This window comes from Bradyrhizobium sp. 33ap4, assembly GCF_032654765.1.
GTDB classification, from domain to species: domain Bacteria; phylum Pseudomonadota; class Alphaproteobacteria; order Rhizobiales; family Xanthobacteraceae; genus Bradyrhizobium; species Bradyrhizobium australafricanum.
Map to the genome: position 1 here is coordinate 1 of NZ_JAUMTJ010000035.1, position 97,180 is coordinate 97,180.

The 97,180-nt window shown below is 64.7% G+C and carries 96 protein-coding genes and 1 pseudogene; 44 read left to right on the forward strand and 53 right to left on the reverse strand.

What is annotated here, in order from left to right; translation table 11 throughout:
- Nucleotides 1-73: 73 nt before the first annotated feature.
- The 11 genes and pseudogenes from Q2M23_RS25500 to Q2M23_RS25550 all read left to right on the forward strand — a co-directional run.
- Nucleotides 74-724: pseudogene (locus Q2M23_RS25500) on the forward strand (IclR family transcriptional regulator); the annotation flags it as partial.
- 69 nt (nt 725-793) lie between these two features.
- Nucleotides 794-1,591, forward strand: coding sequence for an ABC transporter ATP-binding protein (locus tag Q2M23_RS25505; RefSeq protein ID WP_016847575.1), 798 nt, complete (start codon nt 794-796; stop codon nt 1,589-1,591).
- Nucleotides 1,588-2,301 carry an ABC transporter ATP-binding protein gene (locus Q2M23_RS25510; protein WP_038384532.1) on the forward strand — a complete coding sequence of 238 codons (714 nt, stop codon included), beginning with the start codon at nt 1,588-1,590 and terminating at the stop codon, nt 2,299-2,301. Before Q2M23_RS25505 ends, Q2M23_RS25510 begins: the two co-directional genes overlap by 4 nt.
- Nucleotides 2,302-2,314: 13 nt before the next feature.
- Nucleotides 2,315-3,193 (forward strand): branched-chain amino acid ABC transporter permease, encoded by an 879-nt coding sequence (locus Q2M23_RS25515; RefSeq protein WP_028339071.1) that lies wholly within the window; start codon nt 2,315-2,317, stop codon nt 3,191-3,193.
- Between the two features lie 2 nt (nt 3,194-3,195).
- A complete protein-coding gene (locus Q2M23_RS25520) occupies nt 3,196-4,212 on the forward strand; it encodes a branched-chain amino acid ABC transporter permease (RefSeq protein WP_057016013.1) in 1,017 nt (338 codons plus the stop codon).
- 29 nt (nt 4,213-4,241) lie between these two features.
- The gene (locus tag Q2M23_RS25525; RefSeq protein ID WP_028338101.1) at nt 4,242-5,471 is read left to right on the forward strand and encodes an ABC transporter substrate-binding protein; all 1,230 of its coding nucleotides are present in this window, start codon (nt 4,242-4,244) and stop codon (nt 5,469-5,471) included.
- Nucleotides 5,472-5,589: 118 nt separating this feature from the next.
- Nucleotides 5,590-6,816 carry an ABC transporter substrate-binding protein gene (locus Q2M23_RS25530; protein ID WP_057016012.1) on the forward strand — a complete coding sequence of 409 codons (1,227 nt, stop codon included), beginning with the start codon at nt 5,590-5,592 and terminating at the stop codon, nt 6,814-6,816.
- 280 nt (nt 6,817-7,096) lie between these two features.
- Nucleotides 7,097-8,323, forward strand: coding sequence for an ABC transporter substrate-binding protein (locus Q2M23_RS25535; protein ID WP_076832477.1), 1,227 nt, complete (start codon nt 7,097-7,099; stop codon nt 8,321-8,323).
- Nucleotides 8,324-8,477: 154 nt separating this feature from the next.
- Nucleotides 8,478-9,704 (forward strand): ABC transporter substrate-binding protein, encoded by a 1,227-nt coding sequence (locus Q2M23_RS25540; protein ID WP_057016010.1) that lies wholly within the window; start codon nt 8,478-8,480, stop codon nt 9,702-9,704.
- A 264-nt stretch (nt 9,705-9,968) separates the two neighbouring features.
- Nucleotides 9,969-11,201, forward strand: coding sequence for an ABC transporter substrate-binding protein (locus Q2M23_RS25545; RefSeq protein WP_316397442.1), 1,233 nt, complete (start codon nt 9,969-9,971; stop codon nt 11,199-11,201).
- A gap of 22 nt (nt 11,202-11,223) precedes the next feature.
- On the forward strand, nt 11,224-12,507 hold the full coding sequence (locus Q2M23_RS25550; RefSeq protein ID WP_316397444.1) for a glycerate kinase: 1,284 nt from the start codon (nt 11,224-11,226) through the stop codon (nt 12,505-12,507).
- Here Q2M23_RS25550 and Q2M23_RS25555 read toward each other — a convergent pair.
- Nucleotides 12,504-13,733 carry a GNAT family N-acetyltransferase gene (locus Q2M23_RS25555; RefSeq protein WP_375166581.1) on the reverse strand — a complete coding sequence of 410 codons (1,230 nt, stop codon included), beginning with the start codon at nt 13,731-13,733 and terminating at the stop codon, nt 12,504-12,506. The two genes, Q2M23_RS25550 and Q2M23_RS25555, sit on opposite strands and share 4 nt — an antisense overlap.
- 212 nt (nt 13,734-13,945) lie before the next feature.
- On the opposite strand from Q2M23_RS25555, the gene Q2M23_RS25560 reads away from it, so the two are divergent.
- Complete coding sequence (locus tag Q2M23_RS25560) at nt 13,946-14,671, forward strand: adenosylhopane nucleosidase (protein ID WP_168857608.1); 726 nt, start codon at nt 13,946-13,948, stop codon at nt 14,669-14,671.
- Between the two features lie 51 nt (nt 14,672-14,722).
- Here the strand turns inward: Q2M23_RS25560 and Q2M23_RS25565 are convergent, their stop codons facing one another.
- Nucleotides 14,723-15,892, reverse strand: coding sequence for a saccharopine dehydrogenase family protein (locus Q2M23_RS25565; RefSeq protein ID WP_316397446.1), 1,170 nt, complete (start codon nt 15,890-15,892; stop codon nt 14,723-14,725).
- A gap of 314 nt (nt 15,893-16,206) precedes the next feature.
- Here Q2M23_RS25565 and Q2M23_RS25570 point away from each other — a divergent pair, with 314 nt between their 5' ends.
- Nucleotides 16,207-16,692 carry an adenosine-specific kinase gene (locus tag Q2M23_RS25570; protein WP_076832491.1) on the forward strand — a complete coding sequence of 162 codons (486 nt, stop codon included), beginning with the start codon at nt 16,207-16,209 and terminating at the stop codon, nt 16,690-16,692.
- A gap of 90 nt (nt 16,693-16,782) precedes the next feature.
- Here the strand turns inward: Q2M23_RS25570 and Q2M23_RS25575 are convergent, their stop codons facing one another.
- Nucleotides 16,783-17,301: a MarR family transcriptional regulator gene (locus Q2M23_RS25575; RefSeq protein ID WP_316397448.1), complete on the reverse strand. Its 519-nt coding sequence runs from the start codon at nt 17,299-17,301 to the stop codon at nt 16,783-16,785.
- Nucleotides 17,302-17,480: 179 nt separating this feature from the next.
- On the opposite strand from Q2M23_RS25575, the gene Q2M23_RS25580 reads away from it, so the two are divergent.
- The 4 genes from Q2M23_RS25580 (at nt 17,481) to Q2M23_RS25595 (ending at nt 21,661) form a co-directional block, all read left to right on the forward strand.
- Nucleotides 17,481-18,521 (forward strand): branched-chain amino acid ABC transporter permease, encoded by a 1,041-nt coding sequence (locus Q2M23_RS25580; protein ID WP_316397450.1) that lies wholly within the window; start codon nt 17,481-17,483, stop codon nt 18,519-18,521.
- Nucleotides 18,522-18,526: 5 nt separating this feature from the next.
- Nucleotides 18,527-20,296, forward strand: coding sequence for a branched-chain amino acid ABC transporter ATP-binding protein/permease (locus tag Q2M23_RS25585; RefSeq protein WP_316397452.1), 1,770 nt, complete (start codon nt 18,527-18,529; stop codon nt 20,294-20,296).
- Complete coding sequence (locus Q2M23_RS25590; RefSeq protein ID WP_316397453.1) at nt 20,293-21,024, forward strand: ABC transporter ATP-binding protein; 732 nt, start codon at nt 20,293-20,295, stop codon at nt 21,022-21,024. Before Q2M23_RS25585 ends, Q2M23_RS25590 begins: the two co-directional genes overlap by 4 nt.
- A gap of 241 nt (nt 21,025-21,265) precedes the next feature.
- Nucleotides 21,266-21,661, forward strand: a complete 396-nt coding sequence (locus tag Q2M23_RS25595; protein ID WP_316397454.1) for an endonuclease domain-containing protein — start codon at nt 21,266-21,268, stop codon at nt 21,659-21,661.
- Nucleotides 21,662-21,786: 125 nt separating this feature from the next.
- Here the strand turns inward: Q2M23_RS25595 and Q2M23_RS25600 are convergent, their stop codons facing one another.
- The 9 genes from Q2M23_RS25600 to Q2M23_RS25640 all read right to left on the reverse strand — a co-directional run bounded on the left by Q2M23_RS25600 (nt 21,787) and on the right by Q2M23_RS25640 (nt 30,878).
- Nucleotides 21,787-22,938, reverse strand: coding sequence for an ABC transporter substrate-binding protein (locus Q2M23_RS25600; protein WP_168857602.1), 1,152 nt, complete (start codon nt 22,936-22,938; stop codon nt 21,787-21,789).
- Between the two features lie 146 nt (nt 22,939-23,084).
- On the reverse strand, nt 23,085-23,504 hold the full coding sequence (locus tag Q2M23_RS25605) for a thioesterase family protein (protein ID WP_316397456.1): 420 nt from the start codon (nt 23,502-23,504) through the stop codon (nt 23,085-23,087).
- 62 nt (nt 23,505-23,566) lie between these two features.
- Nucleotides 23,567-24,328: an SDR family NAD(P)-dependent oxidoreductase gene (locus tag Q2M23_RS25610; protein ID WP_168857600.1), complete on the reverse strand. Its 762-nt coding sequence runs from the start codon at nt 24,326-24,328 to the stop codon at nt 23,567-23,569.
- A 20-nt stretch (nt 24,329-24,348) separates the two neighbouring features.
- Entirely contained in the window at nt 24,349-26,220 is a 1,872-nt protein-coding gene (locus tag Q2M23_RS25615; RefSeq protein WP_316397457.1) for a feruloyl-CoA synthase, read from the reverse strand.
- Nucleotides 26,217-27,011, reverse strand: coding sequence for a crotonase/enoyl-CoA hydratase family protein (locus Q2M23_RS25620; RefSeq protein ID WP_316397458.1), 795 nt, complete (start codon nt 27,009-27,011; stop codon nt 26,217-26,219). The genes Q2M23_RS25615 and Q2M23_RS25620 overlap by 4 nt, the downstream gene beginning before the upstream one ends.
- A 331-nt stretch (nt 27,012-27,342) precedes the next feature.
- Entirely contained in the window at nt 27,343-27,789 is a 447-nt protein-coding gene (locus Q2M23_RS25625; RefSeq protein ID WP_316397460.1) for a DUF3237 domain-containing protein, read from the reverse strand.
- A gap of 4 nt (nt 27,790-27,793) precedes the next feature.
- Entirely contained in the window at nt 27,794-29,110 is a 1,317-nt protein-coding gene (locus Q2M23_RS25630; protein WP_057015997.1) for a TRAP transporter large permease, read from the reverse strand.
- Between the two features lie 6 nt (nt 29,111-29,116).
- Nucleotides 29,117-29,683 carry a TRAP transporter small permease gene (locus tag Q2M23_RS25635; RefSeq protein ID WP_057015996.1) on the reverse strand — a complete coding sequence of 189 codons (567 nt, stop codon included), beginning with the start codon at nt 29,681-29,683 and terminating at the stop codon, nt 29,117-29,119.
- 172 nt (nt 29,684-29,855) lie between these two features.
- A complete protein-coding gene (locus Q2M23_RS25640; RefSeq protein ID WP_076832508.1) occupies nt 29,856-30,878 on the reverse strand; it encodes a TRAP transporter substrate-binding protein in 1,023 nt (340 codons plus the stop codon).
- A gap of 268 nt (nt 30,879-31,146) precedes the next feature.
- On the opposite strand from Q2M23_RS25640, the gene pobA reads away from it, so the two are divergent.
- A complete protein-coding gene (pobA, locus tag Q2M23_RS25645; protein ID WP_316397462.1) occupies nt 31,147-32,316 on the forward strand; it encodes a 4-hydroxybenzoate 3-monooxygenase in 1,170 nt (389 codons plus the stop codon).
- Nucleotides 32,317-32,581: 265 nt separating this feature from the next.
- Nucleotides 32,582-33,037: a PaaI family thioesterase gene (locus tag Q2M23_RS25650; RefSeq protein ID WP_057015993.1), complete on the forward strand. Its 456-nt coding sequence runs from the start codon at nt 32,582-32,584 to the stop codon at nt 33,035-33,037.
- Here the strand turns inward: Q2M23_RS25650 and Q2M23_RS25655 are convergent.
- The gene (locus Q2M23_RS25655) at nt 33,034-33,927 is read right to left on the reverse strand and encodes a LysR family transcriptional regulator (RefSeq protein WP_253625118.1); all 894 of its coding nucleotides are present in this window, start codon (nt 33,925-33,927) and stop codon (nt 33,034-33,036) included. The two genes, Q2M23_RS25650 and Q2M23_RS25655, sit on opposite strands and share 4 nt — an antisense overlap.
- 118 nt (nt 33,928-34,045) lie before the next feature.
- Here Q2M23_RS25655 and Q2M23_RS25660 point away from each other — a divergent pair, with 118 nt between their 5' ends.
- Complete coding sequence (locus Q2M23_RS25660; RefSeq protein ID WP_316397464.1) at nt 34,046-34,681, forward strand: pyridoxamine 5'-phosphate oxidase family protein; 636 nt, start codon at nt 34,046-34,048, stop codon at nt 34,679-34,681.
- Nucleotides 34,682-34,756: 75 nt separating this feature from the next.
- Here Q2M23_RS25660 and Q2M23_RS25665 read toward each other — a convergent pair whose 3' ends face one another.
- Nucleotides 34,757-35,488: a glutathione S-transferase family protein gene (locus Q2M23_RS25665; RefSeq protein ID WP_316397466.1), complete on the reverse strand. Its 732-nt coding sequence runs from the start codon at nt 35,486-35,488 to the stop codon at nt 34,757-34,759.
- 64 nt (nt 35,489-35,552) lie between these two features.
- Complete coding sequence (locus Q2M23_RS25670) at nt 35,553-35,786, reverse strand: hypothetical protein (protein WP_225160897.1); 234 nt, start codon at nt 35,784-35,786, stop codon at nt 35,553-35,555.
- A 207-nt stretch (nt 35,787-35,993) separates the two neighbouring features.
- Between Q2M23_RS25670 and Q2M23_RS25675 the strand changes: the two genes are divergently transcribed.
- Both Q2M23_RS25675 and Q2M23_RS25680 read left to right on the forward strand, forming a co-directional pair.
- On the forward strand, nt 35,994-36,692 hold the full coding sequence (locus tag Q2M23_RS25675; protein ID WP_229191038.1) for a helix-turn-helix transcriptional regulator: 699 nt from the start codon (nt 35,994-35,996) through the stop codon (nt 36,690-36,692).
- The gene (locus Q2M23_RS25680; RefSeq protein ID WP_057015988.1) at nt 36,692-37,018 is read left to right on the forward strand and encodes a YkgJ family cysteine cluster protein; all 327 of its coding nucleotides are present in this window, start codon (nt 36,692-36,694) and stop codon (nt 37,016-37,018) included. Before Q2M23_RS25675 ends, Q2M23_RS25680 begins: the two co-directional genes overlap by 1 nt.
- 7 nt (nt 37,019-37,025) lie before the next feature.
- Here Q2M23_RS25680 and Q2M23_RS25685 read toward each other — a convergent pair whose 3' ends face one another.
- The 3 genes from Q2M23_RS25685 to Q2M23_RS25695 all read right to left on the reverse strand — a co-directional run bounded on the left by Q2M23_RS25685 (nt 37,026) and on the right by Q2M23_RS25695 (nt 38,379).
- Nucleotides 37,026-37,427: a hypothetical protein gene (locus Q2M23_RS25685; RefSeq protein ID WP_316397468.1), complete on the reverse strand. Its 402-nt coding sequence runs from the start codon at nt 37,425-37,427 to the stop codon at nt 37,026-37,028.
- 171 nt (nt 37,428-37,598) lie between these two features.
- Nucleotides 37,599-37,952, reverse strand: a complete 354-nt coding sequence (locus Q2M23_RS25690; protein ID WP_016847469.1) for a DUF3307 domain-containing protein — start codon at nt 37,950-37,952, stop codon at nt 37,599-37,601.
- A 187-nt stretch (nt 37,953-38,139) separates the two neighbouring features.
- Nucleotides 38,140-38,379 (reverse strand): hypothetical protein, encoded by a 240-nt coding sequence (locus Q2M23_RS25695; RefSeq protein WP_316397470.1) that lies wholly within the window; start codon nt 38,377-38,379, stop codon nt 38,140-38,142.
- Between Q2M23_RS25695 and Q2M23_RS25700 the strand changes: the two genes are divergently transcribed.
- Nucleotides 38,378-39,787, forward strand: coding sequence for a TAXI family TRAP transporter solute-binding subunit (locus tag Q2M23_RS25700; RefSeq protein WP_057015986.1), 1,410 nt, complete (start codon nt 38,378-38,380; stop codon nt 39,785-39,787). The genes Q2M23_RS25695 and Q2M23_RS25700 overlap by 2 nt on opposite strands.
- A 256-nt stretch (nt 39,788-40,043) precedes the next feature.
- Here the strand turns inward: Q2M23_RS25700 and Q2M23_RS25705 are convergent, their stop codons facing one another.
- The 3 genes from Q2M23_RS25705 to Q2M23_RS25715 form a co-directional block, all read right to left on the reverse strand.
- Nucleotides 40,044-40,805 carry a Crp/Fnr family transcriptional regulator gene (locus Q2M23_RS25705; RefSeq protein WP_057016268.1) on the reverse strand — a complete coding sequence of 254 codons (762 nt, stop codon included), beginning with the start codon at nt 40,803-40,805 and terminating at the stop codon, nt 40,044-40,046.
- Between the two features lie 210 nt (nt 40,806-41,015).
- Entirely contained in the window at nt 41,016-41,378 is a 363-nt protein-coding gene (locus Q2M23_RS25710) for a PRC-barrel domain-containing protein (protein WP_316397473.1), read from the reverse strand.
- A gap of 92 nt (nt 41,379-41,470) precedes the next feature.
- Nucleotides 41,471-41,677: a hypothetical protein gene (locus tag Q2M23_RS25715; RefSeq protein WP_057016269.1), complete on the reverse strand. Its 207-nt coding sequence runs from the start codon at nt 41,675-41,677 to the stop codon at nt 41,471-41,473.
- 307 nt (nt 41,678-41,984) lie between these two features.
- On the opposite strand from Q2M23_RS25715, the gene Q2M23_RS25720 reads away from it, so the two are divergent.
- From Q2M23_RS25720 to Q2M23_RS25730, 3 genes are read left to right on the forward strand one after another with little or no spacing between them, the layout of a single operon-like run.
- On the forward strand, nt 41,985-42,176 hold the full coding sequence (locus Q2M23_RS25720; protein WP_016847464.1) for a hypothetical protein: 192 nt from the start codon (nt 41,985-41,987) through the stop codon (nt 42,174-42,176).
- Nucleotides 42,177-42,201: 25 nt separating this feature from the next.
- Nucleotides 42,202-42,414 (forward strand): hypothetical protein, encoded by a 213-nt coding sequence (locus Q2M23_RS25725; RefSeq protein WP_316397474.1) that lies wholly within the window; start codon nt 42,202-42,204, stop codon nt 42,412-42,414.
- A 51-nt stretch (nt 42,415-42,465) separates the two neighbouring features.
- Nucleotides 42,466-42,684, forward strand: coding sequence for a hypothetical protein (locus Q2M23_RS25730; RefSeq protein WP_057016270.1), 219 nt, complete (start codon nt 42,466-42,468; stop codon nt 42,682-42,684).
- Between the two features lie 115 nt (nt 42,685-42,799).
- Here Q2M23_RS25730 and Q2M23_RS25735 read toward each other — a convergent pair whose 3' ends face one another.
- A complete protein-coding gene (locus Q2M23_RS25735; protein ID WP_082653713.1) occupies nt 42,800-43,669 on the reverse strand; it encodes a DUF6537 domain-containing protein in 870 nt (289 codons plus the stop codon).
- 29 nt (nt 43,670-43,698) lie between these two features.
- Entirely contained in the window at nt 43,699-44,367 is a 669-nt protein-coding gene (locus Q2M23_RS25740) for a Crp/Fnr family transcriptional regulator (protein ID WP_016847460.1), read from the reverse strand.
- Nucleotides 44,368-44,684: 317 nt separating this feature from the next.
- Here Q2M23_RS25740 and Q2M23_RS25745 point away from each other — a divergent pair, with 317 nt between their 5' ends.
- Both Q2M23_RS25745 and Q2M23_RS25750 read left to right on the forward strand, forming a co-directional pair.
- Entirely contained in the window at nt 44,685-45,797 is a 1,113-nt protein-coding gene (locus Q2M23_RS25745) for a cyclic nucleotide-gated ion channel (protein ID WP_057016272.1), read from the forward strand.
- Between the two features lie 14 nt (nt 45,798-45,811).
- Complete coding sequence (locus Q2M23_RS25750) at nt 45,812-46,597, forward strand: enoyl-CoA hydratase/isomerase family protein (protein ID WP_076832869.1); 786 nt, start codon at nt 45,812-45,814, stop codon at nt 46,595-46,597.
- 199 nt (nt 46,598-46,796) lie between these two features.
- Here Q2M23_RS25750 and Q2M23_RS25755 read toward each other — a convergent pair whose 3' ends face one another.
- Both Q2M23_RS25755 and Q2M23_RS25760 read right to left on the reverse strand, forming a co-directional pair.
- The gene (locus Q2M23_RS25755; RefSeq protein WP_057016273.1) at nt 46,797-47,231 is read right to left on the reverse strand and encodes a DUF6157 family protein; all 435 of its coding nucleotides are present in this window, start codon (nt 47,229-47,231) and stop codon (nt 46,797-46,799) included.
- A gap of 14 nt (nt 47,232-47,245) precedes the next feature.
- The gene (locus Q2M23_RS25760) at nt 47,246-47,893 is read right to left on the reverse strand and encodes a glutathione S-transferase family protein (RefSeq protein WP_316397480.1); all 648 of its coding nucleotides are present in this window, start codon (nt 47,891-47,893) and stop codon (nt 47,246-47,248) included.
- 82 nt (nt 47,894-47,975) lie between these two features.
- Between Q2M23_RS25760 and Q2M23_RS25765 the strand changes: the two genes are divergently transcribed.
- Nucleotides 47,976-48,974, forward strand: a complete 999-nt coding sequence (locus tag Q2M23_RS25765; protein WP_316397482.1) for a YafY family protein — start codon at nt 47,976-47,978, stop codon at nt 48,972-48,974.
- Nucleotides 48,975-49,187: 213 nt separating this feature from the next.
- Here the strand turns inward: Q2M23_RS25765 and Q2M23_RS25770 are convergent, their stop codons facing one another.
- The 9 genes from Q2M23_RS25770 to Q2M23_RS25810 all read right to left on the reverse strand — a co-directional run bounded on the left by Q2M23_RS25770 (nt 49,188) and on the right by Q2M23_RS25810 (nt 58,863).
- Nucleotides 49,188-49,598: a hypothetical protein gene (locus Q2M23_RS25770; protein WP_057016276.1), complete on the reverse strand. Its 411-nt coding sequence runs from the start codon at nt 49,596-49,598 to the stop codon at nt 49,188-49,190.
- 75 nt (nt 49,599-49,673) lie between these two features.
- On the reverse strand, nt 49,674-50,387 hold the full coding sequence (locus Q2M23_RS25775) for a nitroreductase (protein ID WP_057016277.1): 714 nt from the start codon (nt 50,385-50,387) through the stop codon (nt 49,674-49,676).
- Nucleotides 50,388-50,487: 100 nt separating this feature from the next.
- Nucleotides 50,488-51,738 carry an acyl-CoA dehydrogenase gene (locus tag Q2M23_RS25780; protein ID WP_057016278.1) on the reverse strand — a complete coding sequence of 417 codons (1,251 nt, stop codon included), beginning with the start codon at nt 51,736-51,738 and terminating at the stop codon, nt 50,488-50,490.
- A 133-nt stretch (nt 51,739-51,871) separates the two neighbouring features.
- Nucleotides 51,872-53,119, reverse strand: a complete 1,248-nt coding sequence (locus Q2M23_RS25785) for an acyl-CoA dehydrogenase (RefSeq protein WP_076832542.1) — start codon at nt 53,117-53,119, stop codon at nt 51,872-51,874.
- Between the two features lie 117 nt (nt 53,120-53,236).
- Nucleotides 53,237-54,364 carry an acyl-CoA dehydrogenase family protein gene (locus Q2M23_RS25790; RefSeq protein ID WP_316397486.1) on the reverse strand — a complete coding sequence of 376 codons (1,128 nt, stop codon included), beginning with the start codon at nt 54,362-54,364 and terminating at the stop codon, nt 53,237-53,239.
- A gap of 131 nt (nt 54,365-54,495) precedes the next feature.
- Complete coding sequence (locus Q2M23_RS25795; protein WP_316397487.1) at nt 54,496-56,364, reverse strand: AMP-binding protein; 1,869 nt, start codon at nt 56,362-56,364, stop codon at nt 54,496-54,498.
- A 41-nt stretch (nt 56,365-56,405) separates the two neighbouring features.
- Nucleotides 56,406-57,212 (reverse strand): enoyl-CoA hydratase/isomerase family protein, encoded by an 807-nt coding sequence (locus Q2M23_RS25800; protein WP_168858655.1) that lies wholly within the window; start codon nt 57,210-57,212, stop codon nt 56,406-56,408.
- Nucleotides 57,213-57,392: 180 nt separating this feature from the next.
- Nucleotides 57,393-58,151: an SDR family NAD(P)-dependent oxidoreductase gene (locus tag Q2M23_RS25805; protein ID WP_016847447.1), complete on the reverse strand. Its 759-nt coding sequence runs from the start codon at nt 58,149-58,151 to the stop codon at nt 57,393-57,395.
- Between the two features lie 46 nt (nt 58,152-58,197).
- Nucleotides 58,198-58,863, reverse strand: a complete 666-nt coding sequence (locus Q2M23_RS25810) for a TetR family transcriptional regulator (RefSeq protein WP_057016282.1) — start codon at nt 58,861-58,863, stop codon at nt 58,198-58,200.
- Between the two features lie 174 nt (nt 58,864-59,037).
- Here Q2M23_RS25810 and Q2M23_RS25815 point away from each other — a divergent pair, with 174 nt between their 5' ends.
- Nucleotides 59,038-60,210 (forward strand): acetyl-CoA C-acetyltransferase, encoded by a 1,173-nt coding sequence (locus Q2M23_RS25815; protein WP_057016283.1) that lies wholly within the window; start codon nt 59,038-59,040, stop codon nt 60,208-60,210.
- Nucleotides 60,211-60,390: 180 nt separating this feature from the next.
- Complete coding sequence (locus Q2M23_RS25820; protein WP_316397489.1) at nt 60,391-61,935, forward strand: acyl-CoA synthetase; 1,545 nt, start codon at nt 60,391-60,393, stop codon at nt 61,933-61,935.
- A 218-nt stretch (nt 61,936-62,153) separates the two neighbouring features.
- On the opposite strand, the gene Q2M23_RS25825 is transcribed toward Q2M23_RS25820, so the two are convergent.
- Nucleotides 62,154-62,660, reverse strand: coding sequence for a hypothetical protein (locus tag Q2M23_RS25825; RefSeq protein WP_316397490.1), 507 nt, complete (start codon nt 62,658-62,660; stop codon nt 62,154-62,156).
- A gap of 102 nt (nt 62,661-62,762) precedes the next feature.
- Here Q2M23_RS25825 and Q2M23_RS25830 point away from each other — a divergent pair, with 102 nt between their 5' ends.
- The 4 genes from Q2M23_RS25830 (at nt 62,763) to Q2M23_RS25845 (ending at nt 67,357) form a co-directional block, all read left to right on the forward strand.
- Complete coding sequence (locus tag Q2M23_RS25830; protein WP_316397491.1) at nt 62,763-63,917, forward strand: alpha/beta hydrolase; 1,155 nt, start codon at nt 62,763-62,765, stop codon at nt 63,915-63,917.
- A 178-nt stretch (nt 63,918-64,095) separates the two neighbouring features.
- Nucleotides 64,096-65,067, forward strand: a complete 972-nt coding sequence (gene mbfA, locus Q2M23_RS25835) for an iron exporter MbfA (protein WP_057016287.1) — start codon at nt 64,096-64,098, stop codon at nt 65,065-65,067.
- 254 nt (nt 65,068-65,321) lie between these two features.
- Nucleotides 65,322-66,794 (forward strand): amidase, encoded by a 1,473-nt coding sequence (locus Q2M23_RS25840; RefSeq protein ID WP_316397492.1) that lies wholly within the window; start codon nt 65,322-65,324, stop codon nt 66,792-66,794.
- 209 nt (nt 66,795-67,003) lie between these two features.
- Nucleotides 67,004-67,357 (forward strand): nuclear transport factor 2 family protein, encoded by a 354-nt coding sequence (locus Q2M23_RS25845; protein ID WP_057020071.1) that lies wholly within the window; start codon nt 67,004-67,006, stop codon nt 67,355-67,357.
- A gap of 138 nt (nt 67,358-67,495) precedes the next feature.
- Here Q2M23_RS25845 and Q2M23_RS25850 read toward each other — a convergent pair whose 3' ends face one another.
- Nucleotides 67,496-68,584, reverse strand: coding sequence for a Zn-dependent alcohol dehydrogenase (locus Q2M23_RS25850; RefSeq protein WP_018269116.1), 1,089 nt, complete (start codon nt 68,582-68,584; stop codon nt 67,496-67,498).
- A gap of 53 nt (nt 68,585-68,637) precedes the next feature.
- On the reverse strand, nt 68,638-70,419 hold the full coding sequence (locus Q2M23_RS25855; RefSeq protein ID WP_316397515.1) for an acyl-CoA dehydrogenase family protein: 1,782 nt from the start codon (nt 70,417-70,419) through the stop codon (nt 68,638-68,640).
- Between the two features lie 71 nt (nt 70,420-70,490).
- Here Q2M23_RS25855 and Q2M23_RS25860 point away from each other — a divergent pair, with 71 nt between their 5' ends.
- Together Q2M23_RS25860 and Q2M23_RS25865 are read left to right on the forward strand one after the other, a co-directional pair.
- Complete coding sequence (locus Q2M23_RS25860; protein ID WP_316397494.1) at nt 70,491-71,192, forward strand: SDR family NAD(P)-dependent oxidoreductase; 702 nt, start codon at nt 70,491-70,493, stop codon at nt 71,190-71,192.
- 237 nt (nt 71,193-71,429) lie between these two features.
- Nucleotides 71,430-72,260, forward strand: coding sequence for an enoyl-CoA hydratase (locus Q2M23_RS25865; protein WP_057020172.1), 831 nt, complete (start codon nt 71,430-71,432; stop codon nt 72,258-72,260).
- Between the two features lie 171 nt (nt 72,261-72,431).
- Here the strand turns inward: Q2M23_RS25865 and Q2M23_RS25870 are convergent, their stop codons facing one another.
- Together Q2M23_RS25870 and Q2M23_RS25875 are read right to left on the reverse strand one after the other, a co-directional pair.
- Nucleotides 72,432-73,055: a GNAT family N-acetyltransferase gene (locus Q2M23_RS25870; RefSeq protein ID WP_316397496.1), complete on the reverse strand. Its 624-nt coding sequence runs from the start codon at nt 73,053-73,055 to the stop codon at nt 72,432-72,434.
- Nucleotides 73,056-73,125: 70 nt separating this feature from the next.
- Nucleotides 73,126-73,344, reverse strand: a complete 219-nt coding sequence (locus Q2M23_RS25875) for a DUF1127 domain-containing protein (protein ID WP_316397497.1) — start codon at nt 73,342-73,344, stop codon at nt 73,126-73,128.
- Between the two features lie 118 nt (nt 73,345-73,462).
- Here Q2M23_RS25875 and Q2M23_RS25880 point away from each other — a divergent pair, with 118 nt between their 5' ends.
- From Q2M23_RS25880 to tcuB, 4 genes are all read left to right on the forward strand, one after another.
- On the forward strand, nt 73,463-74,362 hold the full coding sequence (locus tag Q2M23_RS25880; protein ID WP_057020076.1) for a transcriptional regulator GcvA: 900 nt from the start codon (nt 73,463-73,465) through the stop codon (nt 74,360-74,362).
- Nucleotides 74,363-74,640: 278 nt separating this feature from the next.
- Entirely contained in the window at nt 74,641-75,951 is a 1,311-nt protein-coding gene (locus tag Q2M23_RS25885; RefSeq protein WP_076832572.1) for an MFS transporter, read from the forward strand.
- A 128-nt stretch (nt 75,952-76,079) separates the two neighbouring features.
- Nucleotides 76,080-77,480 carry an FAD-dependent tricarballylate dehydrogenase TcuA gene (tcuA, locus tag Q2M23_RS25890; protein WP_410469765.1) on the forward strand — a complete coding sequence of 467 codons (1,401 nt, stop codon included), beginning with the start codon at nt 76,080-76,082 and terminating at the stop codon, nt 77,478-77,480.
- 16 nt (nt 77,481-77,496) lie between these two features.
- Complete coding sequence (gene tcuB / locus Q2M23_RS25895; protein ID WP_316397500.1) at nt 77,497-78,600, forward strand: tricarballylate utilization 4Fe-4S protein TcuB; 1,104 nt, start codon at nt 77,497-77,499, stop codon at nt 78,598-78,600.
- Nucleotides 78,601-78,639: 39 nt separating this feature from the next.
- On the opposite strand, the gene Q2M23_RS25900 is transcribed toward tcuB, so the two are convergent.
- From Q2M23_RS25900 to Q2M23_RS25915, 4 genes are read right to left on the reverse strand one after another with little or no spacing between them, the layout of a single operon-like run.
- Nucleotides 78,640-79,224: a class I SAM-dependent methyltransferase gene (locus Q2M23_RS25900; protein ID WP_210263000.1), complete on the reverse strand. Its 585-nt coding sequence runs from the start codon at nt 79,222-79,224 to the stop codon at nt 78,640-78,642.
- Nucleotides 79,225-79,266: 42 nt separating this feature from the next.
- On the reverse strand, nt 79,267-79,680 hold the full coding sequence (locus Q2M23_RS25905) for a Rieske (2Fe-2S) protein (protein ID WP_016846808.1): 414 nt from the start codon (nt 79,678-79,680) through the stop codon (nt 79,267-79,269).
- 53 nt (nt 79,681-79,733) lie between these two features.
- Nucleotides 79,734-80,843 carry an amidohydrolase family protein gene (locus Q2M23_RS25910; protein WP_253625130.1) on the reverse strand — a complete coding sequence of 370 codons (1,110 nt, stop codon included), beginning with the start codon at nt 80,841-80,843 and terminating at the stop codon, nt 79,734-79,736.
- On the reverse strand, nt 80,840-81,916 hold the full coding sequence (locus tag Q2M23_RS25915) for an amidohydrolase family protein (protein ID WP_316397504.1): 1,077 nt from the start codon (nt 81,914-81,916) through the stop codon (nt 80,840-80,842). Before Q2M23_RS25915 ends, Q2M23_RS25910 begins: the two co-directional genes overlap by 4 nt.
- A gap of 172 nt (nt 81,917-82,088) precedes the next feature.
- Here Q2M23_RS25915 and Q2M23_RS25920 point away from each other — a divergent pair, with 172 nt between their 5' ends.
- Nucleotides 82,089-82,571, forward strand: coding sequence for a CinA family protein (locus Q2M23_RS25920; protein ID WP_253604962.1), 483 nt, complete (start codon nt 82,089-82,091; stop codon nt 82,569-82,571).
- A 314-nt stretch (nt 82,572-82,885) separates the two neighbouring features.
- On the opposite strand, the gene Q2M23_RS25925 is transcribed toward Q2M23_RS25920, so the two are convergent.
- The 3 genes from Q2M23_RS25925 to Q2M23_RS25935 form a co-directional block, all read right to left on the reverse strand.
- Nucleotides 82,886-84,196: an HlyD family type I secretion periplasmic adaptor subunit gene (locus Q2M23_RS25925; protein ID WP_057020081.1), complete on the reverse strand. Its 1,311-nt coding sequence runs from the start codon at nt 84,194-84,196 to the stop codon at nt 82,886-82,888.
- Entirely contained in the window at nt 84,193-85,944 is a 1,752-nt protein-coding gene (locus tag Q2M23_RS25930) for a type I secretion system permease/ATPase (RefSeq protein WP_253625132.1), read from the reverse strand. Before Q2M23_RS25930 ends, Q2M23_RS25925 begins: the two co-directional genes overlap by 4 nt.
- A gap of 150 nt (nt 85,945-86,094) precedes the next feature.
- Nucleotides 86,095-86,889 carry an acyl-CoA thioesterase domain-containing protein gene (locus tag Q2M23_RS25935; protein ID WP_316397506.1) on the reverse strand — a complete coding sequence of 265 codons (795 nt, stop codon included), beginning with the start codon at nt 86,887-86,889 and terminating at the stop codon, nt 86,095-86,097.
- Nucleotides 86,890-86,999: 110 nt separating this feature from the next.
- Between Q2M23_RS25935 and Q2M23_RS25940 the strand changes: the two genes are divergently transcribed.
- Nucleotides 87,000-87,908, forward strand: a complete 909-nt coding sequence (locus Q2M23_RS25940; RefSeq protein ID WP_316397508.1) for a LysR substrate-binding domain-containing protein — start codon at nt 87,000-87,002, stop codon at nt 87,906-87,908.
- Here Q2M23_RS25940 and Q2M23_RS25945 read toward each other — a convergent pair.
- The 7 genes from Q2M23_RS25945 to Q2M23_RS25975 all read right to left on the reverse strand — a co-directional run bounded on the left by Q2M23_RS25945 (nt 87,905) and on the right by Q2M23_RS25975 (nt 95,266).
- Nucleotides 87,905-88,882, reverse strand: coding sequence for an ABC transporter ATP-binding protein (locus tag Q2M23_RS25945; protein ID WP_076832598.1), 978 nt, complete (start codon nt 88,880-88,882; stop codon nt 87,905-87,907). The two genes, Q2M23_RS25940 and Q2M23_RS25945, sit on opposite strands and share 4 nt — an antisense overlap.
- Nucleotides 88,879-90,291, reverse strand: coding sequence for an amidase (locus tag Q2M23_RS25950; RefSeq protein WP_316397509.1), 1,413 nt, complete (start codon nt 90,289-90,291; stop codon nt 88,879-88,881). Before Q2M23_RS25950 ends, Q2M23_RS25945 begins: the two co-directional genes overlap by 4 nt.
- Nucleotides 90,288-90,497, reverse strand: coding sequence for a hypothetical protein (locus tag Q2M23_RS25955; RefSeq protein ID WP_076832604.1), 210 nt, complete (start codon nt 90,495-90,497; stop codon nt 90,288-90,290). Before Q2M23_RS25955 ends, Q2M23_RS25950 begins: the two co-directional genes overlap by 4 nt.
- Nucleotides 90,494-91,567: an oligopeptide/dipeptide ABC transporter ATP-binding protein gene (locus tag Q2M23_RS25960; RefSeq protein WP_316397510.1), complete on the reverse strand. Its 1,074-nt coding sequence runs from the start codon at nt 91,565-91,567 to the stop codon at nt 90,494-90,496. The genes Q2M23_RS25955 and Q2M23_RS25960 overlap by 4 nt, the downstream gene beginning before the upstream one ends.
- A gap of 3 nt (nt 91,568-91,570) precedes the next feature.
- The gene (locus Q2M23_RS25965) at nt 91,571-92,458 is read right to left on the reverse strand and encodes an ABC transporter permease (RefSeq protein ID WP_156436506.1); all 888 of its coding nucleotides are present in this window, start codon (nt 92,456-92,458) and stop codon (nt 91,571-91,573) included.
- A gap of 2 nt (nt 92,459-92,460) precedes the next feature.
- Entirely contained in the window at nt 92,461-93,414 is a 954-nt protein-coding gene (locus tag Q2M23_RS25970; protein WP_050382524.1) for an ABC transporter permease, read from the reverse strand.
- A gap of 199 nt (nt 93,415-93,613) precedes the next feature.
- On the reverse strand, nt 93,614-95,266 hold the full coding sequence (locus Q2M23_RS25975) for an ABC transporter substrate-binding protein (protein ID WP_410469766.1): 1,653 nt from the start codon (nt 95,264-95,266) through the stop codon (nt 93,614-93,616).
- 209 nt (nt 95,267-95,475) lie between these two features.
- On the opposite strand from Q2M23_RS25975, the gene Q2M23_RS25980 reads away from it, so the two are divergent.
- On the forward strand, nt 95,476-97,083 hold the full coding sequence (locus Q2M23_RS25980) for an ABC transporter substrate-binding protein (protein ID WP_057020088.1): 1,608 nt from the start codon (nt 95,476-95,478) through the stop codon (nt 97,081-97,083).
- Nucleotides 97,084-97,180 lie beyond the last annotated feature (97 nt).

Below are 97,180 nucleotides of genomic sequence, written 5' to 3' on the forward strand. Positions count from 1 at the left end.
CCAAGCGGTCTTAGGAAGACAACTATAACACTCAACTCCTTGGCTCACAGAACGACATGGCTACGATCCGACTTACCAACTCGCGCCGTCGGCGATGGCACTCGGCTACGCCGCGCTCGCCAATCTCGGCGTTCGGCATTTGTCCGAGCCCTATCGAGAAGAAGTGATGCGCGCGACCGGCGGAGCGGTCGCCGTCGGCGGCCGCGACCGCCACAGCATGATTTATTTCGGCCAGAGCCGGAACGGCCTGGCGCTCGGCGTACAACTCGACGTCGGCTCGCGGGTGCCGATCGCAACCACCGCGATGGGGCGTGCTTATATTTGGGCATTGCCGCCCGACGAGCGCGCGGCTTTACTGCGTGAGCTGCGGGATCACTACGGCAGCCGCTGGGCCAAGATGCGCGACGGCATCGAGCGCTCCGGCGAGACGGTCGCGAAGCACGGCTTCACGATGTCCGCAGGCGACTGGCAGAACGACGTCGCCGCAGTCGGCGTTGCATTGAGATTGAACGACGGAACCGGTCCTTACGCCTTCAATTGCGGCGCGCCGGCATTCCGCTTCACGGAAGACAGATTGCTCAACGACATTGGACCTCGTCTTGTCGCGATGGTAAGGAACATCGAGCAGGCGCTCGGTGGAATGGCGCCGCAATCCAAAAAAGAAGAACGCAAAAAGACCAGAGTAGGAGGGAAAGTTGCACGTTTGGCCGAGGGGATCAGATAGCCTCCATCACGTCCAGCGAAACGCATCGCAGGGCCGCTCGCACCGCTCGAAGACGGCGGGCGAGACGAGATGACGCAGGCACAGCTCGCGCAGGGGAATGATCCCCTGCTCGCGGTTCGCGACGTCAGCGTCGTGTTCGGCGGCATCATCGCACTGAACGGCGTGTCGTTCGACATGCGCCATGGACAGATCCTCGGGCTGATCGGGCCGAACGGCGCCGGCAAGACGACGCTGTTCAATTGCCTGTCGCGGCTCTATCAGCCGTCGTCGGGCGACATCCTGATGGAAGGCAAGAGCATCCTGTCGCGCCCGCCGCACCGGATCGCCGAGATCGGCATCGGCCGCACCTTCCAGAACGTCGCGCTGTTCCCCAACCTGTCCGTGATCGACAATGTGCGCGTCGGCGCGCATGCGCGCACCTCGAGCGACATCGTCAGCGACTCGCTGCGCCTCGCCTGGGTCCGCCGCGGCGAGACCGACATGAACAAGAAGGTGCACGACATCCTCGGCTATCTCGATCTCGAGGACGTCGCCCACACCGTGGTCTCGGGACTTCCGTTCGGCACCCAGAAGCGCGTCGAACTGGCGCGCGCCCTGGCCGCGGATCCGAAGATCCTGCTGCTCGACGAGCCGGCCGGCGGCCTCAATCACGAAGAAGTCTATGTGCTCGGCGACCTGATCCGCAAAATCCGCGACGACCGCAAGATCACCGTGCTGCTGGTCGAGCATCACATGGGTCTCGTGATGTCGATCGCCGACCACGTCGTCGCGCTCAATTTCGGCCGCAAGCTTGCCGAAGGCACGCCGGCCCAGGTCCAGGCCGACCCTGATGTCATCAAGGCCTATCTGGGGAGCAAGGACCAATGACCACGATGCTCAACGTCAAGGACCTGCGCGCCTATTACGGCCAGGTCCAGGCCCTGCACGGCCTCTCCTTTTCGCTCAACGAGGGTTCGCTGACCACGCTGCTCGGCGCCAACGGCGCCGGCAAGACCACCACACTGCGGGCGATCTGCAACATGGTGCGCTCCACCGGCGCGATCGAGTTCGAGGGCAAGCCGATCGGCACGCGCTCGACCGAAAACGTGGTCCGCCTCGGCATCGCCCACGTGCCGCAGGGCCGCGGCACCTTCACCAACATGACGGTGGAGGAAAACCTGCAGCTCGGCGCCATCAGCCGCCCGGACAAGAAGGCGATCGGCGCCGACATCGAACGGATGTACGAGCATTTCCCGGTGCTGAAGCAGCGCTACACCCAGCAGGCCGGCACGCTGTCCGGCGGCGAGCAGCAGATGCTCGCGGTGGCGCGCGCGCTGATGCTGCGGCCGCGCCTGATGCTGCTCGACGAGCCGTCGTTCGGCCTCGCGCCGCTGATCGTGCGCGACCTGTTCCGCATCCTCGGAAAGATCAATCGCGAGGAAAAGGTGACCATCCTGGTGGTCGAGCAGAATGCGCAGCTCGCGCTCGAGCTCGCCGACCAGGCCTACGTGATCGAAACCGGACGGATCGTGATGTCGGGCAATGCCAAGGACATCGCGAACAACGAAGACGTCCGCAAATCCTATCTCGGCTACTGAGGGAGCTGGCACAATGGAGCTTTTTGCCAACCAGGTCCTGGCCGGCATCGCCACCGGCGCGATCTATGCCTGCATGGCGCTCGCGGTGGTCATGATCTACCAGGCCATCGACCATTTGAATTTCGCCCAGGGCGAAATGGCGATGTTCTCGACCTTCGTGTCCTGGCAGCTGATGCAATGGGGCGTGCCATATTGGGGCGCCTTCGTGCTCACCGTCGCCTTTTCGTTCGCCGCCGGCATCGTCATCGAGCGGTTGCTGTTCAAGCCGCTGGCGAAGGCGCCGATCCTGACCAACGTCGCCGGCTTCATCGCGCTCTACGCGATCATCAACTCGGTCGCCGGCCTGATCTGGGACTTCACCATCAAGCAGTATCCGACGCCGTTCGGTTCCTCACCGTTCCTCGGCAGCCAGCTGATCTCGACCCACCAGGCCGGCATGATCGGCATCACGCTGTTGATGCTGCTCCTGCTGTTCTTCTTCTTCCGCTTCACCCGGGTCGGTCTTGCGATGCGCGCCGCCGCATCGCTGCCGGAATCGGCCCGGCTGGTCGGCATCAACACCTCGTGGATGATCGCGCTGGGCTGGGGCATGGCCGCCTCGATCGGGTCGATCGCCGGCATGATGATCGCACCTGTGGTGTTCCTCGAGCCTAACATGATGCTCGGCGTGCTGATCTATGGATTTGCCGCAGCCGTGCTCGGCGGCCTGTCGAGCCCGTTCGGCGCCGTCATGGGTGGCTTCCTGGTCGGCGTCTTCGAGAACCTCGTCGGCACCTACATCCCCGGCGTCGGCAATGAACTGAAACTTCCGATCGCGCTTGCGCTGATCATCGTCGTCCTGGTCGTGAAACCGGCAGGCCTGTTCGGCCGCGCCATCGTGAAGCGAGTTTGATCATGAGCGCCGCTGAAGAAATCGTCACAGAAGGCTCCGCCGTCGAGGCCGTTCCCAAGCGCGCCATGACGCTCGGCTATGGCACCTCGCTCGTGGTGCTCGCCGCGCTCGTCCTGATCCCGCTGTTCGTGAAGAACTTCATCATCTTCCAGATGACGATGCTTCTGATCTACGGCCTTGCGGTGCTGGCGCTCAACATCCTGACCGGCGGAAGCGGCCAGTTCTCGCTCGGCCAGAGCGCGTTCTATGCCGTCGGCGCCTATACCTCGGCGATCCTGATGGAGCATGTGGGCATGAACTATGCCCTCACGCTGCCGATCGCCGGCATCGTCTGCTTCGCCTTCGGCTTCCTGTTCGGCCAGCCGGCGCTGCGGCTATCCGGCGTCTATCTGGCGCTCGCGACCTTTGCGCTAGCCACCGCGATGCCTCAGCTTCTGAAGCTGGGCTATTTCGAGCACTGGACCGGCGGCGTGCAGGGTCTCGTGGTCACCAAGCCGGATGCGCCGTTCGGCCTGCCGATGGGGCAGGACATGTGGCTGTATTACTTCACGCTGGTGGTCACGATCGCGATCTATATCGCTTCGGTGAACCTGCTGCGCTCGCGCTCCGGCCGCGCCTTCATGGCGATCCGCGACAACGAGATCGCGGCTTCCGCGATGGGCGTCGACGTCGCGCTGTACAAGACGCTGGCGTTCGGCGTCTCGGCCGGCATCACCGGCGTTGCCGGCGGTCTCGGCGCCATCGCAGTGCAGTTCGTGGCGCCCGACGGCTACACCATCCAGCTCGCGATCTCGCTGTTCCTCGGCATGGTGGTCGGCGGCGTCGGCTGGCTGCCCGGCTCGATCGTAGGCTCCGCCTTCATCATCTTCGTGCCCAACATCGCCGAGGGTATTTCGAAGGGCCTTTCGGGCGCGGTGTTCGGCGTGCTGCTGTTCCTCGTCATCTTCCTCGTGCCGCACGGCGCCAGGCAGGTTGCGATCGTTGCCCAGCAACTGGCCGCAAAGTTCAAGAAAAACTGACAGCCTATAGAAGCAAACCAGGAGATATTATGCTTTCTACCGTTCGGATCGCCGCGATTTCCGCGGCGATCGTCGCTGTTGCCGCGACGTCCACTGCCGCATTCGCCCAAAAGAAATACGACACCGGCGCAAGCGATACCGAGATCAAGGTCGGCAACATCATCCCCTATTCGGGACCAGCCTCCGCCTATGGCGTGATCGGCAAGACCGAAGAAGCCTACTTCAAGATGATCAACGATCGCGGCGGCATCAACGGCCGCAAGGTCAATTTCGTCAGCTATGACGACGCCTATTCGCCGCCGAAGGCGGTCGAGCAGGTGCGCAAGCTGGTCGAGAGCGACGAGGTATTGCTCGTCTTCAACCCGCTCGGCACCCCGTCCAACACCGCGATCCAGAAATACCTGAATTCCAAGAAGATCCCGCAGCTGTTCGTCGCGACCGGCGCCACCAAGTGGAACGACCCGAAGAACTTCCCGTGGACCATGGGCTGGCAGCCGAGCTACCAGAGCGAAGCGCAGATCTACGCCAAGTGGCTGATGAAGGAGAAGCCCGACGCCAAGATCGCGATCCTCTATCAGAACGACGATTTCGGCAAAGACTACCTCAAGGGCACCAAGGACGGCTTTGGCGCCAAGGCGGCCTCCAGCATCATCATGGAGGAGAGCTATGAGATTTCGGAGCCGTCGATCGACGGCCACATCGTCAAGATCAAGGCCGCCAATCCCGACGTGCTGCTGATCTACACCACGCCGAAGTTCGGCGCGCAGACCATCAAGAAGACCGCCGAGCTCGGCTGGAAGCCGCTGCAGATCATCACCAACGTGTCGGCCTCGGTCGGCAGCGTGATGCAGCCGGCGGGCTTCGACAACGCGCAGGGCGTGCTGTCGGCGGCCTACGCCAAGGACGGCGCCGACACACAGTGGAACAACGACCCCGGCATGAAGAAGTGGGCCGAGTTTCTCGACAAGTACATGCCGGGCGCCGACAAGACCGACGGCGGCTATGTGTACGGCTATGGCGCCGCACAGACGCTCGCCAAGGTGCTCGAAATGTGCGGCGACGATCTCACCCGCGCCAACGTCATGAAGCAGGCGGCGAGCCTGAAGGACTTTACGCCCGACACCCTGCTGCCCGGCGTCAAGATCAACACCTCGGCCACCGACTTCGCCCCGATCGCCCAGCTGCAGATGCAGCGTTTCAAGGGGCAGAAGTGGGAGCTGTTCGGTGACATCATTTCCGGCGACGTCCCCTCCGAGTGACGTTGCACTGCGGGAATAAAACAACAGCCTCCGCGATATCCGTCGCGGGGGCTTTTTGTTGACGCCCCGCGCCGATGGTATTGAATACTCCAAACAAAGAACCCGAGGTGGGGAAACCATGACTGCCGCACGTCCGTCCCTGACGGCGCTGTTGTCCGCATTCGCTCTGATCCTGACGAGCTGCAATGTCGCGCTGGCGCAGAAGAAATACGACACCGGGGCCAGCGACACCGAGATCAAGATCGGCAACACCATGCCCTACAGCGGCCCCGCCTCGGCCTATGGCACGATCGGCAAGACCGAGGCCGCCTACTTCAGGATGATCAACGATGCCGGCGGCATCCACGGCCGCAAGATCAAGTTCATCTCCTACGATGACGGCTACTCGCCGCCCAAGACGGTGGAGCAGGCGCGCAAGCTGGTCGAGAACGACGAAGTGCTGCTGCTGTTCGGCTCGGTCGGGACCGCGACCAATGCGGCGATCCGGAAATACATGAACGAGAAGCAGGTGCCGCAGCTGTTCATCGCCTCCGGCGCCTCGAAGTGGAACGACCCGAAAGATTATCCGTGGACCATGGGCTGGCAGCCGTCCTACCAGGACGAGGCGCGGGTCTACGCAAAATACATCATGAAGCACAAGCCCGACGCCAAGGTCGCCGTGCTCTACCAGAACGACGATTTCGGCAAGGACTACCTCAAGGGCCTGAAGGACGCCTTCGGCGACAAGGCATCGATGATCGTCGCCGAGGAGGCCTACGAGACATCCGAGCCCACGATCGACAGCCACATCGTCAAGCTGAAGGCCACCGGTGCCGACACCTTCGTCAGCATCACGACGCCGAAATTCGCGGCACAGGCGATCAAGAAGGCCGCCGAGATCGCGTGGACGCCGTTGCAGATCGTCGCCAATGTCTCGGCGTCGGTCGGCGGCGTGATGCAGCCGGCGGGCTTCGAGAATTCGCAGGGTATCCTATCGGCATCCTATCTCAAGGACGGCGCCGATCCGCAGTGGGACAAGGATCCCGGCATGGAAAAATTCCTCGCCTTCCTCAAGAAGAATTATCCCGACGCCAACAAGCTCGACGGCGCCACTTCGTTCGGCTACGCCGCCGCACAGACCATGGTGAAGGTGCTGGAGATGTGCGGTGACGACCTCACCCGCGCCAATGTCATGAAGCAGGCCGCAAGCCTGAAGGATTTCGTCCCCGGCACGCTGCTGCCGGGCATCAGCATCAACACCTCGGCCACCGATTTCGCACCGATCAAGCAACTGCGCCTGATGCGGTTCAAGGGCGAAAGGTGGGAGCTGTTCGGGGACATCATTTCGAGCAATCTGAGCAACTGATCGTCACGTCGGTCTGTTCGATCCGCTCGCTCAACTCAACAGCGTCGCTTTACTCGACAGCAATCTCCGCGGTTGGCTCCACGCACACGCGAACGCGTTGGCGGATTTTTGAGCAGCGGCCCGCCTTGAGGGTGGTCGACTAAAGACGCAGCCCCTGCGGCAATGCCGCAGGGGCTTTTCATTGAGACACCCCAGGTAAGATGATAGTTTTTACGACCAATAATGAGCCCTCGAAACAGGGGGCCGCGACACATCATCGGCAATCAGGGAGAGAAACGGCATGTCTGCAATACGACAATTGACGGCATTTGCTGCTGCGCTTGCGCTCGTCGCCGCATCCGGCAGCGCGGCGCTTGCCCAGAAGAAATACGACACCGGCGCCTCCGACACCGAGATCAAGATCGGCAACATCATGCCCTATAGCGGAGCGGCCTCAGCCTATGGCGTGATCGGCAAGACCGAGGAGGCCTATTTCCGCAAGATCAACGCCGAGGGCGGCATCAACGGCCGCAAGATCACCTTCATCAGCTACGACGACGCTTACACTCCGCCGAAGACGGTCGAGCAGGCGCGCAAGCTGGTCGAGAGCGACGAGGTACTGCTGATCTTCAATTCGCTCGGCACGCCACCGAACTCGGCGATCCAAAAATACATGAACCAGAAGAAGGTGCCGCAACTGTTCGTCGCCACCGGCGCCACCAAGTGGAACGACCCGCAGAATTTCCCCTGGACGATGGGCTGGCAGCCCAACTACCAGAGCGAGTCCATCATCTATGCGAAGTACATCCTGAAGAACAAGCCGGATGCCAAAATCGCGGTGCTCTACCAGAACGACGACTACGGCAAGGACTATCTGAAGGGATTCAAGGACGGGCTCGGCGCCAAGGCCGCGTCGATGATCGTCGCCGAGGACAGCTATGAGGTGACGGAGCCGACCATCGACTCCCACATCGTCAGGCTCAAGGCCTCCGGCGCCGACGTATTCTTCAACATCACGACGCCGAAGTTCGCCGCACAGGCGATCAAGAAGAATGCCGAGCTCGGCTGGAAGCCGCTGCACTTCCTCAACAACGTCTCCGGATCGATCGGCAGCGTGATCAAGCCCGCGGGCTTCGAGAACGCCCAGGACATCGTCTCGTCGCAATATTTCAAGGATCCGACCGACGCGCAGTGGAAGACCGACAAGGCGATGATCGCCTGGAACGAATTCCTCGATAAGTACTATCCGGAAGCGAACCGGGCCGATGCCTCCGTGATGTACGCCTATATCGTCTCGCAGGGCCTGGTCCACGTGCTCAAGGCCTGCGGTGACAATCTGACCCGCGAGAACATCATGAAGCAGGCGGCCAGCATTCGCGATTACGAGCCCGGCGGCCTGCTGCCCGGCGTCAAGGTCAACACCTCGGCGACCGATTTCGCGCCGCTTTCGCAACTGCAATTGATCCGCTTCAAGGGCGAGACCTGGGAGCGCTTCGGCGAAGTCTTGAGCGCCGACGTCGGCGGTTAGGCCGGGAAGGTCGACCAAAGATACCGCCCCTGCGGCGTTTGCCGCAGGGGCTTCTCATTGAGGCGAACCGCCTAAAATGATAATCACTGCAGCCAAATAAAGAGCTCTCCAAGCAAGAGGCCGAGACACATGACAAACAGGGAGAGAGACATAGATGTCCGCTACCAAAAAACTTGCGGTCCTCGGGGCCGCGCTCGCGCTCGTCGCGACATCCGGCAGCGCTGCGCTTGCCCAGAAGAAATACGACACCGGCGCCAGCGATACCGAGATCAAGATCGGCAACATCATGCCCTACAGCGGCCCGGCGTCCGCCTATGGCGTCATCGGCCGCACCGAGGCCGCCTATTTCAAGAAGGTCAACGACGCCGGCGGCATCAATGGCCGCAAGATCAACTTCATCTCCTACGATGACGCCTACTCGCCGCCGAAGGCCGTGGAACAGGCCCGCAAGCTGGTCGAGAGCGACGAGGTGCTGCTGATCTTCAACTCGCTCGGCACGCCGTCGAACTCGGCGATCCAGAAATACATGAACTCCAAGAAGGTGCCGCAGCTGTTCGTCGCCACCGGCGCCACCAAGTGGAACGACCCGAAGGACTTTCCCTGGACCATGGGCTGGCAGCCCAACTACCAGAGCGAGACCCAGATCTACGCCAAGTACATCCTGAAGAACATGCCGAACGCCAAGATCGCGGTGCTCTACCAGAATGACGATTACGGCAAGGACTACCTGAAGGGCCTGAAGGACGGGCTCGGCCAGAAGGCCGCCAGCATGATCGTCGCCGAAGAAAGCTTCGAGACCTCCCAGCCGACCATCGACAGCAACATCGTCAAGCTGAAGGCGAGCAACGCCGACGTCTTCATCGACATCGCGACGCCGAAATTCGCGGCCCAGGCAATCAAGAAGGTCGCCGAAATCGGCTGGAAGCCGACCCACTTCCTCAACAACGTGTCGGCATCGGTCGGCAGCGTGATCAAGCCGGCCGGCTTCGAGAACGCGCAGGACATCATCTCCGCCGCCTACCTGAAGGACGCTTCCGACAAGCAATGGGACAATGACCCCGGCATGAAGGAGTTCTACGCCTTCATGGCCAAGGACTTCCCCGAAGGCGACAAGCTCGACGGCGGCACCGTGGTCGGCTTCGGCGTGGCGCAGACGCTGGTCCAGGTGCTGAAGCAGTGCGGCGACAACCTCACCCGCGAGAACATCATGAAGCAGGCCGCAAGCCTGAAGGACTTCCGCACCGAGGTGCTGCTGCCTGGCGTCAAGATCAACACCGCGGCGAACGATTTCGCGCCGATCAGCCAGCTGCAGCTGATGAAGTTCAAGGGCGAGAAATGGGAACTGTTCGGCGAGGTCATCAGCGCCGACGTCGGCGGCTGATCTCCCGCCGCCTCCCGACCGGGAATGGCCCCTGCGATACCCTCGCAGGGGGCTTTTTGTTGGCGCATTTCCGGGCGAAGCGGGTACCGGTTCGCGCGAAGAAGACGCGTCGGAAACCAGAATACAAAGCCATGGCCTGCTCGCAGGCCGGCCCGGGCAATGCCCGCTTACACTTTGCCCGGCAATACGCTAGGTAAACCGGCAAGAAACCCGACAAGAAACCGACGCCCTTGCGCGGCGGCAACAACAAGGAGATTTCGGGACATGCCGATGCCGATCCGACACCGTGTCGCAACCGCCCTGTTCGGCCTCGCCGTCGCCGCCGCGACCGGCAATGCCGCATGGGCGCAGAAGAAATACGACACCGGTGCGAGCGACACCGAGATCAAGATCGGCAACATCGTGCCCTATAGCGGCCCGGCGTCGGCCTATGGCGTGGTCGGCAAGGCGATGGCCGCGGTGTTCAAGAAGGTCAACGACGACGGCGGCATCAACGGGCGCAAGATCACTTTCGTCTCCTATGACGACGCCTACTCGCCGCCGAAGGCCGTCGAGCAGGCCCGCAAGCTGGTCGAGAGCGACGAGGTGCTGTTCCTGTTCGGCACGCTCGGCACCGCCTCCAACACCGCGATCCAGAAATATCTCAACGCCAAGAAGGTACCGCAGCTGTTCGTCGCCACCGGCGCGACCAAGTGGAACGATCCGAAGGCCTTCCCCTGGACCATGGGCTGGCTGCCCAGCTACCAGAGCGAGTCGCGGATCTACGCGAAATATCTGCTCAAGGAAAAGCCCGCCACCAAGGTCGCGGTGCTCTACCAGAACGACGACATGGGCAAGGACTACCTCAAGGGCCTGGAAGACGGCTTCGCCAGCGATCCCGCGCGCGTCGTCGCCAAGGAGAGCTATGAAGTCGCCGAGCCGACGATCGATTCCCATGTGGTGCGGCTGAAATCCTCCAATCCCGACGTCATCGTCTTCTTCACCACGCCGAAATTCGGCGCCCAGGCGATCAAGAAGCTCGGCGAGATGAACTGGAAGCCGGTGACCATCGTCTCCAACGTCTCGGCCTCCACCGCGACCGTGATGCGTCCGGCCGGCCTCGACAATGCGCAGGGCGTGATCTCGGCCGCCTACGCCAAGGACGCCAGCGATCCGCAGTGGAAGGATGACGCCGGCATGAAGGCGTTCGACGAACTGCTCGCCAAATACATGCCTGACACCAACCGCGTCGATGCCTCGGCGATGACCGGCTACAACATGGCGACCACGATGGTCGAGGTGCTGCGCCGCTGCGGTGACGACCTCACCCGCGCCAATGTGATGAAGCAGGCGGCGAGCCTGAAGCAATTCGCGCAGGGCGGCCTGCTGCCCGGCGTGACGCTGTCGACCGGGCCTGCCGACTTCCAGCCGATCGAACAGCTCCAGCTGATGCAGTTCAAGGGCGAGCGCTGGCAATTGTTCGGCGACGTCATCAGCGGCGAAGTCGGCGGACACTGACCGCGTTACATAAGGCACAACCATGACCGACCGTCGTCCTTTCCTGCGTTCGATCTTCGATGCCGCTGTGGCGGCTGCGCATCCCGACGTCGTGCTGGCGTCGCGGCTGCGGCCGGTGCCGAAGGGACGGGTGATCTGTCTCTGCGCAGGCAAGGGCGCCGCGGCGATGGCCGCGGCGGCCGAGCGGCATTATCTCGACGCGCTCGAGCTCGATCCGTCGCGGCTGGTCGGCATCGCCACCACCCGCCACGGCCATGGCGTGCCGACCCGCCGTATCAAGGTGGTCGAGGCCGGCCACCCGGTGCCCGACGAGGCCGGGCTCAAGGCGGCGGACGACACGCTGCGGCTCGCCGCGACCGCGACCCCGGACGATCTCCTGCTGGTGCTGCTGACCGGCGGCGGTTCGGCGAACTGGATCGCGCCGGTCGACGGCGTGAGCTTTACCCAGAAGCAGCAGGTCAACCGCGCACTGCTGCGCTCCGGCGCGCCGATCGGCGAGATGAACACCGTGCGCAAGCATCTCTCGCGCATCAAGGGCGGACGGCTGGCGCGCGCCGGCCAGCACGCGGCCGAGATCGTCACGCTGGCGATATCGGACGTGCCGCATGACGATCCCTCCGCGATCGCCTCCGGGCCGACGGTGCCGGATCCGACCACGCTGGCGGACGCCCGCGCACTGGTCGCCAAATACAATCTCTCGATCGACGACGCGGTCCGCCGCGCGCTCGACGATCCCGCGAACGAAAGCTGCAAGCCCGGCGATGCCGTCTTCGCGCGGGCGACATTCGAACTGCTGGCAAAGCCGAAGGCCTCGATCGACGCCGCGGTGAAGGTCGCGCGGGACGCCGGCTACGAGACCATCGCGCTCGGCGCCGATCTCGAAGGCGAGGCCCGCGAGATCGCGGCCGCGCATGCGCGGCTGGCGCTGAAGGCGCGCAGCGAAGGCAAGCGGGTCGCGATCATCTCCGGCGGCGAGCTGACGGTGACGGTGCGCGGCAACGGCCGCGGCGGCCCCAACCAGGAATACGCGCTGGCGCTGGCCGGCCTGCTGAAGGATACGCCCGACGTCTCAGCGCTGGCCGCCGATACCGACGGCGCCGACGGCGGCGCCGGCAGCGCGACCGACCCGGCCGGCGCCGTGATCGACCAGGCGACATTCGCGAAGATGAAATCGATCGGCCTCGATCCGAAGGCCTATCTCGAGAACAACGATGCGACGGGGTTCTTCGCCCAGACCGGGGATTTGTTGCTGACCGGACCGACGCTGACCAACGTCAATGACGTGCGGGTGATTTTGGTGGATTAGGCCGTATCCTTGACGGACCCAAGGCCAGTCTCGGGCTGCGCCCAAAGCTCCTGATAGTTACGAAACTTCGCAAGCGTCTCGTCATATCGCGTCGGCTCGAGCACCGGCAAAATGCGCTTCAACACTGAGTTGATCGGCGCGGAGGTGTGCCGAACGTATAAGTCGATCGGATCAAGCAAGTGCCTCAGGTGCAGCTTTGGATCATAGTTCAGCCCGCTGCTGCGAAACCATTTGTACCCGTTGGCGATTGCCCAGCTCACCATGTCGCGAAACACATAATGATAGAGGTGCAGGTCTAAGGCGACATCGTAGTCGAGACCTATGTACTCCGCATAGATCGCGTCACCATGTACCATGCATGCGGCAAACGCGACGATCCGCTCGTTCTGACGCCAGAGGAAGAAGCGGACCTTGTCCCCCATCCGCCGCCCCAAGTCGCAGAAGTATCGTTCCGTCAGCTTCTCGAAGTGCAGTTTCGAACGCTGATAGACTTGGAAATACAATGGATAGATCTGCGCGATCACCGGCGTCGCGTCGTTGACGACGTTCATCTCGACGGATGGAGAGGCCCGCGCTGTCGCCTCAAACTTCTTGCGAAGTTTCTTGCGGGTTGCGCTGTTGAGCGCATGATTCATATAGTCATCGAAATTGGCGTAATCGATGCAAAGCCTGATCATGGGCAGGCTGGGGATGCGGGTGAAGCCGTGAGCGATCAAGCAGTCGAGGATTGGTCGGTATCGCGCCGGAAACTCTTTGAGCACGATCAGCCGCGCCCCGAGCCTGCGAGCATGTATTGCAATCGTAGAGGCCAGCAGTTCCGCGCAGCCTCGATGGCAGGCCTCGTCCCCGTCAAGATGACCTTCCCCTGCGACGCACCCGACCATGAGCGCACGGGCGCGCATCAAACCTGGCCACATCCGGCGAATGGCGTCGATGAGTACGCCAAACCGCGGCCTCGCACCGGCCAGCAAATCCAGGTCCATTAGGAAGAATGGCTGTACAGCACAAACCTGATCAACCGCATCTTTGATGAGGAAATACCGGTAATCGAACTCGGGATGAAGGGTATCCTCGACCAACTCATAGTATCGATGATCCTTGCGCTCGCTCGCGAAGGCGAACTGCCAGCGCGGACAACGCTCCAAATCGTTCCGCACGATGACTTGGAGACGCGGCGGACATTGCATCGGCACGCGTCTCGTGAGGTCGCCGATTTGGCTCGTCAAGTGCGCTGTTGCAGCTTCCGGCACGATCTCACGCTCGCCACGGATCCCGGCCCTAGGCAGCATTTATCACGGCGCCAAAACAAAGCAGCTAACATATCCGTCAGAAACTAACTCGTTAGTCATTTGCGATTTGGCGTTGGAGCAGAACACTCCTGATACGACCCGCATGCGCGGACACTCGCCGTCCAGCGCGGCATCCGGGGAGCGGACTCATGGCAGCGGTGATTGGAGTCACGGGACTTGCATTTGAGGCGCGGATCGCTGCAGACCTGCATACGCAGGCGATCTGCAGTGGCGATGGCAGCACGCTCGCGGAGTCTCTCGCGTCGGCAATTGCTGAGGATTGCTACGGTCTTATCAGCTTTGGCGTCGCGGGCGGCCTTTCGCCCGACCTCCCGGCAGGCGCATGCGTCGTAGCATCGACGATCGTTTCGGAAACGATTCAGCTCTTCACTGATCGAGACTGGTCGCAAGCCTTGCTTCGACTCATCCCCGGTTCGATTTATGGCCCTATTGCTGGTGTGACCACGGTCGCCATGCATCCAGAAGCGAAGCGCTCGCTGCATATGAGTACAGGCGCGCTGGCGGTCGATAACGAATCCCATGTGGCGGCGAGTGTCGCTGCAGCGCGCGGCCTCCCTATGACTGCCGTCCGCGTGATCATGGATCCGGCCGGTCGGCAGCTTCCTGCCGCCGCCCTGTCCGCAGTGCGTGCAAACGGGACGATCGATCTCGCCGCGCTGGTCCGTGCGACAATGAAACAGCCGAGCGAGTTACCGATGCTGCTTCGGACCAGTCTCGACGCACTGTCCGGATTTGCGGCACTGCTTCGCTGCCGTCAATTGCTTGGCCCTGGATTAGGGTTGCCTTCCTTGCAAGCAGAAGAGTCGGAGCCAAGTTCAAGTATCGTAGCGGACGATCGTATGATCGCCCTCTAGTCGCTTTTTTAGCCGAACGGGCTGCTATACCTGCCGACTGCGTGCGTGACCTCAACGCGCATTGAAAGTGAGGCCGGCGCGCTCCTTTAGACGCTTGCGCAAGGCCGGCCCCATCAGCGCGCCCGGCGTCCAGATGCCGCCCTCACCCTGCACGTCACGCACGACGCAGAGAGCGCTTTCGGTGATCATCTTGCTTGTCGAGCCATAGCCTGGATCGCGGTCGCCGGTGACAACGGCTTCGACCCGTCCGCCATCCGGCACCTCGCCCAGAAAGAAGATGTCGTAGAAGCCCCTCTCGCGCGCTTCCCGGGTCGGGCCTGCGCCGCGTTTGAGACCGCCGGTCCCGAACAAGGACACCACCGTGGCGAACGTCTCCGTCGTCACGCTCGCGATGTCCCCAAGTCCCGGCGCCACCATCATCTCGTCATAAACGAAGTCCCTGCCGTAGGGATGGCCCAACAGGAAGTTCGTGCGGTGCACGTTCTTGGTGTTGATCGGCGCCATCGGGAACGGCACGAGCCACGCGTGCATGCTCGTGTCATATTCGGGGACGAGGCCCGACGGCTGAGACGGCCCAGTGAAGCCCGGCGTCAACGCGAAGGGATCGGTCAGCAGCCGGATCAGGGCCGGGTCGCGCGCCGCGGCGGCCAGCGTCGCCTGAGCGCTCGCCGCGGTGCCGCCAGACATGCCACCCCTCACCTTGCGCAGACGGGCCTTCACCCGCCGCGCCGCGCGTCCGAATTTCTCGCGCGCCTTCTCCTGCAACGTGAGCACACCGAGATCGAACGGGATGGAATCGAAGCCACAGGAGAAGACGATGCGCGCGCCGGTCCGTTTTGCCTCTTCGTGATGGGCGTCGATCATACCCCGCATCCAGCCCGGTTCGCCGCAAAGATCAACATAGGCCGTGCCGGTGGCCGCGCATGCCGCCACTAGCTCGGGACCGTGAAGCTGATAGGGCCCGACCGTGGTGACGACCACGGTCGCGCGCTCGCACATCGAACGCAGGCTGGCCGGCTCGGCGGCATCCGCCTTCACTAACGGCAAATCGTCCGGTGCGCCGATGTCGGCACGCACTTTCTGGAGTTTGTCGGTCGAGCGTCCCGCAATTGCCCAGGACGGAGCATCGTCGCCGCGATAGGATGTCGCCAGATATTCGGCGATGAGACCCCCGGTGTAACCCGTCGCGCCATAGACGATGAGGTCGAAGTCCCGCTTCACGGCGTTGATCCTCCTCGAGCCCCCGGAAGCGCTCCCTTCAGATCCGTTAGCAACGCTCGGTACGCTTCGCGGCCATTTGCGAGGGGCCGGGCAACATACGGGCCATCGCGCTTGACGGACGATACCACAATTGCCGCCCTTCGGCGCGCAACCTCCCGGCGATTTCCGGTCCCCCCTTGAGAGCCATCGTGAGTACGGACGCTGGTCGGCGTGAGCCGAAGCAACAGCCGGCACATTTGAGCGCCTGTGGCCGCTTGCAAACGCCCTCCGACGGCCTACCATGGATTGGGGAGTTCGCGTGCAGGAGCGAAGCCATGGAACTCACCGTGGTGCCCATCGTCAAGCCGGATGAGACCAACTTCATCTTCGGCCAGTCGCATTTCATCAAGACCGTGGAAGACCTTCACGAAGCGCTGGTGGGCACGGTTCCGCGCATCCGCTTCGGGTTGGCTTTCTGCGAGGCCTCCGGCAAGCGGTTGGTGCGCTGCTCCGGTAACGACGACGCCTCGCTCGCCCTGGCACGCGACAACGCATTGGCGATCGGCGCCGGTCACACCTTCCTGATTTTCCTCGGCGACGGGTTCTTTCCCGTCAATGTGCTCCCGGCGGTGCGCGCAGTGCCGGAGGTCTGCCGCATCTATTGCTCGACGGCCAATCCAACACAGGTGATCGTCGCGCAGACGGAGCTCGGGCGCGGCGTGCTCGGCGTGGTGGATGGCGCCTCGCCGCTGGGTGTCGAAACCGACGCCGACATTGCGTGGCGGAAGGATTTGCTGCGGAACATCGGCTACAAGCTTTAGACCGCGATGGTTCGCCGCCTGGCGGCGCCCGCATGCTGGATATGTATCAACCCAACGCGTCATTGCGAGCGGACGGGCCGTCGCGCTCTCTCAAAACTCCTGCGCGAGCTTCGCCAGCATCTCCAGCAGCGCGGCGTGGTTGGCCGGACCGAGCACCTCGATCAGCCGCGCCTCGTGCTTGTTGGCGACCAGCTTCTTGGCGCGCGCCAGCACGGCGCGGCCCTTGTCGGTCAGGACGAGGATGTGGGAACGGCGGTCGTTGGTGGAGCGCATCCGCGCGCAAAGGTCGCGGCTCTCCAGCGCGTCGAGCATCGCGACGAAATTCGGCCTGAGGATCCCGAGCGTGTTGGCGATCTCGGTCTGGTTGCGGCCCGGATTCTTGTCGAGCAGAAGCAGCACCGAGAACTGCGCCGGCGTCAGCTGCAGCGGCGCGACGCAGCGCAGGAAGTCCTCGAAGACCCTGAGCTGCGCGCGCTTCAACGAATAGCCGAGCAATCCGGACAGTTCGCCCAGTTGCAGCATGCTGTCGTCCCCGGCAGAATCGGCCGGTTCCCTGCGCAGGGCCCGCGACGAACGGAGGGCATCGGCGGCGGTCTTGGAAACAGTCATCGCTCCAGGCTCGCAATCCCGCTACAAGAATCCCGCACGACACTCGGGGACCTTGAGATTATATCTAATAATTGTTATGGACTATATCAAATGTCGGCAGCTTTCAACAGCCGATATCGGCCGACCTGACCGGCACGACCGGTTGAGGCGGTCCGACGCTTGAGGGGGAGCGCTCGGCCTTGAACACAACGATCATGCTGTTCCTGCTGCAGGACGGCATCACCAATGGCGCGATCTACGCACTGCTGGGGCTGGCCCTGGTGCTGGTGTTCGCGGTCACGCGGGTGATCCTGATCCCGCAGGGCGAATTCGTCACCTACGGCGCGCTGAGCTACGCCATGCTGGCGACCGGCCAGGTGCCCGGCACAGCGCGGCTTGCGGTCGCGATGGGCCTCGTCGCCTTCGCCCTCGACCTGTTCTTCGCCCGTAACGCGCTGCATGCGCGGCTGGTGATCCGCTCGGTCGCGCTCAACATCGCCTTTCCCGTCGCGCTGCTCGGTCTGATTTACGCGCTGGTCGGTCCCGGCACGCCGATCGCCGTCAACATCGCGCTCGCGCTCCTGATCGTGGCGGCGATCGGTTTGTTCCTCTACCGCATCGCGTTCCGGCCGATCGCGCACACTTCCGTGCTGGTGCTGCTGATCGCCTCGGTCGGCTGCCATCTGGCGCTGCAGGGCCTCGGCCTGGTGTTCTTCGGCGCCGAAGGCCTGCGCGCGCCTGCGCTGTCGAATGCCGCAGTAACCGCCGGCCCGCTGCGCTTCACCGGGCAGAGCCTTGCGGTCTACGGCCTGACGATCGGCTTCATCGTCGCCCTGTGGCTGTTCTTCGGCTACACCAAGACCGGCAAGGCGCTGCGCGCCACCGCGGTCAACCGCCTCGGCGCCCGCCTGGTCGGCATTCGCACCACGCTGTCCGGCCAGATCGCGTTCCTGCTCGCCTCCGTCATCGGCGCGATCTCCGGCATCCTGATCGTGCCGATCACCACGCTCTATTACGACACCGGTTTCCTGATCGGCCTGAAGGGCTTCATCGCCGCCATCATCGGCGGCCTGGTCAGCTATCCCCTGACCGCGGTCGCCGCCATCGTGGTCGGCATCGTCGAGGCCTTCTCATCGTTCTACGCCAGCAATTTCAAGGAAGTCATCGTGTTCACGCTGATCCTCCCCGTGCTCGTGTTGCGCTCCCTCGCGGCGCCCGAGGTCGAAGAAGAGAAGGATTGAGCGCGATGGCGCAGCGCCTTCCCCTCATCATCTTCGCGCTCGTGATGGCGGTGATTCCGCTTGTCCCGGGCATCCCGCCGTTCTGGATCGTGCTGCTCGACAATATCGGCCTCGCCGCGCTGGTCGCGATGGGCCTCGTGCTGCTCACCGGCGTCGGCGGCCTGACCTCGTTCGGCCAGGCCGCGTTCTGCGGCTTCGGCGCCTACACCACGGCGGTGCTGACCACCGCCTACGGCGTCTCGCCCTGGCTGACGCTGCCGGCTTCGCTGTTGGTCAGCGGCATCGCCGCCGTGCTGCTCGGCATCGTCACGGTACGGCTATCCGGCCATTATCTGCCGCTCGGCACCATCGCCTGGGGCATCGGGCTGTTCTATCTGTTCAGCAAGCTCGAATTCCTCGGCCGCAACGACGGCATCTCCGGCATTCCCCCGCTGTCGATCGGCTCGTTCAAGATGCTGAGCCCGGATGCGATCTACTACGCGATCTGGGTCGCGGTGCTGCTGTCCGCGCTGCTGACCATGAACCTCTTGGACTCCCGCACCGGGCGCGCGATCCGCGCCTTGCGGCGCGGCCATGTTGCGGCGGAAGCGTTCGGCGTGCAGACGCCCCGCGCGAAGCTGTTGGTGTTCATCTATGCCGCGGTGCTGGCCGGCCTGTCCGGCTGGCTGTATGCGCATTTCCAGCGCGCCGCCAACCCAACGCCGTTCGGCGCGCAGGCCGGCATCGAGTATCTGTTCATCGCCGTGGTCGGCGGCGCGGGCTACGTCTGGGGCGGCGTGCTCGGCGCCGGCATCGTCGTGATCCTCAAGGAGGTGCTGCAGAGCTACCTGCCCTACATCTTCGGCGGCCAGAGCCAGCTCGAGACCATCGTGTTCGGCATCATGCTGGTGCTGCTGCTGCAGCTCGCGCCCCAGGGCGTCTGGCCCTGGCTGATGTCGCGGCTGCCGTTCAAGCCCGCCCGCAAGACCCCGGACACGTCCGTGAAGCTGGAGCACCGCGAACGGGCGCCCGGAACGTCTCCGATCCTTCTGCACATCGACAAGGCGCGCAAGCAGTTCGGCGGCGTGCTCGCGGTCAACGACGTCTCGTTCGACGTCAACGCCCGCGAGATCGTCGCGCTGATCGGCCCGAACGGCGCTGGCAAGAGCACGACCTTCAATTTGATCACCGGCGTCCTGACCGCAACCAGCGGCAAGATCTCCGTGCTCGGCAACGCGGTCGCGAACGCTCCGCCGCAGGAGGTGGTCAAGCTCGGCGTTTCCAGAACTTTCCAGCACGTCAAGCTGGTGCCCGACATGACCGTGCTGGAGAACGTCGCGATCGGCGCGCATCTGCGCGGCAATTCCGGCGCGATCTCCAGCATGCTCCGGCTCGACCGCGCCGACGAGTCGAAGCTACTGGCGGAAGCCGCGCGGCAGATCGCGCGCGTCGGCCTGTCGGACCAGATCGACCAGCTCGCGGGCTCGCTGTCGCTCGGACAGCAGCGCATCGTCGAGATCGCCCGCGCGCTGTGCGTCGATCCGATGCTGCTGCTGCTCGATGAGCCGGCCGCCGGCCTGCGCCACATGGAGAAGCAGCGGCTGGCCGCGCTGCTCCGGCAATTGCGCGACGGCGGCATGTCGGTGCTGCTGGTCGAGCACGACATGGGGTTCGTGATGGATCTCGCCGACCGCATCGTGGTGCTGGATTTCGGCACCAAGATCGCCGAGGGCACGCCGGCCGCGATCAAGCGCAATCCCGACGTGATCAAGGCCTATCTCGGAGCCGCCGCATGAGTGCGCTGCTATCGGTGACCGACGTTCACATCTCCTACGGCAAGGTCGAGGCGGTGCGCGGCGTTTCGCTCGACGTCGCCCAGAACGAGATCGTCACCATCATCGGTGCCAACGGCGCCGGCAAGACCACCTTGCTCAACGCCATCATGGGCGTGCTGCCGCTGAAGGGGCGCATCAGCTTCGCCGGCGTCGACATGGCGCCGCTCGATATCGAGGACCGCGTCGCCACCGGCCTCAGCCTGGTGCCCGAGCATCGCGAATTGTTCGGCACAATGAATGTCGAGGACAATCTCGAGCTCGGCGCGTTCCGGATCGCGAAGGCCGTCGCGGCCGCCTCGCTGGAGCGGGTCTACACGCTGTTTCCGCGGCTCAAGGAGCGGCGCAAGCAGCTTGCCGGAACGCTGTCCGGCGGCGAGCAGCAGATGCTGGCGATGGGCCGCGCGCTGATGGGCGCGCCGAAGCTCTTGATGCTGGACGAGCCGAGCCTCGGCCTCGCTCCGATCATCGTCGCCGACATCTTCCGCATCGTCGGCGAGCTCCGCGCCGCCGGCGTCTCGGTGCTCCTCGTCGAGCAGAACGCCCAGGCCGCATTGCAGATCGCCGACCGCGCCTATGTCATGGAGCTCGGCGAGTTCGTGCTGTCAGGCCCCGCGACGGAGATCGCCGCCAACAAGGGCGTCGCCGCGAGCTATCTCGGCTTCCAGCACGAAGGCGAGAGCGCGATTTAGGACGCGCAACTCCACCGCGGAGAGACCGTCACCCCACCTCGCCGCGCATTACATGCGCGGCGATCCTCCCCCTCCAGGGAAGGATGAAGGCAGGTGCGCCTTCCGGGAAATGATTTCTGACCGCGCTTGCATTCGCGCAAGGATTGCGCTCCCACTTCACCCTCCCCTGGAGGGGGAGGGTCGATTGCGCGCGCGATGCACAGCATCGCGGGTGCGATCGGGGTGGGGTGAAGCCACACAAATGGTCTCAACATCAATCCGCAGAGCCGCCGCGAAGAAGCTGCGCGCCAACACGACGCCGCATGAACGAATCTTGTGGCGCGCGCTGAGAGAGCTGCCAACGGACGGAACGCATTTTCGAAGGCAGGCACCGATTGGCCCTTACGTCGTCGATTTCTTCTGCTCGGCCAAGCGACTCATCGTCGAGTTGGACGGTGGACACCACAACGACGATGAAGTGGCGAAGCGCGATCGTGCGCGACAAGAGTGGCTGGAGCGGGAAGGATATCGCGTCGTCAGGTTCTGGAATTCGGAGGTCAGTGAGGATTTGAATGCCGTGCTCGAACCGATCTATGTCGAGCTCTATGGCGCTCGCGAAGCGGAAGCTGTGCCGCTGAAGCACTACCGGCGGCGATAGACCACCACCCCACCCCGCTTCACATCGCTACTTGCGATGCGAAGCGACCCTCCCCCTCCAGGGGAGGGTGAGAAAAAGCCGGCCCCATCGGGACCGGCTTCTTCGTTTCAGAGATTGCGTCCAGCTCACATCGCCGGGACGTATTTGCCGTCCTTGACCGTCAGCAGGATGCGCGAACGGTCGTCGAGGCCGTAGCGATCCTTTTCGGTCCAGTTGTAGACGCCCTGGGTCGCGACGATCTCCTTCTCGGAGATGAAGGCCTTGCGGATCGCCTCGCGGAATTCCGGCGTGCCGGGCTTGGCGGTCTTCAGCGCCACCGGGATGATGCGCTTCATCACCTCGAAGGCATCGTACGAGTGGCCGGCGAACTGGCTGCGGCTGTTGGCGCCGTACTTGGCTTCATAGGCCGTATTCAGCGCGAGGCCGGGCTTCTTGGTCAGCGCGCTGTCGGGCTGGGTTTCCGGCGACATGATCGGGCCGGCCGACATGATGACGCCTTCAGCGGCCGCACCGGCGATGCGGATGAAGTCCATGCTGGCGGCGCCGTGGGTCTGGTAGATCAGACCCTTGTAGCCGCGCTCGCGCAGCGCGGTCTGCGGCAGCGCCGCGGCGGTGCCGGAAGCACCGACCAGGATGGCGTCGGGATTGGCGGCGACGAGCTTCAGCACCTGGCCGGCGACCGAGGTATCCGGACGCGCGAAGCGCTCCTCGTCGGTCATGGTCAAGCCCATCGGCACGGCCTGCGCCTTGAAGTCGTTGACCCAGAGGTCGCCGTAGGAATCCGAATAGCCGATATAGCCGACGGTCTTGATGTTGTGCGCCTTCATGTGCTCGTAGAGCACCTTGCCCATGATCGGAATCGACTGCGGCAGGTCGACCGACCACTTCATGCGCGCCTCGTTGATCGGGAACGGCGCGAGGCCGAAATGCGGGATGCCGGCCTCGTTGGCGACCGTCGACACCGCGATCGACGGCGGCGTGGTGCAGGAGCCCATGATGATGTCGGCCTTGGACTCGGTGACGAAGCGCCGCGCGTTGGTGGTCGCGGCCGTCGGATCGCCGCCGTCGTCGAGCACGATCAGCTTCAGCGGTACGCCGCCGATCTCCTTCGGCACGAAATCGAGCGCGTTGCGCTCGGGAATGCCGAGCGCCGCGGCGGGCCCCGTGGTCGAGATCGAGATGCCGATGGTGATTTCATTGGTCTGCGCCAGTGCGGGCGCGCCCGGCAGCGCGATGGCTGCCGCGAGCACCGCGGCGGCGAGAGTGGCCTTCCTCATTCATTCCTCCCTGCAGTTAAGTTTTTTGGGTTTAAACCGGTTTTGCGGGCCAATTCAGCCCCTTCTTTAGAGCATGATCCGGAAAAGTGGAAACCGGTTTTCCGAGAGGATCATGCTCCGAAAGTCGAGTCATGAGGGGGTGCGAGTCAGCCCTTCATGAAGCGGTCAATAATCTCCTGCGGAAACGGCGCCGATTTCAGCTTGGCGGGATCGTCCGGGTGGCGGCCGACCAGCACCCTGGTCTCGAACGCCTCGATCGCCAACGCCTCGTCCTTGAACACGCGGTGCACCACCTCGAAGCTCGAGCGCTTGATGCTCTCGATCCGGCTCTCGATGGTAATCCAGTCGCCATGGGTCGATGGGATGTGAAATTTCGCCCGCGTGTCGACCATGGGAATGCCGACCAGGCCGTATTTGTGGACGAGGTCCTGCTTCGAATAGCCGGCGGCCTCGAACATGATCGAGGTCGAGTCGTCGAACATCGCGAAGTAGCGCGGGTAATAGACGATGTTGGCGGGGTCGCAATCGCCCCACTGGATCTGCACGTCGCGCCGATTGACGAACATGGTTTATCCTCGATCGAGCATGAGCGATCCGGAAGGGCGTTCATGCTCTTCCGGATCATGCTTCAGCGCGGCGCCATCCGGAGCGCGGCATCGAGCCGCACCACTTCGCCGTTCAGATAGGGGTTGTCGATCATGTGCAGCGCCAGCGAGGCGAACTCGTCGGCCTGGCCGAGCCGGCGCGGGAACGGGATCGCGGCGGCGAGCGAATCCTGCGCTTCCTGCGGCAGGCCGGCCAGCAGGGGCGTCATGAACAGGCCGGGCGCGATGGTCAGAACGCGGATGCCGAATTGCGCGAGCTCGCGCGCGATCGGCAGCGTCATCGCGACGATGCCGCCCTTCGATGCCGAATAGGCCGCCTGCCCGATCTGGCCGTCATAGGCCGCGACCGAGGCCGTTGAGATCACGACGCCGCGCTCGCCGGTTGTGAGCGGCTCGAGCTTGGCCATGTCAGCGGTCGCAAGCCGCAGCATGTTGAACGAGCCGATCAGATTGACCTTGATCACCTTGTCGAAGTCGCCCAGCGCCATCGGCCCCTCGCGACCGATCACGCGTTTTGCCACCCCAATGCCGGCACAGTTCACCAGCACGCGCGCGGGGCCGTGCGCCTTGGCGGCGGCGGCCACCGCGGCCTCGGCCGCCGCAGCATCGGCGACGTCGCAGACGACGGGAATGCCGCCGATCTCCGCCGCGACGCTCTCGGCGAGCTTGGCGTTGAGGTCGCAGACCGCGACCTTGGCGCCCTGCGCGGCGAGACCGCGCGCGGTCGCAGCGCCCAATCCCGATGCACCGCCGGTGACGATGGCGGCCTGGTCCTTCAACTGCATGGCTTTCTCCTGTTCGAGAACTAGACTGACGTGATCACCGATGCCGGCGGCACCGGCGCATAGAGCGCTTCGATGATGTCCGTGCGATGCTCCAGCACCGCGCGCTGGTTGATCGAGCCCTTGTCGGTGACCTCGCCGCGATCGATCGACAGCGGCGTATCGAGCAGGATCGCGCGCGCGATCCGGTTCGACGAGCCGGTTGCGCCGGCCAGCACGCGCGCGAAGCGCTCGCTGAAGGCCGCCCGCACCAGCGGATCATTGGCCGCGGCCGCGATATCGCCAGAGGCGAGCTGCGGATTGATCAGGCGGCAGCCGTCGAGATCGAGGATCACGATCGCGGCGAGCTCGTCGCGGTTGAGCCCCGCGATCACGACGTCGCGCACCAGCGGCGCGCAGGTGCCGACGAAGCGCGCCCGCAACGGTCCGACGCTGACCCAGGTGCCGCTCGCCAGCTTGAAATCCTCGGCGATGCGGCCGTCGAAATCGAAACCGGCATCGAGATCGCCAGCGTCGGCAGGCTTCAGCGCGTCGCCGAACTTGTAAAAGCCCTCCTCGTCGAACGCCTTGGCGGTCAGCTCGGGCTGCCGCCAGTAGCCCGGCGTCACGTTCGGGCCCTTGGCGCGGACCTCGAGCTTGCCGTTGTTCGGAACGAGCTTCGCGTCATTGCCCGACACCGGAAGCCCGACATGGCCGGAGCGGCTGGTATCCGGGCGCACCGACATGAAGAACGGCGAGGTCTCGGTGGCGCCGAGGCCGGTCAGCATGGGCACACGATAGCCCTTCTCCTGCACGGCGAGCGCATCGAGGCTGTTCCAGACGAACGGCGACAGCGCGGCGCCCGAGAAGAACATCGCATGCAGCCGGTCGAAGAATCTTGCCCGCAGACCGGCGTCGTCGCGCAGATAGGGCAGCAGCGATTCATAGCCCTTGGGCACGTTGAAATAGACCGTCGGCGAGATCTCGCGCAGGTTACGCACCGTCTCCTCGATGCCGCCGGGCATCGGCTTGCCCTCATCGAGATACATCGAGCCGCCGTTATAGAGCGTCAGCCCGACATTGTGATTGCCGCCGAAGGTGTGATTCCACGGCAGCCAGTCGACGATAACCGGCGGCTCGTCCTTGAGGAATGCGAGCGTCTCGCGCAGCATCACCTGGTTGGCGCAGATCATGCGCTGGGTGTTGATGACGGCCTTGGGATTGCCGGTCGACCCCGACGTCAGCAGAAATTTCGCGATCGTGTCCGGACCGATTGCCGCATGGGTCGCATCGAGGCGCGGGTCTTCCGGCGTCGCCAGGAGACCGGCAAGGCGCGTCACCTCACGGCCGGGCACGGTGCCGCGGCTCGCGGCGATCTCGACATCGGGTCCGATATTGGCACGCAGCGCGTCGGCGAACTTGTCGGCATCGTCGACAAAGATGAGGCCCGGCGTCAGGAGCTTGATGACGAAGCTGAGCTTGCCATAGTCGCGCGACACCAGCGAATAGGCCGGCGACACCGGGCAGAACGAAACGCCGGCATAGAGCGCGCCGAGCGCCATCAAGGCATGATCGATCGAATTGCCCGACAGGATCACGATCGGCCGCTCGGCCGACAATCCGCGCGCGATCAATGCGGAGGCGATGCGCCTGATAGACTCGAGCAATTGCGCGTAGGTGATTTGCCGCCAGCCGCCACCGGGGGCACGCTCGGCCATGAACACGCGGTTCGGCTCGGCCTTTACCCAGTGGTGCAGGCGATCGGTGAGGCGAACCGGAAAATCGGCGAGGCTGAGCTTCGGTCGGAGATAGATGGTGCCGTCGTCGCGGCGCTCGACGGTAACGTCGGGATTGCCGAACGAGATCGGGCGCAGCGGATGCGCGCTCGCAGTGTTCGCAGACGGCGCGGCGCTCATGTCGGCTTTACCTTGGCGGTCTTGCGATCAAGAAACGCGCGGATGCGCTTCTTGGCTTCCTTGTCGCTCTGCGCCACCGTCGCCATCAGCGATTCCATCAACAGGCCGGTCTGCGGATTGGCCTCGGCGATCATCGGCAGCGCCTGCAACACGGCGAAGTTGGTCAGCGGCGCATTGGCGGCGACGCGCTCGGCAAGCTCCAGCGCTTTCGGCAGCGCGCCGTCGGCCTCGGTGAGGTATTGCGAGAAGCCGTAGGCGGCGCCCTCGGTCGCCGAATAGACCCGCCCGGTCAGCATCATGTCCGCCATCCTGGGCACGCCGATCAGGCGCGGCAACCGCACCGATCCGCCGCCGCCGACGAAGATGCCGCGCTGGCCCTCGGGCAGCGCGAAATAGGCCGACGGCTCGGCGACGCGGATATGCGCGGCGCAAGCCAACTCCAGTCCGCCGCCGATCACCGCGCCCTTCAGTGCGGCGATGACAGGGACGCGGCAATACTGGATGCGGTCGAACACGCGGTGCCACATCTGGGAATGCACCAGGCCCTCGGTGGCGTCGCGCTCGGTCAGTTCGGAGAGGTCGAGGCCGGACGAGAAGTGATCGCCGATGCCATGGATGACGACGGCGCCGACCGCATCCGGTATCGCGGAGAAGCAATCCCGCAGCGCCAGGATGATGCCGTCGTTCAGCGCATTGCGCTTGGCGGGACGGTTCAGCCCGACCGTCAGCACCGCCCCTCGCGTCTCGATCCTGAGCAGCGAAGCGTCTCCCTCGTCGGCAGCGTTTCCCATGGCGTTATTGTTTCCCGTTCAGAATAGTTATGTTTTATAACGATTAGCGGGAGAGTCAATATGGGCGCGCACGGCTGGTGGCCATCGACCCTTCGAGACGGCCGCTGCGCGGCCTCCTCAGGGTGACGGTGATGGAGTTGATACGCGCGGCTCCCTCCACCCGTCGTCCCTGCGAAAAGCGGGGACCCATAACCACAAACGGTTATTGCTGCGCGACGGCGGAACGACCAGTCCCGTTCACGGCACAGACCGCGGAGTATGGGTCCTGCTTCGCAGGGACGACACCGAATGTGTGGCGGATCCCGGCGGGTGAGACGGCAAGTGTGCGAAGCTACAGCACCTGATGCACGTCGATCACGACGCGGTCGGCGTGGCGGGCGGCGGAGCCGACGAAGATGTGCTGCTTTTCGGCGCCAGTTTCGAATTTCGGCACGGTGCGGAAATAGATCAGCTTCGGGTCGACCGGCTCGCCGCGCTTCAGCTTCTGCAACAGCTCGACCGGCCCGAAGCGGATGCCCTTGTTCTCGACATAGACGACGGCGCCGTCGTCGGTCTCGAACGCATATTTCGCCTCCAGCTCGATCAGCTCATTGGGCCGGATGATCTGGAAGTCCGCACCGAACGCCAGCACCTTGCCGTTGACCTTCTCGCCCTTCACCTCGCCGCCGATGATCGGAATGATGCGGCGGACGCCGGTGCCGATGTCGCCGGCGGACGTCACCTCCGCGATCCGGGCGGTGATGGTGAAGACGTATCTGGTCTCAAGCTCGGGATTCATAGGCCTAACCAATCATGCGCTGCGGCAGCCAGGTCGCAAGCAGCGGGAACAGGATCAGGATCACCAGCCGGATCAGGTCGGTGATGACGAACGGCAGCACCCCGACAAAGATCGTCGACATGTTGACGTCCTTGATGACGCTCTTGATCACGAACACGTTCATACCGACCGGCGGATGGATCAGGCCGAGCTCGACCGTCATGACGATGATGATGCCGAACCAGATCGGATCGAAGCCGAGCGCGGTCACCACCGGAAACACGATCGGGACGGTGAGGATCACCATCGCCATCGCGTCCATCAGGCAGCCGAGCACCAGATACATCAGGAGGATTAGCGCCAGCACGCCATAGGGGCCGATGCCAAGCCCGGTGAGGAATTCGGTGACGTGCTGCGGCGTCTGGGTGATGGTGAGGAAATAGCCGAAGCAGAGCGCGCCGATCAGCACCGTGAACACGGCGGCCGCGGTGCGCGTCGCCTGCAGCAGCGATTGCAGGATGCCGTCCCTGGTCAGCTTGCCGCGGAGGATACCGATGATGAAGGCGCCGACCGCGCCGACCGCGCCGGCTTCGGTCGGGACAAAGAAGCCGCCATAGAGCCCGCCGATCACGAACAGGAACAGCAGCAGCGGCGACCAGACGTCGCGCAGCGCAACGAAGCGCTCGTGCCACGACGCCTTCTTTCCCGCCGGCAGGAAAGCGGGCCGCGTCACGCCGATGATGCCGATCGTGATCATATGCATCAGGATCGCGAGCAGGCCCGGCACCACGCCCGCGATGAACAGCTTGCCGATGTCCTGCTGGGTGATGATGCCGTAGACCGCGAGCACGGTGGACGGCGGCAGCATCGCTCCGAGCGTGCCGCCAACCGCGATCACGCCGGCGGCGAATGATTGCGGATAGCCGAAGCGGCGCATCTCGGGATAGGCGACGGCCGAGAAGGTCGCGGCGGTCGCGACCGACGAGCCGGAGATCGCGGCGAAGCCGCCGCAGGCGGCGATCGTCGCAATGCCGAGCCCACCCTTCCAATGGCCGACGAAGGTGTTGGCGGCGCGGAACAGCTCGCGGCTGATTCCCGAGACCGACACGAAGGCGCCCATCAGCAGGAACATCGGGATCACGCCGAAGGAATAATCCGTCACCGTGCGCATCGTGGTCTGGCCGACCAGCTTGAGCGCCGGCGCGAAGCCGGTGAGATAGCCAAAGCCGGTGATGCCGACAAGGCCCATCGCCATGCCGACGGGGACACGGAGCAGCATCAGCACGAACAGGCTGACAAAGCCGATGACGGCGACGGTCTCGGGACTGAGGTCGAGACTCATGGCCGTCTACTCCGCGGTCTTGATCTTGGCGTCATGGATATCTTCCGGATGGAAGATCAGGCGGTAGGTGCGGATCGCGATCAGCAGCACCGCGGAGACGTCGCCGATCCACGACACCAGGAAGAACGGCCAGACCGGCACGCCGAGATCCATGGTGACGATATGGCTGTTCCTGGTGTCGATCACCTTGTCGACCAGCGTGTAGGTCTGCACGCTCACCACGAACAGCAGCACCAGCGTCGCGAAGATGTCGATCCAGCGCTGGTAGCGCGGCGAGGCATTGGCCCAGACCAGATCCACCGTAATGTGGGTACCGCGATAGCTCGTCGCCGCAATTCCCCAGAAGATCAGGATGCCGAGCAGGAACTGGCCGAAATTGTAGTAGTCGGGGATCGTCACCGCAAAGAATTTGCGCATGAACACCGCGGTGAAGGTGTTGAGCGCGACGACGCCAACGAAGAAGGCCGCGACCCATTCGATCGAATCGATGAAGCGATCCATGAAATTCTTGCGCGCCGGCTCGGGTGGGCCGGTGATCGCGCCGTCTTGGGAAACTTCGGCAGATTGCGTCATGCGTTGCTTCGATGAGCTCCCTCTCCCCCGCTCTTGCGGGGAGAGGGTTGGGGTGAGGGGCTGCTTCCACGAGCCGTGAATGCGGTGAGACCTGTACCCCCTCACCCGGATCGCATCTGACGATGCGATCCGACCTCTCCCCGCAATCGGGGAGAGGTGAAGGGGAGCGGGATCAGATCCCCGCCTCGAACTTCTTCAGCGTGGCCTGCAGATCGGCATCGATCTTTGCCGCATCGCCGCCGGCCTTCTTCACCGCCTCGGCCCAGCTGTCGCGCAGCGGCTTGACCGCCTTCTTCCACTCGGCGAGCTGATCCGAAGTCAGCGGATAGACCTCGTGGCCTTCCAGCGCCTTCATCTTGGTGCGACCATTGGCTTCGAAATCGGTCCAGGGGTCGGTGACCTTGGAGGCCCATTCCGGCGTGCAGTGATCGTCGATCACCTTCTTCTGGGCAGCCGACATCGAATTATATTTGGCGAGGTTCATGTTGTAGGTGAACACCGTCGAATAGAGCGGCACGTCCATGTGGTACTTCACCACCTTGTCGATGCCGAACAGGAAGATCGAGCCCCAGGGGAAGGTGATCTCGTCGGCCACGCCGCGCTCGATCGCGTCGCGCGATTCCGGCGCGGAGGCCTGCACATTGGTGCCGCCGAACATCTTCACCATCTCGCCGATGGTGCTCTGCGCGGGACGCACCTTGACGCCGGAGAGGTCGCTCGGCAGCACGATCTTCTTCTTGCCGTGCAGCGCGCCCGGATCGTGGATGAAGGCGAAGCACAGCTTGGTGTCCTTCATCTCGGTCGGCGCATATTTGTGATACCACTCGTTCAGCGCCAGCGTGCCCTTCTTGCCGTCGGAGAAGGTGAACGGAAGCTGGCCGGCGGCCGCGATCGGGAAACGGCCGGGCTGATAGCCAGGATTGACATAGGTGACGTCGGCGATGCCGTCGCGCGCCATGTCGTAATGGTCGAACGCCTTGCCGAGTTGCTCGGACGGAAACACGGTGACCTTGATGGTGCCGCCCGATGCCTTCTCGATGTCGGCGGCCCAGGCCTGGGTCGCGGGCACCAGCGGATGCGCCGGCGGCACCCATAGCGACACCTTGAGATTGACGGTCTTGTCCTGCGCGACGGCAGGTCCCGCGGCCGGCACGATGGCGGCGGCCATCAACACCGCCAACATTGTCTTCCTCATCACGTCTCCTCCTCTCCAGGACGGGCTTCGTGCCCGGCTCATTACTTAACATGTTATCTAATTCGCGCGGATATTCAAGATGAAATCCGGCGGGCGGACGCCTCGTCGCACCCTCCGCCCGGTCCCGCGCCACCGCATCTTGCGCTGCGGCGAACGCGCGGCTCCCGCGCAAATCCGCCTTGCCAAAATCGTTATATGATATAGTTGCCTTGGCAAGTTGCCGGCGCGGGCACCGGCTAAAAGCCTATCCGATCGGGAGGACAAGGTATTGCGGACAAAAGTAGCAATCATTGGTGCAGGTCCAGCCGGACTGTTGCTTGGGCAACTACTTCATACTTTCGGCGTAGACAACATCATTCTTGAGCGGCAGACCCCGGACTATGTGCTGGGGCGGATTCGCGCCGGGCTGCTCGAGGAAGGCACCGTGTCGCTGCTCGAGAGCGTCGGCGCCGCTGCCCGGCTGCACCAGGAGGGCCTCGTCCATCACGGTCTCAAACTGGCGTTCGGCGGCGCACGGCACCGCATCGACCTGCATGGTTCGACCGGCAAGACCGTGACCATCTACGGCCAGACCGAGGTCACGCTCGACCTGATGAATGCCCGCAAGGAGGCCGGCCTGACCTCGATCTACTCGGCGGCCGACGTCAAGCCGCTTGGTTTCGATACCGATCATCCGCGCGTCAGCTACGTCAAGGACGGCGTCACCCACGAGATCGCCTGCGACTTCATCGCCGGCTGCGACGGCTTCCACGGCATCAGCCGCGCCAGCATGCCGGCGTCGGCGATCACCAGCTACGAACGGGTGTATCCGTTCGGCTGGCTCGGCATCCTCTCGGAGACGCCGCCGGTCTCGCCGGAGCTGATCTACAACAACCACGAGCGCGGCTTTGCGCTGTGCACGATGCGCTCGTCCCACCGCAGCCGCTATTACGTGCAGTGCCCGCTCGACGATCATGTCGACCAATGGTCGGACGAGCGGTTCTGGGACGAATTGAAGCGGCGCCTCGACCAGAAGGCCGCCGACGAGATCGTCACCGGCCCCTCGATCGAAAAGAGCATCGCGCCGCTGCGCAGCTTCGTCGCCGAGCCGATGCGGTTCGGCCGCATGTTTCTGGCGGGCGACGCCTCGCACATCGTGCCGCCGACCGGTGCCAAGGGCCTCAACCTTGCCGCCAGCGACGTGCATTATCTGTCGCAGGCGCTGCGCGAATACTACGACGAGAAATCCTCCGCCGGCATCGATGCCTATTCGGGACGCGCGCTGGCGCGGGTCTGGAAGGCGGTGCGCTTCTCCTGGTGGATGACCTCGATGCTGCACAAATTCCCCGACGAGGGCGAATTCGCCGCGCGCATCCAGATCGCCGAGCTCGACTACCTCGTCAGCTCGAAGGCGGCCTCGACCTCGCTGGCGGAGAATTATGTGGGGCTGCCGTTCTAGATAAGTCGCGGATGCTTTTGTCGAGCAGCATCCTCTTCGCAATCTCCGTCGTCATACCCCGCGCATGCGGGGTATCCAGTACGCCGCGGCTTCTCGATTCATGCGGTGCGGTCTCTGGAATACTGGATCACCCGCTTTCGCGGGTGATGACGAGCCGGGCCGCTTCAAACAGCCGTGCAAATCCCGTTTAAAACTTTGTAGGCGGTGAAACCGTCATCGACATCGCGTTCAATGGCGTCAACCCAACGTCATATGCGAGCTTCAGATGACCACCGATACGCAAGTCGTGCCCGACAATCCCCAAGACGTCCCTCAAGGCTTCGAGCCGCTGTTCCGCAAGAGCCCGCTCACCGAGCCCTGGGAGCCGCTTTACCAGAAGAAGACCGAGCGTGCCGTCATCATCGGCCTGCGGCTGGCGAGGCCGCATACCAACGGCCGCGGCCTGATCCATGGCGGCCTGATCGCAGCCCTTGCCGACAACGCGATGGGCTATAGCTGCGGCCAGGCGACCGGCTGGACCACCTCGTTCGTGACGATCTCGCTCGCGGTCGATTTCGTAGGCTCCGCCAAGGTCGGGCAATGGCTCGCGATCGAGAGCGACGTGATCAAGACCGGCAGCACGATCTGCTTCGCGCAGAGCCTGATCAAGGCCGACGGGGTGACCATCGCGCGCGCCAACGGCACCTTCCGCGTGGTGCCGAAGAAGCCGCCGGTGAGCTAGTCGAAATACCAGTCGGTGACCTCGGTCACGAGATCGATAAAGGTCCGCACCTTGGCCGACAACAGCCGCGTCGTCGGATAGACGACGTGGATCGGCACAGCCGGCTGCTCGAACTCGGCGAGCACGATCTGGAGCCGCCGCGCCTTCAGCGATTCGGCCGCCTGGTAGGCCATCACCCGGGTCAGTCCGCCGTCCTGCTCGGCGTACTGGATGGCGGCGTCCGAGCTGTTGCTGGTGAAGCGCGGCGTAGGGGTGATGCGGACTTCGCGGCCATCCTCCATGAAGCGCCAATCCGGCGTCGCGGTCATGGCGCCGAACTGGATCGTGTCGTGGGCGGTGAGGTCCGCCGGCCGCTTCGGCCTGCCGCGAAGCTTGAGATAGCCGGCCGACGCCACCACGATGCGGCGCATCCGGCCGACATGCCGCGCCACCAGCGTCGAATCCGGCAGGTGCCCGAGCCTGACCGCGAGGTCGACGCCGTCCTCGACCAGATTGATCCTGCGGTCCGACAGCCGCAGGTCAACGCCGACGCCGGGATAGCGCTTCAGATAGGCGCTCACCACCGGGCTGACATGGAGCCGCCCGAAGCCGAACGGTGCCGAGATCACCAGCCGCCCCTCGGGGCGGGTGCGCTCGTTCTCCACCGCGTCCTCGGCCTCCTCGACATCGGCGAGGATCCGGCGCGCCCGCTCCAGATAGCGCGAGCCGGCGTCCGTCAGCGTCACCTGCCGCGTCGTCCGCTGCAGCAGCCGCGCGCCGAGCCGCTCCTCCAGCGCCGCGATCAGCCGCGTGATGGCGGACGGCGACAGGCCGAGCTTGCGGGCGGCGGGGGCGAACCCCTCGAGGTCCGCCACCGCGACGAAGGCCTGCATGGCGTCGATCCGGTCCATGGCACTATTGCATAATCGGCAACAGTGAAGTGTCAATGCACAAGATTGCTTACGATCTTGGAATGTCCATCTTAAGCGGCGAGGACAACCACTCAGGCGCCCGTCACGGGAGGCTCCGATGTCAGATGGTCACAGCTATGCGAGCGACGTCGCATTCAGTCCGGCGGTGAAGGCGATCCAGACCCGCAAGGGCTCACGCGCCACCTACGCCGAAGTCGAGGCACATGGCGGCTGGCGCAGCGAGATCGACGAGAACCTCGCCGGCTTCCTCGGCGAGGTGAACAGCTTCTATCTCGCGACCGCCTCGGCCGACGGCCAGCCCTACATCCAGCATCGCGGCGGACCGAAGGGTTTTATCAAGGTGCTCGACAAGCACACCATCGCGTTCGCCGACTACAGCGGCAATCGCCAGTTCATCACCCAGGGCAATCTCTCGGAGAATGCCAAGGCCTATATCTTCGTGATGGATTACGCGCACCGCCGCCGCGTCAAGCTGTGGGGCGAGGCGAAGGTGGTGGAGGACGATCCGGCGCTGACCCGCACGCTGATGCCGCAGGGCTACCGGGCGCGGCCCGAGCAGGTGATCCTGTTCAAGGTCACGGCGTGGGACACCAACTGCCCGCAGCACATTCCGCAAAAGTTCGACGCGGCCGATGTGGCGGCAGCGCTGGCCTCGCGCGACCAGCGCATCGCCGAGCTCGAGGCGGAGCTCGCCGCATTGAAGGGCGAGCGCGCTCCTGCCGCGCCGGCTTAGGCATGATCCGGAAAAGTGCGAAGCGGTTTTCCGAAAGGATCATGCCCCGAACTAAACCTAAAGCGCGATCGCGCTTTAGGCCGCCTGCCGCTGCAGCGGCGCCCAGGCGAATTCCGGATAGTATTGCCGCATCATCCGGCCGACATAGGCGGTGAGATTGTCGAACTTCTCGGTGCGCTCGCGCAGCGGCGAATCGAAGAACGGGGTGAGGATTCCCGCCAGCGCGCCGAACGCGGTGGCATCGGTGCCGCACGGCGCATCGCCCATCAGATACGGCTTGTCGCCGAGCTGCACAGACAGCGCGAACAGCGAGCGGATCGCGAGATCGACGTCTTCGTCCGGTCCGTGACGGCCAAGCCCGCTCAGCAGATAGTTCTCGGCAACGCGGAACTGGGCGTCCTCGCGCATCTTGTCGCGCATATGGTCGGGCGCGCCGTCGAAGAAATGCGCGGGCCCCTTGGCGAAATTGGTGTCGTCGACCCAGCGCGCGCCGACCAGCGCCCAGTAGACGTGATGCTCGATCATGCGCTCGAAGGCCCAGGCCTGGGCGCGCGCCTGCAGGCTGAGCGGCGCGTCGAAATCGAAGCCGTATTTGCCCTCGATATGGGCGCGGATGAAGGTCGAATCGGCGATCGTCTCGCCGTCGTCGACGATGAACGGCAGCTGGCCCTTGGGAGAGGCCGGCGGCATCGCCTTCTCCTTGCGATAGTCGAGCCCGGCCATCTTGAGCTGGACCTCGGTTTTGGTCACGAAGGGGCTAATTTCCGGCAAGCCGAAGCCCGTGCCAAAGCCAAAAAGCGTAATCATATGAAGCTCCCGATCGCCGGTGGTCGTGAATTGAAGCTAGCCGTCCCCTGCTGCCAGCATGGTGTCAGCAGTAGTGGCATTCACTGTCGAACGGGCCGACGGGTGCGAGGCGGCGAACCGCCCCGCGAACGCGCTTGACCAGCCGTGCCCGCCCGTAGGACCAGACCGTGCTGATCGACTGTGCGATCAGCGCGACCAGGGCCCAGCGCAGGTCGCCGGAAGTGGAGTAGACCGTGACCAGCTGTTCCAGCGCAAAGCCTTGCGCCTGCCGGAAACCGAGTTCGTCAAGATTCGTCATGGACAAATTCCCTTCACTTGAGGTGTTGTCCTGATATAGCCCCCACCTGCTGCCAACATGCTGTCAGCAGTAGCCGGACGGGACCCAGAAAAGCCTGCGCACCGAGAGACGACGAGACCCGTCAAGACACTCGTCAAGACGGCTGCCAAAACCGCTACCGAGACACTCGACAAGACACGTGCCAAGAGAGCGATCGAGAGAGTTGCCATGAGACGCGCCGACCGGCTGTTTCAGATCATCCAGGTGCTCCGCCGCACCCGTAAGCCTTTGACCGCCGATGCAATCGCAGCCGAGCTCGAGACGTCGAAGCGGACGGTCTATCGCGACATCGCCAGCCTGATCGAGCAGCGGGTGCCGATCCGCGGCGAGGCCGGCATGGGCTACATCCTGGAAAAGGGATTCGACCTGCCGCCCTTGATGCTGACACCCGACGAGATCGAGGCCTGCGTGCTCGGCGCGCAATGGGTGGTCGGCCACGCCGATCCCGCGCTGGCGCGCGCGGCCGAGGACCTGATGGCCAAGATCGCCGAGACCGTGCCCGACCGGCTGCGGCCGTTCGTGCTGGAGCCGGCGAGCCGGGCCCGCTCGGCCTGGAACCGGGAGCCCGACCGCATCGACATGGTCAGGACCCGCAGCCAGATCCATGAGGGCAAGAAGATCACGCTGAACTATCGCGACGAGCATGGCCGCGATAGCGAGCGCACGATCTGGCCGATCGCGGTCGGCTATCACGAGGCGGTGCGGCTGCTCGCCGCCTGGTGCGAGCTGCGCAAGGATTTCCGCAGCTTCCGCACCGACCGCGTGGTCACGGCGGTCTATCACGACGAGAAGTATCCGGAGCGGCGCGACCTGCTCAGGGCGCGCTGGCGGCGCAGCCTGGTCTGGGAAGCGCCGAGGGACACCTGATGGCCGACAACGCGACCGACACAAGCCCCTGCCAGTCCTGCGGCGCCTGCTGCAGCTATTCGGAGAACTGGCCGCGCTTCACCATCGAGGACGACGCGCAGCTCGATCTGATCCCACCGCAATTCGTCAACGCGCGACAATCAGGCATGCGCTGCGAGGGCGATCGCTGCTCGGCGCTAGCGGGCCGGGTCGGAGAAGCAACGCGCTGCGAGGTCTATGCGGTGCGGCCGGAAGTATGCCGGACCTGCCAGCCGGGCGACGCGGAATGCGCGATGGCGCGGCGCCGGCACGGGCTGCCGCTCATCGCGAGCGCGCAGCCGATCTAACCAGACGTTACGCCGTGACCCTGTCGCTGACGTCCTCGTCGTCGAGTTCGTCATCGACGATCGGCGCGAAGGTCGTCAGCGGCTTGGTCGACAGCGTGATCGGCTTGCGGCCACCATGCGAAACGGTCGCGGTGCGGGCCGGCTCGCGCGACAGCGCGTAGAGCGTCGAGCCGACACGGCCACCCGAATTCGCCAGCTCCCACTCGCTGCAGCTCGACGCGATCGCGACCGCGAGCGCGTGCAGATGGCTGCGGCGATAGCAGAACAGCGCGAGCCTCGCCCTGACATCGGGCGCGACATTGGCAACCAGCAACGAGAGCCCGTTCGGATTGGCGCGATACATCTGGCCGAGCAGATCGTCGGCCACCGGGCAGGCATCGTTCTCGAAGGCGTCGCGGCTTGAAAACATTTGCAAATCCCCCTCGATCGGGAAGATGCCGCGTAATCCTCTAACGAAAGGTTAACCACGGCCTCCGGTCGCTTCCGGAGGGTCTTGCCCGTTGCGCGCGAATCACATCCGCCCGCCGCAACCCGGCTGGATTCGTGGTTCAGGACGGGAGGAAAGGTGCGCGCGAGCCGCTCAGTTCGCGGCCATGTAGATCGACAGCGCGAAGCCGGTGAGGTGGTGCAGCGCCTGGTCGACGCCGATCAGGGTCCAGAACCAGGGGTGGCCGGATTCCAGCGTCACGCCGAAATGCGAGGCGCAGATGCCCTTGGCCCGATCGACGATGATGTGGATCACGAAGTCGATGAAGGCGACATACCAGAACCGCGGCGCCACCACCAGGATCAGCGCCAGCGCGACCGCGAGATGGACCAGGCAGTGCGCCAGCAGCGGCAGCGCCCAACCGGTCTTCTGGTCCTTGCCGATTGCCATCCAGGCGTTCTGCAGCATGAAGTCGGCGATGATGTGCTTTGCGGTGAGAAGCAACATCCATCCCACCAGGGCACCAACCGACACCGACGATGACATGGAGGGAAACAACAAGCTGACGCCCTTTTACTTCGATGAATGTGATTGCAAGAAATCCGGGTCAGGCCGTCAGCACAATTCCGCAAACCGAAGCGTGTCTCATTTATGACATCTCCGGCGCCGGAATGCACCTGCGCCTCCTCGAAAATCACATCTCGGTCCGACCGTCGATAGTGGCAATGGTCATGTGGCATCGCGGCGCAGGCCGGCCGAGATTAAGGTTACGGCCGGCGGCCGGTTTGCATTCCCCCCGGGGAGGTATATCGTCGGCAACATAGGAAATTTTCTTTCTTTTATAGCCATTTACGGATTCACCGGGCAGCGCCGCGCCGATCGGGTCGCGGCAACGGGCCGTCCCGGACGGGTGATGAGCCAGGTAATCAGCCATGAGTGCCGAAGCCCCCTCGCCTGCGCCGCTGCCGCCGCCGAGCCCTCCGGTCGCCAAACCGGTCGTCAAGACCAACCGCGCGCAGATCATCGTCTTCACCCTGCTGACGCTGCTCCTGAGCGCGGTCACCGTGATCGGCGGCCGGCTCTGGCTGCGCAATTCCGAATTGCTGGTGTTCGCGGTCGGCGATGCCAAGGGCCCGGAGGCGAAATTCGCCGCCAAGCTCGCCACCGTGCTGAAGAACAATTCGTCGCGGCTGCGGCTGAAGATCGCGCCGAACCCCGACAACGCCAGGGCGCTGGCGCAATTCGATCGCCGCGACGCCTCGCTTGCCATCCTGCGTACCGACGCAAGGGTGCCGCCGCGTGCCCGCGCCATCGCGATCCTCGAGCATGACGTGGTGCTGGTGCTCAGCCCCGGCGGCAAGAAGATCAAATCGCTGAGCGAGCTCAAGAAGAAGCGGATCGCGGTCGTCGGCGACGGCGAGAACAGCGTCAATTTCGTCCGCAGCGCGCTCGAGATTGCGGACAGCCCCGACGCGGCGCAGCGGGTACAGCAGGCGCCGCCGAACACACCTTTCGACAAGCTGTTCGCCTCCGGCTTTGCCGCCGTGATCGCAATCGAGCATGCTTCGAAGATCGTGAAGGACAAGACCTACGAGCAATATGCCAAGCGCGCCGGCGGCTTCACGCTGAATGCGATCGACGCGGCCAAGGCGCTGGCGCGCAAATACCCGGCGATTTCGGAGGAGACGGTCTCGACCGGCATGCTGTCGTCCTCGCCGGCGATCCCCGATGACGAGGTCGACACCATCGGGCTGGAATGGCTGCTGGTCGCGCAATCCTCGATGTCCACGACGACAGCCGCCGAGCTCGCGCGCATCATCTATGAGAACAAGTCGGAGCTCGCGCTCGACGACGGCTTTGCCTCCAAGATCGAGCCGGCGGCGACCGACAAGGACGCCTTCATCGTCGCCCATCAGGGCGCCGCCGAATACATCAACGACGATACCAAGTCGTTCATGGATCGCTACAGCGACGTGATGTATCTCGGCGCCGCCGCGCTCAGCATCATCGGCTCGATCTTCGCCGCGATCTACACCAAGATCACCCGCGTCGCACCGGAGAAGGCCAGCGAGCTGGCGGGCAGGATCCTCGACATCGGCGAGCGCGTCGAGCACGCCACTTGCGCCGAGCATCTCGACGAATTGCAGGATGAGCTCGAGGCGATCCTGCGCGGCGCGGTGACCGGCCTGCGCGACGGCACCGTTTCCGGCGACGGAATGGACACGTTCAAGCTCGGCTACGAATTGGTCCGCGACGAGATCGCACTGCGCCGCGATCACCTCAAGCGCCACCCGGCGACGCCGGACGAGAACCTCGTGGTGGTGAAGGCGGCCAATGGGTGAACCAAGCCGTTGGTCACGCCACAGATACAACTGTCGTCCCTGCGATCGCGCCGCATGCACCACTGTCGTCCTGGCGAAAGCCAGGACCCATTACCACCGCTTTCGCTGATGAACGGGATCGCGGCCCCAGCATCGCGCAACAATTGAGACTTGGGGTAATGGGTCCTGGCTTTCCCCAGGACGACACCGCGTATGTTGAACGGCCGGTGAACCATACATCGGCACGCTCTCGACATGCACCGGAGCGCAGCGCTTATCACCCGACCGCCGCGTCTGTCGGCGTCGCAGCGGCGTCGAGCTGCCGTCCCTCGTGATCCATATGCAGGTAGTTCGGGTTGAACAGGCCGGCCTGCATCAGCCGCTCGAGATTGGGGACGACCAGGGTCTTTCCCTTGAGTACGATCAGGCCGCCGGCGCGCAATTCCTGCAGCGTTCGGTTGACGTGAACCTTGGAGAGCCCGGTGGCATCGGCGAGATCGCCCTGGGTCAGCGGGAAATCACAGCTGTCGCCCTGGGTCAGGCCTGCGGCACGCAGCCGGAGCCAGATCTCGCACAGCAGATGGGCCATCCGCTCCAGCGCCGTTCGCTGGCCGAGGCTCATGGTCCATTCGCGCTGGATCGCCGCGTTGACCAGGGTTTCCCACCAGAACGCGGTCACGATGCGCGGATGTCCGGCTGCGACCTTGTCGAAGAATTCGCGGGAGAGGTCGGCGATCGACACTGCGGTGACGGTACCGATCGAATGATCCATCTCGCGCAGGATGAAGACGTTCACATCGCAAATGTCGCCGGGCAGGAAGAAGGCCACGATCTGACGCCGGCCGTCCTCGAGCTGCTTGTAGCGATAGGCCCAGCCGGACAGGATCAGATGGACGTCCTTCGGCTTCTCGCCCTCGCGGACGATGTCGACCCGCGGACCAAAATGGCGGACGCGCTCGGTAGACGCGCGATTGAGAAGAACCTGGTCTACCGGCGAAAGCCGTGCAAACTGCTCCAATTTCCGGACTAGCGACGCCAACGATTGGTCTCCCGCATGTTTAATCGGGCAACTGCAGGACCGACTTCAATTACGTATGTTACCTTGCACAGTTATTGAGGTATGTTCACTAGTGTACAGACGTCCCAAGGATGCGACGGTTACATCCCCGAGCATCACGCACACCTCGGCGCCCCGTGGTACCACCGGTGAAATACGGGTCCCCGGCTCAGGGGGACGTCTAAGGGACGTTCAGACGAACGGCACGCCGTAGTAGTCGTTCACCGCGCGCGTGGTGCCGATATCGGACCAATTCCACTCGCGCTCGCTGCCGTATTTCGGCGCGCCGCGCAGCTGGCTCTCGGTGACGCCGGTGATATAGCCGCCCAGCCTCGTATCGTATTTGAGCGACTGCCAGGGCAGCGGATAATGGTCGTTGCCGAGACCGAGAATGCCGCCGAAACCGAGCACGGCGTAAGACACCCGCCCGCTCTTCTTGTCGATCATCACCCGTTCGATCGAGCCGATCTTGCGCTCGTCGGAGCCATAGACCGCGGTGCCCTCGACCTTGTCGCTGCCGATCAGGTTTCCGATCTCCTTCTCGTCCATCGCCATGTCGATTCTCCATTGATCCCTCGACGCCAACGGTCAACCCGGGTCATCGTTCCTGCCGCATTGCCGCGATTGCTGCAAAAGCAGAACGCCGTTCAGCCCGTTGGAGGATCGCCCCGGTCGTCCGATGTCATGCCGGATCCCGGTGTCTTGTCGGCATCGTTCAATTTCGGATCACGCGTCGCTTCGCGCGCATTCGACTTTCGCGGGTCGGTCTTGTGCGCGGCCTGCGCGCGCTGCTTGTCGGCCGGCTGCTCCTGCCCCTTGTCGTCTTTGACGATACCCTGATTGGAATGTGCCACTGCTTATGTCCTTCTTGTTGCCTTGGCTGCCTTGCCTGAAGACATGCGGGCCCCGGCGATCAAATTCGCCGAGGCCCGTCACCGGAGTGGTCCACCGCCTTTCGGGGAGCAAAGCAGCGAACGCACGGGTGTTACGCAGAGCGCCGAAGATCGTTCCTGCGATCTTCGCGATCCCGGGTCGCGATCTCAGGTCCCGATTTTGGGTCGCAATTTCCGGCGCGCGTTTTTTCAATTCGACCGATGTCATGGGTTAACGACGGCATCCGGGGAACAAGCCTAGTATTGCTGGTTCCAGCTCGGAGACGGCATGATCAAGAAGAAGCGCAACAGGTCGCGGCCTCCCGGATCGTTCGAAAACCGCTTGCAAAAATTCGCCGAAGATTCGCGCATTGCGGCACGCAAGCTGCCGCCGGGACGGGAACGCGAAATGCTGATGAAGAAGGCCAGACAGACCGAGACGGTGATGGAAGTCAGCGAATGGCTGACGTTCCGCAAGTAGCCGCGAGTCGCAAAGGAGAGCTGCGATGATCGAGGAACGGTTTGACTCACGCACGCTCTTCGCCATGAACGTTGCGCTCGATCGCGTTTGCGCAGACGCACCTCACGGCGAGGAACATGACACCCGCCGCCGCGTTGCCCGATACATCATCAAATGCGCCAAGTGCGGCAGGACGACGCTTTCCGAGCTGACCGAAGCCGGACGGCAGGCGCTGGCCAAGGCTACCGCCGCGGCGTGAAAACCGGCGCAAGTGCCTGTTGCCCTCGGCCCTCAGCAGAGGCAGCTACGCATGCGCATTGCAATCAGTATCGGCCTGCTGGCCTTTTTGGCCGCCGTCGGCGCCTACGCCTATGAAGGCCTGACCGTGGATGCTCCGGTGCCGACCTATGGCATCGTGGTGTTTACGATCGGCATTGCGCTTCTGGCCGCGGTCTGCATCGGCCTGATGGGCCTGTTGTTTTATTCCAGCCGTCGCGGCTACGACGAGCCGCCGCACATCAAGCAGTAGATAGCTTCGGCAGATTCCCCGCTGCATTGCGAGCGAAGCGAAGCAATCCACAGCGCCGCAAGCGGGGAACCGGATTGCTTCGTCGCTTCGCTCCTCGCAATGACGGCGAAGGTTCTTACGACACCGCCGGCGCCCGAGCGCGGATCTCCGCGATCTTGCGCTTCAGCGCTGCCTGCCGCGGATCGGGCATGGTGGCAGCGCGCGCTTCCGCAATGGCGCCGGCAAGGTCGGGGAGCACGAGCACGCCGTCGAAGGTCGGCTTGGCGAGCCCGTCGATGATCACGTGCCAGTCCGCGATGCCCTGGCGGTAGGGATCGCCGTAACCCTGGATCATGGTCGCGGTCTGCACGACCGCCGGGGCGGCGCTCGGCTGCTTGGTCAGGCTGCGGTCGATCATGTGCAGCCAGCGCTCGACCCAGACGCGCTCCCTGGCATAGCGTCCCGAGAACAGCCGCCAGCGCTTCAGGCCCGCTTCGATCCTGAGCCGGCGAACGCTGAAGCGGTTGTTCGCGCTGAAGCGGATCGAGACCCGGCGACGCCGCCAGCCGAACTGATCCAGCACGCCGAGCACCGGATCGGCGACCACCGCCGGCAGGGCGTCGATCAACTCGTCAAGGCGAAACTTCTTGACGTCGTCGGCCGAGCGCGCCGCAAGGCCGCCCACCGCACTGACTTCGCCAAGCTTGAGCTGCGCGATGCGGATCGCGTCCTCATAGGCCATGCGCTCCGCCATCAGGCGGGCGATCTCGGCAAGCAAGGCGTCGTCAACGCCGCGGCGGCCGACGAAGCGCTTGAGCCGGTCGATATAGAGCTGGGCATAGCTCGTGCTCTGATAGGCGATCAACAGATCGATGGCCTTGGTGACGGCCGGCCCGAGATGGTCCGGGCAGGCGTCGGGCAGCACCGGCGGCCCCTCGTCCTCATCGCCGATGATATCGGCAAAGAGGTAACGGAGCGAAGCCAGGAGACCGTCGTCATCCGCCACTGCGGCGCCTCCAGAACTCGTCACGGGGCTCATGCAGGTTTGGGCTCCGCGACCTGTGGGGTGGCGTGCTGCGCGAGCTGCTGCTCGAGCGTCGAGATATTCTGGAACAGGCGGGCGCTGGCGAGGCGCAGGAAGTAGAAGCCGAACGCCGGGTTCTGGACGTAGAGTTGCTCGACCTGGTCATAGGTCACCGACAGCACCATGCCGGTCTCGACGCACTCCAGCGTCTGGGTTCGCGTGTTCGACGGCGACAGCATGCCGAACTCGCCGACGAGGGCGCCGACCGGCAGCTCGATGCCGGATTCGACCAGGCGGAAGCGGCCACTGACAATGTAGAACATGCTGTCGGCCTTCTCGTCCTTGTAGAACAGGACTTCGCCCGCGGTGCATTTGCGTTCCGTCGTGAACGGCTTCAGCCATTCCATCGACAGATCGCTGTTGACCGATTTCTTCACGTTGCGGACCAGTTGCAGCATCTGGTGCAGCCGATAGGTGTTCACCGGCAGCAGCACGGCATGCAGGATCAGCGTCGCGTAATTGTGGGTCGGGACGGCGGTCGCGATCAGGATGATGTTGGTCAGGATGGCGAAGACGCGCAACGGGATCATGGTCCGCATCGACAGCGTGGCAACCACGAAGATCGATGCGAAGAAACTGCCGGCGGCGCCTGCGTGCTCCGCGAGATGTGAGGTATCCATCGGAAACCAACCAATTTCTCAAGAAGTGAATAAGATCGCCTTATTAGTCGCTTCATTCCGGCCAAGGTCGCATCGGCGACCAGCATCCCTGATATACGGGGAAAAAGCGACGTTTTGTCCGATTTCTCACATTCGCGGGCGCAAAATCGGGCCAACATGGTTAGGCCTTTCGTCCAACTGATCGGTCTTCCGCCGCGAGCATCCCGCCATGGCCTGCGCGTTGACGGCCTCAACCGGGAGAGGCACGTTGTGACATCGGCTCTGCCGTTCGCAGGGCCTCAATTCCAGCAATTCATCGACAGGCAAGCTCCGTTCCGATGTCCAAGCGGCTCGTCCTTCCGGCCCTGACGCGCTTCGTTTCCGCCACCGCCGGCCGCAACATGACCACGGCGGCCTATGTCGCCGTCGCGGCCGGTGTCGCCATGATGACGCTGCTGACGGTCGCGCCGGCCCATGACGCGGCGCCGCGCTGGGTGGATGCGCTGCTGTGGGCCTGCCTTGCCTATTTCGTATTCGAATGGCTGGTGCGGCTGCGCCACATGGGCCGGCAGGGCAAATTCTGGTTCTACGCGCTGTCCAGCGCCGGCGTGGTCGACGCGATCGGCGCGCTGGCCGTGCCGGTGGCCTTGCTGTCCGGAGTCGAGCCGAAAACCGCCTGGCTGCTCGGCGTGCTCTGGGTGCTCAAGGTGGTGCCAGGCATTCCCGGCCTGCGCCAGCTCCGGCGCGTGCTGGTGGTGGAGTCCGGGCCGCTGCTCAGCGTGCTCGTGATCTTCCTGATGGTGGTGTTCCTGGCCTCCGTTGCGGAATATTTCCTGGAGCGGGACGTCCAGCCGCAGACCTTCGGCAGCGTGCCGGCGGCGCTGTGGTGGGCGGTGGTGACGCTGACCACGACCGGCTACGGCGACGTGGTGCCGATCACCCCGCTCGGCCGCGTGGTCGCCGCCATGGTGATGATCTCGGGCCTCGGCGTGTTCGGGCTGTGGACCGGTATCCTGGCGACCGGTTTTGCCGCCGAAACCCGCCGCGACAATTTCTTGAGAACCTGGGAGACCGTCAGCAAGGTGCCGTTCTTCGCGCATCTCGGCCCGGCCGCGATCGCCGACGTCACCCAAATGCTGCGGACCATGGACCTGCCGCCGCGCACCATGATCATCCGCAAGGACACCAATGGCGACTGCATGTATTTCGTCGCCGCCGGCGAGGTCGAGGTCGACCTGCCCGGGCGCAAGGTGAAGCTTGGCGAAGGCGAGTTCTTCGGCGAGATGGCGTTGCTAGGCAACACCAAGCGCGGCGCCAGCGTCTCGACCAGCAAGGTGACCAGGCTGTTGGTGCTTGACCTGGTCGATTTCCGCCTGTTGATGGCAAGGCATCCCGATCTCGCCGAGACCATCGACGCCGAGGCCAAGCGGCGCGAACGTGAGAATCAATAATGATGGAGACCAAGATGGCTGACGCGGCCGACACCGCCAGCGGACCCGTGCTCGAAATCGCGGGCGCACGCGCAACGATCCGCCTCAACCGGCCGAAGCATCTCAACCGCCTGCAGGCCGAGGACCTCGGCGAGCTGCTGACATTGTTCGACCGGATCGAGGCCGATCCCGCGATCCGCGTGCTGGTGCTGACCGGAACCGGCCGCGCATTCTCCGCCGGCTACGACCTCAACTCCGTCGCCGAGCGCGCGGTGAGCGCCAGCGAACAACAGAGCGCGGGTTCGGCGTTCGAGGTCGTGGTCAACCGCCTCGAGGATCTCAGCGTGCCGACGATCTGCCGGCTCAATGGCGGGGTCTATGGCGGCTCGACCGACCTCGCGCTCGCCTGCGACTTCCGCATCGGCGTCGATACCGCCGAGATGTTCATGCCGGCGGCGCGGCTCGGGCTGCACTATTACAAGAGCGGCATCCAGCGCTACGTCACGCGGCTCGGCGTCGACAACGCCAGGATGCTGTTCCTGACCGCGCAGAAGATATCGGCGCCGGAGATGCTGCGGATCGGCTATCTCACCGCGATGGTATCGCTCGACCTGCTCGACGAGGAAGTCGACAAGCTCGCGACGATTTTGGCGGGCAACGCGCCCAAGGCGATGGCCGGCATGAAGCGCGCAATCAACGAATTCGCCCGCGGCGCACTGGATGAAGCCGCCGCCGACGCCCGCCACCGCGACAGCATGCGCGGCGACGAGATCAAGGAAGGCATCAAGGCCTTCGCCGAGAAGCGGGCGCCGCGGTTTTAGCGATTGGTCGCACGGCACACTCCCTTCACCCTCCCCTGGAGGGGGAGGGTCGGGTCACATGGAGCGCAGCGGAATGTGAGACGGGGTGGGGTGATCTCTCAGCACGAACGGTGCCCGAGTGGAGAGATCACCCCACCTCGGTTCGCATTGCATGCGAACCGATGCTCCCCCTCCAGGGGAGGATGAGAGCAGTGCCTCTTCACGCCCGCTTCGACCGCATCGCGCGGACCTGCGCGATGTCAGGATCCGCGGCGAGTGCCTGGTAGCGCTTGCTGTCGACGGCGTAGAGCGCGATGCGGCCCTCGGCGTCGGCATGGACACCCCAGCCGAAACGCTTGCCGAGCGGCGAGGCGCGCATGCAGGCCTGGCCGCGCGAGAAGAACGTCTCGCGGGCGAGGCTGCGCGCCTTCTTCGCTGCTTTCGCATCGAGCACGCGGCCGGCCGCCGACGTCGCGAACACCACATCGTCGGAGGTGTACTTGTAGGGCGCGCCCGCGATCATCCGGTATTGCAGCACGGCAACCGTCGGCTGGCCGCCGCGCAACTGCGGCTCCTCGCCGCGCTGCGCCGGGCAGTCCTCCGCGACGCGGATCAGGGTGTTGAAGCAGTTGGTGCTGTGCAGGACTTTCGCCATCGGCCCGATCCGTATCACACCCCGGCGGCCGCGGCATGCTGCGCCGCCATCTCGTCGTCGGCCTTCGATATCCGCTGGAAGGCCGGGCGCGCGGCGATGCGCTCGGCATGGCGGACGAACACGTCCCTTTTCGGCACGATGCCGAACATCATGGTCCAAGAGAGCGCGATGCCCCAGAGGATGTCGGCCGCCGTGATCTCTTCGTCGAGCAGATAGGGCCCCTTTGCCAGCTGCGATTCCAGCGCGCCCAGCATGGTGTCGTAATCGGCATAGGGCGACTGCGTGATCGGCGCGGGCTCGCGCTTCATGAAATGGTCGATCACGGCCGGCTCGAACGATGCGCCGTAATAGGCGATCCAGCGCAGATACGGGCCGCGGCGCGGATCGTTCAGCGCCGGCGTCAGGCCGGCCTGCGGAAACAGATCGGCGAGATAGATGAAGATCGCGACCTGCTCGGTGACCAGCGCGTCACCATGGCGGATCGCCGGCACCTTGCCGAGCGGATTGATGGCGAGATAGGCGTCCTTGCGCTGCTCGCCGGCCTTCATGTTCAGGACGTGCAGGTTATACGGCGCGCCGAGTTCCTCCAGCAGCACGCGGGTGCCGGTGGCGCGGCTTTGCGGCGAATAATACAGCGTGACGCGGTCGGTGGTGGTGGTCATGGCGGGTCTCCTTGCGCCGTCGGGGGCATGGCCTCCTTATGTCCGCCTATACCTGACATCTTGTGTCAGGTATGATCCAGCCATGCGCGCGAGCCGGCTGTTTTCCATCCTCACCACCCTGCAGGCGCGGGGGCAGGTCACCGCGCCTGAGCTTGCGGAGGCCTGCGAGGTTTCGGTGCGCACGATCTACCGCGACATCGACGCGCTCGCCGCCGCCGGCGTTCCCGTCTATGCCGACCGCGGTGCCGAGGGCGGCTATCGGCTGCTCGACGGCTATCGCGTCCGGCTCAACGGCCTGTCGCAGGGCGAGGCCGAGGCGCTGTTCATGGCCGGTCTCCCGGGGCCCGCCGCCGCGCTTGGCCTCGATGCCGCGATGGTGGCGGCGCAAACCAAGCTGATGGCGGCGCTGCCGGAGAACCTGCGGCCCAACGCGAGAGGGATGCAGCAGCGCTTCCATCTCGACGCGCCCGGCTGGTTCGGCGAGACCGAGGAGCCGGAGCATCTGCGCGCTATCGCCGGCGCCGTGCTGCGCGAGACCATGCTCGAGATCCGCTACCAGAGCTGGAAAGCCGAGAAGCGGCGGCGCGTGGCGCCGCTCGGCCTCGTGCTGAAGGGCGGCAGCTGGTATCTCGCCGGCCTCGTCGACGGCAATGTGCGCACCTACCGCGTCGCGCGCGTACTGGATTGCACCGCGCTGGAGACGCCGTTCGCGTGGCCGGCGGAGTTCGACCTCGCCGCCTATTGGCGCGCCTCGATCGAGCGGCTGGAGGCCGAGCTGCATCCGAACGAGGCAACGGTGCGGCTGTCGCCGCTCGGGCTGAAACTGTTCGATGCGCTGGCCCACCCTTACGTGAAGGCGCGGATGCGGCTCACTGATGGCACCGACGCCGACGGCTGGCGGCTCGCCACCATGCCGGTCGGCAAGACGGTGTGGCATGCGGCGACCGAGCTGCTGCGGCTCGGCGCCGAGGCCGAAGTGGTCGCGCCGTTAGAGTTGCGCGAGAAGATGGCCGAGCTGACGGGCGCGATGGCCGCGCGCTATGCCGACGCGCCAGCCCGCCGCGCGGTGGCGGGACGCTGAAGCGTAATGAGATTGGGTTGAATGGAGCCGCAGGAGCAGTGCGCTCCCTCGCCCCGTTCTTACGGGGAGAGGGTTGGGGTGAGAGGCTGTCTCCGCGCATACGGTGATAGCTGCGCTTGCTGAGCCCCCTCACCCGGAACGCATCTAACGATGCGTTCCGACCTCTCCCCGCGCGCGGGGCGAGGTGGAGCAGAGTCTGCGGTTCGCTGCTTGCTAGTAGCGGCTGTCGGAGCTGATCACGAAGCGGTCGAAAAAATTGACCGGCAGGATCTCGAACCGCTCCAGCGTCAGCGTAATCCCGGTCACGAAGTCGACGCCCTTGATCGTGCCCTCAAGATCGATCCGCCGGCCGCGACGCAGGCCGCGGGTTTCCGGATGTTGCTCGATGTCGATATAGGCATAGATCGGATTGTCGAGCCGCGAATGGCGATGCCAGCCGCGTTGCAGGAAGCTGAATTGCAGCACCGAGCCCGCGCCCCAGTCGATCGCGTCGAAGAAGCGGGTCTTCCAGGCAACGCCCTGTCCCAGGTAATGCGCGGCGATGAACGCGTCGCGCTCGAGTGCAGGCAGACGGTGCAGCTGCCAGCTGATCTCAGCCGGCGTCAGGGAGGCGTTATTCGCCATTTTTGTTCTTGTCGTTTCTTTGTAGCTTTTCTTGTCCTCGGCGGGGAGTGAACCGACCTTCCCGCCTTGAGGAAATTATACATCGACGAATGTGACAGTGTCTTCCACGGTCGCGCGCGACGTGCGGTAGCTGTTCACCTTTTGCGCGTGATCCGCATAGCCGAACGAGATACCGCAGACAACCCGGCGATCGTCGGCCAGGTTGAAATGACGACGGATCAGCCCGGAATGGCGCGCGATCGCCGCCTGCGGGATGGTGCCGAGCCCGAGCGCCTGCGCCGCTAGCATGAAGTTCGAGACATAGCCGCCGCAGTCGATCGCACCATAGATGCCGAGCGGCTCATTGGTGTGGATCACGGCAATGTGCGGCGCGCCGAAGAAATTGTAGTTCTCCAGCGCCTGTTTTGCATAGGCCGGCTTGTCGCCGCGCGCGATGCCGAGCGTGTTGTAGAGCTGGAAACCGCTTTCGCGGCGGCGCTCCAAATAGACCCCGACATATTCGCGCGGCGGCGTGAAGTCGTAATCCTCGCCGAGGCCGCGCGACGCCTCGGCATAGATCGCCTTGCGAAACCGCTCCTTGGCCTCGCCGGAGACGATCAGCACCTGCCAAGGCTGGCTGTTGCACCAGGATGCGGTGCGCTGCGCGGTCGACACAATGTGCTCGATGACCTCGCGCGGCACCTCGCGCGGCTGGAACGCGCGCACCGAGTAGCGCTCGTTGAGCAATTCCTCGAGCGCGCCGATACGGTCCTCGGTCGCGTAGCGCGGGTTCGGTGTCTTCGCGTCCATGATATATATCCTCTTTTTTCGTCATTCCGGGGCATGCGAAGCGTGAACCCGGAATCTCGAGATTCCGGGTTCGATGCTTCGCATCGCCCCGGAATGACGACTAACCACCCCGCCCCTTGGTCGGGATCTTGTTGTAGGGCACATCCTTGTCGACGCGAATGTCGCCGGGCAGGCCCAGCACGCGCTCGGCGATGATGTTGCGCAGGATCTCGTCGGTGCCGCCGGCGATGCGCATCGAGGGCGACGACAGCAGCATCTGCTGGAACTGGCCGTTGGCCTGCTCCTCATCGGTGCCGGTGAGGCTGCCCGCCGCGCCTTCAAGGTCCATCGCATAGGTCGCGATATCCTGCAGCATCAGGCCGGAGACGAGCTTGCCGATGGAGTTTTCCGGGCCCGGTCGCTCGCCCTTCGACAGCGCCGAGATGGCGCGGTAGCTGGTGTATTTCAGCCCGCTCGCCTTCACCGCCCAGCTCGCAAGTCTGGAGCGCACCGCCGGATCGTCGATCGCAAGACCGTCCTCCAGCATCAAATTGGAGCAGAACTCGAACATCTCGGGCACGCCGGTGGCGAGCCGCGCGCCGATCGACATGCGCTCGTTCATCAGCGTGGTCAGCGACACGCTCCAGCCCTCGCCGACCGCCCCTAACCGCTGGCTGTCCGGGATTACGACGTCGGTGAAATAGACCTCGTTGAACTCCTGCATGCCGTTGGCCTGCTTGATCGGCCGCACCTCGACGCCGGGGCTCTTCATGTCGAGGAAGAACATCGTGAGGCCCTTGTGCTTCGGGACATTCGGATCGGTGCGCGCGATCAGGAGGCCGTAGTCGGAGTAATGCGCGCCTGACGTCCAGATCTTCTGGCCGTTGACGACCCAATTGTCGCCTTTCTTCTCGGCGCGGGTGCGCAGCCCCGCGACGTCGGAGCCGGCCGACGGCTCGGAGAACAGCTGGCACCAGATCTCCTCGCCGGAGGCGAGCTTCGGCAGATAGCGGCGCTTGGCATCCTCGCTGCCCCAGGCCATCACGGTCGGGCCGCACATGCCCTCGCCGATCTGGAACGGCTGGGTCAATTTGCCGTAGACGCCCTCTTCCTGCTGCCAGATCACGCGCTCGATCGGGGTGGCGCCGCGGCCGCCATATTCCTTCGGCCAGTGCAAGCAGGCCCAGCCGCCCTCGGCCTTCTTCTTCTGCCAAGCCTTGCCGACCTCGACCATGTCGTGCCTGGCGAGCCTGATACGGCCGAGCGACGACTTCGAGAGCTCCTCTTCGAACTCCTTCGGCGCATTGGCCGCGATCCAGTTGCGGGCGATGGCGCGGAACTCGGCTTCCTGCGGCGTGTCATCGAAATTCATGGCGGCTCCTTTTCTTTGTCATTCCGGGGCGCGCGCAGCGCGAACCTCAGATGCGCGGTTGCGCATCGGGGAATCTAGAAGTTATGTCGCTCGAGTTCCGGGTTCGCCGCTTCGCGCCGCCCCGGAACGACGGTTAAGCTCTTCCCTTGGTCGGGATCTTGTTGAAGGGGACGTCCTTGTCGACCCTGATGTCGCCGGGCAGGCCCAGCACGCGTTCGGCGATGATGTTGCGCATGATCTCGTCGGTGCCACCCTCGACGCGGGTGCCCGGCGCGCGCAGCAGCATCGCCTGGAATTTGCCGGCGACCTCGGCATCCTCAATCCCGTTCAGCGCGCCGGCCGCGCCCTGCAGATCGAGCGCATAGGTCGCGACGTCCTGGATCATCGAGCCGGCGACCAGCTTGCCGATCGAATTCTCCGGTCCCGGACGCTCGCCCTTCGACAGCGCCGAGATCGCGCGCATGCTGGTGTATTTCAGCCCGCTCGCCTTCACGGCCCAGTTGGCGAGCTTGGAGCGCACCGCGCGGTTCTCGATCGCGGGGCCGTCCTCCAGCATCAGGCTGTTGCAGAAGTCGAACAGCTCGGGAAAGCCGGTGGCGACACCGGCGCCGATCGACATCCGCTCGTTCATCAGCGTGGTCAGCGACACGTTCCAGCCGTCATTGACATTGCCGAGCCGCTGCGAGTCCGGAATGCGCACGTCGGTGAAATAGACCTCGTTGAAGTCGGAGGCGCCGCTCGCCTGCTTGATCGGCCTGACCTCGACGCCCGGGCTCTTCATGTCCAGGAAGAACATGGTGAGGCCCTTGTGCTTGGGCACGGTCGGGTCGGTGCGGGTGAGCAAGATGCCGTAGTCGGAATAATGCGCGCCCGAGGTCCAGATCTTCTGACCGTTGATCACCCACTCGTCGCCATGCTTCTCGGCGCGGGTGCGCAGGCCGGCGACGTCGGAGCCGCCGGCCGGCTCGGAGAACAGCTGGCACCAGATCTTCTCGCCGGAGGCAAGCGGCGGCAGATATTTGCGCTTCTGCTCCTCGCCGGCGAACGCCATCATGGTCGGGCCGCACATGCCGTGGCCGATGATGAACATCGAGCTAAGGCGGCCGAACGGGCCCTCCTCCTGCTGCCAGATCACGCGCTCGATCGGCGACGAGCCGCGGCCGCCATACTCCTTCGGCCAGTGCAGGCAGGCCCAGCCGGCATCGGCCTTCTTCTTCTGCCAGGCCTTCGCAACCTCGAGAATGTTGGCGCCCTTGAGCGCAACACGGCCGAGCGAGGCCTTGCGCAGCTCGTCCTCATGTTGCTTCGGTGCATTGGCCGCGATCCAGGCTTTCGCCTCGGCGCGGAATGCGGCCTCCTGCGGGGTGTCATCGAAATTCATGGTGGCTTTCTTTCCGTCATTCCGGGGCGATGCGCAGCATCGAACCCGGAATCTCGATTCCCAACCTCTGGATTCCGGGTTCGCGCTACGCGCGCCCCGGAATGACGAATCGTATCGTTACGCCGCGTTCTTCTTGCGCATGCGGTCGATCAGCGCGTCTTCCCAATAGGACAGGCTGCCGAGACCGAGCGCCACCGCATTGGCGCGGCGGTAGTACATGTGGCAGTCGAACTCCCAGGTGAAGCCCATGCCGCCATGAACCTGGATGTTGTTTTTGGCGCAGTGCTGGAACGCCTGCGTCGCGCTGATGCGCGCGGCGGCGGCGGCTTCCGGCAATTCGCCGGCATTGGTCGAGAGCGCCCAGGCGCCGTAGTAGCAATTTGAGCGCGCCAGCGTCGCCGACACATACATGTCGGCCAGCATGTGCTTGACCGCCTGGAACGAGCCGATCGGACGGCCAAAGGCAATACGATCAAGCGCATAGTCGCGGCCCATCTCCAGCGCGCGGTCGGCGCCGCCGACCTGCTCGAATGCCGTCAACACGGCCGCGCGATCCAGCACCTGGGAGATGACGCTCCAGCCCTCGCCGGTAGCGCCGAGCGGCTCGGCCTTCGCATCCTTGAAGGTGAATTCGGCCTGGCCGCGGGTCAGGTCGATGTTGGTGAGCGACTTGACCTCGACGCCGCCGGCCTTGAGATCGACGATGAACACGGAAATATCGGACTCGCGTCCGCTCGAGCCGGTGCGCGCGGCGACAACGGCGAAATCGGCGATCGCGCCATCCGGCACCGGCTTCTTGACGCCGTTGAGCACGCCGCCATTGGCCGTGAGCTTGATCGCTTTCGGCGACGGGTTACCCTTGCCTTCGAACAGCGCCAGCGTGCCGATGGCTTCGCCCGCGGCGATCTTCGGCAGCCACTTCTGCTTCTGCGCGTCGCTGCCTGCGATCAGGATCGCTTCGGCGGCGAGATAGACGGTGGAGGAAAACGGCACCGGCGCCAGCGCGCGGCCCATTTCCTCCGCGATCACGCAGAGCTCGAGATGGCCGGCGCCCGCACCGCCGAACTGTTCCGGGATCGCAACGCCAAGGAAGCCCATCTCGGCGAGGCCCTTCCACAGCGCCTTGTCGTAAGGCGCCTTGCCGTCGAGCACCTTGCGCACGGCTTTCGGCGGGCACTGTTCGCTGAGGAATTTCCGCGCCTCGTCGCGCATCTGCTTCTGTTCGTCGGAGAAATCGAAATTCATGGCGCTTACCTTTTCTTGCTGTCATTCCGGGGCGATGCGCAGCATCGAACCCGGAATCTCGACGTAAGGAACCTCTGGATTCCGGGTTCACGCTTCGCGCGCCCCGAAATGACGCGTTTGCTTTCGTAGGATCAGTTCAAGATGATCACGTCGTCGCCGGGCTTGCCGGCATACAGCTTCTCGACCAGTGCGGCGCGGCGTTCGAGGCCGGCGCGCTGGTTGATGTAGCCCTTGTCGGTGAGCTCGTTGCCGTCGATCGACGGCGGCTCGACCATCAGCATCGCACGCGCGATACGCATGCTGCTGCCGGTGGTGGACGCATTGTGCGCCTGCAAACCCTTCTTCAGGCAGGCAAGCACTTCGGGATGCCGGATCACGTCCTCGTAGCTGGCATCGGCATTGCCGACGAGCTGGCGGCAGGCGTGCAGGTTCGGCCAGCACAGCAGGCCGATGAACTCACGGTCCTGCCCCGCAACCAGCGCGTCATGCACGACCGGCGTCGCGGCTGATATCGCATCGGTGCGCAACGAGCCGACATGCACGAACGTGCCGGTGGTCAGCTTGAAATCCTCGACCACCCGGCCGGCAAAGATGATGCCCTGCAGCGGGTCTTCGGGGTTCACGAACACGCCGGCATCGCCGATGCAGTAGAAGCCCTCCTCGTCGAACATCTTGGCCGTGAGGTCCGGCTGGCCGAAATAGCCTAGCGTGACGTTGACGCCGCGCAGCCGCAATTCATATTTCGAGCCGCACGGCACCATCTTCAGCTCGACGCCAGGGAACGGCAGGCCGATCAGGCCGACGCGCTCGGTGTCCCAATAGGTGCCGGTCGAGGTCGGCGCGGTCTCGGTCGAGCCCCAACCGGTGTAGAACACGATGCGCTCGCCCGTGGTCTTCACCGCCAGCGCCTGCATGCGGTCATAGAGATCGTCGGGCAGCCGGGCGCCGCCATAGGCCATGATCGAGAGGTTCTTGAAGAAGCTCGCGCACAGCGCCTCGTCCTTCTCCATCGCGGCGGCGAGCGCCGCATAGCCGGCCGGCACGTTGGCGTAATAGGTCGGCGACACCTCGCGCAGGTTCCTGATGGTCTCCTCGAGCTGGCCCGGCATCGGCCGGCCGTCGTCGATATAGAGCGTGCCGCCATCGACCAGCACCGGATTGAACGCGGCGTTGCCGCCCATGGTGTGATTCCACGGCATCCAGTCGAGCACCGTCGCGATCGGTCCCTCCGTTTCACGCGGGCGCACCTGCATCATCATCGCCGCGTTGGCACACATCATCTCCTGGGTGTTGATGACGGCCTTGGGCATGCCGGTCGAGCCCGAGGTGAACAGCAGCTTGCCGACGGTCCTGGGCGTGATCTTCGCGATGGACTCGCCGACCGCAGCCGTCACCGGCGTTGCCGCGAGGTCGGCAAAGGCCGCGCTCGTGATGCCCTCGCAGGGACGCAGGACGTGGACGACCGTGATGCCGGTGAGATCGATCGCTTTGAGCGCCTTCTCGAAAGTCGGGCCGTCCTGCACCATCACGACGGCCGGCTTGATCAGGTTGAACAGGTATTTGAGCTTGAGATGATCCTGGCTCATCAGCGAATAGGCCGGCGACACCGGCGCGGCCGGCAGCCGCGCCTGCATCGCGGCCTGCGTCATCAGCGCGTGCTCGATAGAATTGCCCGAGAGGATCGCGACGGGCCGGCCGTCGCCGACGCCGAGATCGAGCAGGCCTTGCGTCAGCGCATCGACGGTGCGCTTGGCTTCACCATAGGACACCTTGCGCCATTGCCGGTCGGGACCACCGCGTTGCGCGAGCCAGATCCGCTCCGGCGCCTGCGCCGCCCATTTGGCGAGATAGGCCGGAATATGCGTCTCGTAGGCCTGGAGCGGAATCCGCGACTTCAGGACGACGGTGCCGTCACCGCGCCGCTCGACCGCGATGTCACGTGCGAGCCAATCCACCTTGCGAAAGGCAGGTTTCGTCAGCATCGCCGCGTCTCCATCCATTTTGCGTCTCCCGGAATTCTTGTCCTTTTGAGGATCTGTTCTCAGCGCCTGATATAGACAGGCTTTCGTTTCTCGAGAAAGGCCCTGATGCCTTCCTGGAAATCTTCCGAGCGGCTGCACAGCACCTGATTGCGATCCTCCATCGCAATCACGGCCTCGATCGAGCCGGCATCGACGCTCATGTTGATGCATTCCTTCGAGAGGCGGAGACCGACCGGCGAGGCCGTCATCATCGCCTCGACATAAGGATTGGCCGCAGCATCAAGATCGGCGACCTCGACCACCTCGGACACCAGGCCGACCGCAAGCGCGCGGTCGGCATGGATGAAGCGCCCGGTGAGGATCAATTCGGACGCAACCGACACACCGACGAGGCGCGGCAGGAAATAGCTGGTGCCGATATCGCAGCCGCCGAGACCGAGCTTGATGAAGGCGCAATTCATCCGCGCGTTCTTCGCCGCGATGCGGATGTCGGCGGCAAGCGCCAGCGCGAAGCCGCCGCCGGCGGCCGCACCCTGCACCAGCGCGATGATCGGCTGCGGAGCGCGCCGCATCAGCATCACGATGTCGGCGATGCGCCGCTGCGAGTCCAGCGACTCCGTGACGCCGGGCGGCTCGGTCTGTCCACCACGGCGCGCCATCGCGTGCTTGAGATCGAGCCCGGCGCAGAAATTCGCACCGGCGCCCTTCAGCACCACGACGCGGGTGTCGCGATTGCGCTGCAGGCCCTGGAAATAGACGTTGAGCGCGTCGATCAGCGAAGGGTCGAGTGCGTTGAGGCTCTCGGGACGATTGAGCGTGACCCAATCGACCCCGTCGTGATGTTCGATCAGCAGCGGCTGAGACACGCGCATGGTCCTCCCGACCGTCGTCCCGGCCAAGCGAAGCGCGAGCCGGGACCCATAACCACAGGCTTTTGTTGTTTTGCGCGGTGTCTGCCAGCTTGCCTGTTACAGACGCCGCGGAGTATGGGTCCCGGCTCCAGCGCGCAATTGCGCGCAAGGCCGGGACGACAGCGGAATTCGCCGTTAGCGCGGCGCCATGCGGATGGCGCCGTCGAGGCGGATGGTTTCGCCGTTGAGCATCGGGTTCTCGACGATGTGGACCGCGAGGTTGCCGTATTCCGAGGCATCGCCGAGGCGGGCCGGATGCGGCACCTGGGCGCCGAGGCTCTTACGCGCTTCCTCGTTCAGACCCATCAACAGCGGCGTCAGGAACAGGCCCGGCGCGATGGTGTTGACGCGGATCTTCAGGCTGGCGAGGTCGCGCGCAGCCGGCAGCGTGAGGCCGACGACGCCGCCTTTCGAGGCGGAATAGGCGATCTGGCCGATCTGGCCTTCATAGGCCGCGACCGATGCGGTGTTGATCGCGACGCCGCGCTCCTCGCCGATCGGGGCTTCGGTCGCCAGCCGCTCGGCGAACAGGCGCAGCACGTTGAAGGTGCCGATCAAATTGACGTTGATGATGCGGACGAACTTTGCCAGCGGATAGACGCCGTCCTTGCCGACGATGCGCTGCGAACCGCCGATGCCGGCGCAGTTCATCAAGACGCGCGCGATGCCGTGCGCGGCCTCGGCCTTGGCGATCGCAGCCTTGATCGCGTCCTCGTCGGTGACGTCGGCATGCAGCGCGACGCCCTTCACCTCGGCGGCGACTTTCTCAGCGTTTTCCTTGTTCTGGTCGATCACGCCGATCTTGGCGCCCTTGGCGGCCATGGCGCGCGCGGTTGCGGCACCAAGGCCGGAGCCACCGCCGGTGATGAGAACAGCAACGTCTTTCAACTGCATGGATACAACCTTTCCTTGGGCGTTTCTTCTCTAGACTCGAACTTTGTTATCCGGCGGCGACTGCTGCCGTTTCCTTATCGGGATTGAGCACGCCGCCGAAGATCAAGGCTTCCATGTGCTTGATGTAATCGCGGCAGACCTCGTCGGTGACCGGACCGACGCCGACCGCGCGCGACATCGCGTGGCGGCCGAAGAACAGATGATCGCAGGCGCCGATCAGGCTGGTGTAGAACAGCACCGGATCGATCTTGCGGAATTCACCGGCCTTGATGCCTTCTGCGAGCAGCCGGCGGTGAAAATCCAAAAGCGGCGCGACGAAGAATTTCGACACCTCGTTCGCAGCGGCAGGCGAGCTCTCGTGCAGGAGATAATGGATCAGCCGGTTCATATAGGGGAACTGGTGATAGGCGCGGATGATGCCGCCGATATGCAGCCGCAATTTTGCGGACGGCGTGATCGGCTGGCTGATGAGATATTCGAGTTGCGATATCTCGGTGGCGGCGTCGCGCGCCAGCAGCGCCAGCAACAACCCGTCCTTGTTGCCGAAATGATATTTCACCAGCGCGGCGTTGACGCCCGACTTCTGCGCGATGTCGGACAGCGACACCTCGATCGAGGCGCGCTCGATCATCAGCTCACTGGCCGCAACCAAAAGCTTGTCGGCGGTGGCATTTTTGCCGGCCGGAAGTTTCGTCGGTACGCTGGTATTCAACTGCGCTCTGGTCCCGCTCTAGGTCAGGGTTCGACGGTAAATCGAGGCCGCACATAAGCCCATGGCGGGGCCGCACTCAAGAGTTAATTGATTGATTGACTAAATGCTGAGCCACCCCTTAAATCCGGCCCAACTTTCAGACCGCCCAATCCGGAAACATCAGGGAGATCAGACATGGCCGAGGCATATATCGTCGCCGCCGCTCGCACCGCGGGCGGCCGCAAGGGAGGACGCCTCGCCGGCTGGCATCCGGCCGATCTGGCCGCGACCGTGCTCGATGCGCTGGTCGAGCGCACCGGCGCCGACCCGGCGCAGGTCGAGGACGTGATCATGGGCTGCGTGATGCAGACCGGCGAGCAGTCCACCAACATCGCGCGCAACGCTGTCATGGCCTCGAAGCTGCCGGAGAGCGTGCCGGCGACCTCGATCGACCGCCAGTGCGGTTCCTCGCAGCAGGCGCTGCACTTCGCGGCGCAGGCGGTGATGTCTGGCACGATGGACTGCGTGATCGCCGCCGGCGTGGAATCGATGACCCGCGTGCCGATGGGCCTCGCCTCCTCGCTGCCCGCCAAGAACGGCTTCGGCCACTACAAGAGCCCGGGCATCGAGGCGAAGTATCCCAACATCGTGTTCAGCCAGTTCACCGGCGCGGAGATGATGGCCGAGAAGTACGGCCTGTCGAAGGACGAGCTCGACGAATACTCCTATAACAGCCATCAGCGCGCGATCGCGGCCACGCAAGCCGGCCACTTCAAGGACGAGATCGTGCCGGTCAAGATCACCCGCGCCGACGGCTCGACCGACACCCATCACATCGACGAAGGCATCCGCTTCGACGCCAGCCTCGACGGCATCAAGGGCGTCAAGCTGATCGCCGAGAACGGCAAGCTCACCGCGGCGAGCGCCAGCCAGATCTGCGACGGCGCCTCCGGCGTCATGGTCGTCAACGAGAAGGGCCTGAAGGCGCTCGGCGTCAAGCCGATGGCGCGCATCCATCACCTCACCATGATGGGCGGCGACCCCGTGATCATGCTGGAAGCGCCGCTGCCGGCAACCCAGCGCGCGCTGCAGAAGGCCGGCATGAAGATTGACGACATTGATCTCTTCGAGGTCAACGAGGCCTTCGCCTCGGTGCCGACCGCTTGGCTGAAGACCACCGGCGCCGATCCGGCCCGGCTCAACGTCAACGGCGGCGCGATCGCGCTCGGCCATCCGCTCGGCGGCAGCGGCACCAAGCTGATGACGACGCTGCTGCATGCCCTCAAGCAGCGCAACAAGCGCTACGGCCTGCAGACCATGTGCGAAGGCGGCGGCATGGCCAATGTGACGATTGTCGAGCGGCTGTAAGAAAAGTCCGCATCAGCGGCCACAACAATGATGTCGTCCCGGCGTAGGCCGGGACCCATAACCACAGCCGTTTGTGGTTAGGCGCGGCTGGGGCCACAACTCAGTCCAACAAGAAAAATTGGTGGTTATGGGTCCCCGCGTTCGCGGGGACGACCACTATTGATGCTCCGAGGAAACACAATGACCCATCCGTCGATCCACGCGCGCACCCATCCGAACAAGATCGCCTATCAGATGGCGGCGTCCGGCAAGGCCATCACCTATCGCGAGCTCGACGAGCTTTCGAACCAGGGCGCGAATCTGTTCCGCTCGCTCGGCCTGAAGGCCGGTGACCACATCGCGCTGCTGATGGAAAACCGGCTCGCATTCATGGAGATCTGCTGGGCAGCGCAGCGCTCGGGTCTCTATTACACGGCGATCAGCCGCTATCTGACGGAAGAAGAGATCGCCTACATCATCAAGGACTGCGGCGCGAAGGTGTTCATCACCACCCCGCAGTGCGCCGACAAGGTGAAGGGCCTGATCAAGGGCGAGGCGGGCGAGCCGCTGTTCTACATGATGGACGAGCCCGCACCGGGCTTCCGCTCCTACGACAAGGAAGCCGGCGCGCAGCCGACCACGCCGGTTGCCGACGAGGTCGCCGGCTACGACATGCTGTATTCCTCCGGCACCACCGGCCGACCCAAGGGCATCAAGAAGCAGTTCGAGGGCAACCGGATCGACGTGCCGAACCCGTTCCTGCGCATTCTCACCGCCGACATGTGCGGCATGAATGCCGACAGCATCTATCTGTCGCCGGCGCCGCTCTATCACGCGGCCCCGCTGCGCTTCAACATGATGGCCACCGTGCTCGGAGGCACCTCCGTCATCATGGAGCATTTCGACGCCGAGGAATTTCTGAAGCAGGTCGAGAAGCACAAGGTGACGCAGTCGCAGCTGGTGCCGACCATGTTCGTGCGCATGCTGAAGCTGCCCGACGAAGTGCGCGCACGCTACAAGGTCTCGTCGCTGAAAGGCGCGATCCACGCCGCGGCGCCCTGCCCGGTCGACGTCAAGGCCGAGATGATCGAATGGTGGGGACCGATCCTGATCGAGTATTACGCCGGCTCCGAAGGCAATGGCGTCACGGTCTCGACCTCGCAGCAATGGCTGACCCACCGCGGCACGGTCGGCCGCGCGGTGGTCGGCAAGGTCAAGATCCTCGACGAGAACGACGAGGAAGCGCCGACCGGCCAGATCGGTCAGGTCTTTTTCGCCGACGCGCCGGCGTTCTCCTATCACAACGATCCGGAGAAGACGAAGAAGGCCTACAACACCAAGGGCTGGTCGACGCTCGGCGATGTCGGCTACCTCGACGAAGAGGGCTTCCTCTATCTGACCGACCGCAAGAGCTACATGATCATCTCCGGCGGCGTGAACATCTATCCGCAGGAGACCGAGGACGTCCTGATCACGCATCCGGCGGTGTCCGACGTCGCGGTGTTCGGCGTGCCGAACGAGGAGATGGGCGAAGAGGTCAAGGCCGTGGTGCAGCCGCACGACATCACCAGGGCCGGCAAGGAGCTCGAGGCCGAGCTGATCGCGTTCTGCCGGCAGCATCTGTCGCCGATCAAATGCCCCAAGAGCATCGACTTCGAGCAAGAGCTGCCGCGCACGCCGACCGGCAAACTGGTGAAGCGCCATCTGCGCGACCGCTATTGGCCGAAGGTGCCTGCCAGGCCGTGACCGCGGTTCGCCGCTCCCCGGAGGGGCCGTCGTCGCGCCGCGGCCAAAATATCGAAAACAACCCCATGCAAAGGAGCTGGCGGCTGCCCGCGTTCGACAAGGCAGCTTGACACGTCGGGCAACTCAGAGATAGATTTCCAATATTCCGAAATAGTGCAAACGATCCGGGGGAGGATGAAGAGCGCACGCGGGACGCCGCTTGCGCGCACCCCGCCGACCTACAACTCCGCCGCCGGTTCGCACGCGGCAGACGCCGCGGCGCGCAGATGCAGTTGGCCGTGCTTGCCATTTGCCGTGGTGGTCCACTGCGCATCGATCTGCTTAAAATCCTCCGACAGCTTGCCGCGGTGGCTGCCCTCGGTCTCGAACGATCCACTGTCGTCGGGCGACCGCTCAAACAGCTCGACCTCGAGATCGGACAGCCGGATGAACATCTGCACGCCGATCTTGGTTACGTGACCGCCGACCTCGTATGACCCGCAGCCGCGCGCTTCCGCGTTCTGCTCGTTCAGCGCTTGCACCTTGTCGAAGGTGATGACGAGGTGCTGCACCGTCGCGTCACCGTCCCACAGGAATTCGCCGATATAGGCGTGCGGCAGTCTTTCGGTCAGTTGCTTGATGTCGGCGGCACGCACGGCCGATGCCAGCATCAAGCTTGCGGCCACGACCGTCAGACCGAGGCGCGACATCGAGCCGGTCAGCTCTGCAATCCTGGCGTGGCGCATGCGGTATGCATCCCCTGGGCAAAGTTGCTATCGTGAAACAATGGCCGCCAGCATACAGCGAAATGCGCTGGTTGTGCGGCGATGCCAAACAGGTGATCTCCGATGCCAGCCCTCCCCGACATCCCGCTGCCCTCCACCATCCGCTCGCGTTATGTCGACGGGATCAACGGCCTGCGCATGCATGTGCTGGAAGCGGGCTTCGAAACATCCGGCCGGCCCTGCCTGTTGCTGCTGCACGGCTTTCCGGAGCTGGCGTTCTCCTGGCGCAAGGTGATGCCGAAGCTCGCCGCCGCCGGCTATCATGTGATCGCGCCGGACCAGCGCGGCTATGGCCGCACATCAGGCTGGAGTGCGGAGTATGACGGCGATCTTGCGTCATTCCGCCTGCCCAATCTGGTGCGCGATGCGCTCGGGCTGGTCGCTGCGTTCGGCTACAAGCACGTCGATGCGGTGATCGGGCACGATTTCGGCTCGTCGGTTGCGGCGTGGTGCGCACTGATCCGGCCCGACGTGTTCCGCGCGGTGGTGATGATGAGCGCGCCGTTTTCGGGGCCGCCGTCGCTGCCGTTCAACACCGCGAGCGCGCCGACAAAGCCAGCGACCGACGACCCCGTGCATCGCGAGCTCGCCGCGCTGCCGCGGCCGCGCAAGCACTACCAATGGTACTATTCGACGCGCCCGGCCAGTGACGACATGCATCGCGCGCCGCAGGGCGTGCACGACTTCCTGCGTGCCTATTACCACCACAAAAGCGCGGACTGGAAAGACAACAAGCCGTATCCGCTGCAATCCTGGTCGGCAGGCGAACTGGCAAAACTGCCGACCTATTACGTGATGGATATCGCCAAGAACATGGCCGCGACCGTCGCCGAGGAGATGCCGTCACGCGAGGCGATCGCCGCCAACACGTGGCTGCCGGATAGCGAGCTCGCATATTACAGCGCCGAATATCGGCGGACCGGATTCCAGGGCGGGCTGCAATGGTATCGCTGCGGCACCTCGGGGGCGTTCGTCCCGGAGCTACAGACCTGGAGCGGCCGCACGATCGACCAGCCGTCGGCCTTCATTTCGGGCAAACAGGATTGGGGCACCTATCAGCGGCCTGGCGTGTTCGAGGCGATGCAGACGAAAGCCTGCACCAACATGATCGGCTGTCATCTGGTCGACGGTGCCGGGCACTGGGTGCAGCAGGAGCAGCCCGATGAGGTGAGCCGGCTGCTGCTCACATTCCTGCGAGACGCCGGCGCACAGCGCTAGATTCCCGTTCGGCCGTCGCGTCGCATCCCGTTGATCTCAGGCGTTTTCTTCGCTCAACCCGCGCGGCTTGCCGGTGCTGCAACAGCGAATCCGGGCCGATCCGGATTTGACCCGGCGCCGGTGCAACCCTATAGTTTAGAACTATTCTAATTTTAAACTCTGTGAACAAGGCGTTGCCGTGAAGAACTTTGCCGATCTGACCGAGCGCGAGGTGCTGGCGGTCGCGATCGCCTCCGAGGAGGAGGACAGCCGCATCTACATGACGTTCGCGGAGGATCTCGCCGGGCGCTATCCCGATACCGCCAAGATTTTCGAGGAGATGGCCGAGGAGGAGCGCGGCCATCGCCACCGACTGCTGGAAACCTACGAGCAGCGCTTCGGGGCGCATCTGCCGCCGATCCGGCGCGAGGACGTCAAAGGCTTCCTGCGCCGCCGCCCGATCTGGCTCACCAAGAACCTGCCGCTCGACACCATCCGCAAGGAAGTCGAGACCATGGAGTTGGAAGCCGAGCGCTTCTATGCCAAAGCCGCCGAGAAGGCCGAGGATGTCGGCGTGCGGCGGCTGCTCGGCGATCTCGCCGAGGAGGAGAAGGGCCACGAGAAGCTCGCGGTGAAGCTGACCGGCGAGATCCTCAAGCCGGACGTGCGCGCCGAGGAAGACCGCACGCGGCGGCGGATGTTCGTGCTGCAATATGTGCAGCCGGGTCTCGCCGGATTGATGGACGGCTCGGTCTCGACCCTGGCGCCGCTGTTCGCCGCCGCCTTCGCAACGCATCACAACTGGCAAACCTTCCTGGTCGGGCTTGCCGCCTCGATCGGCGCCGGCATCAGCATGGGCTTTGCCGAGGCGCTGTCCGACGACGGCTCGCTGACCGGCCGCGGCTCGCCCTGGCTGCGCGGCCTGACCTGCGGCTTGATGACGACGCTCGGCGGGCTCGGCCACACCATTCCCTATCTGGTGCCCGATGCCTGGCCGAACGCATTCTGGATCGCGACCGCGATCGCCGGGATCGTGGTGTTCTTCGAATTGTGGGCGATCGCCTTCATCCGCGCGCGCTACATGGACACGCCGTTCCTGCAGGCGGTATTCCAGATCGTGCTCGGCGGCGCGATCGTGCTCGCGGTCGGCATCCTGATCGGCGCGGCGTAGCAACGGTTCAATTCTCCCTCTCCCCGTTCTTACGGGGAGGGTTGGGGTGAGGGGCCATATCCACACGTGACGCAAGTCGACGTACCTGTACCCCCTCACCCGCCGCGCAAGCGCGCGGCGACCTCTCCCCGCAAGCGGGGCGAGGTAGAGCAGAGCAATTCCGATCAAACACGGCGACAACGTCACGGCTACAGCGCTTGCGGGCGGCAGCCAAACTGCCCATCATCGCGCCAACAACAAACCGGGAGCACGCCGTGGCCAAATCGCAATACAGCTTCAAGACCGCCGTCGAGTTGTCGAAGGCGCTGCGCAACAAGCAGGTCTCGGCAGTTGAGCTCGCACAGGACGCGATCGGCCGCATCGAGCGCCACGACGGCAAGGTCAACGCGGTCTGCGTGCGCGACTTCGAGCGCGGCCTCGCCGCTGCGCGCGCTGCGGATGCCGCGATCGCGCGCGGCGAGCACAGGCCGCTGCTCGGCATCCCCATGACGGTGAAGGAATCCTTCAACGTCGCCGGCTTGCCGACGACCTGGGGCTTCCTGCCGCAAAAGGATTTTGTCCCGACCGAGGACGCGCTGTCGATTCAGCGCGTGAAGGACGCCGGCGGCGTCATCCTCGGCAAGACCAACGTGCCGGTCGGGCTCGCCGACTGGCAGAGCTACAACGAGATCTACGGCACCACCAACAATCCCTACGACCTCGGCCGCACGCCGGGCGGCTCCTCCGGCGGATCGTCGGCGGCGCTCGCCGCGGGCTATGGCGCGCTGTCGCTCGGCTCGGACATCGGCGGCTCGCTGCGCGTGCCGGCGTTTCATTGCGGCGTCTATGCGCACAAGCCGACCTTCGCGCTGCTGCCGTCGCGCGGCCACACCGCGCCGCCGGCACCGCCCATCATCTATGAGCGCGACCTTGCGGTAACCGGCCCGATGGCGCGCGGCGCGGCCGACCTGTCGCTGCTGCTCGACGTGATGGCCGCTCCCGATCCGCTCGATGCCGGCAAGGCCTATCGCCTCGACCTGCCGGCGGCGCGCCACGCCAGCCTGAAGGATTTCCGGATCCTCGTGATCGACACCGATTCGGTGTTGCCGACCGACAAGGCGGTTCGCGGCAGCATCGACAAGCTCGCGAGCCACCTCGACAAGGCCGGCGCCAAGATATCGCGGTCGAGCCCGCTGCTGCCGGATTTCGCGGCGTCCTCGCGGCTCTATATGCGGATGTTGCTGTCGTTCCTCGCCGCGACCTTCCCGCCGGAGGTCTATGCCGGCGCCTGCGCGGCAGCGGCCGCGCTGCCCGCCGGCGACAACAGCCTGCAGGCCGAACGGCTGCGCGGCATCGCGCTCAGCCACCGCGACTGGGTACAGGCGACGGTCGCCCGCTCGCGGCTGCGCGCGCAATGGCGCGAGCTGTTCAAATCGTTCGACGCGGTGATCTGCCCGATCATGCCGACGCCGGCCTATCCGCACGATCATGCGCCCGACCAGGAGCAGCGGCGGATATTGATCGACGGCGAGCCCTACATCTACACCGACCAGCTCGCCTGGCCCGGCATCGCGACCCTGCCCGGCCTGCCTTCGACCGCGATCCCGACCGGCTTTGCGCCCGACGGATTGCCGGTCGGCGCGCAGATCGTCGGCCCCTGGCTCGAGGACCGCACGCCGCTCAAGCTCGCCGAGCTGATCGAGCGCGAATTCGGCGGCTTCGTGCCGCCGAAGATGTTCGATGATTGATCAGCGGTCATTGCAGAGCGACGAAGGGCACCTAACTCTATCGCCGTCACCCTGAGGAGCGCGCCGTTGCGCGCGTCTCGAAGGGTCGACGGCCACCGGCCGGGCCGTGCATCCTTCGAGACGCCGCTTCGCGGCTCCTCAGGATGACGGTATCGAGGCCGCCGCCGCCGACACAGCAATGACGGACAGCAGAACCAGGGAGGAAACCAATGAGCAACGATCTCGAGGAGCTCACGAAGCTCAACAAGGACTACGTTGACTCCGTTCAGAACTGCGACGTCAAGCGCTTCGACGAAATTCTGGCGCAGGACTTCTACTGCACCAATCCCGACAAGAGCCTGGTCGACCGCGCTGCCTTCCTGAAGCAGACCGCGATCCCGGTGAAGATCAAGGGCCTGAAGGCCGAGGACGTCAAAATCCGCATCCTCGGCGATTTCGCCATCATCCACGCCCAGACCAGCTACACCAACGCGGACGGTGAGCCGGCGCACGGCCGCTATACCGATTGCTGGGCGCGGCAGAACGGAAAATGGCGCGCGGTATCCGCGCATGTCGCGCGGTGAGCGATTCAGGTGTCGTCCCGGCGCAGGCCGGGACCCATAACCACCGCAGCTTGTGGTGAGTAAAGAAAGTCGTCCACCCACGTGCCCAAAGCGAGGCCGCGGCGTATGGGTCCCGGCCTACGCCGGGACGACACACGCTCAGCTATCAAACATGATCACGCTGCGCAGCGTCTTGCCGGCTTTCATGTTGGCAAAGCCCTCGTTGATCTCGGAGAGCTTCAGCTTGGCCGAGATCCAGTCTTCCAGATGCAGCTTGCCGCGCATGTAGAAGTCGACGAGGCGCGGCATGTCGACGCGGAAGTGGTTGGAGCCCATCGACGAGCCCTGGATGCGGCGCTCGCGCAGGAAGTCGAAGCCGTGCAGCTCGATCTTCTGGCCGAACGGGATCATGCCGACGATGGTCGCGGTGCCGCCCGCCGCCAGCATGGCGAAGGCCTGCTCGGCGGTGTCCTTGCGGCCGAGCACCTCGAAGGAGTGCTGCACGCCGCCGCCGGTGAGCTCGCGCACCTGCTGGACCACGTCGCCGCGGGCCGGATCGACGATATCGGTGGCGCCGAGCTTGGTCGCAAGCTGCAACTTGGCCGGATTGGTATCGATCGCGATGATGCGGCCGGCGCCGGCGATCTGCGCACCGTTGATCGCGGCCATGCCGACGCCGCCGCAACCGATCACAGCCACCGTCTCGCCGGCGGTCACCTTCGCGGTGTTCACCACCGCGCCATAACCGGTGATGACGCCGCAGCCGATTAGCGCGGCGAGATCGAGCGGCATCTCCTTCTTGATCTTCACGATGGCGTTCTCGTGCACCAGCATCTGCTCGGCGAAGGACGACAGATTGAGGAACTGGTTGAGCTTCTCCTTCCTGCCCCATGACAGGCGGTTGGAGGCGCCGGGCAGCATCTTCACCGTGGTGTCGGTGCACAGCACGGTGCGGCCGGTGGTGCAGTTGTCGCAGGTGCCGCAGAACACCGACAGGCAGGTGACGACGTGATCGCCGGGCTTCACGTAATTGACGTCGGAGCCGACCTTCTCGACCACGCCGGCCGATTCATGGCCGAGCACCGCCGGCAGCGGATGCGGATAGAGGCCTTCCATGAAGTGCAGATCGGAATGGCAGAGGCCCGCGACCGCGGTGCGGATCAGGACCTCGCGCGGCCCCGGATTGGGCACGCTGACATCCTCGATCACCAGCGGTTGATTGACTTCATGCAGGACGGCGGCCTTCATCGGGGTCTCCCTTGACGTTTTTGATTGTTTGAAAAGTTCGCTCGCGCAGCAGCCTACGCTGCGTCAAGCAATTCGCCAACCTCGGCCATGCCGACCGCGCCATCGCCGAGCAGGTGCTCGGTCATCGTGCGCTGAACGGTATTTTCCGTTAGCCGGAACGGATCGCCCGGCAGCACGCGGTGATCGATCACCATCCGCGACAGCAACAGCCGGCGCGCATCGCCGCGCATCTGGTGGATGCGCCCGCCCTCCCACGCCAGCGCGACCGCGCTTGCGACATGATAGAGCAGGCTGGTGGCGCGGCGCGCGTCGCCCTCATTGTCGATGCGGCTCGCCACCTCGCGCGCAAACGCGACCGCACGGTCGCTGAGATCGCGCAGCCGGTTGCGCCAGGCCTGCGGAACATTCGGGCTGTCATCGAGCCGCGCATGCAGATCGGCGGCGAGCGCATTGTCGGCGCCATGGCGGCCGACCGCACGCTTCAGCGCATCGATCGCGACGATATTGCCGGTGCCCTCCCAGATCGAGCCGAGATGCGCGTCGCGCAGCAGCCGCGGCGTGACGAATTCCTCGATGTAGCCGATGCCGCCGCGCATCTCCATCGCATCGCCGCAGACCTTTCGGGCGTCGCGAGTGGCGCGGAATTTCAGCGTCGGCGTCAGGATGCGAAGCAGCGCCGCGGCGTCCTGACTGCCGGCCTCGGCGCGGTCCAGCGCGTCAGCGGTCAAAAAGCTCATCGACAGCGCCTGTTCGGTCGGCAGCATGATCTTCATCAGCTGCCGCCGCGCCAGCGGCAGGTCGATGATGCGCTGGCCGAACACCACGCGGCCACGCGCCACTGTCATCGCGTCGTGCCAGGCGCGGCGCATCAGCGCAGTCGATTTCACGCCGTTGGAGAGCCGCGACGAGTTCACCATCTCGGCCATCTGCACGAAGCCGCGGTCGAGCTTGCCGACGGCGTAGGCGATCGCGCCGTCGAACTTGATCTCGCCCGAGGCCATCGAGCGGGTGCCGAGCTTGTCCTTCAACCGCACGATCCGGTAATGGTTCTGCGAACCGTCGTCGAGGAAACGCGGCATCAGGAACAGGCCGACGCCGCGGGTGCCCGGCCCGGCGCCTTCCGGCCGCGCCAGCAGCATCACCACCTTGGCATCGGCGTTGGAGCAGAACCACTTCTCGCCATAGAGCCGCCAGTGGTCGCCCTCCTGCACGGCGCGCGTGGTCAGCGTGCCGACATCGGAGCCGCCCTCCTTCTCGGTCATGAACTGGCCGCCCTGCGTCAGCTTGCTCATGTCGGTCTGGGTCAGGCCGTCGAGATATTTCGCCTTCAACGCCTCGCTGCCGAAATTTGCCAGCAGCTTTGCACAACCGTCGGTGACATTGATCGGGCAGCCCATACCGAATTCGGTCTGGTTGAACAGGAAGGTGAAGGCGTGCTTGGCCACGACAGGATACTTGTCGGGCCAGCCCATGATGCCCTTGCGGAGCGACAGCGCATGGATGCCGAACTCGCCGAACGCGGCCTTCTCGATCTCGCGATAGGCCGGATGATATTCGATGTGCTGCACGTCGCGGCCGAACTTGTCGCGCTGGTGCAACACCGGCGTATGCCGGTCGGCAAGCCGCGCGCATTCGTCGAGATAGCCTCCGGCCAATCCACCGAGGCGGTCGAGATGCGGCTCGATATGGCGGAACAATGCATCGGGCAAATGCAGCTTCAGAAGATCGGTCAGCGCCGGATCGGCCCGGTAGAAATTCATTCCCGTCGTGTCGGGCGCCAGCAGGCCCGGCTGGCTGGCGGCTGACGTTTTCGGATCCTGCTTGTGCGGCTGCATTGAATTCCCGGCTTCGGTCCTCATTTGTTTGGGCACGACTATCCTCCTCCGGCCGAGCAAAGGAAAGCCCAATGGATATTCCAAAATACAAGATCGCCCTGATCGTCGGCGCCGGCGAGGGTCTCAGCGCCTCGTTGACGCGGCTATTTTCGCGGGAGGGAATTCGCGTGGCACTCGGCGCCCGCAGCATCGAGAAGCTCGGCGCGCTCTGCACCGAAACCGGCGCGCGGGCCTATGCTTGCGACGCCACCAAGGCCGAGGATGTCGAACGTCTTTTTGGTCTGGTCGAGCGCGAGATTGGAACGCCTGATCTCGTGGTCTACAACGCCTCCGGCCGCTCGCGCGGGCCCTTCGTTGAACTGGTCCCTTCAGAGGTCGAGCAGGCGATCGCGGTCTCGGCGTTCGGCGGATTCCTGGTGGCGCAGGAGGCGGCGAAGCGCATGCTGCCCAACAAGAAGGGCGCAATCCTGTTCACCGGCGCCTCCGCCAGCGTGAAGGGCTATGCGCAATCGGCGCCGTTCGCGATGGGCAAGTTCGCCTTGCGCGGCCTCGCGCAGAGCATGGCGCGCGAACTGTCGCCGCAGGGTATTCACGTCGCGCATTTCGTGATCGACGGCGGCATCCGCAGCGCTGCCCGCGCCGAGCCCGCCGACCGGCCGGACTCGATGCTCGATCCCGACGCGATTGCACTGAGCTACTGGAGCGTGCTGCAGCAGCCGCGCAGTGCCTGGACCTGGGAGCTGGAATTGCGGCCCTGGGTTGAGAAGTTTTGAGATGACGAAGATCATGTAAGCAGCGTAGGCTGGACGAAACGCCAACGTGATCAAGATCGCGAGCAAGCTGTGAGGCGGTGCGCACGAGGCTTGGCGCCTTTTGCTCACCGCGTGAAGTAACTTTCACCGTCATTCCGGGATGGTGCGCTAGCACCAGACCCGGAATCTCGAGATTCCGGTCTGGTGCTAGCGCACCATCCCGGAATGACGAAACAAACAGACATGGGGAGCGACGACATGACCGCTGAAATCAAGATCGAGACCGGCACCGACGAACTGCTCTGCGTGATCCGCGATCGCGTCGCCGTCATCACGCTGAATCGCCCGGACGCCCGCAACTCGCTGTCGGACACACTGACGCCGGCGCTGCGCACGATGATCAAGACCTGCGGCGAGAACCCCGAGGTCGGCGTGCTGCTCGTCACCGGCGCCGGCAAGGCTTTCTGCGCCGGCGGCAACGTCAAGGGCATGGGCGCGCATCGCGACAAAAAGAAGCTCGAAATGTCCTATGAGGACAAGGTCGCGGATTTGCAGGAGCGCCAGCGCCTGCTCACCGGCTCGCTGGCCTCGGTGCGCAAGCCGACCATTGCTGCCCTTCCCGGTCCCGCGGTCGGCGCCGGCCTTGCGATCGCGATGGCCTGCGACATCCGGATCGCGGCGCAATCCGCCTTCATCTCGACCGGTTACTTGCGCGTGGCGCTGAGCGGCGATTACGGCATGGCATGGCTGTTGACGCGGCTGGTCGGCACCTCGCGCGCCCGCGAGCTGATGTTCACCTCGGAGAAGGTCGACGCCACGAGATGCGAGCAGATCGGTCTCGTCAATCGCGTGGTGCCGGACGAAACGCTGCAGGACGACGCCTTTGCGCTGGCGAAGTCCATCGCCGAAGGCCCGACGCTGGCGCTGCGCTACATGAAGGACAATCTCGACGAGGCGCTGCAGTTCGACTTCGCCACCGCACGCGACCACGAGGCCGAGCGGCTGATCCGGCTCACCACGACGGCCGATCACAAGGAGGCGGTGCAGGCCTTCATCGAGAAGCGCAAGCCGGTGTTTCGGGGGAGTTGATCCTAGTTCGATGTCCGTCATTGCCGGGCCTGACCCGGCAATCCATCGAAAGAAACGCTTTCGCTCGATGGATGCGCGGGTCAAGCCCGCGCATGACGAGTAGCAGTCGCAGCACCGGTTGGGAAAAGAAAAGGGCCCGGTTCTGGAGGGGCCAGAACCGGGCCTAGTCAGTCAAACCGCAAGCGAGGACATCGCGGCCAAGCGGGAAGTGGCGGCAAGCCGCCAGCTGGCACAGGGAATGTCTTGCGGTTCGACGTGGATCTCTTTCACGAAGCGCACCAGCTTCCAGTCGCCGGGGCTCTGGGTGAAGGCGTAGCCCGACTTGCGGGCGAGGCCGATCATCGTCGCATTGGAACGCAGCGTGTCGCCGAAGATGCGTTCGGCTCCGAAGGACGCCGCACGGCATTCGAGATTCCTGAGCAACGCCTTGCCAATGCCGTGGCCCTGCCACCGGTCATCGATCGACAGGCCGAACTCGACGCTCGACGTATCGGCATGGAAGGCGTAGCGGGCTTCGCCGACGATGGTCTCAAAGCCATCGACCAGCATCGTCGCGACCACCGTGAACCGGTCAGCCTCGCCGACATGGATGAAACGTTCGAGCTCCGTCTTCGGCAGCTCGCTCAACGCGCCCAGGAAGCGGTTGTAACGGGACCCCGCGGAGAGCGAGCGGATGTAGCTCTGCAGCTCTTCGCGGTCGCGCGGCTCGACGAAGCGCACCTTGACCTCGCTGCCGTTCTTGGCGCGCAGCACGTCAGAGTATTGCTGGAGATCGTCGAGATGCAGCGCAACCATGACACGCTCCTCGGGTGAAGAAATTAGCCGGCGTCCCTCGATCGAGGCGACGCCAGCGGTGGCGTCCTTCTCAGGCCCGCCAGAACGGCTTCTCGGTCTCGAACACGATGTCGCTGCGGGACATGCCGATGTCGTGCAGGTCGCGCTCGGTCCACTGCGACAGCTCGCGGCGGCGCTCGTAGCGCTCCCACCAGACATGCAGCGTCTCGCCGACCTGGCTCAGCAGGCCCGATGCGTGATGATTTGGCGTATGATGATTTGTCATCGATTCATGGGTGAAAATGGACATCTGCGGCTCCTGTCGGTAACCTGTTGGCGGTAATATCGGGGCTATTCGGCCCGCTCACAAACGACACTTTGTACCGTTTCGCATGAATTAAAGTCATGTATTTGGAGACGCCCCAGAGATGACCAGCCGCCTGCCTTCGCTGAATGGCCTGAGGGCGTTCGAGGCCGCCGCGCGGCATATGAGCTTCACGCTGGCGGCGTCCGAACTGAACGTGACGCAGACCGCGATCAGCCATCAGATCCGGCGGCTTGAGGAGGAGCTCGGCGTCCGCCTGTTCGTCCGCCAAAACCGCTCGCTGAGCCTGACGCCGGAGGCTACCGAATACCTTCCCGGCGTCCGGGCCGCCTTCAACGATCTCAGGCTCGCCACCGACCGCCTGTTGCGCCGGGACGACGATCACGTGCTGACGGTCTCGACGCTGGCATCGCTTGCCGCCAAATGGCTACTGCCGCGGCTGTCGGCCTTCCAGGAGGCGCATTCCGGCATCGACGTTCGCATCACCACCTCGACCAGCCTGGTCGACTTCCAGCGCGACAAGGTCGACGCGGCGATCCGCTATGGCCGCGGCCAATGGGCGGGCTTGCGTGCGGACTGGCTGATGGCGGATGAGCTGTTTCCGGTATGCAGCCCGTCGCTGCTGCAGGGAACCAGACCGCTGAAATGCCCTGAAGACCTCAGGGACCACACGCTCCTGCACACCAGCAACGCCAACAGCGACGACTGGCGGCTGTGGCTGACCGCGGCGGGGCTGCCGACCGATATTTCCAAGCAGCCCGGCGTCACCTTCGACCTGCTGTTCGTGACGATCCAGGCCGCGATCGACGGCATCGGCATCGCGATGGGCCGCACCTCCTATGTGCAGGACGACATCGCCAAGGGTCGCCTCGTGGTTCCCTTCAAGATCGCGCTACCGGCCGACGCCGGCTTCTACCTGGTTTCGCCGCAGGGACGCGCCGATACGCCAAAGCTCTCCGCGTTCCGGAGCTGGCTCGGCACAACGGCGCACGCGGCGCCTTGATGCGCCGCACGCGCCGGCCGGAGCTTCGGTTCTGATTGGACCTGGGCCGAAGCGCCAGATCGTTGTTTTGACGAGGTTTCTTCGCGCGAACCAATATCCCCTTCGCTCGAAAGGCTCCCTGCGATTTCCACCTACGGCTTTTTTCCCATAGCCCCCCGCGTGATTCCGGGTTGGTCGCGCCGGACAGCCGTGCCAAATTGCCGCACATGGCAGTTAACTGCTTTGGCCGGCGAGACAATTTGCGCCGGCCGTTTTTGTCACGGGGAGGAAAGGGCGTTATGTCGCAGTCGAGTTCATCGCAAGTCCCGCAGATCAAATCGCGTCTTGGCGCCATCCTGCGCGCGACCAGCGGCAATTTCCTCGAGCAGTTCGACTTCTTCCTGTTCGGCTTCTATGCCCAGGCGATTGCGAAGGCCTTCTTCCCCTCCGAGAACGAGACCGCGGCGCTGCTCAACGCGTTCGGCGTGTTCTGGCTCGGCGCCCTGATGCGCCCGGTCGGCGCCGTCGTGCTCGGCGCGTATATCGACCGCATCGGCCGCCGCAAGGGCCTGATCGTGACGCTGTCGATCATGGCTATCGGCACCGTGGTGATCGCGCTCTGCCCGAGCTATTCGACCATCGGCATTGCGGCGCCGATCATCGTGCTGATCGCGCGCCTGCTGCAGGGCTTCTCCGCCGGCGTCGAGCTCGGCGGCGTCTCGGTCTATCTCGCGGAGATCGCCACGCCCGGCAATCGCGGCTTCTACACCTCGTTCCAGTCGGCGAGCCAGCAGGTCGCGATCTTCGTCGCCTCGATCCTCGGCTTCGTCCTCAGCGAGAGCATGCCGGCCGCGACCGTGGCCTCCTGGGGCTGGCGCATCCCGTTCTTCGTCGGCTGCCTGATCATCCCGGTGATCTTCTTCCTGCGCCGGACGCTGGAGGAGACCCCGGCGTTCCTCGCGATGAAGAAGCATCCGACCGCAAGCGAGGTGTTCGCCTCGGCGATCGCGAACTGGCGCATCGTCGTGCTCGGCATGATGATCGCGGTGCTGACCACCACCACCTTCTACTTCGTCACCGTCTATACGCCGACCTTCGGCAAGACCGTGCTGAAGCTCTCGACCCAGGATGCGCTGCTGGTGACGCTGCTGGTTGCGGTGACCAATTTCATATGGAATCCGGTCGGCGGCGCGGTGTCCGACCGGATCGGCCGCAAGCCGGTGCTGCTGGCGATCGCCGGCCTGTCCCTCATCACGGCCTATCCGGCGTTGCACTGGCTGGTGACCAATCCCTCGTTCGGCAAGATGCTGGCGGTCGAGATGATGTTCTCCTTCTATTTCGGCGTCTACAGCGGCACCATGCTGGGCTGCTTGGTCGAGATCGTGCCGGCGCATGTCCGCACCACCTGCTTCTCGCTGGCCTTTGCATTGGCGGCCGGGCTGTTCGGCACCTTCACGCCGTTCGCCTCGACCTGGCTGATCCAGCAGACCGGCGACAAGGCTTCGCCCGGCTACTGGCTGATGTGCGCCGCAGCTCTCGGCATCGTCGCCGCGCTGATCGTCTATCGTGGCGGCCAGACCATCGAGCAGCGCGAGACGGTTGCGGCCTGATATTCCACTTCGCGGCCGGGTGGGCTCGCTGGGCATGACTTCTCCGGAAAATCGCGACACGCTTTTCCGGATCATGCTCATGCGCCCGGCCGTGTTGCTTTCCATGCCAACAACGATAACAAGAGCGCATGGTTGATCTGACGCGCAGGTTCGACGTGCTGGTGATCGGCGGCGGCAACGCCGCGCTGTGCGCTGCGATCAGCGCACGGCGCGCCGGCGCTTCCGTCCTGGTGCTGGAAGGCGCCCCGAAATTCTATCGCGGCGGCAACACCCGCCACACCCGCAACATGCGCTGCGCCCATGACGCGGCGACCGAGATCCTCACCGGTCCCTACACCGAGGAGGAGTTCTGGAAGGATTTGCTGCTGGTGACCGGCGGCCAGACCGACGAGGAACTGGCCCGCTTCATGATCCACGAGTCCAAGGACATCCTGAACTGGATCGTCGAGCAGGGCGTGCGCTGGCAGCCGTCGCTCGGCGGCACGCTGAGCCTTGGCCGCACCAACTCGTTCTTCCTCGGCGGCGGCCGCGCGATGCTGAACGCGCTCTATCGCACCGCCGAGGAGCTCGGCGTCGACATCCTCTACGATGCCGAGGTCATCGATCTCACGGTCGAGGACGGCATGTTCCTTTCGGCGCAGCTGAAGCAGCCGGTCGGCGGCAAGACCGAGGTCCGCGCCTCGACCCTGGTTGCGGCCGCCGGCGGCTTCGAGGCCAACATCGAATGGCTGAAGGAATCCTGGGGCGATGCGGCCGACAATTTCCTGATCCGCGGCACGCCCTATAATCGCGGCGCGATCCTCAAGATGCTGCTCGCCAAGGGCGTGCAGGAGATCGGCGATCCGACGCAATGCCATGCCGTGGCGATCGACGCCCGCGCGCCGAAATTCGACGGCGGCATCATCACGCGTCACGATTCGGTCGTGTTCGGCATCGTCGTCAACAAGCATGCCGAGCGCTTCTACGACGAGGGCGAGGACATCTGGCCCAAGCGCTATGCGATCTGGGGCCGGCTGGTCGCCGCGCAGCCGGACCAGATCGCCTACATCATCTTCGACTCGACCGTGGTGACGAGCTTCATGCCGACGCTGTTTCCGCCGATCGCGGGTGCGACGATTGCCGAGCTCGCCGGCAAGCTCGAGCTCGACGCGGCCGCGCTGGAAAAGACCATCACCGAGTTCAACGCCGCGGTGCAGCCCGGCACCTTCGACCACACCATCCTCGACGACTGCGCTACCCAAGGCATCACGCCGCCGAAGACGCATTGGGCGCGCCGGATCGAGACGACGCCCTATCTCGCCTATCCGGTGCGGCCCGGCATCACCTTCACCTATCTCGGCACCCGCGTGAACAGGGAGGCGCGGATACTGATGAAGGACGGCAAGCCGTCCGCCAACATGTTCGCCGCCGGCGAGATCATGGCCGGCAACGTGCTCGGCAAGGGCTATGCCGCCGGCATCGGCATGACCATCGGCAGCGTGTTCGGCCGCGTCGCCGGCCGGGAAGCAGCCAAGAATGCGCGGAACTGAAGGCGGGACTGACGCGATGCACGGGACGAGTATCTTGCAGGAAGCCGACCGTCTGATGACGGTGTGCAATTCCTGCCGCTATTGCGAGGGCCTGTGCGCGGTGTTTCCCGCGATGGAGATGCGCCGCGCCTTCTCCGACGGCGATCTCAACTACCTCGCCAACCTCTGCCACGGCTGCGGCGCCTGCTACACCGACTGCCAGTTCTCGCCGCCGCACGAATTCAACGTCAATGTACCGAAGACGCTCGCGGTCGCGCGCGCCGAATCCTATGCCGCCTATGCCTGGCCGCGCGCCTTTGCCGGCGCGTTCGCGCGCAACGGCCTCGTCATCAGCCTGATCGCAGCGCTCAGCGTCGCCGCCTTTATCTTCGGCTTCGCCGCGGTCAATGATCGCGGCGTGCTCACCGGCATCCACACCGGTCCCGGCGCGTTCTACAAACTGATGCCGCACAATGCGATGGCGCTGCTGTTCGGCTTAGCCCTGCTCTACGCGATCCTGGCGCTGGTAATGGGCGTGCGCGCCTTCTGGCGCGACATCGGCGAGCCGGTCGGCATGACGACGGATGCGAAGGCGCTGTTGCAGGCGGTCCGCGACGCCGGCGAGCTGCGCTACCTCGACGGCGGCGGTGTCGGCTGCTTCAACGAGGACGACCAGCCGACCGACCGCCGCAAGCTGTATCACCACTTCACCTTCTATGGCTTCGCGCTGTGCTTCGCCGCGACCTGCGTCGGCACGCTGTATCACTACCTCCTGGCGCGCGAGGCACCCTATGCGTGGTGGGACCTGCCCGTCGTGCTCGGCACGCTCGGCGGCATTGGGCTCGTGGTCGGCCCGCTCGGCCTGCTCGGCGAGAAATGGAAGCGCGACCGCGTGCTGGTCGACGAGCAGCGCATGGGCATGGACACCGCGTTCATCCTGATGCTGTTCCTGACCAGCATCACCGGCCTCGCCTTGCTGCTGTGGCGCGAGACCGCCGCGATGGGCCCGCTGCTGGCGCTGCATCTGGGCGTGGTGTTCGCGCTGTTCATCACCATGCCCTACGGCAAATTCGTGCACGGTATCTACCGCTTTGTCGCGCTGGTGCGCTATGCGCGCGAACGGCAGATGATGGCGGAATGAATGGTGGTGGGTTAGCGCAGCGTAGCCCGGCTTACGAACTCATCTTGCATCGGGCTTTGTCGCCAGCGCACAGAACCACTCATTTGTCTCGACCAGCTGAGCCTGCGTGAAGCCGGCCGCTGCCAGCTTTTCCGTCACCCCTTCCTTGGGCTGTCCGGAGTAGCGCGTAAAGCCGAGTGCGATCCTGCCGCTCGGCTTCATCACGCGACGGACCTCACGTAGCCCGGCGACGGCATCCGGCCAGACCTGCATCGAGTTGATCGCCAGCGCCGCGTCGAAGCTATTCGCATCGAATGGCATGCGTTCCACGGAGCCAAGCCGAAGCTCGACACGACCATCCTCGATCGCGGCCGCGTTCCGGGCGCGAGCTTGCCCGACCATCTCCTGCGACGGATCAATGCCCGCGATGCGTCCGACCGGCACCAATGTCGACAGGCGATGAATGACGGCGCCCGGACCAAACCCGACTTCGAGCACGCTGTCATCAGGTCCTACCTCTAGGCGATCTGCGACCCACGCGCCGCAATCTGCATTGGTGCGCGCCATGATCATGCCGCCGAGCCTCCCCAGCAGGCCCCGGGGGCGGCCAAACGCACGCAAGAGGATGCTTTGCACGACGCTCACCGATTGCCATCTCCGGTGAACAGGATTTCGGGACGGTCGCGGCTACAAATCCACCACCACGTAGTCACTCTCCACCGCGACCTTGATGGTCTCGGCGACATACGGTCCCTTCACCACATTGGTGCCCGGCTCGACGCTGACCGGATAGGCGCGCACGCGGAAGCGGCGCGGGTCGCAATAGGACTGGCCAGTGCGGATGTCGAACTCCCAGCCGTGCCAGGGGCAGCGCAGGATCTCGCCGAGCTTGGTGTATTCGATTTCGCCGGGGTCCGACGACGACGCGAGCCCGATCAGCGGCCCCTCACACAGCGCCGCGCCCTGATGCGGGCAGCGGTTCAGCAGGCCGAAGAACTCGCCCTTGACGTTGAAGACCGCGATCGGCCGTCCGTCGATCTCGAGAAATTTTCGCGAACCCGGCGGCAGCTCGTCCACCGGGGCTATCACATGCCGCGCCATCAATCGTTCTCACGCATGATCTGATTCGAAAAACCGGTTCCCACTTTTTCGGATCATGCGATACCGTACAGCTGCTTGGCGTTGTCGAGATAGAACGCCTGGCGATTGGCATCGCTGACGCCGGCCGGCAGCACGCGCGACGGCTCGTCGTAATCCCAATGCGGGTAATCGGTCGCGAACAGCAGCCTGTCCCAGCCGATCCACTCGATGGTCTGGAACAGATGGTCGCGGCTCTCCGGATCCTCCATCGGCTGCGTCGTCCACCAGATGTGGTCGCGGATATACTCCGACGGCTTGCGCTTCAGATGCGGCACCTCGGCATGCAGCCGCGAAAACACCTTGTCGAGCCGCCAGGCCAGCGACGGCGCCCAACCGAAGCCGGCCTCGACCATCACCATCTTCAGTTTCGGGAAGCGCTCGAACACGCCCTCGAGCACGAGGCTCGCCAGCGCGGTCTGCTGGCACTGCGAATGCCCGACCATCTCCTCGATATAGTAGCTCGGCCACCCCGACGCGGTAATCGGGTTGCCGCCGAAGCCGAAGGCGTGCACACCGATCGGAAGGCCGGCTTCCTGTGCCGCCTCATAGATCGGCCAGTAACGGCGCTGGCCGAGCGGCTCGACATTGCGGCTGAGCAGCAGCACCTGGACGAAATTCGTGTCGCCCGCGCGCTTGCGGATTTCGGCGGCGGCCGACATGCCATCCTCATTGGCGACGACGACCGAGCCTTTCAGGCGGGAATCCTTGCTGGTCCATTTCTCGATCTGCCAGTCGTTGATTGCCGAACAGATCGCGCCGGCGAGATCCTGGTTGCGGATGCCCTGTCCGGTGTTGAGCGGGTTGAGCACGCCGAGCGCGACATTGTTGGGATCGAGGTGCTGCTTCTGCATGAAGGACAGCGACGAGCCCTGCGGGCCGCCTTCCGGCGGATAGGCATCGCGGCGCGACGCATTCGGCTGCGCCTTCGGATAGGGCGGGCCTCCCATCATGCCCTGATAGGCATGGACGCCGAAGGTCTCGAGATGCGCATGCCAGCGCTTTTCGAGATAAGGATACAATTCATCCTTGGTGGCGCGGGCCGGATGGATGTCGCAGTCGGCGATCGCGGTCTTGATGCTGGTCGGCGATGCGGTTTCGGGACGCTCGCGGAGCTGGATGTTCATGGCGTCTTCTCCTTCACCTTGAGCCGGCCATAGGTCGCATGCGGATTATCGATCATGATCTTGCGTACCAGATCCTGCGACAACCCGTGCGGCAGCACCTCGTCACCGTCGAACTGCCAATGCGGATAATCTGACGAGAATAGGATCAATTCGTCCGACTGCATATGGTCGAACAGGCGGTTCAGCGTGTCTCCGTCCGGCGGCGCATCGACCGGCTGCAGCGAGAAGCGGATGTTGCTGCGCACAATCTCCAGCGGCGCGCGGTCGACCCACGGGGTCTCCATGCGCACGCCGCGCCAGAACTTGTGCAGCCGCCACAGGAATGGCGGCAGCCAGGTGAAGCCGGACTCCAGCATCACCATTTTCAGGTTCGGATGGCGCGCGAACACGCCCTCGACGATCAGGCTGGTGAGCTGGGTCTGGAACGCCTGCGCCTGCGCAACATAATCCTCGATGTGATAGGAGCCCCAGCCGACCGAGGTCGGCGGATTGTGATAGGCGCTGCCGGCATGGATGCCGACCGGCAGGCCGAGCCGTTCCGCCGCGGCGTAGATCGGCCAGTAGTGCCGCTTGCCAAGCGGCATGTCGCCCATCACCAGCGTCAACACCTGCACGAAGCGCTTGTCCTGCGCACAGCGCTCGATCTCGGCGACCGCCTTTTCGATGCTCTGCACCGGGATCACGATCGAGCCGCGCAGGCGATCGTCCTTGTCGAGCCATTCCTTGACCAGCCAGTCGTTCAGCGCGCGGCAGAACGCATCGGCCATGTCCTCGGAGAACACCATCTGCACGCCGTAGAGCGGATTGCAGATGCCGTAGGCCGTGCCGAACTGGTCGAGCGCCTGGCGCTGCATGTCCGCAAGGCTTGAGCCCGGCTTGCCTTGCGCTGGACGCCAGTCCGGCCGCGACGAGATCGGCGAATTGGTCGGATAGGATTGCGAGATCAGGTCGGTCATGCCGCGCGTCGTCACCTGGTCGCGCCAGTAGTCGTTCATGTACGGCAGCAGGCTGGTGAGGTGAGGCACGGCGGGATGCAGATCGCAATCCACGCCGCCCGCGATCGGCGACGTCATGATGTTTCCTCCGCGCACGCTCTCACGACAAGCTTGTCGGGCGGCGCCTGGTTCTTGTCTTGCATTCAATCAGGCCATGCCGCGGCCTGCAACTCGGCAAACGGCTGCGTGGTGTGCTAGGAGGGCAGGACGCCCCACGGGATTTTCATGGCAAGCAACGAGAAAGAAGGCCGTGAACGCGCTCACATCCATCGCCGAACAGGTCGCCGCAAAACTGATCGCGAACAAGCAGACGATTGCGGTCGCGGAATCCTCAACCGGCGGACTGATCTCCGCATCGCTGCTCGCGGTTCCCGGCGCGTCGGCCTATTTCCTCGGCGGCGGCGTGATCTACACCCGCGACGCGCGGCGCGCGCTGATGGACATTCCCGACGACGCCATGCGTGGGCTCCGCTCGGCGTCGGAACCTTACGCGCAATTGCTGGCGCGGCAGATCCGCGAGCGCCTCGCGACCGACTGGGGATTGTCGGAGACCGGTGCCGCCGGCCCGACCGGCAACCGCTACGGCGATGCCGCCGGCCACAGCTGCATGGCGGTCGCAGGCCCCCACCAGCAGGTGATCACGCTGGAGACCGCGAGCGGCGACCGGCAGGCGAACATGCAGGCATTTGCGAAGGCGGCGCTGGAGCTGTTGTTGAAGAATCTGGAACGGTAATTTTTCCCTGTCGTCCCGGGCAAGCGACTTGTCTCACCGAAGCTCGAAGAGCGGAGGCGGAAGCGCGACCCGGGACCCATAATCACCGATGGCAATTGACGATGGTCCGCTGGAGCCACAGCCTGCTTCAACAACTCGATCCTGTGGTTATGGGTCCTTGGTTTCGCAGGGACGACTTGGGGAAAGAGCCTGCAATCTAACGAGGACTGCGTAGCCCGGATGAAGCGAAGCGCAATCCGGGACGACTTCATCCGCTGAGCGACTGTTCCCGGATTTCGCTGCGCTTCATCCGGGCTACAAGAGCAGCGCGCGGCTCACTTTTCGCGGAACGAGCGCATGAACTGGTCGCTCATCGGCTTCATCAGATAGGACAGCATGGTGCGGTCGCCGGTCTGGACGAAGGCTTCCACCGGCATGCCCGGGATGATCTTCACCTCGCTGCCGAGGCGCGCCACTTCTTCCGGCGGCATCGAGACGCGGATGGTGTAATAGCTCTGCCCGGTGCGCTGGTCGGTGGTGACGTCGGCGGAGACGCGGGTGACGACGCCGTTCAGCTCCGGCGTGGTGCGCTGGTTGAAGGCGGAGAGCCGCAGCACTGTCTTCTGTCCGACCTGCAGCTTGTCGATGTCCTGCGGATTGACCTTGGCCTCGACCGACAGATCGTCGGCCTTCGGCACGATCATCATGATGGCATCGCCCGCGGTAATGACGCCGCCGACGGTGTGCACGGTCGATTGCAGCACGACGCCGTCCTGCGGCGCGCGGATGTCGATGCGGCGAAGCTGATCCTCGGCGGTGACCTTGCGCTCGACGAACTCGCCGATCTTGTCGTTGGTCTCGCGCAGGTCCTTCGAGACCTCTGCCAGCATGTCCTTGTCGACCTGGATGATCTGCAGCTCGGTCTCGGTGATCTTGCCCTTGGCCTGCGCGCGCGAGGCGATGTACTGCGCGCGCTCGCCGGAGAGCCGCGCCGCGTCGCGCTCGAGCGTGGTCAGGCGGGTCAGCTGCACCAGATGCTGCTCATAGAGCTGGCGGACGCCGACCAGCTCCTGCTGCACCAGCGCGATCTCCTTGTCCTTGGCGCTCTCCTGCGCCTGCAGGCCGGAGATCTCCTCGTTGAGCTGGGTGACGCGCTCGCGCAGCTGCGCCTTCTGGCCGGTGCGGCCGTTGACGCGGACCTCGAACAGCTTGGTTTCGCTCGCCATGATGTCGCGAACGTCCGGCTCCTTGGCCTGCTCGAGCAGCTGCGGCGGGAAGGCGATCTTGTCGCGGCCCTGCTGCTCGGCCTCGAGCCGGGCCGCGCGCGCATAAAGACCGTTCAGCGTCTTGACCACGATCGCAAGGCTGGCCTTCACGACGGTCTCGTCGAGGCGCACGACGATGTCGCCCGCCTTGACCACGTCGCCGTCGCGCACCCGCACCTCGCCGACCACGCCGCCGGTCGGATGCTGCACCTTCTTGACGTTGGATTCGACCACCACCGAGCCCGGCGCGATCAGCGCACCCGAGATCGGCACCGTTGCGGCCCAGCCGCCGACGCCCCCGCCGAGAACCAGAACCACGGCGAGGCCGACGATCAGATGCTTGCGGATCGAGCGATGTGCGTTGCGCGGTTGATCGGTCATGACTTTGCGGCTCCCGCATCCGCGACGATCTTGATCGGCGTCGGCACCGGCGGCGCGGCACGCTGCAGCACCTGCGCGAGCACAGCCTCCTTCGGCCCGAAGGTCTGCATGCGGCCGTCCTTCAGCACCAGCAGATGGTCGACGCCCTCGATGCCGATCGGCCGGTGCGCAACCACGATGACGACCGCGCCGCGCTCGCGGGCGCCGCGCACCGCGCGGGTCAGCGCCTCGTCGCCTTCGCTGTCGAGATTGGAGTTCGGCTCATCCAGCACGATCAGGAACGGGTTGCCGTACAGCGCCCGCGCCAGCGCCACGCGCTGCGCCTGGCCCGCGGAGAGCGCGGTGCCCTGCTCGCCGACCTGGGTGTCGTAGCCCTCGCGCATCTTGATGATCATCTCATGCACGCCGGCCTCCTTGGCCGCCGCGATGATGCCGTCGGACTTGGCGTCGGGATCGAACCGGCAGATGTTCTGGGCGACCGTACCGGCAAACAGTTCGACGTCCTGCGGCAAATAGCCGACGTGGCGCCCCAGTTGGTCGGACGACCATTGGTCGAGCGCGGCGCCGTCGAGCCGTACCTTGCCCCGCGCCGGCATCCAGACGCCGACCAGCGCCCGGATCAGCGACGACTTGCCGGAGCCGCTCGGGCCGATCACGCCGACGCCGCTGCCGGCTTCGACGGCGAAGGTGATGTCCTGCACGATGGCGCGCTGGTCGCCCGGCGCGACCATGGTCACGGCCTCGACCGAAAGCTTCTTCTCCGGCGCCTGCAACAGCGTCTGCTCGGGCCGCGCCGGAATTTGCTGCAGCAGGCGGTTGAGCCGCTGCCAGCTCTGCCGCGCGGCGACGAAGCCCTTCCAATGCGCGATCGCGAGATCGACCGGCGCCAGTGCCCGCGCGCTCAGGATCGAGCCGGCGATGATGATGCCGCCGGTGGCCTCCTGATGGATCACGAGATAGGCGCCGACCGCGAGCACGGCGGACTGCAGCATCATGCGCAGCACCTTGGCGACCGCGCCGAGCCCGCCGGTGACGTCGCTCGCACGCTGGTTGCCGGACAGATATTCCTCGTTGGCCTCGTTCCAGCGCCTGTTCATGCGGCCGGCCATGCCCATCGCCACCAGCACCTCGGCGTTGCGGCGGCTGGAGGCGGCAAGATCGTTGCGCCGCGCCGCGAGCGTCATCGCTTCCTTGGCCGGCGTGCGCGACAAGTATTCGGTGATCAGCGTCAGCGTCACCAGGATGACGGCGCCGATCAGCGCCGTGACGCCAAGCAGCCAATGGAAGGCAAAGCAGATCACCATGTAGAACGGCAGCCAGGGCAGATCGAAGAACGCGCCGGGACCCATGCTGCCGAGGAAGGAGCGCACATTGTCGAGGTCGCGCAGCGGCTGCAGGCCTTCGCTGCGATTGCCGGCCATCAGCGGCAGCCGAACGACGGTGTCGAACACCCGCGCATTGAGCGCTTCGTCGAGCGAGGTGCCGACGCGGCCGAGGATCCGTCCGCGCAGCAGGTCGAGCACGCCCTGAGCCATGTAGAGGACCGCGGCGATGACCACGAGGCCGACCAGGGTCGGAACGCTGCGGCTCGGCAGCACCCGGTCGTAGACTTGCAGCATGAACATCGAACCTGTCAGGTAGAGCAGGTTGATCATGCAACTGATGAGGCCGACGCCGATAAAGGCGCTGCGGCAAGCGCGCAGCGCCTCAGCCAGTTCGGAACGCCGGACAGCGGGCGCGGCTGCCATAAAAACTGATCTCTGCAAAACAAAAGAGTTACGTGATCACCACGTTGTATAGACGTTTGCGACCACCGTCCATTTTAAGTCGCGTGAACCAAAGCATGGTTCGCGGCCTCATTTTGTGATCGCACCGACAGTTGACGGAATAAATCAGGGTTAACCGGCGGCGGAACCCTGGCCTCGCGCGGGCGCGCTTCCCGGAAGCGGCACGAGAATGACCGACATCGAGACCCGGCCGATCTCGCCATCCACATCGAGCAACACCCCACTGCCGACGCCGAGCCCGGCCTCCGGGCGCCAGCGCGCATCGGCGCGAACGCCGATCCAGGCGCCTCGCGGTGGCCTGAACAGCTGCACCGCGAGGTTCGGATTGGGGTCGGCCACCACGTTCTGGACGGGCCGCGCGATGCCGTGGGTCCAGTCAGCCGGGCCGAGCACCCGCGCCAGCGGACCGGCGCCCGCCATGACGGCGTGATGCAAGCGAAACCAGGCGGTATCGCCGCCGGCACGGGCTTCCATCGCATCCATGAACCAGCTGCGGCCATGGACCGCGTGTGGGCTGCGCAACGGAAACACCGTGGGATCCACCGGATCGGCTGCGCTCCCGTAAAATCCCGGGACCTCGACGGCACGCTCGCGCGACAGCGTCACGCGCACCGTCGCGCAGGGTCGCTCCTCACCGGCCGGCCAGAGCGTGTTGTCGACGACGCTGACCCGGCCGCCTTCGGTCACCACGGTAACGTGCGTGCGCAGTTCCGCCATTGGCGTCGGCCGCAGGAACCAGGCCGTCGCCGAGATCGCGGTGCCCCAATTGCGCGCACCGGCCATGGCCTCGACCTCGCCGGTCAGCAGGCTTGCGACCGCCCCGCCCTGAAGGCCGGTGAACGGCCCGGCCGCCAGCGCCGCGGGCTTCCAGTGATGGGGCGTGGCGAGCGGTTCGAAGATGGCCAAGGCGAATGGTCCCTTGAGATGAACAGGATTGAGCGTTCAGCCAATCTCATCCAAGAATAGCGGCCATGACAAAAGGCCATTCATCACTTCAGGTGAGCAAGATTCACCCATTGGATGCCCCCGATCCGCGGGTGATCCCGCCGCTGCCGGCGCTGCTCGCCTTCGAGCGCGCGGCCACCCAACTCAGCTTCCGGCGCGCCGCGCGAGACCTGTCGCTGAGCCCGTCGGCGATCAGCCACCAGATCCGCGGGCTGGAAGAGCAGTTCGGCACCAAACTGTTCGTCCGCGGCGCGCGCCAGGTGCGGTTGACCGACGACGGCGAGCGCTACCTTGCAAAAGTGTCGGCCGCGCTGGCGACGCTGCAGGAGGCGAGCCGTGACATGCTGCGGCGACGCGGTGAGGCCGGCAGCGAGCTCTGGATCAGCTCATTGCCGTTCTTCACCAGTGCCGTGCTGCTGCCGGCGCTGCCGGATTTCAAGCGGCGCCATCCGCAACTGACGCTGCGGATCGAGGCCACCCACCAATATGCCGACTTCAACGGATCACGCGTCGATGTCGCGATCCGTTACGGGCGGGAACATGCCACCGGGGTGAAAGTCGAGCCGCTGGTACAGGTCAAAGGATTGCCGGTCTGTACGCCGGCGCTGGTCAAGGCAGGTCTTCGGACCCCAGCGGACCTGTCGCGCGAGGTGCTGATCCATGTCACGACGCAGCCGCGGGCGTGGCCGGCCTGGCTGAGGGAGGCCGGGCTGCCGAATCTCGCTCCGCGCGGACATCTGTGGCTCGACAGCGTGCCGGCGATGCTGGAGGCCGCCGAACACGGACTCGGCGTCGCGATTGCGATCGCGCCGCTGATCAAGGCGCGGCCGGGCTTCGGCAAGCGGCTCGTGGCGCCGTTTGCGTTCGAGGCGGCGCACAGCGAGACGATCTACCTGGTCTCCCGGACCGAGCAGGCGCGGGACCGCCGCATCGCGGCGGTGCGGCGCTGGATCACGGACGCCGTCGCGCGGGCGAGCTAGGCCGTGGCGGGCGCCGGCTCGGCCAGGATGCACCGTGCCAAACGGCCGGGAGCGACCTGCACGACCGGCGGCAAGCGCTCGCTGCAGCGCGGCTCGGCGAACTTGCAACGCGGTGCAAAGGAGCAACTGGCCGGCGCATGATCGAGCGAGGGCGGGGTGCCCGGAATGGTTTCCAGCCGCTGGCCGCGCATCGCGCCGTGAATGGTCGAGGCCAGCAGGCCCTTGGCATAGGGATGCACCGGTGAGCGCACGATATCGCGCAAGGCGCCCTGCTCCACGATCTGGCCGGCATACATCACCGCAACGCGGTCGCAGATCTCGATCGCGACACCAATGTCGTGGGTGACGAAGATGACCGACATGCCGAACTCGCGCTGCAGCTCGCGCAGCAGCAGCAGGATCTGAATCTGGACGGTGGCATCGAGCGCCGTGGTCGGCTCGTCGGCAAGCAGGATCTTCGGCTTGCAAGCCAGCGCCAGCGCGATCATCGCACGCTGGCGCATCCCGCCCGACATTTCGTGCGGATAGGAGTCCAGCCGCCGCTTCGCGGAGGGGATCCGCACCACCTCGAGCATTTCGAGCGCGCGGGCCGTGGCCTCGCGCTCGCTCTTACCCTCGTGGCGCATCACCGTCTCCGCGATCTGGCGGCCGATGGTGTAGACCGGATCGAGCGCCAGCGCCGGCTCCTGGAAGATCATCGAGACGGTCTGGCCGCGAAATCCGGACAGCGCCTCATCGTCCATCGCCAGCACCTCTTGTCCCAGCACCTTGACGCTGCCGGAGATCTGCGTGCGTTTCTTCGGCAACAGCCGCATCAACGCGCGCAGCGTCACGCTCTTGCCCGAGCCGGACTCGCCGAGCAGCCCCAACACCTCGCCCTCGCCGAGCTGCAGGCTGAGATCGTTCACGGCATGGACCGTGCGATCGCCGGTGAAGCGGATATTGAGGTTGTTGATCTCGACGAGGTTGGTCATGCGAGCTTGGGCACCCTGGCGTGGAAATCAGTGGCACGCTGGAACGCGGCGCCGATCCGGAGCAGAACCGCTTCCTCGAAGGAGCGACCAATCAGCTGCATGCCGACCGGCAGACCCGTCTTGGTGAAGCCGGAGGGAATCGAGAGCGATGGCAGACCGAGATAGTTGACCGGGCGGGTGAAGCGCGTCAGGCGCTGCAGCACCGCGTCGGCGCCCGGACCATTGCCGACATCGCTCTCCGCGATCGTCGGCGCCGGCACCGGCGATGACGGCGCGATCACCGCATCGACCCCGTTGACCGCCGCGTTATGCGCGGCGAGCGCGGGGCCGCGCCAGCGCATCGCCTCGAGATAGGTGACCGCCGGAATGGTCAGGCCGTTCTGCAGCCGCATCAGGACCTGCGCACCGTAATCCTGCGGCCGCTCGATCATCCAGCGCTTGTGGAAGGCGGCAGCCTCGACCGCGAGCACCAGTTGCGATGCCGAGGAGAGCTGGCGCTGATCGGGCAGCTCGACCTTGACGATCTCGGCGCCCTCTTTCTTCAAGGTGGTGATAGTCTCGTCGAGGATACGCGCCACCTCAGGGTCGAGGTCGTCGACATAGAACGCCGTCGGGACGCCGATCTTCAGGCCCTTCAGCGACTGTTTGGTCGCGGCCATATAGTCCGGGACAAGCTGCGTCGACGCCGTCAGATCCTCGGGGTCGGCGCCGGCCATCAGGCCGAGCAGCAGCGCGCAGTCCTCCGCGGTCTGCGCCAGCGGACCGACGGTATCGAGCGACTGCGACAGCGGCATCGCACCGGCGCGGCTGACGCGGCCGACCGTCGTCTTCAGGCCGGTGACGCCACAGAAATGCGCCGGCATGCGCACCGAGCCGCCGGTGTCGGAGCCGAGCGCGGCGAAGGTGAGCCGCGCGGCGACCGCCGAGCCCGAGCCCGACGACGAGCCGCCGGTGATGTGCTCGGTGTTCCAGGGATTGCGCACCGCGCCGTAATGCACGTTGTGGCCGGTCGGCCCATAGGCGAACTCGACCATTTGCAACGAGCCGAGGCGGACCTGTCCGGCATCCTTCAGCCGCTGCAGGGCGGTCGAGGTCGTCTTCGGCACGAAGTCGCGGCGAATCAGCGAGCCGCAGGTCACGACCTTACCAGCGTCATAATACATGTCCTTGTGCGCCAGCGGCACGCCGTGCAGCGCGCCGCGACTATTGCCCCTGGCGAGCGCGGCATCGGCCTCGGTGGCGGCGGCCAGCGCCTGCTCGGATTCGACCGCCATATAGGCGTTGAGGCGTGGCTGCCATTCCGCAACGCGATGCAGCACGGCGCGCGTCACCTCATGCGAGGAAACTTTCTTGTCGGCAATCGCCTTGGCGACCGCGGTCAGCGTCATCAGGGCCGGATCAGAGCTCATTTAGACACCTTCTCGATCTTCTGCGCGATCTGCGCCAGCAGGAAGCTCGCGGGTTCGAGATCGAAGGGCAGCGTACCGGAGATCGGTGCAAAGCCGTCGAATGCCGGCCCGATCGAATTGGCGATCCGGGTGGCGACTTCGTCGTCGGCGGGCACGTCAGCGACGTGCGCGATCACCTTGACATCCTTGGGAGTAGGTCTGGTCATGCCGCGTTTTCTCCTTTTGCTTTTGCCGGCGCGCGGCTGTGCCCCGAGCCAGGAATGGCCATGTAGCACGCCGCTTGATGGCCCATTGTATCGAGATCGCTGAGTTTTGGCGTGTCGTTTGCGCAGAGCGGCTCCGCAAACGGACAACGGGTGTGAAACCGGCAGCCCGATGGCGGATCGATCGGATTGGGCGGATCGCCCGAGATCGGCGGCACCTCGGTGCGCCTGTCGGGATCGGATGACGGCATCGCCGCCAGCAGTGCGCGGGTATAGGGATGCGCCGGCGCGTCCCAGACCGCATCGACCGGGCCGAGTTCGACGACCTCGCCGAGATACATCACCAGCACGCGGTCGGAGATGTAGCGGACGACGTTGAGATCGTGGCTGATGAACAGATAGGTCAGGCCGAATTCGCGTTTCAGGTCGGCGAGCAGATTGAGCACCTGCGCCTCGACCGATTTGTCGAGCGCGGACACCGCTTCATCGAGGATCACGAGCCGCGGCGACAGCGCGAGCGCACGCGCGATATTGACGCGCTGACGCTGGCCGCCGGACACCTCGTGCGGATAGCGGTTGGCGAAAATCTCCGGCCGCAAGCCGACCTTACCGAGCAATTCGCGCGCCAGCGTCCGCGCCGTGTCGTCGGCCATGCCGTGGACCTTTGGCCCGAAGGCGATCGATTCCTCGATGGTGAGGCGCGGGTTGAGCGAGGCGTAGCTGTCCTGGAACACCATCTGCACGCCGCGCCGCAAATCGCGCAGCGAGAGCGACGGGCCGACCTGCCTTCCGTCATAGATGATATCGCCGGCATCGCGTGCCATCAGGTGCATCAACAGCCGCGCGGTGGTCGATTTGCCGCAGCCGGATTCGCCGACAATGCCGACGGTCTCGCCCTTCATGACCGCGAAGGTGACGTCGTCGACGGCGCGCACGGTCTTGCGCGGACTGAACAGGCCGCCGCGCACCGGGAAGTGCTTGGTCAGTCCCTTGACCTGCAGCAGCGGCTGCGCGGCGCCGCCGATGTCGGCGACCGGCTCCAGCATATCGACGGTGAGATTGGCGTCGCTCATGCTCTAATTCCTGATGTCCATGGCGCTGCGCATGCCGTCGCTCAGCAGATTGAAGCAGATCGAGACCGCGAAGATCATCGCGCCCGGCAGCGCCGCGACCCACGGATTGACGTAGATCGCAGTACGCAGCGTGTTCAGCATCAAGCCCCACTCCGGCTCCGGCGGCTTGGTGCCGAGCCCGAGGAACGACAGACCGGCGGCGAGGATCATCGACACCGAGATCAGGCCAGTGGCGTAGACGAAGATCGGGCCGAGCACATTGCCGAGCATGTGGACGCGCATGATGGTGAAGGGCCCGGCGCCGGACGCGCGCGCCGCCTCGACGAAATCCATGTTGCGCACGCCGGTGGTGACGCTTTCGGCGACGCGGGTGATCTGCGGCACGAACACGATGGTCAGCGACACGATCGAATTGGTGATGCCGGCGCCGAGCGCTCCCGAGATCGCGATCGCCAGCAGCACCGACGGGAAGGCGTAGAACACGTCGACCGTGCGCATGATCGCGGTGTTGAGCTTGCCGCCGACATAGCCGGCGACGAGGCCGAGCGAGGTGCCGATCACGAAGGCGAAGATCACCGGCAGAATGCCGATGACCAGCGACAGCCGTCCGCCATAGATCAGCCGCGCCAGCATGTCGCGGCCGAGCTCGTCGGTGCCGAGCGGATAGCCCGGCGTGCCGATATGGCGGAGACGGCGGATCATCGAGCCCTGATAGGGATCGGCAAGATGCAGCCATGGTGCCAGCAGCGCCGAGGCAAAGATCAGCACCAGGATGATGGCGCAAGCCATGCTGACCTTGTCGCGCCTGATGCGGCGGCCAACCGTCGCCCAATAGCCACGCGCCTTGGTCGCGGGGACGGCCTGCAATGCGGTATCCAACATCGCACTCATGGCTAGCTCCGCTTGATGCGCGGATCGATCGCGGCCTGCGCGATGTCGACCAGGAGGTTGAGCAGCACGAAGAACAGCGCCAGCACCAGGATCGTGCCCTGCAGCAGCGGCAGATCGCGCTGGAAGATCGCCGAGTTCAACAGCAGGCCCGAACCCGGCCAGGAGAACACGGTCTCGATCAGGATCGAGCCGCCCAGCATGTAGCCGAGCTGCAGGCCCATCACCGCGAGCGCGGTCGGCGCCGCATTCTTGATGACGTGGCGAAACACCTCGGTCTCGCGCAGGCCCTTTGCGCGCAGCGCCTCCACGAAATCCTGGCTCAGGATGTCGCCGGTCAGCGCGCGCACCGTACGGGTGACGATGCCCATCGGGATCACCGAGGTGGTGATCGCCGGCAGCACCAGATAACGCAGATGCTCCCAGTCCCACGCCCAGGCGCCGGAGCCGCCGGGACCTGCGCCGACCGCGGGCAGCCAGTTGAGCTGCACCGAGAAGATGATGACCAGCACCATGCCGAGCCAGTAATGCGGCAGCGACACGCCGGCTATCGCAACCGAGGTCGCGACCTTGTCGACCCAGGTGTCGCGGAAATAGCCGGCGATCAGGCCGAACAGCAGGCCGAGCGTAAAGCCGATCATCGCGGCCGCGATCGCCAGCATCACGGTGTTGCCGACGGCGCGCATCACCTCGGTCAGGACGGGCCGCCCGGTCGCGATCGAATTGCCGAGATCGCCGTGGATCGCGCGCCACAGCCACAGACCGAATTGCACGGGCAATGGGCGATCGAAGCCGTAGGCCGTGCGCAATTGCGCGGCGAGCTCCTGCGAGGCATCGGCCGGCAGCACCGCGACCAGGGGGTCGCCGGGCGTGATGTGCACCAAGAGGAAGCACACCAGCGCCACGCTGAGCACGATCGGAATGACGTAGACAATCCGTCTGGACGTATAGGCGAACACGTTGCGTTCTTTCTTCCTTCTCACCTTGTGGGAGAAGGTGGCGCGCCGAGCGCGCCGGATGAGGGGTTTCTATCCGCGGACAAAGTCATTTCAGATCGGAGAGGAGCGCCCGCGGAGACAACCCCTCACCCGGCTTCGCTTTCGCGAAGCCACCCTCTCCCACAAGGGGAGAGGGTACACCTATTGCGCGGCTAGCGCCTCACGGCGCGACCGTGACCGGCGAGAAGTCGACGAACCAGCTCTTCGGCTGCACAAATCCCTTGATCTTCGGGCTCATCGCGCGCGGTGCGACGTCGTGGGCGACATAGAGGAAGGCCGCGTCGTCGACCGAGGCCGCATGCAGCTCGGCCAGCGCGGCGTCGCGCGCCGCCGGCTCGAAGGTCTGGCGGGCCTTCTTCACCAGCTCGTCGAACTTCGGGTTGTTGTTGAAGCCCCAATTGTTCGACACCGGCGGCGCCATGCCCGACTGCAGGAAGCGCACCAGCGCGAAGAACGGATCCATCGCCGCATAGGTGACGTTGATGGCGTTCGAGCCGTTGGCGGTCGGATCCTTGGTGCCGCGCCGCCAATTGGTGAACAGCGTGTTCCACTCGATGACGTCGAGCTGCACATCGAAGTAGCATTCGGCCAACGCCTGTTGCAGATACTCGTTCATCGGCAGCGGCAGCATCTGGCCCGAGCCCGATGCCGAGGTCTGGATCTTGACCGTCAGCTTCTTGTTCGGACCGAAGCCGGCCTCCTGCATCAGCTTCTGCGCGGCCGGCTTGTCATACTTGATCTGGAAGGTCGGGTTGCCGCGCCAGGGATGACCGGGCTCGAACGTGCCGGTCGCCGGCACCATCAGGCCGGCAAGCAGGCCGTCACGCAGCCCTTCGCGATCGATGCAGAGATTGGCCGCCTTGCGGACGCGGATGTCATTCCACGGCGAGCCCTCGACGCGCGAGAACTGCCACGGCCAGACATGCGGTTCCTCGTTGGAATAGAGGTTGAAGCCACGCTGCTTGATCTCGGGCAGCGCGTCCGGCGCCGGCGCCTCGATCCAGTTGACCTGCCCCGACAGCAGCGCCGCGGTGCGGGCATTGGCCTCCGGCATCGGCAACAGCACCATCTTGTCAGCCTTCGGCACCCGTGCCTTGTCCCAGTAGTTCTCGTTCTTCACCAGCTCGAGCCGTTCGCGCGGGGTGAAGCTCGACATCTTCCAAGGGCCGGTGCCCGCCGCGTCCTTGGCGAACGCGGCCCACGCGGCCTGCGACTTCGCCTTGGCGTCGGCGCCTTCGGCCTTGTCGTAGAATTTCTGCCACTTGGCCGGGCTCGCCATGAACAAATTGGTGAGGTTGATCGGCAGGAAGCTGTCCGGCTCCTTGGTGGTCAGCTCCACCGTCATGTCGTCGATCTTGCGCGCCGAGACCAGCGTCGGCATGCGCGAGGCGGTGACGCCGACCTGGCTCGCATCGTATTGCGGCGCGTCCTGCTTCAAGACCTTGTCGACGTTCCAGACCACGGCGTCGGCATTGAACGGCGAGCCGTCATGAAAGGTGACGCCGGAGCGCAGCTTGAAAATCCACTTGGTCTTGTCGGCATCGTCGACCTTCCACTCGGTCGCAAGGCCGGGGATCATCGCGCTCGCCTTGTCCGACGACGACAGGTCCCACATCGTCAGCGCGTCATACATCGTAAGCCCAGTGAAGCGATTGCCCTCAAAGCCCTGGTCGGGCTGACCGAGCGTGCGCGGAATATCGGCAGCGGTCATGCCAATGCGCAGCACAGTCTCGGCGCTGGCGATCGCCGGCACGCCTGTGGCTATCGCAAGCGCCAGCATGATCGCCGTCGCATTGGTTTTCCTGTTACGCATCTGAGCAGCCCCTTCGAGTCTGGTGACGTTTTGGTGATTATTTCTTGGGCAAGCGTATGCAATGCCTGTGCCAAGGGGAATAGTTCATCAGCAAATAACCGCCGGGCGCGTCATTTCTTCCCACCTCGGGCCTGAACGAAGCGAAGATGCCTATTCTGGCATCATGCTTGCAGGATTTGGCTCCAACGTCTTTCCAACGGAGCCTTCATATGCGTGCGCGCAATTCGATCCTGATGGCGGCAATGGCGCTTGCCTTGACCGCGGGCTGGCCGGCCATGTCGGCGCAAGCCGAGTCCATTGTGCGCTACGGCATTTCGATGGCCGACATTCCGCTGACCACCGGCCAGCCCGATCGCGGCGCGGGCGCCTATCAGTTCACCGCCTACACGATCTACGATCCGCTGGTTGCCTGGGAGATGGATGTTGCCGACCGGCCGGGCAAGCTGGTGCCCGGGCTTGCGACCGAATGGAAGGTCGACGACAACGACAAGACCAAATGGCGCTTCACGCTGCGCAAGGGCGTCAAATTCCACGACGGCAGCGACTTCAATGCCGACGCGGTGATCTGGAATCTCGACAAGGTGCTGAACGACAAGGCACCGCAGTTCGACAAGCGGCAGAGCGCGCAGGTCAAGACCCGCCTGCCTTCGGTTGCGAGCTACGCCAAGGTCGACGATTTCACCATCGAGATCACCACCAAGACGGTCGACTCCTTCTTCCCCTATCAGATGCTCTGGTTCCTGGTCTCGAGCCCCGCGCAATATGAAAAGCTCGGCAAGGACTGGGACAAGTTCGCCAGTCAGCCCTCCGGCACCGGTCCGTTCAAGTTGACCAAGCTGGTGCCGCGCGAGCTCGCCGAACTGACGAAGAACCCGGACTATTGGGACAAGAAGCGGCTTGCGAAGGTCGACAAGATGATCCTGATTCCGATGCCGGAGGCGCTGACCCGCACCAACGCGCTGCTGGCCGGCCAGGTCGACCTGATCGAAACGCCCGCGCCCGACGCCGTGCCGCAGCTCAAGGCCGCCGGCATGAGGATCGTCGACAACGTGACACCGCATGTCTGGAACTATCACTTGAGCGTGCTGCCGGGCTCGCCATGGACCGACATCCGCCTGCGCAAGGCGCTCAACCTCGCGATCGACCGCGACGCGGTGGTTGGCCTGATGAACGGCCTCGCCAAGCCCGCCAAGGGCCAGGTCGATCCGTCGAGCCCGTGGTTCGGCAAGCCGACCTTTGAACTGAAATACGACCTCGCGGCCGCGAAGAAGCTGGTGGAGGAAGCCGGCTATTCGAAGGACAAGCCGCTGAAGACGACTTTCATCATCGCCCAGGGCGGCACCGGGCAGATGTTGTCGCTGCCGATGAACGAGTTCCTGCAGCAGAGCTTCAAGGAGATCGGCATCGACATCGACTTCAAGGTGGTCGAGCTCGAGACATTATATACGCACTGGCGCAAGGGCGCAGCCGACGAGATGAATGCCGGCATCACCGCCAACAACATCGCCTATGTCACGTCGGATCCGCTCTACGCCATCGTGCGGTTCTTCCACTCCGGCCAGGTCGCGCCGGTGGGCGTCAACTGGGGCGGCTACAAGAACCCGAAGGTCGATGCGCTGATCGACGAGGCCAAGCAGACCTTCGATTCCGCCAAACAGGATGCGCTGCTGGCGCAGGCGCACGCGCTGATCGTCGACGATGCCGCGCTGGTGTGGGTGGTGCACGACACCAATCCGCACGCGCTGTCGCCGAAGGTGAAGACCTTCGTGCAGGCGCAGCACTGGTTCCAGGATCTGACCCAGATCGGGCTGGAATAGACATTCCATCGTCGTCCCGGCCTAGGTGGTGTGGACTCTAAGGATTCCCTTTTGAGAGCAAATCAGATTCAAGGCTTCTTTTTGGGAGGCGGCCTTG

Coding starts and splice junctions, on each gene's coding strand:
- Q2M23_RS25685 (WP_316397468.1), bottom strand. CDS start 37,427: ATGTTTTCAAGCCGCGACGCCTTCGAGAACGATGCCTGCCCGGTGGCC.
- Q2M23_RS25640 (WP_076832508.1), bottom strand. CDS start 30,878: ATGAGGAAGACAATGTTGGCGGTGTTGATGGCCGCCGCCATCGTGCCG.
- Q2M23_RS25740 (WP_016847460.1), bottom strand. CDS start 44,367: ATGGATACCTCACATCTCGCGGAGCACGCAGGCGCCGCCGGCAGTTTC.
- Q2M23_RS25510 (WP_038384532.1), top strand. CDS start 1,588: ATGACCACGATGCTCAACGTCAAGGACCTGCGCGCCTATTACGGCCAG.
- Q2M23_RS25795 (WP_316397487.1), bottom strand. CDS start 56,364: ATGGATGGAGACGCGGCGATGCTGACGAAACCTGCCTTTCGCAAGGTG.
- Q2M23_RS25585 (WP_316397452.1), top strand. CDS start 18,527: ATGGCGCAGCGCCTTCCCCTCATCATCTTCGCGCTCGTGATGGCGGTG.
- Q2M23_RS25610 (WP_168857600.1), bottom strand. CDS start 24,328: ATGCAGTTGAAGGACCAGGCCGCCATCGTCACCGGCGGTGCATCGGGA.
- Q2M23_RS25865 (WP_057020172.1), top strand. CDS start 71,430: ATGACCGCTGAAATCAAGATCGAGACCGGCACCGACGAACTGCTCTGC.
- Q2M23_RS25960 (WP_316397510.1), bottom strand. CDS start 91,567: ATGAGCGACGCCAATCTCACCGTCGATATGCTGGAGCCGGTCGCCGAC.
- Q2M23_RS25690 (WP_016847469.1), bottom strand. CDS start 37,952: ATGTTGCTTCTCACCGCAAAGCACATCATCGCCGACTTCATGCTGCAG.
- Q2M23_RS25780 (WP_057016278.1), bottom strand. CDS start 51,738: ATGAATTTCGATGACACGCCGCAGGAAGCCGAGTTCCGCGCCATCGCC.
- Q2M23_RS25775 (WP_057016277.1), bottom strand. CDS start 50,387: ATGGACGCGAAGACACCGAACCCGCGCTACGCGACCGAGGACCGTATC.
- Q2M23_RS25860 (WP_316397494.1), top strand. CDS start 70,491: ATGGATATTCCAAAATACAAGATCGCCCTGATCGTCGGCGCCGGCGAG.
- Q2M23_RS25630 (WP_057015997.1), bottom strand. CDS start 29,110: ATGAGTCTCGACCTCAGTCCCGAGACCGTCGCCGTCATCGGCTTTGTC.
- Q2M23_RS25805 (WP_016847447.1), bottom strand. CDS start 58,151: ATGCAGTTGAAAGACGTTGCTGTTCTCATCACCGGCGGTGGCTCCGGC.
- Q2M23_RS25815 (WP_057016283.1), top strand. CDS start 59,038: ATGGCCGAGGCATATATCGTCGCCGCCGCTCGCACCGCGGGCGGCCGC.
- Q2M23_RS25535 (WP_076832477.1), top strand. CDS start 7,097: ATGTCTGCAATACGACAATTGACGGCATTTGCTGCTGCGCTTGCGCTC.
- Q2M23_RS25550 (WP_316397444.1), top strand. CDS start 11,224: ATGACCGACCGTCGTCCTTTCCTGCGTTCGATCTTCGATGCCGCTGTG.
- Q2M23_RS25515 (WP_028339071.1), top strand. CDS start 2,315: ATGGAGCTTTTTGCCAACCAGGTCCTGGCCGGCATCGCCACCGGCGCG.
- Q2M23_RS25750 (WP_076832869.1), top strand. CDS start 45,812: ATGGCTGACGCGGCCGACACCGCCAGCGGACCCGTGCTCGAAATCGCG.
- Q2M23_RS25675 (WP_229191038.1), top strand. CDS start 35,994: ATGAGACGCGCCGACCGGCTGTTTCAGATCATCCAGGTGCTCCGCCGC.
- Q2M23_RS25745 (WP_057016272.1), top strand. CDS start 44,685: ATGTCCAAGCGGCTCGTCCTTCCGGCCCTGACGCGCTTCGTTTCCGCC.
- Q2M23_RS25760 (WP_316397480.1), bottom strand. CDS start 47,893: ATGACCACCACCACCGACCGCGTCACGCTGTATTATTCGCCGCAAAGC.
- Q2M23_RS25950 (WP_316397509.1), bottom strand. CDS start 90,291: ATGAGCTCTGATCCGGCCCTGATGACGCTGACCGCGGTCGCCAAGGCG.
- Q2M23_RS25600 (WP_168857602.1), bottom strand. CDS start 22,938: ATGAGGAAGGCCACTCTCGCCGCCGCGGTGCTCGCGGCAGCCATCGCG.
- Q2M23_RS25730 (WP_057016270.1), top strand. CDS start 42,466: ATGCGCATTGCAATCAGTATCGGCCTGCTGGCCTTTTTGGCCGCCGTC.
- Q2M23_RS25930 (WP_253625132.1), bottom strand. CDS start 85,944: ATGGCAGCCGCGCCCGCTGTCCGGCGTTCCGAACTGGCTGAGGCGCTG.
- Q2M23_RS25650 (WP_057015993.1), top strand. CDS start 32,582: ATGACCACCGATACGCAAGTCGTGCCCGACAATCCCCAAGACGTCCCT.
- Q2M23_RS25905 (WP_016846808.1), bottom strand. CDS start 79,680: ATGGCGCGGCATGTGATAGCCCCGGTGGACGAGCTGCCGCCGGGTTCG.
- Q2M23_RS25830 (WP_316397491.1), top strand. CDS start 62,763: ATGCCAGCCCTCCCCGACATCCCGCTGCCCTCCACCATCCGCTCGCGT.
- Q2M23_RS25710 (WP_316397473.1), bottom strand. CDS start 41,378: ATGGCGATGGACGAGAAGGAGATCGGAAACCTGATCGGCAGCGACAAG.
- Q2M23_RS25870 (WP_316397496.1), bottom strand. CDS start 73,055: ATGGTTGCGCTGCATCTCGACGATCTCCAGCAATACTCTGACGTGCTG.
- Q2M23_RS25945 (WP_076832598.1), bottom strand. CDS start 88,882: ATGACCAACCTCGTCGAGATCAACAACCTCAATATCCGCTTCACCGGC.
- Q2M23_RS25755 (WP_057016273.1), bottom strand. CDS start 47,231: ATGGCGAAAGTCCTGCACAGCACCAACTGCTTCAACACCCTGATCCGC.
- Q2M23_RS25725 (WP_316397474.1), top strand. CDS start 42,202: ATGATCGAGGAACGGTTTGACTCACGCACGCTCTTCGCCATGAACGTT.
- Q2M23_RS25885 (WP_076832572.1), top strand. CDS start 74,641: ATGTCGCAGTCGAGTTCATCGCAAGTCCCGCAGATCAAATCGCGTCTT.
- Q2M23_RS25540 (WP_057016010.1), top strand. CDS start 8,478: ATGTCCGCTACCAAAAAACTTGCGGTCCTCGGGGCCGCGCTCGCGCTC.
- Q2M23_RS25785 (WP_076832542.1), bottom strand. CDS start 53,119: ATGAATTTCGATGACACCCCGCAGGAGGCCGCATTCCGCGCCGAGGCG.
- Q2M23_RS25505 (WP_016847575.1), top strand. CDS start 794: ATGACGCAGGCACAGCTCGCGCAGGGGAATGATCCCCTGCTCGCGGTT.
- Q2M23_RS25955 (WP_076832604.1), bottom strand. CDS start 90,497: ATGACCAGACCTACTCCCAAGGATGTCAAGGTGATCGCGCACGTCGCT.
- Q2M23_RS25825 (WP_316397490.1), bottom strand. CDS start 62,660: ATGCGCCACGCCAGGATTGCAGAGCTGACCGGCTCGATGTCGCGCCTC.
- Q2M23_RS25695 (WP_316397470.1), bottom strand. CDS start 38,379: ATGGCTGATTACCTGGCTCATCACCCGTCCGGGACGGCCCGTTGCCGC.
- Q2M23_RS25560 (WP_168857608.1), top strand. CDS start 13,946: ATGGCAGCGGTGATTGGAGTCACGGGACTTGCATTTGAGGCGCGGATC.
- Q2M23_RS25595 (WP_316397454.1), top strand. CDS start 21,266: ATGGTCTCAACATCAATCCGCAGAGCCGCCGCGAAGAAGCTGCGCGCC.
- Q2M23_RS25530 (WP_057016012.1), top strand. CDS start 5,590: ATGACTGCCGCACGTCCGTCCCTGACGGCGCTGTTGTCCGCATTCGCT.
- Q2M23_RS25855 (WP_316397515.1), bottom strand. CDS start 70,419: ATGCAGCCGCACAAGCAGGATCCGAAAACGTCAGCCGCCAGCCAGCCG.
- Q2M23_RS25925 (WP_057020081.1), bottom strand. CDS start 84,196: ATGACCGATCAACCGCGCAACGCACATCGCTCGATCCGCAAGCATCTG.
- Q2M23_RS25850 (WP_018269116.1), bottom strand. CDS start 68,584: ATGAAGGCCGCCGTCCTGCATGAAGTCAATCAACCGCTGGTGATCGAG.
- Q2M23_RS25545 (WP_316397442.1), top strand. CDS start 9,969: ATGCCGATGCCGATCCGACACCGTGTCGCAACCGCCCTGTTCGGCCTC.
- Q2M23_RS25655 (WP_253625118.1), bottom strand. CDS start 33,927: ATGGACCGGATCGACGCCATGCAGGCCTTCGTCGCGGTGGCGGACCTC.
- Q2M23_RS25615 (WP_316397457.1), bottom strand. CDS start 26,220: ATGAGCGCCGCGCCGTCTGCGAACACTGCGAGCGCGCATCCGCTGCGC.
- Q2M23_RS25680 (WP_057015988.1), top strand. CDS start 36,692: ATGGCCGACAACGCGACCGACACAAGCCCCTGCCAGTCCTGCGGCGCC.
- Q2M23_RS25965 (WP_156436506.1), bottom strand. CDS start 92,458: ATGAGTGCGATGTTGGATACCGCATTGCAGGCCGTCCCCGCGACCAAG.
- Q2M23_RS25520 (WP_057016013.1), top strand. CDS start 3,196: ATGAGCGCCGCTGAAGAAATCGTCACAGAAGGCTCCGCCGTCGAGGCC.
- Q2M23_RS25625 (WP_316397460.1), bottom strand. CDS start 27,789: ATGAATCCCGAGCTTGAGACCAGATACGTCTTCACCATCACCGCCCGG.
- tcuA (WP_410469765.1), top strand. CDS start 76,080: ATGGTTGATCTGACGCGCAGGTTCGACGTGCTGGTGATCGGCGGCGGC.
- Q2M23_RS25570 (WP_076832491.1), top strand. CDS start 16,207: ATGGAACTCACCGTGGTGCCCATCGTCAAGCCGGATGAGACCAACTTC.
- Q2M23_RS25590 (WP_316397453.1), top strand. CDS start 20,293: ATGAGTGCGCTGCTATCGGTGACCGACGTTCACATCTCCTACGGCAAG.
- Q2M23_RS25575 (WP_316397448.1), bottom strand. CDS start 17,301: ATGACTGTTTCCAAGACCGCCGCCGATGCCCTCCGTTCGTCGCGGGCC.
- Q2M23_RS25975 (WP_410469766.1), bottom strand. CDS start 95,266: ATGCGTAACAGGAAAACCAATGCGACGGCGATCATGCTGGCGCTTGCG.
- Q2M23_RS25635 (WP_057015996.1), bottom strand. CDS start 29,683: ATGACGCAATCTGCCGAAGTTTCCCAAGACGGCGCGATCACCGGCCCA.
- Q2M23_RS25820 (WP_316397489.1), top strand. CDS start 60,391: ATGACCCATCCGTCGATCCACGCGCGCACCCATCCGAACAAGATCGCC.
- Q2M23_RS25980 (WP_057020088.1), top strand. CDS start 95,476: ATGCGTGCGCGCAATTCGATCCTGATGGCGGCAATGGCGCTTGCCTTG.
- Q2M23_RS25765 (WP_316397482.1), top strand. CDS start 47,976: ATGCGCGCGAGCCGGCTGTTTTCCATCCTCACCACCCTGCAGGCGCGG.
- tcuB (WP_316397500.1), top strand. CDS start 77,497: ATGCACGGGACGAGTATCTTGCAGGAAGCCGACCGTCTGATGACGGTG.
- Q2M23_RS25720 (WP_016847464.1), top strand. CDS start 41,985: ATGATCAAGAAGAAGCGCAACAGGTCGCGGCCTCCCGGATCGTTCGAA.
- Q2M23_RS25665 (WP_316397466.1), bottom strand. CDS start 35,488: ATGATTACGCTTTTTGGCTTTGGCACGGGCTTCGGCTTGCCGGAAATT.
- Q2M23_RS25525 (WP_028338101.1), top strand. CDS start 4,242: ATGCTTTCTACCGTTCGGATCGCCGCGATTTCCGCGGCGATCGTCGCT.
- Q2M23_RS25915 (WP_316397504.1), bottom strand. CDS start 81,916: ATGACGTCGCCGATCGCGGGCGGCGTGGATTGCGATCTGCATCCCGCC.
- Q2M23_RS25620 (WP_316397458.1), bottom strand. CDS start 27,011: ATGGGAAACGCTGCCGACGAGGGAGACGCTTCGCTGCTCAGGATCGAG.
- Q2M23_RS25790 (WP_316397486.1), bottom strand. CDS start 54,364: ATGAATTTCGATTTCTCCGACGAACAGAAGCAGATGCGCGACGAGGCG.
- Q2M23_RS25660 (WP_316397464.1), top strand. CDS start 34,046: ATGTCAGATGGTCACAGCTATGCGAGCGACGTCGCATTCAGTCCGGCG.
- Q2M23_RS25605 (WP_316397456.1), bottom strand. CDS start 23,504: ATGTTCGTCAATCGGCGCGACGTGCAGATCCAGTGGGGCGATTGCGAC.
- Q2M23_RS25875 (WP_316397497.1), bottom strand. CDS start 73,344: ATGTCCATTTTCACCCATGAATCGATGACAAATCATCATACGCCAAAT.
- Q2M23_RS25910 (WP_253625130.1), bottom strand. CDS start 80,843: ATGAACATCCAGCTCCGCGAGCGTCCCGAAACCGCATCGCCGACCAGC.
- Q2M23_RS25845 (WP_057020071.1), top strand. CDS start 67,004: ATGAGCAACGATCTCGAGGAGCTCACGAAGCTCAACAAGGACTACGTT.
- Q2M23_RS25880 (WP_057020076.1), top strand. CDS start 73,463: ATGACCAGCCGCCTGCCTTCGCTGAATGGCCTGAGGGCGTTCGAGGCC.
- Q2M23_RS25700 (WP_057015986.1), top strand. CDS start 38,378: ATGAGTGCCGAAGCCCCCTCGCCTGCGCCGCTGCCGCCGCCGAGCCCT.
- Q2M23_RS25770 (WP_057016276.1), bottom strand. CDS start 49,598: ATGGCGAATAACGCCTCCCTGACGCCGGCTGAGATCAGCTGGCAGCTG.
- Q2M23_RS25670 (WP_225160897.1), bottom strand. CDS start 35,786: ATGACGAATCTTGACGAACTCGGTTTCCGGCAGGCGCAAGGCTTTGCG.